General features: G+C 44.7%; 96 protein-coding genes and 3 pseudogenes (2 of these 99 cut by a window edge). 44 read left to right on the plus strand and 55 right to left on the minus strand.

Annotation, left to right across the window (positions count from 1 at the left end):
* From JM642_RS10960 to JM642_RS10980, 5 genes are all read right to left on the minus strand, one after another.
* A protein-coding gene (locus tag JM642_RS10960; RefSeq protein ID WP_140906681.1) for a CLCA_X family protein crosses the window boundary here: on the minus strand, window positions 1-740 show its 5' portion. The gene continues 43 nt to the left of window position 1, outside the view; 740 of the gene's 783 nt are visible here — the first part of the coding sequence; the start codon lies at window positions 738-740; its stop codon lies beyond the left edge, outside the window.
* A gap of 87 nt (window positions 741-827) precedes the next feature.
* Window positions 828-2762 (minus strand): ATP-binding protein, encoded by a 1935-nt coding sequence (locus JM642_RS10965; protein ID WP_203431779.1) that lies wholly within the window; start codon window positions 2760-2762, stop codon window positions 828-830.
* Window positions 2752-3060 (minus strand): hypothetical protein, encoded by a 309-nt coding sequence (locus tag JM642_RS10970; protein ID WP_055648259.1) that lies wholly within the window; start codon window positions 3058-3060, stop codon window positions 2752-2754. Before JM642_RS10970 ends, JM642_RS10965 begins: the two co-directional genes overlap by 11 nt.
* Window positions 3053-4258 (minus strand): EAL domain-containing response regulator, encoded by a 1206-nt coding sequence (locus JM642_RS10975; RefSeq protein WP_203431780.1) that lies wholly within the window; start codon window positions 4256-4258, stop codon window positions 3053-3055. Before JM642_RS10975 ends, JM642_RS10970 begins: the two co-directional genes overlap by 8 nt.
* Entirely contained in the window at window positions 4255-5235 is a 981-nt protein-coding gene (locus JM642_RS10980) for a helix-turn-helix domain-containing protein (protein WP_239000431.1), read from the minus strand. Before JM642_RS10980 ends, JM642_RS10975 begins: the two co-directional genes overlap by 4 nt.
* Window positions 5236-6226: 991 nt before the next feature.
* Between JM642_RS10980 and JM642_RS10985 the strand changes: the two genes are divergently transcribed.
* Window positions 6227-7819 (plus strand): ABC-F family ATPase, encoded by a 1593-nt coding sequence (locus tag JM642_RS10985; RefSeq protein ID WP_203431781.1) that lies wholly within the window; start codon window positions 6227-6229, stop codon window positions 7817-7819.
* Between the two features lie 144 nt (window positions 7820-7963).
* On the opposite strand, the gene JM642_RS10990 is transcribed toward JM642_RS10985, so the two are convergent.
* Together JM642_RS10990 and JM642_RS10995 are read right to left on the minus strand one after the other, a co-directional pair.
* A complete protein-coding gene (locus tag JM642_RS10990) occupies window positions 7964-8413 on the minus strand; it encodes an SRPBCC family protein (RefSeq protein ID WP_203431782.1) in 450 nt (149 codons plus the stop codon).
* A gap of 97 nt (window positions 8414-8510) precedes the next feature.
* Entirely contained in the window at window positions 8511-9536 is a 1026-nt protein-coding gene (locus JM642_RS10995) for a nuclease-related domain-containing protein (RefSeq protein ID WP_203431783.1), read from the minus strand.
* A 359-nt stretch (window positions 9537-9895) separates the two neighbouring features.
* Here JM642_RS10995 and JM642_RS11000 point away from each other — a divergent pair, with 359 nt between their 5' ends.
* Window positions 9896-11527: a diguanylate cyclase gene (locus tag JM642_RS11000; protein ID WP_203431784.1), complete on the plus strand. Its 1632-nt coding sequence runs from the start codon at window positions 9896-9898 to the stop codon at window positions 11525-11527.
* A 30-nt stretch (window positions 11528-11557) separates the two neighbouring features.
* Here the strand turns inward: JM642_RS11000 and JM642_RS11005 are convergent, their stop codons facing one another.
* The 10 genes and pseudogenes from JM642_RS11005 to JM642_RS11050 all read right to left on the minus strand — a co-directional run bounded on the left by JM642_RS11005 (window position 11558) and on the right by JM642_RS11050 (window position 22206).
* Window positions 11558-12610, minus strand: a complete 1053-nt coding sequence (locus tag JM642_RS11005; protein ID WP_037418021.1) for a chemotaxis response regulator protein-glutamate methylesterase — start codon at window positions 12608-12610, stop codon at window positions 11558-11560.
* 3 nt (window positions 12611-12613) lie between these two features.
* Window positions 12614-13234, minus strand: coding sequence for a chemoreceptor glutamine deamidase CheD (gene cheD / locus JM642_RS11010; protein WP_037418018.1), 621 nt, complete (start codon window positions 13232-13234; stop codon window positions 12614-12616).
* On the minus strand, window positions 13215-14066 hold the full coding sequence (locus JM642_RS11015) for a CheR family methyltransferase (protein ID WP_047537577.1): 852 nt from the start codon (window positions 14064-14066) through the stop codon (window positions 13215-13217). The genes cheD and JM642_RS11015 overlap by 20 nt, the downstream gene beginning before the upstream one ends.
* Window positions 14067-16037 (minus strand): methyl-accepting chemotaxis protein, encoded by a 1971-nt coding sequence (locus tag JM642_RS11020; protein WP_047537580.1) that lies wholly within the window; start codon window positions 16035-16037, stop codon window positions 14067-14069. It abuts the gene before it with no gap.
* A 5-nt stretch (window positions 16038-16042) separates the two neighbouring features.
* Window positions 16043-16555, minus strand: a complete 513-nt coding sequence (locus JM642_RS11025) for a chemotaxis protein CheW (protein ID WP_037418008.1) — start codon at window positions 16553-16555, stop codon at window positions 16043-16045.
* 14 nt (window positions 16556-16569) lie between these two features.
* Window positions 16570-18674: pseudogene (locus JM642_RS11030) on the minus strand (chemotaxis protein CheA).
* A gap of 16 nt (window positions 18675-18690) precedes the next feature.
* Complete coding sequence (locus JM642_RS11035; RefSeq protein WP_203431785.1) at window positions 18691-19056, minus strand: response regulator; 366 nt, start codon at window positions 19054-19056, stop codon at window positions 18691-18693.
* A gap of 3 nt (window positions 19057-19059) precedes the next feature.
* Window positions 19060-20757 carry a SpoIIE family protein phosphatase gene (locus tag JM642_RS11040; protein WP_203431786.1) on the minus strand — a complete coding sequence of 566 codons (1698 nt, stop codon included), beginning with the start codon at window positions 20755-20757 and terminating at the stop codon, window positions 19060-19062.
* 7 nt (window positions 20758-20764) lie between these two features.
* Complete coding sequence (locus JM642_RS11045; protein WP_037429105.1) at window positions 20765-21049, minus strand: STAS domain-containing protein; 285 nt, start codon at window positions 21047-21049, stop codon at window positions 20765-20767.
* A gap of 14 nt (window positions 21050-21063) precedes the next feature.
* Entirely contained in the window at window positions 21064-22206 is a 1143-nt protein-coding gene (locus JM642_RS11050; protein WP_203431787.1) for a methyl-accepting chemotaxis protein, read from the minus strand.
* Window positions 22207-22637: 431 nt separating this feature from the next.
* Between JM642_RS11050 and JM642_RS11055 the strand changes: the two genes are divergently transcribed.
* Window positions 22638-25349: an acetate--CoA ligase family protein gene (locus tag JM642_RS11055; RefSeq protein WP_203431788.1), complete on the plus strand. Its 2712-nt coding sequence runs from the start codon at window positions 22638-22640 to the stop codon at window positions 25347-25349.
* A 335-nt stretch (window positions 25350-25684) separates the two neighbouring features.
* Here the strand turns inward: JM642_RS11055 and JM642_RS11060 are convergent, their stop codons facing one another.
* Window positions 25685-26716 (minus strand): isoaspartyl peptidase/L-asparaginase, encoded by a 1032-nt coding sequence (locus JM642_RS11060; protein WP_037429111.1) that lies wholly within the window; start codon window positions 26714-26716, stop codon window positions 25685-25687.
* A gap of 120 nt (window positions 26717-26836) precedes the next feature.
* Here JM642_RS11060 and JM642_RS11065 point away from each other — a divergent pair, with 120 nt between their 5' ends.
* On the plus strand, window positions 26837-28693 hold the full coding sequence (locus JM642_RS11065; RefSeq protein ID WP_037429113.1) for an autotransporter assembly complex family protein: 1857 nt from the start codon (window positions 26837-26839) through the stop codon (window positions 28691-28693).
* The gene (locus JM642_RS11070) at window positions 28690-32931 is read left to right on the plus strand and encodes a translocation/assembly module TamB domain-containing protein (protein WP_203431789.1); all 4242 of its coding nucleotides are present in this window, start codon (window positions 28690-28692) and stop codon (window positions 32929-32931) included. The genes JM642_RS11065 and JM642_RS11070 overlap by 4 nt, the downstream gene beginning before the upstream one ends.
* Window positions 32932-33126: 195 nt before the next feature.
* On the opposite strand, the gene rplY is transcribed toward JM642_RS11070, so the two are convergent.
* Window positions 33127-33414: a 50S ribosomal protein L25 gene (rplY, locus tag JM642_RS11075; protein ID WP_037417983.1), complete on the minus strand. Its 288-nt coding sequence runs from the start codon at window positions 33412-33414 to the stop codon at window positions 33127-33129.
* Between the two features lie 312 nt (window positions 33415-33726).
* On the opposite strand from rplY, the gene JM642_RS11080 reads away from it, so the two are divergent.
* Entirely contained in the window at window positions 33727-34170 is a 444-nt protein-coding gene (locus tag JM642_RS11080) for a hypothetical protein (protein ID WP_037417982.1), read from the plus strand.
* On the opposite strand, the gene JM642_RS11085 is transcribed toward JM642_RS11080, so the two are convergent.
* The 10 genes from JM642_RS11085 to JM642_RS11130 all read right to left on the minus strand — a co-directional run bounded on the left by JM642_RS11085 (window position 34121) and on the right by JM642_RS11130 (window position 46192).
* The gene (locus JM642_RS11085; RefSeq protein ID WP_037417980.1) at window positions 34121-34669 is read right to left on the minus strand and encodes a DUF882 domain-containing protein; all 549 of its coding nucleotides are present in this window, start codon (window positions 34667-34669) and stop codon (window positions 34121-34123) included. The genes JM642_RS11080 and JM642_RS11085 overlap by 50 nt on opposite strands.
* Before the next feature lie 123 nt (window positions 34670-34792).
* Entirely contained in the window at window positions 34793-36205 is a 1413-nt protein-coding gene (locus JM642_RS11090) for a L,D-transpeptidase family protein (RefSeq protein WP_226770102.1), read from the minus strand.
* A 408-nt stretch (window positions 36206-36613) separates the two neighbouring features.
* Entirely contained in the window at window positions 36614-38797 is a 2184-nt protein-coding gene (gene mdoH / locus JM642_RS11095; protein WP_037417976.1) for a glucans biosynthesis glucosyltransferase MdoH, read from the minus strand.
* Between the two features lie 23 nt (window positions 38798-38820).
* Window positions 38821-40455, minus strand: a complete 1635-nt coding sequence (locus tag JM642_RS11100) for a glucan biosynthesis protein G (RefSeq protein WP_203431791.1) — start codon at window positions 40453-40455, stop codon at window positions 38821-38823.
* 410 nt (window positions 40456-40865) lie between these two features.
* Window positions 40866-42260 (minus strand): ATP-binding protein, encoded by a 1395-nt coding sequence (locus JM642_RS11105; protein ID WP_037417968.1) that lies wholly within the window; start codon window positions 42258-42260, stop codon window positions 40866-40868.
* Window positions 42261-42369: 109 nt separating this feature from the next.
* Window positions 42370-43029: a response regulator transcription factor gene (locus tag JM642_RS11110; RefSeq protein WP_037417965.1), complete on the minus strand. Its 660-nt coding sequence runs from the start codon at window positions 43027-43029 to the stop codon at window positions 42370-42372.
* 9 nt (window positions 43030-43038) lie between these two features.
* The gene (locus JM642_RS11115; RefSeq protein ID WP_203431792.1) at window positions 43039-43941 is read right to left on the minus strand and encodes an FAD:protein FMN transferase; all 903 of its coding nucleotides are present in this window, start codon (window positions 43939-43941) and stop codon (window positions 43039-43041) included.
* A 136-nt stretch (window positions 43942-44077) separates the two neighbouring features.
* Window positions 44078-45424: a DUF3570 domain-containing protein gene (locus tag JM642_RS11120; protein ID WP_203431793.1), complete on the minus strand. Its 1347-nt coding sequence runs from the start codon at window positions 45422-45424 to the stop codon at window positions 44078-44080.
* 75 nt (window positions 45425-45499) lie between these two features.
* Window positions 45500-45721: a DUF4266 domain-containing protein gene (locus JM642_RS11125; RefSeq protein ID WP_037417959.1), complete on the minus strand. Its 222-nt coding sequence runs from the start codon at window positions 45719-45721 to the stop codon at window positions 45500-45502.
* A gap of 3 nt (window positions 45722-45724) precedes the next feature.
* Window positions 45725-46192, minus strand: coding sequence for a TlpA disulfide reductase family protein (locus JM642_RS11130; protein WP_037417957.1), 468 nt, complete (start codon window positions 46190-46192; stop codon window positions 45725-45727).
* 348 nt (window positions 46193-46540) lie between these two features.
* Between JM642_RS11130 and hyaA the strand changes: the two genes are divergently transcribed.
* The 11 genes from hyaA (at window position 46541) to hypA (ending at window position 58888) form a co-directional block, all read left to right on the plus strand.
* A complete protein-coding gene (gene hyaA, locus JM642_RS11135; protein ID WP_037427738.1) occupies window positions 46541-47677 on the plus strand; it encodes a nickel-dependent hydrogenase small subunit in 1137 nt (378 codons plus the stop codon).
* Window positions 47678-47680: 3 nt separating this feature from the next.
* Window positions 47681-49384: a nickel-dependent hydrogenase large subunit gene (gene hyaB / locus JM642_RS11140; RefSeq protein WP_037417953.1), complete on the plus strand. Its 1704-nt coding sequence runs from the start codon at window positions 47681-47683 to the stop codon at window positions 49382-49384.
* 21 nt (window positions 49385-49405) lie between these two features.
* Window positions 49406-50080 (plus strand): Ni/Fe-hydrogenase, b-type cytochrome subunit, encoded by a 675-nt coding sequence (cybH, locus tag JM642_RS11145; protein WP_037417952.1) that lies wholly within the window; start codon window positions 49406-49408, stop codon window positions 50078-50080.
* Window positions 50081-50087: 7 nt separating this feature from the next.
* Window positions 50088-50666 carry a HyaD/HybD family hydrogenase maturation endopeptidase gene (locus JM642_RS11150; protein ID WP_037417949.1) on the plus strand — a complete coding sequence of 193 codons (579 nt, stop codon included), beginning with the start codon at window positions 50088-50090 and terminating at the stop codon, window positions 50664-50666.
* Window positions 50647-52485 carry a NiFe hydrogenase gene (locus tag JM642_RS11155; protein WP_169547685.1) on the plus strand — a complete coding sequence of 613 codons (1839 nt, stop codon included), beginning with the start codon at window positions 50647-50649 and terminating at the stop codon, window positions 52483-52485. The genes JM642_RS11150 and JM642_RS11155 overlap by 20 nt, the downstream gene beginning before the upstream one ends.
* A 132-nt stretch (window positions 52486-52617) precedes the next feature.
* Window positions 52618-55032, plus strand: coding sequence for a carbamoyltransferase HypF (gene hypF / locus JM642_RS11160; protein WP_203433789.1), 2415 nt, complete (start codon window positions 52618-52620; stop codon window positions 55030-55032).
* Window positions 55033-55275: 243 nt separating this feature from the next.
* Window positions 55276-56073, plus strand: coding sequence for a hydrogenase nickel incorporation protein HypB (hypB, locus tag JM642_RS11165; RefSeq protein ID WP_047539671.1), 798 nt, complete (start codon window positions 55276-55278; stop codon window positions 56071-56073).
* The gene (locus JM642_RS11170; RefSeq protein WP_203431794.1) at window positions 56073-56318 is read left to right on the plus strand and encodes a HypC/HybG/HupF family hydrogenase formation chaperone; all 246 of its coding nucleotides are present in this window, start codon (window positions 56073-56075) and stop codon (window positions 56316-56318) included. The genes hypB and JM642_RS11170 overlap by 1 nt, the downstream gene beginning before the upstream one ends.
* 62 nt (window positions 56319-56380) lie before the next feature.
* Window positions 56381-57520: a hydrogenase formation protein HypD gene (hypD, locus tag JM642_RS11175; RefSeq protein ID WP_203431795.1), complete on the plus strand. Its 1140-nt coding sequence runs from the start codon at window positions 56381-56383 to the stop codon at window positions 57518-57520.
* Window positions 57513-58532: a hydrogenase expression/formation protein HypE gene (hypE, locus tag JM642_RS11180; RefSeq protein ID WP_047539673.1), complete on the plus strand. Its 1020-nt coding sequence runs from the start codon at window positions 57513-57515 to the stop codon at window positions 58530-58532. The genes hypD and hypE overlap by 8 nt, the downstream gene beginning before the upstream one ends.
* Complete coding sequence (hypA, locus tag JM642_RS11185; RefSeq protein WP_088585672.1) at window positions 58532-58888, plus strand: hydrogenase maturation nickel metallochaperone HypA; 357 nt, start codon at window positions 58532-58534, stop codon at window positions 58886-58888. Before hypE ends, hypA begins: the two co-directional genes overlap by 1 nt.
* A 92-nt stretch (window positions 58889-58980) precedes the next feature.
* Here the strand turns inward: hypA and lpxM are convergent, their stop codons facing one another.
* The 4 genes from lpxM to pheS form a co-directional block, all read right to left on the minus strand.
* Window positions 58981-59919 carry a lauroyl-Kdo(2)-lipid IV(A) myristoyltransferase gene (gene lpxM, locus JM642_RS11190; RefSeq protein ID WP_069455451.1) on the minus strand — a complete coding sequence of 313 codons (939 nt, stop codon included), beginning with the start codon at window positions 59917-59919 and terminating at the stop codon, window positions 58981-58983.
* Between the two features lie 95 nt (window positions 59920-60014).
* Window positions 60015-60311, minus strand: a complete 297-nt coding sequence (gene ihfA / locus JM642_RS11195) for an integration host factor subunit alpha (RefSeq protein ID WP_011622581.1) — start codon at window positions 60309-60311, stop codon at window positions 60015-60017.
* A gap of 3 nt (window positions 60312-60314) precedes the next feature.
* Window positions 60315-62702: a phenylalanine--tRNA ligase subunit beta gene (gene pheT, locus JM642_RS11200; protein ID WP_203431796.1), complete on the minus strand. Its 2388-nt coding sequence runs from the start codon at window positions 62700-62702 to the stop codon at window positions 60315-60317.
* Between the two features lie 14 nt (window positions 62703-62716).
* Window positions 62717-63700: a phenylalanine--tRNA ligase subunit alpha gene (gene pheS, locus JM642_RS11205; RefSeq protein WP_203431797.1), complete on the minus strand. Its 984-nt coding sequence runs from the start codon at window positions 63698-63700 to the stop codon at window positions 62717-62719.
* A 470-nt stretch (window positions 63701-64170) separates the two neighbouring features.
* Between pheS and JM642_RS11210 the strand changes: the two genes are divergently transcribed.
* Complete coding sequence (locus JM642_RS11210; protein ID WP_172589798.1) at window positions 64171-65688, plus strand: methyl-accepting chemotaxis protein; 1518 nt, start codon at window positions 64171-64173, stop codon at window positions 65686-65688.
* A gap of 522 nt (window positions 65689-66210) precedes the next feature.
* Complete coding sequence (locus tag JM642_RS11215) at window positions 66211-66501, plus strand: cytochrome c3 family protein (protein WP_037417920.1); 291 nt, start codon at window positions 66211-66213, stop codon at window positions 66499-66501.
* Between the two features lie 231 nt (window positions 66502-66732).
* On the opposite strand, the gene JM642_RS11220 is transcribed toward JM642_RS11215, so the two are convergent.
* Complete coding sequence (locus tag JM642_RS11220) at window positions 66733-68655, minus strand: ATP-dependent DNA helicase (protein ID WP_203431798.1); 1923 nt, start codon at window positions 68653-68655, stop codon at window positions 66733-66735.
* Between the two features lie 434 nt (window positions 68656-69089).
* Here JM642_RS11220 and JM642_RS11225 point away from each other — a divergent pair, with 434 nt between their 5' ends.
* The 12 genes from JM642_RS11225 to hisIE all read left to right on the plus strand — a co-directional run bounded on the left by JM642_RS11225 (window position 69090) and on the right by hisIE (window position 79849).
* The gene (locus JM642_RS11225) at window positions 69090-69560 is read left to right on the plus strand and encodes a DUF2059 domain-containing protein (RefSeq protein ID WP_037417916.1); all 471 of its coding nucleotides are present in this window, start codon (window positions 69090-69092) and stop codon (window positions 69558-69560) included.
* A gap of 91 nt (window positions 69561-69651) precedes the next feature.
* A complete protein-coding gene (locus JM642_RS11230; protein ID WP_047535512.1) occupies window positions 69652-70104 on the plus strand; it encodes an acyltransferase in 453 nt (150 codons plus the stop codon).
* Window positions 70105-70172: 68 nt separating this feature from the next.
* Window positions 70173-70499, plus strand: coding sequence for a hypothetical protein (locus JM642_RS11235; protein ID WP_055648366.1), 327 nt, complete (start codon window positions 70173-70175; stop codon window positions 70497-70499).
* Window positions 70500-70564: 65 nt separating this feature from the next.
* On the plus strand, window positions 70565-71392 hold the full coding sequence (locus JM642_RS11240; protein ID WP_203431799.1) for a hypothetical protein: 828 nt from the start codon (window positions 70565-70567) through the stop codon (window positions 71390-71392).
* 649 nt (window positions 71393-72041) lie between these two features.
* Window positions 72042-72941, plus strand: a complete 900-nt coding sequence (gene hisG, locus JM642_RS11245; RefSeq protein WP_037418029.1) for an ATP phosphoribosyltransferase — start codon at window positions 72042-72044, stop codon at window positions 72939-72941.
* A 3-nt stretch (window positions 72942-72944) separates the two neighbouring features.
* Window positions 72945-74246, plus strand: coding sequence for a histidinol dehydrogenase (gene hisD, locus JM642_RS11250; RefSeq protein WP_203431800.1), 1302 nt, complete (start codon window positions 72945-72947; stop codon window positions 74244-74246).
* Between the two features lie 71 nt (window positions 74247-74317).
* Complete coding sequence (gene hisC, locus JM642_RS11255; RefSeq protein WP_203431801.1) at window positions 74318-75493, plus strand: histidinol-phosphate transaminase; 1176 nt, start codon at window positions 74318-74320, stop codon at window positions 75491-75493.
* An 82-nt stretch (window positions 75494-75575) separates the two neighbouring features.
* A complete protein-coding gene (gene hisB / locus JM642_RS11260) occupies window positions 75576-76667 on the plus strand; it encodes a bifunctional histidinol-phosphatase/imidazoleglycerol-phosphate dehydratase HisB (protein WP_203431802.1) in 1092 nt (363 codons plus the stop codon).
* Window positions 76668-76814: 147 nt separating this feature from the next.
* On the plus strand, window positions 76815-77465 hold the full coding sequence (gene hisH, locus JM642_RS11265; RefSeq protein WP_144374555.1) for an imidazole glycerol phosphate synthase subunit HisH: 651 nt from the start codon (window positions 76815-76817) through the stop codon (window positions 77463-77465).
* A 131-nt stretch (window positions 77466-77596) separates the two neighbouring features.
* Window positions 77597-78334 carry a 1-(5-phosphoribosyl)-5-[(5-phosphoribosylamino)methylideneamino]imidazole-4-carboxamide isomerase gene (gene hisA / locus JM642_RS11270; protein ID WP_203431803.1) on the plus strand — a complete coding sequence of 246 codons (738 nt, stop codon included), beginning with the start codon at window positions 77597-77599 and terminating at the stop codon, window positions 78332-78334.
* Complete coding sequence (gene hisF / locus JM642_RS11275) at window positions 78316-79089, plus strand: imidazole glycerol phosphate synthase subunit HisF (RefSeq protein ID WP_203431804.1); 774 nt, start codon at window positions 78316-78318, stop codon at window positions 79087-79089. Before hisA ends, hisF begins: the two co-directional genes overlap by 19 nt.
* A gap of 124 nt (window positions 79090-79213) precedes the next feature.
* Window positions 79214-79849: a bifunctional phosphoribosyl-AMP cyclohydrolase/phosphoribosyl-ATP diphosphatase HisIE gene (gene hisIE / locus JM642_RS11280; RefSeq protein ID WP_172589470.1), complete on the plus strand. Its 636-nt coding sequence runs from the start codon at window positions 79214-79216 to the stop codon at window positions 79847-79849.
* Between the two features lie 443 nt (window positions 79850-80292).
* Here hisIE and JM642_RS20465 read toward each other — a convergent pair whose 3' ends face one another.
* On the minus strand, window positions 80293-80427 hold the full coding sequence (locus JM642_RS20465) for a hypothetical protein (protein ID WP_275403226.1): 135 nt from the start codon (window positions 80425-80427) through the stop codon (window positions 80293-80295).
* 102 nt (window positions 80428-80529) lie between these two features.
* On the opposite strand from JM642_RS20465, the gene JM642_RS11285 reads away from it, so the two are divergent.
* From JM642_RS11285 to JM642_RS11300, 4 genes are all read left to right on the plus strand, one after another.
* The gene (locus tag JM642_RS11285) at window positions 80530-81717 is read left to right on the plus strand and encodes an aromatic amino acid transport family protein (protein ID WP_203431805.1); all 1188 of its coding nucleotides are present in this window, start codon (window positions 80530-80532) and stop codon (window positions 81715-81717) included.
* A 221-nt stretch (window positions 81718-81938) separates the two neighbouring features.
* A complete protein-coding gene (locus tag JM642_RS11290; RefSeq protein ID WP_203431806.1) occupies window positions 81939-85187 on the plus strand; it encodes a YdbH domain-containing protein in 3249 nt (1082 codons plus the stop codon).
* A 12-nt stretch (window positions 85188-85199) separates the two neighbouring features.
* Window positions 85200-85400, plus strand: a complete 201-nt coding sequence (locus JM642_RS11295) for a YnbE family lipoprotein (RefSeq protein ID WP_011072131.1) — start codon at window positions 85200-85202, stop codon at window positions 85398-85400.
* Between the two features lie 24 nt (window positions 85401-85424).
* Window positions 85425-85775, plus strand: a complete 351-nt coding sequence (locus JM642_RS11300; RefSeq protein ID WP_203431807.1) for a YdbL family protein — start codon at window positions 85425-85427, stop codon at window positions 85773-85775.
* A gap of 141 nt (window positions 85776-85916) precedes the next feature.
* On the opposite strand, the gene JM642_RS11305 is transcribed toward JM642_RS11300, so the two are convergent.
* The 15 genes and pseudogenes from JM642_RS11305 to JM642_RS11375 form a co-directional block, all read right to left on the minus strand.
* On the minus strand, window positions 85917-86129 hold the full coding sequence (locus JM642_RS11305) for a DUF6538 domain-containing protein (RefSeq protein ID WP_239000433.1): 213 nt from the start codon (window positions 86127-86129) through the stop codon (window positions 85917-85919).
* A gap of 966 nt (window positions 86130-87095) precedes the next feature.
* Window positions 87096-88349, minus strand: a complete 1254-nt coding sequence (locus tag JM642_RS11310; RefSeq protein WP_069455069.1) for a Y-family DNA polymerase — start codon at window positions 88347-88349, stop codon at window positions 87096-87098.
* Window positions 88337-88756, minus strand: a complete 420-nt coding sequence (locus JM642_RS11315) for a S24 family peptidase (protein WP_203431808.1) — start codon at window positions 88754-88756, stop codon at window positions 88337-88339. Before JM642_RS11315 ends, JM642_RS11310 begins: the two co-directional genes overlap by 13 nt.
* Before the next feature lie 296 nt (window positions 88757-89052).
* Window positions 89053-89358: pseudogene (locus JM642_RS11320) on the minus strand (transposase); the annotation flags it as partial.
* 174 nt (window positions 89359-89532) lie between these two features.
* The gene (gene brxL / locus JM642_RS11325; RefSeq protein WP_203431809.1) at window positions 89533-91584 is read right to left on the minus strand and encodes a protease Lon-related BREX system protein BrxL; all 2052 of its coding nucleotides are present in this window, start codon (window positions 91582-91584) and stop codon (window positions 89533-89535) included.
* A gap of 59 nt (window positions 91585-91643) precedes the next feature.
* Window positions 91644-93914, minus strand: coding sequence for a PglZ domain-containing protein (locus JM642_RS11330; protein ID WP_203431810.1), 2271 nt, complete (start codon window positions 93912-93914; stop codon window positions 91644-91646).
* Between the two features lie 12 nt (window positions 93915-93926).
* The gene (gene pglX / locus JM642_RS11335; RefSeq protein ID WP_203431811.1) at window positions 93927-97700 is read right to left on the minus strand and encodes a BREX-1 system adenine-specific DNA-methyltransferase PglX; all 3774 of its coding nucleotides are present in this window, start codon (window positions 97698-97700) and stop codon (window positions 93927-93929) included.
* 3 nt (window positions 97701-97703) lie between these two features.
* Window positions 97704-101378 carry a BREX system P-loop protein BrxC gene (gene brxC, locus JM642_RS11340; protein WP_203431812.1) on the minus strand — a complete coding sequence of 1225 codons (3675 nt, stop codon included), beginning with the start codon at window positions 101376-101378 and terminating at the stop codon, window positions 97704-97706.
* A gap of 10 nt (window positions 101379-101388) precedes the next feature.
* A complete protein-coding gene (locus JM642_RS11345; protein WP_203431813.1) occupies window positions 101389-101937 on the minus strand; it encodes a hypothetical protein in 549 nt (182 codons plus the stop codon).
* Window positions 101915-102721 carry a BrxA family protein gene (locus JM642_RS11350; RefSeq protein WP_203431814.1) on the minus strand — a complete coding sequence of 269 codons (807 nt, stop codon included), beginning with the start codon at window positions 102719-102721 and terminating at the stop codon, window positions 101915-101917. The genes JM642_RS11345 and JM642_RS11350 overlap by 23 nt, the downstream gene beginning before the upstream one ends.
* Window positions 102718-103611, minus strand: coding sequence for a WYL domain-containing protein (locus JM642_RS11355; RefSeq protein ID WP_239000434.1), 894 nt, complete (start codon window positions 103609-103611; stop codon window positions 102718-102720). Before JM642_RS11355 ends, JM642_RS11350 begins: the two co-directional genes overlap by 4 nt.
* 307 nt (window positions 103612-103918) lie before the next feature.
* Complete coding sequence (locus JM642_RS11360; protein WP_203431815.1) at window positions 103919-104620, minus strand: hypothetical protein; 702 nt, start codon at window positions 104618-104620, stop codon at window positions 103919-103921.
* Window positions 104617-105636: a WYL domain-containing protein gene (locus JM642_RS11365; protein ID WP_239000435.1), complete on the minus strand. Its 1020-nt coding sequence runs from the start codon at window positions 105634-105636 to the stop codon at window positions 104617-104619. The genes JM642_RS11360 and JM642_RS11365 overlap by 4 nt, the downstream gene beginning before the upstream one ends.
* 49 nt (window positions 105637-105685) lie before the next feature.
* On the minus strand, window positions 105686-106642 hold the full coding sequence (locus tag JM642_RS11370; protein WP_203431816.1) for a hypothetical protein: 957 nt from the start codon (window positions 106640-106642) through the stop codon (window positions 105686-105688).
* Between the two features lie 148 nt (window positions 106643-106790).
* Window positions 106791-107000, minus strand: a complete 210-nt coding sequence (locus tag JM642_RS11375; protein ID WP_239000512.1) for an AlpA family transcriptional regulator — start codon at window positions 106998-107000, stop codon at window positions 106791-106793.
* 134 nt (window positions 107001-107134) lie between these two features.
* Here JM642_RS11375 and radC point away from each other — a divergent pair, with 134 nt between their 5' ends.
* The 9 genes from radC to JM642_RS11420 all read left to right on the plus strand — a co-directional run bounded on the left by radC (window position 107135) and on the right by JM642_RS11420 (window position 112137).
* A complete protein-coding gene (gene radC, locus JM642_RS11380) occupies window positions 107135-107641 on the plus strand; it encodes a DNA repair protein RadC (protein WP_239000436.1) in 507 nt (168 codons plus the stop codon).
* 35 nt (window positions 107642-107676) lie between these two features.
* Window positions 107677-108039 (plus strand): hypothetical protein, encoded by a 363-nt coding sequence (locus tag JM642_RS11385; protein WP_071939741.1) that lies wholly within the window; start codon window positions 107677-107679, stop codon window positions 108037-108039.
* A gap of 139 nt (window positions 108040-108178) precedes the next feature.
* Window positions 108179-108535: a type IV toxin-antitoxin system YeeU family antitoxin gene (locus JM642_RS11390; protein WP_203431818.1), complete on the plus strand. Its 357-nt coding sequence runs from the start codon at window positions 108179-108181 to the stop codon at window positions 108533-108535.
* A 252-nt stretch (window positions 108536-108787) separates the two neighbouring features.
* Complete coding sequence (locus JM642_RS11395; RefSeq protein WP_203431819.1) at window positions 108788-109201, plus strand: DUF2787 domain-containing protein; 414 nt, start codon at window positions 108788-108790, stop codon at window positions 109199-109201.
* A 193-nt stretch (window positions 109202-109394) separates the two neighbouring features.
* Window positions 109395-109802 (plus strand): DUF2787 domain-containing protein, encoded by a 408-nt coding sequence (locus JM642_RS11400; protein WP_203431820.1) that lies wholly within the window; start codon window positions 109395-109397, stop codon window positions 109800-109802.
* A 108-nt stretch (window positions 109803-109910) separates the two neighbouring features.
* Window positions 109911-110477, plus strand: a complete 567-nt coding sequence (locus tag JM642_RS11405) for a site-specific integrase (RefSeq protein WP_203431821.1) — start codon at window positions 109911-109913, stop codon at window positions 110475-110477.
* 87 nt (window positions 110478-110564) lie between these two features.
* Window positions 110565-111287 carry a lecithin retinol acyltransferase family protein gene (locus JM642_RS11410; RefSeq protein ID WP_203431822.1) on the plus strand — a complete coding sequence of 241 codons (723 nt, stop codon included), beginning with the start codon at window positions 110565-110567 and terminating at the stop codon, window positions 111285-111287.
* Window positions 111288-111571: 284 nt separating this feature from the next.
* A complete protein-coding gene (locus JM642_RS11415) occupies window positions 111572-111856 on the plus strand; it encodes a CopG family ribbon-helix-helix protein (protein ID WP_115014944.1) in 285 nt (94 codons plus the stop codon).
* Window positions 111844-112137: a type II toxin-antitoxin system RelE/ParE family toxin gene (locus JM642_RS11420; protein ID WP_076500099.1), complete on the plus strand. Its 294-nt coding sequence runs from the start codon at window positions 111844-111846 to the stop codon at window positions 112135-112137. Before JM642_RS11415 ends, JM642_RS11420 begins: the two co-directional genes overlap by 13 nt.
* Before the next feature lie 142 nt (window positions 112138-112279).
* Here JM642_RS11420 and JM642_RS11425 read toward each other — a convergent pair whose 3' ends face one another.
* The 5 genes and pseudogenes from JM642_RS11425 to JM642_RS11450 all read right to left on the minus strand — a co-directional run.
* Window positions 112280-112957 carry an inovirus Gp2 family protein gene (locus tag JM642_RS11425; RefSeq protein WP_203431823.1) on the minus strand — a complete coding sequence of 226 codons (678 nt, stop codon included), beginning with the start codon at window positions 112955-112957 and terminating at the stop codon, window positions 112280-112282.
* 202 nt (window positions 112958-113159) lie between these two features.
* A pseudogene (locus JM642_RS20375) lies at window positions 113160-114293 on the minus strand (DUF3987 domain-containing protein).
* Entirely contained in the window at window positions 114238-114696 is a 459-nt protein-coding gene (locus JM642_RS20470; protein ID WP_203431826.1) for a DUF3987 domain-containing protein, read from the minus strand. The pseudogene JM642_RS20375 and the gene JM642_RS20470 overlap by 56 nt, the downstream one beginning before the upstream one ends.
* Window positions 114697-114753: 57 nt before the next feature.
* A complete protein-coding gene (locus JM642_RS11445; protein WP_203431827.1) occupies window positions 114754-114966 on the minus strand; it encodes an AlpA family phage regulatory protein in 213 nt (70 codons plus the stop codon).
* Between the two features lie 139 nt (window positions 114967-115105).
* Window positions 115106-115343: the end of a hypothetical protein gene (locus tag JM642_RS11450; protein ID WP_203431828.1), read on the minus strand. 908 nt of this gene lie beyond the right edge of the window; 238 of the gene's 1146 nt are visible here — the last part of the coding sequence; its start codon lies beyond the right edge, outside the window; its stop codon occupies window positions 115106-115108.

Genomic DNA, 115343 nt, shown 5'->3' on the forward strand with positions numbered 1-115343 from the left:
GCTATCAAGGCATTAAAGATACGTTGTCTATGTGATTCATCGGGATAAGCTCCTTCCTTTGCCTGCGCAGAGTAACGTGTGCCAGACACCAAATACGGATTTTGGATCCCTTGATAGGATTCGATACACGCTTCAAAGGCCCGAGCCATCATTTCGGTGGGTTTAGCAAAATACTGCGCACCATAACGCTTATCTAATGCTATTGCACGGCGTACATAATCGCTCGGCGCTAGATTGTCCTCAGAGAGTAATGTCACTCGAAAAATTTCTGCTAAACGATGATTTAACGGATGATCAATGAGCGGCAGATCCGCAAGCCAGAGATCACTGGCGCACTTAAAACGTCCCGTGGTTCGCGAAAACGCCTTAGGCGCCACATAATGGTCAAACGCATGCCAAAACTCATGGGCCAAGGCGCCAGCGCCGGCATTTTTTGCTAATGCCAGCTCTCTAGCCGCGGGAGCATAATGGGCCTGCACCCCCTTTTGCCCGCCATGACCAAAGGCAAGACTTAAGGTTTGCCTTAGCCCTAAGGTTAAGGGCGGTAAATGCAGGATAAAGGCAAGGTCTGCCAGCGAATCAAACACTAAATTAGCGGCAATTAAGGATTCTTCCCGCGTAACCCAACGCCCTACACGCACATGACTAAAACCAAAGGTTTGTTTCACGTCGAGAAAAGTCATTTGCTCCCCAAAGCGATAATCGGGGCCATGACGGTGGTATTGCTGATGGATTAGCACAATCCGTTAGAATCGTCGATTAAGTAATGTATAAAGGCCATTCTATGTGAAAGCCGAATACATTTATAGTGTTAACCAGTAGCCATCCTATACTGGCGTAATTGCCGCTAATTTGCTCAAAAACACTTCTAAACTAAAGGGCTTTTGGATAAAGACCACATCGGGAAATCGCCCAAGTGCTGGGATCTCATCACTATCATTGGCTGAAAGCAGAAAATACTGGCATTCCCAAGTACTATCATCCATCTCAATGATAAGCTGGCGCATTTGTTGGATTAACACTAATCCGTCAGTCTCCTTTAACCGATAATCGACAATCACCAATGGTGGCCGCAGCGTTTTAAATAGCCTTAACGCCGATTCAGCCTGATCTGTACAGTGGATTTGGGCAAAATGGGACTCGAGCGCTCCACGGCAAATCTCAAGATTAAACAGATTATCGTCTACTAATAGTAATGGTTGCTGGGTATAACGGTGTATTGGCTCCTGCTTCTGGTGATAAAACTGACACGGAAAGTGCATTAATACCGTGGTTCCTCGTCCTTGCTGACTGCGTATCCGTAATTTACCGCCAATCTGCTCCAATAATCGCTTACAGGTATAAAGCCCAAGCCCTATTCCCGAAATACCATAGGAGCTAGACAGTGATTGATAAATAAAGGGACTATCTAACGCCCGCTTTGCCTGCATAGGCATACCTTCACCAAAATCACGGATCAACACCCTCAACATAGGCGAAGCTGAAGCTTGATTAAATGAAGGATGTAAATCCATATAACAGTGTACCTGCTCACCAGTACTGTATTTAAAAGCATTATTAATAATATTGGTGACAAGTTGGAATAGCTTAGTGCCATCAAGCTTAAGCAAGTCAGGTAACGTATCACTCACCGACACAGTGAGGGTTTTACCCGAAGTAGTATTGAAAGCTTGATAGTATTCCTGAATGCGACCAACATATTCTCTAAGGTTAATCGCATGCTGATCTAATGTGAGTTTTCCAACTTCAGCCTTACTGTAATTTAATGTGTTTTCAGCAACCGAATAAAGCAAATTTGCTGACCAGATCATTTTATCGACAATATGGCTTAGCTCCTGTTTTGATGTGCCCTGCTGCACTGGCTCGGATGGTATTGAAAGAGTTTTCTTGAGCATCCGGCTATAACCAAGCAACGCATTTATTGGCGTGCGGATCTCATGATTAATACTGGCCATTACCGCTAATTTCGAACGATTTTCACATTCGATGCGTTCAATAAGCTGTTGATGTTTCGCTTTAAAAAACCATAGTAGCGAAAATGCTAGCCCAAGAAGCGCAATCGATAGGATTATAACGAAAAGCTCAATCACTTCCGCTCGAGGTACCTGATAATCAACCTGTAAATTGAAACGGGTCTGATATTCGTTCAATGTAATAAACTGACGATCTGAATAGGCAAATAAGCGCCAAATCCCCGTTGCTGCAAGGATATCACAGTAAGCGCTTCGTAAAATTGAATGCTCGAACTGATACGTAATGCATATATCTTGCTCTTGATCGATACGCGTCAAAATCCTTTTTTGGGAAATGGCATAAATCAAATAAGGCATCTGAGGTTCATCAATCTTAACGGTCAAAAGGGTATAATTGATTAGCCTGGCGTGTAAACTCCCGTTGTCCATCATACTTAATGTTAATGGCTTAAGTTCTGGTAAGATGGATGGATCAGAAATATACGCCAGTTCGAGTTCAGGGGTTAATGTGAAGGCAACGGCAGATTTGATCTTCAGCAAATCCTTAGCAAATACTTCAAATTCTTTTGTGGTCACCGCAGCGGAAGCATTAAAAAACGATCGCAATGCATCTAACATAATACGGTGTTGTAAAAACATATCTTGGGATGATGAAAATACTGCCTGAGCTTTTTTTTGATAAACCGCTTTAAATTCATTAATTGAATGGGCAAGCGTTAAGCAAATAATAATCAGCGTAATAAATAACCCGGTAAGCAAGTACATGCTTGAAGTATATTTACTCCCCATTATCTTGCTCCTTTACGGCATTTAACAAAAATTGGATCTGGGTGTTAAAAGCCGATACTGAAGCCAAATTTGAAACACACAACGTCTCATCCAAGGCGAGATAACTCGTCATCCCCAAAAACTCATGCCTAAGATCAGAAAAACATTCTTCAGCGTTGAGTGACATAAGTTGCAGACTCATGCGTTCAAGCTCTATGAGTAAAGCTCGCCTTAACACTTGTTGCTGCGGCTGTTGATATTGCGCCAAAAAAACTGACAGCGCTTGCTTCACTTGGTGTTCAAGCCCATGATTATTCATGTATTAAACACTCACTTTGATAATGGCCTATCCAGTTAATAAGGTAACGACCTTCAATGGGTGGACTATACAAATATCCCTGTGCCACATCACAACCTAAGGCTGTCAAAATAGCGGCAATAGCGGCTGTTTCTACGCCTTCGGCAACTACTTTTACGTGCATCTTTTGCGCTAGGGCAATGGTCGACTCAACAATTAAATAATGTTGATGATTGATATCCATATCGGAGACAAAACTTTTATCAATTTTTATTTCTTTAAAAGGAATAGCATCAAGACGATCATAGGTCGAATAGCTTTTACCAAAATCATCCAGTGAAATATCAATATTATTAATAATGAGCCTGGCAATCGAATTAAGAACTCTATCTTGATTAATGATTTCCTGTGATTCAGTTAACTCTAAAATTAAGTGAATCCCCGTATGAGCACGACTAGACTCGATAATGTATTCAATTAACTCCTCACAGGTGAGATCATCTGCCGTAATATTGATTGATAATGAAAATGGGGTGAGTAGAGGCTGTCGTAGCCAACACTGCAACGCCTGAGAAATCACCATCCGCGAAAAAATACTGTTTAATCCCTGTTGATTGATTAAAGGCAAAAATACATCGGGATAAATATAACCATGGTGGCGATCACATAAACGAGACAACACCTCAAAACCAGTAATTTCTTGGGTTTTTAAATTAATCTTTGGCTGGTAACAGAGGATCAACTGTTCATCCTTAAGTAACTGTTGAACGTTGATATTTGCATGTCGGTGACCTCGATGACGATGGGTAGTTGACTCAGGCACATCTTCGGTGTCGGTCGTAAGCAATGGCATTAAGATATCACTGGCATTGACAGGCTTTGCAAACACACCCAATAGGTTTAACCTGAGTGTATGAATAATACCGTCTACCAATTCAAGAGTTCGTTTATCGGAAGAACTGATCACGGCAATCGGAATCGACATCCACCGAGGCTCTGTCGCTAACATATTGATGACAGCAATACCATCGCCCTGATCCATCTTCAAATCGATAATGATGAGATCGAGTGATACATTTAACCCCATAATTAAATCAATCCCTTGATTGCCATTACTGGCTTCATAAATATTAATTTCATTTTCGGCTAAACATTTATTGATATCCGCTTTGAGCGTTTCTCGGATAAATTTTTGATCATCAATAATGAGTATATTCATATATTGGTCTCTAGCTGCATAAAGAAAATAGGATCGATTGTCTGAGACTTAGCCGAAGGAATAACCGATAATTTCAGCAAATTTCGATTAGCCATGACTTCGGTTCTACTGGCGAAAAAGGAATAATTCTTTATAGATCTATGATTGTTTTCTAAGGTTCTAATTTTAAAAATAGGTAACTTGAATTGGGAAAGCTTCCTTTTTAAGGATTCATCACATATGCTGAAACTTAAGTACTTTATCGAACGACATAAAGCCATTTCATTCAGGTAGACAGACATCATATAGTTTTCAATATGAGGTGTGACACCAAAAGAAGAAAACACCATTAAGGTATCGGGGCTAGACTGACTGTTATGACTAATAACCTCAAACAAATCCACTTCATCATTCATAAATTCGAGCGCGACCTTAGCGTGCGTGCGGCAAAACAAACAATGCCCAACAATCTGCTCACCAAAACTAAATGCAACAACGAGCGATAATCCCAAAAAAAAGGGTTGCGATAATTGGAAATTATTCAAACAAAGCCGGGGGTTACTCTCATACACCAGGCTCAACTGTAGTAAGGTCAAAAAGTTATCATGATGGTTATCAATAAATTCGACACGATAAGGTTTATTACGATAATAAGGATGTTCGCTACGTTCGACACTCGAATCAAATAAATTAATCGAGGCGAGTCCTTCACTAACAAAACTTTTATCCAGCCGATAAATATCAAATAATTCTGAACCAAAAATTTCTACAATTTCTGCCTGTTTTGCTAGCGATGGAATATTGACTCCTCGCTCCCAACGGCTAATCGTAATCGCATCTAAAGCATCAAATAAACAACTTTTTTCCCTGAGTAAACAACATAAATCTTCCTGTGAAAGTTGATTTTCAGTGCGTGTGTGTTTTAAGAAATTGGAGAATGTCTGTGCACTTGTTTTGCTTTGATAGGAGATAGGTGTACAAATCATAGCGTGTTCCATCAGTCTTTTTTATTTTCTCAAGCAGCTCCATATATGTCTCAAGGTCAACATCATCTATTGGTTCTGGATACCTTAGGGTATAGATAATCCAGATACGTTGCTGTTCTTCCACAAAATAGAGACCAGTGATTTTCTCTTCTTGCATCACTTATACCTTTATAGATTTAGCCATATAACCATAATTTTGCTACGGTAATAGCAGTATAAGTGTCATCTTTTAAATAAGACCATGGCACTATTACAGTGTGTCATGGGAAAAAGTGTCTAGTGAACCATGCGGTAATATCTATTCGAACAAGCTGTATTACTGACGATACAAATAGATACAGAAATCAAACATAGAATTGCAATGTTTTATTACCATTCAGTTAAATATCGGCCTCGAAGAAAATAAAGGCGCAATCGCTAACACCAGTATTTCGATAAGCAGACAACGGCGGCAACTCATGCCAACTAACGAGACTAATTATTGAATCAAGGGGGCATGACAGTGAAGAAGGCACTGAAACCCTAAGCGGTTTTTTATTCTAAAATTTGCATAAATAAAAGGCTAACCTAGGGGATTTCGCTAAAGGATATGCACATTGGTGAATAGTAATTCAAAATAACCTGTGCGCTTGGTGAGCAAAACCCGCTTTAGGAGGCAAACGAGGCGAACCCATAGTGGAAATAAGCAGTAATTAACCACTCCAAGGTTTAAATGGGTTCTGCTAATCACAGGCATCACTCAAGGATAAAGGCGCTTACGTAGATGCCCTTCCCTCGCGGAGCCAAGAGACACTGCATGCTTATTAAACGGGCTTCATCGGCAAGTTTCTTATCTTTAAGGATTTGTTTGTAACTCGCATATTGCGCGTGAAATCGCTATACTGCGCGGCCAAATTATCTTGGCCAAGACTTTGCTGACATCAGCATGATTGTTGCAACGGCGTTTGTCAGCAACGCAGCCGGTTTAAGCCTTTTATTAAGACGTAACTCCTAGGACATCCCCTTGATCTCTACCGCAAATATCACCATGCAATTCGGCCCTGAGCCATTATTTGAAAATATCTCGGCAAAATTTGGCAACGGCAACCGTTATGGTTTGATTGGCGCTAACGGCTGCGGCAAATCGACTTTTATGAAGATCTTAAGTGGCGCCCTCGCCCCGACATCAGGCAACGTGTCCATCACCCCAGGCCTAAAAGTCGGCACCCTAAGCCAAGATCAATTCGCCTTTGAGCAATACACGGTTATCGATGCGGTGATCATGGGTGATACCCAGCTGTGGAAAATCAAACAAGAACGGGACGCCATCTACGCCAAGTCAGATATGAGCGAAGAAGATGGCATGCGCGTGGGTGACTTGGAGAGTGAGTTTGCCGAGATGGACGGTTACAGCGCCGAGAGCCGCGCGGGCGAAATCCTGATCGAAGCCGGTATCGAAGAGTCTTTCCACTACGGTCCTATGTCTCAGGTTGCGCCTGGTTGGAAACTGCGGGTGTTATTAGCCCAAGCGCTGTTTGCTAACCCTGATATCTTGCTACTCGACGAACCGACCAACAACTTAGATATTCATACCATTAGTTGGCTTGAAACTGAGCTGAATAAACGCAAATGTACCATGATCATCATCTCCCACGATAGGCATTTCCTTAATGCAGTGTGTACCCATATGGCGGATATCGATTACGGCGAACTGCGTATTTATCCCGGCAACTATGACTATTTTTTAGCCCAATCGGCATTGTTGCGTGAACAACTCTTAGCTGGCAACGCCAAAAAGAGCGCCGAGATTGAAGAATTACAGGACTTTGTTAACCGCTTTGGTGCCAACGCTTCTAAGGCAAAACAAGCCAGCTCGCGCGCCAAACGCATGGACAAAATTAAACTGGATGAAGTGAAATCCTCCAGCCGAATTACCCCATCGATTCGTTTTGCTGCTGGCAAGAAAATGCATCGCCAAGCCTTAGTGCTAGAAAATCTTGGCCATGGTTTTGATGGCGAAAACTTATTCGAAGGTGGTGATTTAATTCTCGAAGCTGGCGCAAAACTAGCAATTATTGGCGAGAACGGTGTGGGTAAAACCACCCTATTACGCTGTTTAGTCAATGAATTAATCCATAATGAAGGCACGATTAAGTGGTCCGAAAATGCCGCTATCGGCTATTGCCCACAGGATAGTACCAGCGATTTCGATAATGACTTGACTATTATTGAATGGATGGACCAATGGCGCCAACCCAAACATAACGATTTGATGGTACGCGCCATGTTAGGTCGTTTGCTGTTTACCGAAGATGATGCTAATAAAAAGGCTAAAAACTGCTCCGGCGGAGAGAAAAACCGTTTAATTTTCGGTAAGTTAATGATGCAAGATATCAACGTCATCATTATGGACGAACCGACTAACCATATGGATATGGAGGCAATTGAAGCGCTCAATAATGCCCTCAAAGATTTTGAAGGCACGCTGATTTTTGTCAGCCATGACCGCGAATTTGTTTCTTCGTTAGCGACTCGCATTATTGATATTCGTGATAGAAAATTGATTAACTTTCAAGGGACGTTTGATGAGTATCTGGCAAACCTTGCCAGTGCATAGCCCTGCGGGTACTAGGTACTAAGCCTTTTTAAAGGCTTTATTCTTTGCCAATAAAATTGCCCAATAAAAAAAAACGCTTCACTCTACTCGAGATAAGCGTCTTTTTTATATCACCCTTTTTATATCACCCAGTGACTGACGACCTCATTCCATCTTCGCTTCCACCAAAGCCGCAAGTTGCAGTAGTGACTCTTGCCAGCCTAAATAACACATCTCCTCAGGAATAATCGCAGGGATCCCCTCCTGTACTATCTGTAAGCGGGTACCACAGGCTACCTCGGCAAGTTCAATTGTCACCTGCATCACCCCGGGTAGATTAGTATCATCAAATTGGTCGCTATGGCGGATAAGTTTATTAGGGATTAGCTCGGTATAAGTCACCTTAAAAGAATGACTGTACCCGGTCGCAAATTGGGTAAAACTCATGGAATACCCTGCACCGACAGCCAACTCAAACTCATGAATTGTCCCGACAAAGCCATAAGGTGGTAACCAACGTTCTAACGCCGCTTTATCGGTAAATGCTTTGTAGACTAACGCCGCTGGTGCACGCAACACCCGATGTAATCTCACTGTACCTGTGTTATCCGACATATCCCTATCCTTCCAATTGTTTATGGGTTAATGGTGTTCTTAAAGATAGCGCAATAATCCATTCATTATCACCTTAGCGAGAATACTAACTGTAATATCAACTTGAGATGGTTGGTTCAACGCGATGATGCTTAAACTGCTTTAAGTGCAATGACTTAGCATCAGAGTTCGACTGCTGCTTGGCGATATCGAGCCGTTCTGCAGCGCGAGAAAATTCTAGATGTGTGTTTTGAGAAGTTTCACTCGTTTGTACTTTATATTGAGCGATAAAACTCAAAAGTCCCGACTCATTTACCACATTTTTAGGCAATGGGGTTTTAAAGCTCACCTCATCACTAAAAACGACTACAGAATGGAGCCCCTCGACTAACCCTAAGCAATGGGCAACCGCTAAACAATGTTTATAATTTTGATGGAGCGGATTTTTAAAGCGAGTTTGTTTAGTAAAAATTTTCTGCGTCCACTGCGCTTGCTTCTCTCCCCCAAATATCCAGCCAGAGTAATTTTTAACTTCAAGAACAAAAACACCAAAATGTGTCAATAAGACTAAATCAACCTCTGTCAAAGAGGGCGTGCCTTCACTCAACTCATCCATGGGTAAAATTAGATTACGATAAAGTCGGTAGTCCTCATCTTTTAGTCCTTGCTTGAGTAAGTTGGCGACTCGCTTTTCACCCTGTTGGCCTAACCTTTCGGCTCGGTATCGTCTTAGCGATGGACGAAATAACCATATGGCTACAGTCAACACAATCATAAACACTGGGATACTCACAAGAATAGATAGCGCCTCGAGTATTGAGGAAATAGGTGAGATCTCGCTTGGAGTGGACGTATGTTTAGGTGTTATCTCGGTAGGGATCACATTGGATTTCTGCTCCGGCGTATCATGGCGAGCAGTGAATTGCGTTTTAGGCTGGTTAGTTAGGGATTTTATGCCATTGGCTACGGGTTGCTGACAATGCTCATCGAATCTTGCTTTGAGCTCCTGATAACGCGGCGTGGTTGGATGCCAATCTTGCATCTCACTTTGGATAAGGATACAGATGGCTTCAGAATCTTGTTTCTCTAATGCTTTTAGCGAGAATGGATAAATACCAACGACACTGGCCGTTACAGCCAACAATATACAAAACTTGGCGTTGTGCCTGATATTCTTTACGCATCCCATCACGTTGAAATCACTCCTGTTACCATTGCTAACGCTTATAAATTAATTGATCTTACTTATTATTTTCTAATTTCATAGGTTATTTCCACTAAGCCGCTATCAAAGTATCACTTCAGCTAAAAATAGGTAGCTTTAAGGTTTAAATGTTATTAACACTGTATTTCTGCCGCATTTTTTCTCTATTGGTTTACACTCATAAGGTACCCAACAAAACACAACTAAATGAATTGGGTTAATTAATCCTTAAGGGGTATTGCATACGCAGCAGCGGTGCACCAGTTTATTCTGTAAATCCTTATCATGGTGATGGTTTTATGAGTCTTGAAGAATCCTTAGAACAACTCAAACGTCAGTACTTACATGCTTTGCCTGATAAAAAGAAACAAATCATTACGTTATGGATCTCACTACGGAAAAACTGGCAAGGACATATGCTGTCAGCCGTTTATCGCGAAGTGCATAATTTAAAAGGTTCCTGTGAAACCTTTGGCTTAATCGAGACCAAAGATCTAGTCGATAAGCTTGAGCTTCAATTGAAACATCTTCTCGATACCCCAGCACCAACGCTAAATGTGATCAAAGGCCTAGATACGCTTTTCCATCAGTTACTGCAAAATAATCAGCATTGTCAGCCTGCGGCACCCGTGGTTGAGGCGCAAATGCAACAAAGCCCCTATAAACCCTCAAAGTCTCGCCATGAATACTGTATTGCCATCATCGAAGATGACAGTAATGTGGGCTTAATGATCACAAAACAACTACACGAGTTTGGTTTTAATGTGCAACATTTCTTAAATTTTACCGACTTTCTCAAGGTGCAATACTCAAGTCCATTCGATTTAATTTTATTAGATCTTATCTTGCCCGATTATACCGAAGAGGCACTATTCGAAGCTGCCACCGAATTTGAGAAAAATAATACTCGGGTATTTGTATTATCTTCTCGTGGCGATTTTGATATGCGTTTATTAGCGATTCGTGCCAATGTCAGCGAGTATTTTGTTAAACCGGCCGAAACAATATTGTTGGTTCGTAAAATTCATCAATGGCTCAAAATGTCCGATAAGCCTCCCCTCAAAGTGCTGTTAGTGGATGATCAGCAATCGATGGTGGATTATTTTTCGAGCTTGTTACGTAGCCATGGGTTAATGGTTAGAGGCATGACCAAACCCGAGCACGTCATGCCAACCCTGGAGCAATTTGAACCGGATTTATTTATCTTTGATCTCTATATGCCGGAGGTAAATGGCTTAGAACTGGCAAGAATGATCCGTCAGCTCGATAAATATACTTCAAGCCCTATTTTAGTATTGAGCTCAGATGACACCATGCAAAATAAAGTCAGCATTATTCAGGCGGGATCCGATGATCTTATCTCTAAACAAACAGCCCCCAGCCTCTTTGTTACCCAAGTGATTTCCCGCGCGCAACGTGGCCATGATATACGCAGTTCTGCCAGCCGTGACAGTTTAACGGGCTTATTGAATCATACTCAAATCCTTGTTGCGGCTCGTCATAGTTTCAGCTTAGCCAAACGAGCAAACTCTTGCGTATGTATCGCGATGCTGGATCTAGATCACTTTAAGCAAGTGAATGATACTTACGGCCATTCAGGTGGTGATAAGGTTCTATTAGCTTTTTCGCACCTGTTACAACAGTCCCTACGCCCTGCGGATTTTATGGGGCGTTATGGCGGTGAGGAGTTTATGCTGGTCATACCTGACATGCCCGCACCGCTGGCGATTGCCAAAATTAATGCCATTCGTGAAAGCTTTAGCCATATTGTGTTTGTTGAAGAAGGCGCCGAATTTAAAGTCACATTGAGTGGTGGTTTGGCATTTTCAACCGAATGTCATCAGTTTCAAGAGTGTTTATTATTAGCGGATAAAAACTTGTATGAAGCCAAACGAAGCGGACGAAATTGTATTATCAATACCTTAGTTTAATGTATTACCTAGGGTAAAAATCAGTATGACCTAGTCTCGTTTTAATGATGCCAAATACTGGAGCAGTTTATCCCCTAATTGAGGCAATTCTACTATATGATGAATCGCACCGCGTTTGATCGCCTCTTTAGGCATACCAAATACCACACAACTCTGCTCTCCTTGGGCAAAGGTTTTGCCACCTTGCTTATCTATCGCTTCCATCCCATCGGCCCCATCTTTACCCATACCAGTTAGGATCACAGCTGTCGCATTCGCGCCTGCATATTGAGCCACTGAATGGAATAACACGTCCACCGATGGTCTATGCCCACTGACTTTGTCACCTTGGCTAAGCTTTGCTTTAAAACTCCCACCGACTTTGATGATTTCTAAGTGCTGATCCCCTGGTGCAATGTAGGCATAACAAGGTAATAACCGCTCCCCTTCCTCAGCTTGCTTTACATTAAGGCGAGTGAGTTTGTTTAGTCGTTCTGCAAAGGTACGGGTAAATCCAGCAGGCATATGTTGCGTAATCACAATTGGCGGCATAACCGCAGGAAATTGTTGTAAAAGATGCAAAATAGCCTCGGTCCCGCCAGTGGAAGCTCCAATAGCCACTAACTGGGTATTAACAGTACGTTGATTTAAGGCTGGTTTTAAACTGGGTTTCAGCGTTATGGTCGGTGCAGGCAGGCTTTGCAACTTTGCCTTTGCCGCAGACTTAATTTTTTCGAGGATTAAATCCTGATATTCATTAAATCCCTGAGGTGAATCCAGCTTAGGCTTAGGAATAAAATCCACAGCTCCCAGAGCTAGTGCATTGAATGTCGCATCTGCGCCCTCTTCGGTTAAGGCAGAAATCATCACGACAGCTGTTGGTCTTGCCTTCATTAATCGATCTAAAAAAGTGAGTCCATCAACCTTTGGCATTTCAATATCTAAAGTAATCACATCTGGCCGAAATTGATTCACCATATCCTTGGCCATATAGGCATCGACTGCCATGCCAACGAGACACAACTCAGGATCGGATTCGACCATCCTGCCCAACAGACTGCGGATTAAGGCTGAATCGTCTACCACTAATACCTTTATTGCCATCTGCTATTCACCAAAGAGTTCCACATCCCCACCACTCGGAAGATTTTTAATCCGTAAGCGGTATTCACTTTCCCTATCCATAATAGTGCTATTATGCATCGTCTTGATTTTTCTAACTTTAACTAATCCTGTTTCCGGGAAGAAGTACACTTTACGCGGGTAAATATCGAGTAAGTCCGCAGCGATGACGGGTATTTGCTCTATCTGCAAGTAATCCAACACAAATTCAGCATTACGCTCACCAATATTGTGTAATGTTAATCCTGATAGCATGTTGCCACCACCAAACACCTTCGCTTCAATGAACTGCCGTCTTGCACCTAATTTCAATAAATCATTGATCAGCAACTCCATCGCATAGACACCATAACGCGCTGATTCAGCTAAAATACCATTTCCATGATTATCGCAACTGGGCAATAAAAAGTGATTCATGCCACCAATTTTCCGTTCGAGATCATATAAGCAAACGGCAATACACGACCCTAATACAGTCACAATTAAGTTACCTTCCCGAGTGGCATAATATTCACCCGGCATAATTTTCACGGCTTCACAATCAAACAAGTGATCAAAATACCGATTTGGCCCTAGGGCAGGATATTCAATATTCGGTCTTAGCACTCGTTTTTCCCTTTACGGCCTGATAAGTAGTTTGTCCTACAGGGGTGAGGATCTGTGGAAACATATTGAAATTTTCAGAATGTCCCGCGATATATAATCCCTCTTCCGTTAGTGACAGCACCATATGTTTTAAAATGGCTTCTTGAGTTGCTTTATCGAAATAAATCATTACATTTCGGCAAAAAATAATATCGACGGGGGTTTTAATCGACCAAAAAGAATCGACTAAGTTGATTCGAGTAAACTGCAACATTTGCTTTAATTCCGGGATCACACGGACTTGACCGAGTTTCGCCCCTTTACCCCGCTGAAAAAATAACGTTTTACGCTCATCGCTCACCGTCTCAATACGCTCTATCGGATAAATCCCCGTCTGCGCTTTTTTTAAGACGGCACTGTCAATATCTGACGCTATTATCTCAATCGGCGTATTAAATCGACCAAAATGCTCAGCGACGACCATAGCTATCGAATAAGGTTCTTCACCCGTGCTACTTGCAGCACACCAGATCCGTTTTGTGTGTGGATGAGTCTGTAAATAGCGTTTTAACACCTCAAAATGATGCGGCTCACGAAAGAACGCGGTTTGATTAGTCGTGAGTGCATTAATAAATTCCTGGTGTTCGCATTCATTCGCTTGTAAATACTCTAAATAAGCCGTAAATCCCGACAATTTCAGTACCCTAATTCGCCTCACTAATCGGCTATACACCATAGCGTCTTTACTGTCGGCTAATTTTATACCAGCGAACCGATACAGCAGGGTCTTCACCGCCTTAAAGTGAGCCAATGTAAACACATATTCCTTACCTAGCGGTCTGAGATCACTCAATCAAAAGTCTTCCCATTCATCTTGATCGACTTTATTTAACCTAGGCTTAGGCGTCATTGCTTTAGGTTTCGTGGACACTCGTGCTAATGAGGGGGTTTTAGTCGCTATTTTTTTAAGCTCAGAGGTGCGGCCAATTACGCTTGTTTCCTCATCGACTTTGAAATTTGCAACACTATCAGCTAGTTGCTGCGCCTGAGATTGCATACTTTCAGCTGCCGCAGCGGCTTCTTCGACTAACGCCGCATTTTGCTGCGTCATTTCATCCATTTGCACAACGGCTTTGCCTATTTCATCGATCCCAATCGCTTGCTCATTAGAGGCGGAGGCTATTTCCGCCATAATGTCGTTCACTCGTTTGATTGCAATGACAATTTCCTTCATGGTATCGCCGGATTTTCCGACGAGGCTATTGCCGCTCTCAATTTTACTGACCGAGTCAGAGATTAATGCCTTAATGTCTTTCGCTGCATTTGCAGAACGTTGAGCCAAGCTTCGCACTTCTGAGGCCACGACCGCAAACCCCCGCCCCTGCTCACCGGCTCTGGCTGCCTCGACCGCAGCATTGAGCGCCAATATATTGGTTTGAAAGGCAATACCATCGATCACGCCAATAATATCGGCAATTTTGCGCGCGGATTCGTTGATTGACGCCATGGTTTGCACGACTTGCTGGATAAGCTCTCCCCCATCTTCAGCCACATCGGCAGCTTTTGAAGCTAAGGCATTGGCTTGGCTGGCATTATCAGCATTTAATTTTACAGTTCCCGTTAACTCTTCCATGCTGGCGGAAGTTTCTTCGAGACTCGAGGCTTGCTCCTCTGTTCGACTGGACAGATCGGCATTGCCTTGAGCGATTTCAGTAGATGCGGTATTGATGGTATCAGCTGCTTTTTGAATATCTCTTATCATGTAAGAGAGCTTTTCAGCGGTTTGGTTTGAATAGTTTTTTAAATCATTAAAGGTGCCTTCATACTCGTTATAAATCCTCGTGGTCAAATCCCCTTCAGCCATGGCCATTAGCACACGAGCAACATCTTGTAATCCTCTATCAGAGGTTTCAATCAAAGCATTGAGGCTATTCGCTAACATTAAGAAAAAACCCTGCTTACTTTGACTATCAACACGTTGGGTAAAGTCTCCCGCAGCGGCTGCCCCAACGATCCGAGCAATTTCTTGTTCAACTTGTACTTCTTCAGTACGGTCGAGCCACTCAACAACTGTGCCTAACCGTTCACCTGACTTTGCAATAATCGGGCTTGCCGTTAGACGGAAATGACAACTCGCCACTTTGATCTGCGACTCATATTTACGATCGAGCTTGTCAAGCAGACTCGCTTGATGCGCCGGATTACGGTGGAAGATATCCATAGAACTACCGATGATCTTATCCACGGCGAAATGGGGTAAAACCTGGCGAATTTCACTTTCAGAGCGGCGTAACATGGCTTCAACTGAACGGTTCATATAAATAATGGTTCGATTGGCATCGGCGATCATCACATTGGTGCTTGTGTTATTGAGCGCTTCTAATATGCGTTGGGTTGCCCGTTCAGCTTCAATACTTTCAGTGCGGTCAATCCACTCAACACCAGTCCCTAAATGCTTATTATCACGGGAAATAATAGGTGTCAGTATCAATTTAAAGGTACGCTTACCAATGCTGATTTGTGCCGTATGTGGTTGTGTTAATCTTTCTAGCATATTGCGCTGATGAGCGGGATTAACATGGAAGATATCGATATTACTGCCAACGATCTTGGCAACGGAAAACTGGGGTAACTGTTTACGGATATCAGCCTCAGCCTCTGACAGCATATTCAGTACGGCTTTATTGGCGTAAATGATATTGCGCTCACTATCGGCAATCATGAAATTATTACCACTGTTATCGAGCAATTGGAAATAACGTTGGCGCTCTTCATCTCGACGTTGGCGCTCTTCGGTATTACCGAAAATATCTAAGATACCCATAGTGTTTACTCCTGCTCAGAAAGACTGTTTGTATCCATTAGCCCCAACTCATCACTGCTGATAAGAGCTTGAATGTTGACCAAAATAATCATTTTTTCTTCAACGGTTGCGAGACCTTTGAGATAGCGACTATCAAAGGCAGCGCCAAATTGCGGGGCGGGTAAAATGGCTTCACTCGCCAGTTTAATGACATCTGAAACAGCATCGACCACGATGCCGACAATTCGGTCACAAACATTGAGCATAATCACTATCGTGAACTCATCATAAGTAGCTGTTCCGACATTAAATTTCATTCGTAAATCGACAATCGGTACGATATCACCACGCAGGTTAAGCACTCCTTTAATAAAACTGGGCGCATTGGCAATTTTTGTGACAGGCTCGTAACCTCTTATTTCTTTTACCGACATAATGTCCAATGCATAGTGTTCTTCACCCAGCACAAAACTTAAAAACTCTACTTCATCATGGGCACTAAATTCCGGTTTAGGGCCGAGCAATGTGCGACTTTCCATTAGCATGTCCTCAGTTAATGCTTAATATGCTGGGCCAGTGATTCCACATCGAGAATTAAAGCGACACTACCATCTCCCATAATGGTGGCTCCAGACACGCCTGGGATCCGACGATAATGTTTTTCAAGACTTTTAATCACAACCTGCTGCTGACCAACCAATGCATCAACAAACAATCCAAAACGTTTATTGTTGCTTTCAAGGAGCACCACAATGCCCTCTTCGGGACGCTTGGCAAACGGATCGATTTCCATCAATTGATGCAGGTTTAATAGGGGTAAATATTCTTCCCTGACTCGGATTAAACGCTCGTGAGCGAAGGACGTTAGCTGCTCATTATGGGGTTGTATTGATTCGATAATATGGACTAGCGGTAGAATATAGATTTGATTACCCACACTCACACTCATCCCATCAACAATGGCTAAGGTCAGTGGCAATTGAATTTCAAAGGTAGCCCCATGACCCGCAACGGAATCGATATCGATTCGTCCGCCTAGTGCTTCAATATTTCGACGAACAACATCCATCCCGACACCACGGCCAGAAACATCAGTAATTTCCTTGGCGGTCGAAAATCCGGCGGTAAAAATCAGTTGCCAAATCAGTTTATCCGGCATGTTATCCGCAACTGGCATATTATTTTCTCGGGCTTTTTGTAAGATCCTCTCGCGATGTAAACCAGCACCATCATCATGTACTGCAATGACAATACTGCCCCCCCGCTGACTTGCTTTAAGCGATAATTGGGCCGTTTCAGCTTTACCCAACGCACGCCTGACTTCTGGTTTTTCAATACCATGGTCTAAACTATTGCGTACTAGATGCGTGAGCGGATCGACCAGCTTTTCAATCATGCCCTTATCGATTTCCGTGTTTCCACCTTCAATCACGAGATTGACATTTTTGCCGAGTTGTTCTGATAAATCCCTGACTAATCGATGAAACCGGTTGAATACAAAGGAAACTGGCAACATTCGGACCGACATCACAGCCTCTTGCATCTCCCGCGTATTTCGCTCAAGTTCGACCAATGCAGTCTTAAGCCTTTCACCCAATTCACCCGACAGCTCATTACCAATGAGAGTCAACATTGACTGGGTAATAACCAATTCACCCGCAAGATTGACTAGGGTATCGATTTTGGAGGTTTCGACTCTCAATGTGGCATCTTGAGTGGTCGTGTTGACTTTTTTAGCCGCAACAGTTGTTTGTGGTGATGTGACGGCAGAAGCCACATGCTGATTTGATGCATTTGAAGTAACCAAGTCTGTGGGTTCTGTTTTTTCGGTTTGCGTGACTTTGCCTGTATAACGAGGCACTTTAGCACCGGAATGATGACTAATAGGCTCTACAATTGGCTCAATGATGGGATGGCTGGATTAGTTTTAATCTGCACTAAAGCATCAATTTCACTGTCAATGCTTTCAGCTGTTAAGGACTCAAAGAAACCAAAACCTAAGTCATCGTCAGGCGCTGTACTAAGTTGCTGACTATTTGTGACCGTTTTGCTTAAATCATCAATACTAATTTCTTTCGCAATATACGCTTCATCAAAAAAACCAAAATCTTGATTTTCAATGGCTAAGGTTAATTTGACATCATCTTCAAAAAAACCAAAGCCGAGATCATTCTCGTCACATGCCTCGGGTAAAACCGTTGCTGTGTGTGGCACTGCGGTTTGAATTGGCGAAGTGAACGTTTCGTTAGAATGGGTAATCGAAAAAGGCTCACCATTTAATGCTGCAATTAATTGATTTTTAGCAAATTCAACCTGTTGCCAATCAATTGGTGAATCTTCACGATACAAGCTAAGAATGTGGGATAGAGTGTCAACCGTCTTCAAAAGTAAATCAATGACCCCGGAAGATAACTCAAATGTACCCTTTCTCACTTTATCGAGTAGGTTTTCCATTACGTGAGTGACACTGGTGAGCGCCGTAAAGCCAAAAATACCACTGCCCCCCTTAATGGAGTGCGCCGCTCGAAAAATAGTATTTAACTCCTCGGGATCTGGCGACTGAAGATCGAGGGCAATAAGCAGTTGCTCCATGCTTTCAAGATGCTCATGGCTTTCTTCAAAAAAGACTTGATGAAACTCAGCCATATTAATGGACATATTGCCCCCGATACCCTCAACCCAGCACTTTGGCGGTTATTGCTAATAATTTTTGCGGGTCAAAAGGCTTAACCATCCATCCCGTTGCACCAACCGCTTTTCCTTGGGCTTTCATATCTTCTCCCGCTTCAGTGGTTAGCATTATGATTGGGGTTCGCATATATGCGGACATCCCTCGCAAAGATTTAATTAAGGTTAAACCATCCATTCTCGGCATATTTTGGTCAGTCAAAATAAAATCAAATCGCTGGCTACTACACAAATCTATAGCCTCTTGGCCATCTTTAGCCAAAGTGACTAGATAGTTTGCTGATTTCAGCGTGGCTTCAACCATCTGTCGAATGGCAGCAGAATCATCAACAATTAATATTTTTTTACTCATGCCCTATTCCATAACCACTTTAGTGATATTACCGGGAGAAATTAATTCATAGTGTTTACATAATTTTTTCACCAGTGATAAGCCTCGTCCAGAAAGTTCAGGATAATTTGAAATCGATTTATCAAAACCAGTAAATCCTTTGCCACTATCAGACACAGTGATCAACAGTTCATACCTGTCATTCCACGTTATGCTCACTTTTACCCAATCATTTGAAGTAAGCCTATCTGCGCAGCCATCTCTTATACTATGGTACAATTCAAAGCCTTCAGGATCATTTTTTAGTCTAGAGTCTAATTTTAGTACACCATGGTCGATAGCATTACTAAATAACTCGGCCACTACCGTAAATACTCTTTGACAAAAATATGTCGCAAAACCAAATGCTGATAAAAACTGATTGAGCATACTCAAGTAATCCGCATTTAGTAGCATAGGTCCTGATATCTTGATATCCCAATCAAACTCTCCATTCTTATTTGATAATAAATGCCTAACATCTTGAGAACGATACCAGTCATGAAGACGCTGAAAATCAAGAGTGCAAACACTAATATCATCAACAATATGCTTACCCAGAGAGTTATTATCAAAATTTTCTTTAAAAAAATAAGGCAAGGAGTCTAACTTTTCATGAAACAGAGCATTAAGTCGCTCCATACCAAACTGAGAGTTATCAAATAATGGCTGCTCAATTAATCCATCGCTATATAGACATGCATATCCTTCGTGCGGCAAATCAATCTCAACAATATCTGCAATAAATGTATTTGGCGGTAAAATTCCAAGCGCCATATTCGTTGACTTAAACACTTTATTTAGCCACGAATTATTATCTTGAGATTGATTATTATGTCTGAGGTGAAGAAAAACAGGCGGCATACCACCATTCCAAACATAAAGTTTATTACGAAATAAATCGGCTTCAAGAAGAATGCAGGCAACAAATCTATCATCTGGATTTTCGTAAAATAATTTTTCATTAAGCTCATAGATTAAGGTTACTAGTGAAAAGCACTTAGAAACCATAGCTTTAAATGTACTTGCCACTCGCATGATAGGCATGGCAGCAATAAGACCGTGACCTGTTGAATCAGCTAGCATAATGAATAAATTACCGTTAGGTGAGACACTATTTAACAAAATATCGCCACTAAAATTCGCACTTGCTTGAGAAAATGACTTTACAAAGTCAAATTGGCTATTATCAACATTCACTAAATGCTCAAAAATATGACGAGCCAGTTGCTCTTCTCTTGCTTTTTCATAGAGCATTTTTTCGAGTTCAACACTTTGCTGCTTAACTTTTTCTTGCAATCTGATACGTGTTAATAAAATTTCAGCTTTATACCAAAACAATTCCACATTAATAGGTTTAACAACAAAATCCAACACCCCCATTTTAAAGCAATCTAAAAATGCCTGAGGTTCTTTCCTATCAGTTACAACGACAACTGGAATTTCCTTATTCAATTGACGAAGATTTTCTAGCAATGTCAAAGCTGTACCATCGGACTGAAAGAAATTCACTAAAATCAAATCAATTCTGTTGATGGATATTTCAAAAAAAGCATCCTCAAGATTATCACAGATAATCACGTTATAACCTTTGCTATGAATAAAGTCACTGATAGACTGACTCACAACAGCATCATTATCGACAACCAATACAAAGTGATTAATTGCTGAGTGCTCTGACATAGCTAGATTACTCGATGATATAAATTTTCTGCATGTTGGCGATGGTTAATATCTCCTCAGCTTGACCATGAGCTCCTTTTACTGATGTCGACATGCCCTTTTCTTGAGCTTTTCGATATAGCAGTACCATCATGCCTAACGCTGAACTATCAAGATATAACACTCGGCTAAAATCCAAAATAATATGATTAACGTCCTTAAGAGTTAAGATTTGTTGATAGTCTCGTGTAAAATTTTTGTGGTAATAAAAGTCAAATCGCTCTGGCAAGATAATGGTCTGAATGTTTGACATAATATAATATCCATTTAAAAGAGTTCGATTTCGCCACTCGTTATTTCATTCCTTGATACGGGATTATGTTTTTCATTTCGGTGCCGACTCATTTTTTCAGTCACGTCTTCACCGGTAATTCCAAACTCCTCATAAGACATAGCTGTGACTTGTTTGAGCGATTCTTTTAAATGATGTAATGCTTGATTGGTGTGTGACAAACTTTGAGAGGTTATATCACTAAATTGTAATCCCCTTATCGTATCTGAAATTGCCGTTTCAAGTTCATGCGCCGATGAATCAATGCGCGCAATGACCTTAGAATCCTTTTCCGCCTTTACGATAATTTGTTTGAGTGCTGTATCAATATCTTTTTTTGCATCAATAATATAACTCATATCCTGTGCGGCAACTTTACTTACATGCTGGGTGAGTTGTTCAATCTGATTCTGAATAGATCTCAGTTGTTTTTGAATACTGTCACTAAATCCAGAACTGCGGTTAGACAATGCACGCACTTCATCCGCCACGACCGCAAAGCCTCTGCCCGCTTCCCCCGCACGCGCCGCCTCAATCGCGGCATTTAAAGCGAGTAAGTTTGTTTGAGAAGATATTTGATCGATATCCTGTAAGGCCTTCATCGCCTGCGGCATGGATTCGTAAATAAGGTTAACTTTCTCAAGCAATTCCATTGTTGAGGCAGACATTTCTATGGTGGATTGAATGAAGCGTTCTAACGTTTGCGACGTATTATTCGCAAATTGTTTCATCTGCTCGGAGTGAAATATTTCAGCATCATCGGTACTTTTTACTAGATCAGAGATAAATCCCGTTTGCTCAGTCATCAGCCGGCCTAAGCCATCAAAAGAATCTCCGAGTAAATTAACCGCATCTTCCTGAACCCGAAGGACATTATGGATATTATTTTCACATTCACTAACAGTCGCAATCGCCTCTTGGTATAAGCGTTGGTGCGTTTGCCAACCAAGAGCGACGCCATCCCGTTGTTCTACTTGAGATATGCTAGACACCACCGAAGATTGCTGCTGACGGTAAAATTGCCAACATAACATCACGGCAACCGCCAACACCGGACTGAGGAGCCAAAGGGTAATAGACCCCACCAAGTAACCTATTGCTATTGCAAAGACTGCGATGATGCCATCCATGTATCTCATAAACACTTCACAATAATTTATCCGTGTGTAAAAAGTAGTTTGAGATTCAGGGGTTTTCAAACAAATACGGAAAAATTTTACTTTGTTGAGGGCGTGTTGACATTTCTTGATTAGATTATCTTCGCTCTGGCAAGCTTATACTCTCGTAACACGTCGACTCAGATGACGAGAGGCAAGGAGTAGACGTTTGCCATCTGCTGCCTTGTAGCATTTGGCCACCAAAATCTCCGCAAAGCCCACAGGTTTTCGCTTCTGTAGTCAGAGATCTCGCTGTTACTAAAAATGTTTCATTAAAGATAAAAATATGATGTTTACCGCATTTAACTTAATGATTTACTAATAAACTTACCGCGCAATACCTGAATCAAAACTGTGCAGCCCCACGTGCGTAGGTTACACTGGCAGCGTCTTCGTCTGGGATGGGATCATTTATGAGTCAACGTACACTACATTCCTTATTTAAACCCACATCCGTTGCCATCATTGGCGCCTCTAATAGCGAGAAACGTGCAGGTAATGTGCTAATGAAAAACCTGCTATCCAGCGGGTTTTCTGGGCCCATCATGCCCGTTACGCCCAAATATCGCGCGGTTATGGGCGTGCTTGCCTATCCCAACATTGAAGCCTTACCGATAAAACCCGACCTCGCGGTGATTTGTACTCGTGCTAGCCGTGTACCCGCGATTGTCGAAACTCTCGCGCAATTTGGCTGTAAAGTGGCAATTATTATGGCTTCTGGGATGGCGCAGGAAGTCAACGATGATGGTGTAAGCTTACTCGACCTAGCCATGCAACATGCCAAACGTTATGGCATGCGTATCCTTGGTCCTAATAGTTTAGGGATGCTTTTACCGCCCTTAGGACTCAATGCTAGCCTTGCCCATGCGAGTGCCTTACCCGGCAAAATTGCGTTTGTATCCCAATCAGCGGCAATATGCACCACAGTGCTCGATTGGGCAAATAACAAAGGGATTGGCTTTTCGTCTTTTATTTCCCTTGGCGATGCCACTGATATTAACTTCGATGAACTGCTCGATTATCTCGGCCGCGATAGCCGTACCAGTGCCATTATGCTGTATATCGACTCAGTTAATGAGAAGCGCCATTTTCTCTCTGCTGCCCGAGCAGCCTCGCGTAATAAACCGATTTTAGTGATTAAATCGGGCCGCAGCGCCGAAGGCGTACGGGCCGCGAAACAACATACGGGCGGTATCGGTGGTAATGATGCTGTGTATGAAGCCGCCTTTAGGCGCGCGGGGATGCTGAGGGTAAATGATTTAATAGAACTTTTTGCGGCGGTTGAAAGCCTTGCCCACTCCAATCCACTGCAGGGAGAGCGATTAGGTATTATCAGTAATGGTGGCGGGCCCGCGGTATTAGCCGTCGATGAACTGATCCTCCGCGGCGGGAAATTAGCAGAATTATCCCCAGACACGCTTACTAAGCTTGATGCAGTACTGCCCTCGACGTGGTCGAAGCAAAATCCGGTGGATATTATCGGTGATGCGAATGCTAGCCGCTATGCCAATGCGCTCTCCATCCTAATGGATAGTGAGGAATTAGATGCCATTTTAGTATTGCATTCGCCCTCAGCCCTTGGTGAAAGTGTCGAGATTGCCGATGCCTTAATTAAAGTTATCCACGCGCACCCGAAGAAAAACCGTTTAAATATCCTCACCAACTGGAGCGGTGAAGACTCGGCCTATCAAGCCCGCAAACGCTTTACCAAGGGCGGCATCTCCACCTATCGCACCCCCGAAGGTGCAGTAGGCGCCTTTATGCATATGGTGGAATATCGTCGCAACCAAAAACTGCTACAGGAAGTGCCGCAGTCGATCCCCGACAATATTCCGACCGATAGCCAAACAGCGCGAAAATTGCTGCAAGCGGCGCAGGCCAAGGGTAAAGCGGTACTCGAAACCCATGAAGCCAGCCCGATTTTGCGCGCCTATGGCCTCAATACTATCGACACTTGGTTTGTCAAAGATGCTGATGAGGCCGTCGCTATTGCCAATGAGGCGGGTTACCCCCTTGCGCTCAAGGTGCAATCACCCAATATTTTGCATAAATCCGATGTCCATGGCGTCATGCTTAATCTCACCTCGGAGGAAGACATTCGCCATGCCGCGAATGCAATTACCCAGCGGGTACACCAAGCCAATCCGGACGCCATTATCGAAGGCATGATAGTACAAAAGATGGCACTGACTGCGGGCGCGCAGGAAATCCGTGTCGCCGTGATAAGCGATCCCGTGTTTGGCCCAGCCATCTGTTTGGGTGAAGGCGGCTCAGAATGGGATCCGACTCAGGATGCGGCGGTTGCTTTGCCTCCACTCAATATGGCGCTGGCCCGTTATATGGTCATCCAAGCCCTAAAAACCCATAAGTTAAAAGATCGGCATTTGCCACTAGGGCTTGATATGAACGCCCTATGCGTGATGCTGACGCAAATATCCCACATAATTATCGACTGTCCTGAGATTGCGGCGCTGGATCTCAACCCTGTACTGGCGGCGGGGGAAAACATTACCCTGCTCGATGTGAATATCCGTCTACACGATGCCAATACGGATAATCCCTCACGACTTGCCATCATGCCCTATCCCAAAGAGTTAGAAGAATTTGCCGAGCTAAAAAATGGCCTCAGAGTGATGCTTCGCCCCATTCTTCCCGAGGATGAGCCTAAACATTTGGCCTTTGATAACTCCCTCTCCGATGAGGACAGATATAAACGCTACTTTGGCGTACGCTCGAAAATGACCCACGAGGAAATGGCGGTATTGACTCAAATCGATTATGCCCGCGAAATGGCCTTTATCGCTACGGCCAAAGGGCCCGATGGCGATGACATTACCTTAGGCGCGGTAAGGGCCTCCATCGATCCCGATAATACCGAAGCAGAATTTGCTATGGCGGTACGGGGGGATCACCAAGGCATTGGGCTAGGTAAACTGCTGCTTGAAAAATTGATTAAATACTATCAAGCCAATGATACCCCTGTGCTTACAGGCTTTACCATGTTTGAAAACCGCAATATGGCAAGTCTTGCTAAAAGCCTAGGCTTTAAGGTGACCTTCGATATGGAAGAACATCTAATCAAAATGCATATGGACCTCAAAAGTAACAGCCCTGTCAATTCATGAGATATCTAGGGTGTTTTGACGTTTTAGGGTTATTTTTGCAGCAATTTGGCGGGCGTTTATGCAAGGCAAAGTCCGTGTAGTTATTCTACATAAACGGACGATAATGCGGCAGAAACGCCCGCCAAATGCTGCCGCAAGGGTTCGACTTACTTCCTGCCATAAGAGCCGCTCGTCATTTGAGTAGAATAACGACACAGCATTCCTCGTTTCGCGAGCACGTGCAGCCGGAACGAGCAACATTTAATCTTGAAACGTCAACACGCCCTAATGTCTTACAAATAATAAGTGCCGCTTATGCGGCACTTATTATTTGTGATGATCGCAGGTGACTCACATTATTGGTCCTGCCAAATCATTACCTGTGCGGGTTCACCATTGGTGCGGGTTGCACGGTACATCCCCTCAGTATTAAAGGGGGTAGCAACATTGCCTCGATGATCAACCGCAATCACCCCACCAGAACCGCCCGCCGTGATAAGACGTTGATTAATCACTTCATCCGCCGCTTGAATAATGGATTTTTGCTGGTATTTCACCTTAGCGCAGATATCGCCCGCCACTTGGTAGCGAATAAAAAACTCACCGTGACCCGTTGCAGATACAGCGCAAACGCCGTTTTCCGCATAAGTGCCCGCACCAATCACTGGCGAATCCCCGATCCGGCCAAAGCGCTTAGCCGTCATGCCGCCGGTGGATGTCCCCGCCGCTAAGTTTCCGTTTTTGTCTAAAGCGACTGCGCCAACGGTGCCAAATTTATAATCGAGATCTTTCATCTCAATACCTGCAATTTGCTCGGACTTTTCAGCCGCCTGCAATTTTTGTCTGGCATCGAGTAATTGCTGATAACGGGCATCGCTATCAAAATGGCTGTTAGGTACCAGCGTAAAACCTTGAGTCAAGGCAAACTCCTCAGCGCCCGCACCCGAGAGCATCACATGCTCGGACTTATTCATCACCGCTATAGCTAAATCGATAGGATTAGCAATATGGCGTACACCTGCCACAGCGCCTGCATTCATGGTTTTACCATCCATGATAGAGGCATCTAACTCATGACCACCATCATAGGTGTAAACCGAACCGACACCGGCGTTAAACAATGGGCTGTTTTCCAATACATTGATGGCTGTTTGTACGGCAAGTATGCTATCGCCACCCTGTTCTAATATTTTTGAGCCCTTATCGACGGCTTCTTTTAGTTTATCTTTATAGGCTTGTCGCAGTTCAGGCGTGAGATTGGCTTTAGAAATCGTGCCTGCGCCACCGTGGATCGCAATGGCAAAAGGTTTTTCATTCGCTTGGGTATTTTGTGACATAAAAAGTGCACTCGAGAGAATTAAACTAAAGGTGGCTAATTTTATTTTCATTATTTACATCCCCTTAAACAGTAACGTCCTTTGTAACCATTTCAATGACTAATTTCAATCATCTCCTTGCCTGTTAACGCTATTCTGGCGACAATGAAGTCACATCACAGGGACTATAAAGTGCAGCGATTCTTGCAAATTACCTCATTATCTTTTCGTCTTCATTTGCTACTGAGTCTAAGTTTAGTGGCATCAGCGACTATGGCCGCTGATAACTTTTTAACGCTTTCAGTCAATGGGGTCGACGAAGCCCTGAAGCGTAATATTCTCGCCCACTTAGGTGCAATGCCTGACTCCGAAGTGCAGCGCCGAGCCTTCTTATTTAATGTGGAAGACAATGTTACCACCGCCCTAGAGTCTATGGGGTATTACCATGGAGAGTTGGAGGAACATTTAGTCGAGAAAGAGAAAGGTCCTTGGGAACTCAAGCTTACGGTCAATGCAGGTGAACCGGTTAAAATTCAATGGGTCGATATTAATTTTTCAGGCGAAATGCTTGACGACCGAGCCTTCGACAAATGGCTTGCTGAGGTGAATATTAAGCCCGGTGATACGCTAAACCACGGCATATATTCGGATGTCAAATCTCAACTGGTGACGCTCGCCCTCGCGCGAGGCTATTTCGATGGCGAATTTACAGAATCACAGATTAACATCAACCGCGATTTAAATACCGCCCAAATCAGCCTGCATTTTAACTCTGGCGCACGTTACCATTTTGGCCAAGTCAGTTTTGAAGGTCACACCTTAGAGCCGGATATTCTCACCAAACTTATCCCCTTTAAGGAAGATGCGGCCTATTCGACTCGCAGAGTCAGCGCCCTTAACCGTCAATTGCTGGATACGGGTTATTTTTCCAATATTAAAGTGATCCCACAGCTCGATCAGGCAAAAGATAATCAACTGCCCGTCAAGGTAGAGTTGACCGATAAAGCCAGCCATTCCATCGAATTAGGCTTAGGTGGTGATATCGGCCAAAGCGCAGATAAGACCTTCGATCCTAGGGTGCGTGTTACTTGGCGAACCCCGCAGATCAATAAATACGGCCATTCCCAAGAAACCAGTTTGGAGTGGTCGCCAGACAGACCCAAGTTTTTAACCACTTATACCATTCCACTGACTCATCCTTTGGACGACCAACTGAAGATCCGTTTAGGCTTACTGCGGGATAAATATGGGGTTACACAAGTTTACGAGCCTGAAAATCGTGATTTTCGCAACACAGGGCAGCTAGAAGCGACCAAGTATTTACTCGGTCTATTAAGACAGCAACGGCTGGAAAATCAATGGCTCATGAGCTATTCCCTCGATGCCATTCGTGAAGAATATACTCAGTCAGATATCAACTACAGCCCGAGTTTTTACCTTGCGGGGATTAACTTTTCTAAAACTACCCGTGGCGATAACACCCTCGATCCCAAATCCGGTTTTAGGCAAATATACAGCCTAGATTATGCCGATCCTTATCTCGGCTCAGAAACACGCCTTGCCCGCTTGCAGGCAAAATTTAAGTGGATTGACACCTTTTTTGATAACCACAGAATCGTGGCCCGCATGGATTTAGCCGCCAACCTTGCCAATGAAAATGAGTTAGCCTTGATCCCACCATCACTGCGTTACTTTGCAGGTGGTGACCAAACCATTCGCGGCTATGGCTATCAAGAGTTAGGCCCTTATCTGGACTATATCGATGCCGATGGCAAGGTCAATCGGGAGGTTATCGGTGGCCGTTACTTAATGGTTGGTAGTTTGGAATATCAATATTACGTTACACCAACATGGCGGGTTGCTACCTTTGTCGATGCGGGTAACGCTTTTGATAACAATCAGTTTGAGCCCGTTATCGCCGTAGGTGGTGGTATCCATTGGATATCCCCCATCGGCCCAATTAAGTTGGATTTAGGGGTAGGTTTGAAAGAGACAGACACTATCGACCGCTCATGGCGTATTCACTTAACCATGGGGACAGAATTATGAGTCAGCCCCCAATTCATGAGCCCGATACATCCGCTCAACATGAAAATCAAACGCATGAGCCACAAACTGTGGAACAAAACCCAACTTGTGTTCCGCCTAAAACCCTAAAGCTGCGCCTATGGCAAATATTTAAACTCTGTACGCGCATTATTGTTTACGTCCCCTTAACTCTCTTGGTGATGATGGCATTACTGCTGGGGACTGAAATTGGCTCACGGATCAGTGTCGGCTTAGCCGATAAATTTGTGCCCGATCTGGCGCTCACCTACACCTCTGGCTCCTTAAATAAGGATCTCACCTTAGCCCACGCCAGTTGGTCGATGGAAGGGATTAACGTTGAGCTCAAGGATTTACATTTCGCGTGGCAACCCACGTGTTTGCTACAAAAACAGCTGTGCGTGAATGCTTTAACGGCGAGCCAAATCGATGTCAATATCGATACCGAGGCCTTAAGCTCAGGTTCCACTGAAGCCGACGCTACCCCCGAAAATGATGAGCCGAGTGAACTGGTTCTGCCCTTTGGGATAAAGCTCGACAGCGCCGAACTGAACAACATCAATATTGCGGTCGATAAGATGCGCTTTTCGGCCAATCATATTCAGACCGCCGCGACTTGGTTTACCGAAGGACTGACAGTCGAGCAGCTTAGCAGTGAAGGCTTGGCTGTGTTAATTCCTACCGAAGACAGCCCTGTGCTAGACACACAGGCCACAGATCCTCAAGGCGCAAGTATTCAAGTCACAGATACTCAAATCACAGGCACACAAGTCACTGACACCAAGGCAGCCGAGACAGCTGCAACTGCAAAAACCACGACCGCAGCGGCGACAACTCAGCCTGAGACCAAAAAATCAGCAACCACAGTGGCGACAGCAAGTGCTAAAGCTTCAGCGGATAAGCCCATTGCTAATAAGGGAGCTACGGCGCAAACGCCAGCGAATACCCAGGCTGAAAAGCAAATTGATAAAAACGCCGATAAGCAAACATCTACAGAGGAATGGGCACTTGCCCATTTGCCGCAGGTGTTTATGCCTTTTCCGGTGGATGTAAAACAACTTAGCTTAGACAACAGCCGTTTGCAGATTGGGCCACGCGAAGATCTGTTTAGCCATATTGAGCTTCAGGGGCAATTTGCCAAGTATCAGTTAACCCTTGATAAACTGCAACTTGTCCACAGTTATGGAGATCTTTCTGTGGTGGGCCAACTCGCCCTCGAACAGGACTATCCGCTCGCGCTTGAGGTTAAGGCCAATGTGACTCAGGTTGCCGAGTTACCGGAGCTGACACATCAACAATTAAGCCTCACGCTTAGCCAAAGTGTCGGACAACTCGGTATTCAAGCCCTTGCAAAAGGAGATGTCGATTTTAGTCTCAATGGGCAATTGACCCTGAAAGATCCCACGCTTCCCTACAAGGTCAAACTGGAGAAAGCCCGCGCACAGTGGCCACTGCAACATGCCGAGTATCTCGTCAGCGATCTTAACCTCGACAGCCAAGGCTCACTCACGCAACAAGCCGCGACGCTCAAAGGAAATGTCACCACACCTTTTCATAAAGTGTTAGCCATTAGCGGTGAAATCCATCATCAAGATGCGAAACTCGATATTAAGCAGTTTAATGCTAAGGGCGAGCTAGGTTCGATCGATGTGACCGGTGAACTAGATTACGCTACGGCGATCAATTGGAAAGCCAAGGTATTGCTCGATAACCTGAAATTACAGGAAATCACCCTGCCAGAAACGGCAAAGACGCCAGAATCAACGCCAAATAAGGACACGAAAACACCGAGCACAAATACCGATAAGGCGATGCCTGCAACTGCAAGCAGCAGCCTGCCAAACAGTTTAATCTCTGGACAATTACAGACCACGGGACGTTTGTTAGATAAACAGTGGCAAGTTGCTCTAACGGACACTCAACTGTCGGGCTCCTTGCAGGGATATCCATTTGATATCACCGCCGATGTCAGTATCAACGATAAACTGTATATCAGCGCCAAAGGGGTCAATGCCAAGGTACTGGGTTCCACCTTAACTTTAGCGGGAGAAACCAACAAAACCTGGAACATTGAGGGTAAGCTGCAAGTCCCCGATTTTGGTTTATGGCTGCCCCAAGCCAGCGGCCAATTGCAGGCCGATATCAATGTCACTGGGGATGAAAAACATCCACAGCTTGAGTTAACCGCGCAACTGGTCGATCTGGTGCACCAAAATATTAAGCTGAGGGAATCCACGCTCAAAGCCTACTATAAGCCTTTGGATGCACACGAATTTGCCCTATCGCTCAAGTCTAAGGCGCTACAACTCGGTTCACAGAATCTAGATACCGTCACCTTTGGCAGTAAGGGCGATATTCAAAATCAAAAACTGACCCTAAGTGCCACTGGGGATTTGGGGCTCGAGCTAGGCGTGACCAGTCAATACGATATGAAAAAATCTCGACTACAAGCTCAAGTGAATAAAATTAACTTGGCAACCCCTGTTGGTCGCTGGGAAATAGATAAAGATATCCTTGTTGCATGGGATCAAAATACAACCAAAGGCAATGTCAGCCCCTTCTGTCTAGTCAACCCTAACAGTAAGATTTGTTTAGATAATCAAATCTCGCTAGGTAAAAAAGGCGAGGTGCAACTAAGTTATGCTGGTAATCTTGGTAAACTTTTAGCCCCAGTATTACCAAGCAATATGGATTGGGATGGTCGCTCTTCGCTATTGGCAAACTTTGCTTGGACCGCAGGGCGAAAACCCACGGCGAATGTCGATTTTAACTTCGATCCCGGTAGCATCAAACTCAAACGCGCCAAAAATCGCGAAGTCACCATTAAATATCAGCAACTTGCTTTAAAAGCTAACTTAGATGCCAAACGACTAATGTCGTCTATCAACTTTGAGTCACAGGACGTGGCAAGCTGGCAAAGTGAACTCACTGTTAACGTGACGCCTGACCGCGCGTTGTCGGGTTATGCCAATATCAAACAAATTAACCTTCAACCTCTTGGCGAATTTTTCCCACAGCTCAATACCCTAGAAGGCTTACTGACTAGCAAATTAAACTTTGCTGGTACCCTAGATGCCCCCGAAGTATCGGGTAATGTTTCGCTCACTCAAGGAGCTCTTGCACTGACAGCGAACCCTACCCTTATCAATAAAATTGATCTGTCGATGGATCTTGGCGGTCAGCAGGCATCCCTTAAAGGTCGCTGGATGATGGGCAATGGTTTAGGCCGAATTACGGGACAAATGCGTTGGCCTCAAGGGCTGTTTAGCGGAGAACTTGCCGTCAAAGGCGATAAACTGGCGGTGATCCAACCACCACTCGCACTCTTAGATGTATCGCCCGATCTCACGATTGCTTTTAGCAGCCAACAACTTGAAGTCAAAGGCGTAGTCGATGTTCCCTCGGGTAATATTAAGATAGTGCAACTGGCTGAGGGTGGTGTAGCCTTGTCAGAGGATGTCGTTTTCAATGACTCTATTGCCGCCGCGCAACCTAAAGCCAGCCCCTATGCCATTGTGGCCGACCTGAATATTAACGTTGGCAACGATCTTAAAATCGATGGTATGGGCCTCAAAGGTAAGCTACAGGGAACCTTAAAACTTCAGCAACAGGCGTTTCGCCCCCCCCTGTTATTTGGAGATATTAAGGTCAAACAAGGCAACTATAAGTTTATGGGGCAAACGCTAAAAATCCGTACGGGTGAAGTGCAATTTGTAGGCCCACCTTCTGTCCCTAATTTAAATATTGAAGCAATTCGGGAAATTAAGAGCGAAGATCTGGTCGCGGGAGTGCGCGTCACTGGTACTCCCACTCGGCCGGTGGTCACCCTTTTCTCTAATCCGGCCAAGGAACAAGCCGAAATTCTGTCTTATATTATTAAAGGCAGCGGGTTCAACAGTACTAATAATGAGCAGAACAACTCCTTGATGATGGGAGCTGCGCTGGGACTCAGTGCTCAGGTTGGTGGCGGTGGCGCAATTAATAATATTGGAAATACAGCAGCGGGCATTATCGAAGAATTTGGTTTCTCTAACGTGCAACTCGATACTAATGATGAGGGCCGTGTTGCCATCAGTGGTTTTATCGGTGATAACCTTATGGTCAAATACGGTGTTGGCGTATTCAATCCTGGATATGAGATGACTGTCAGATATTACCTGTTATCCCAACTCTATCTTGAAACAGTATCCGGTACCTTAGGGCAATCCCTCGATATCTATTACAATTTCAATATCAAGTAGTGCTTGGCTAGCACGCAGACACAATAGTGGGCTACATGCCGATGATGATATTGACGCTGTGCACAGGCAAAATGATTAAACACCAGCAATTGTTTGATGGGTAAAGTCACTTAACTTGCAAGCATCAGAGTTTGATGAGTGAAAAGCAGCCACAAAAAAAGCGCCATATAGGCGCTTTTTGCTTCAATTACGCAATTAAGCGTAAACGAAGTCAACGTGTTCAATGATTGGCTTGAACGCGTGGCGTTGCATAGCTTGTGCACGAACGCCTACTTCTTTGCCATCTAATACGATAGTCACTACAGAAGTATAGAAGTCAGCGTTAGCTTGAATGTTGATGATATCTTTGTGATCAAAAACAATAGAAACTGGCTCTTTGCCTGCGCCATAAATAACGGCAGGAACTTTACCTGCATGACGTAGGCGGCGGCTCGAACCTTTCCCTATTTCAGTGCGGGTTTGTGCTGGGATAGTGTAAGACATGTGTTTCTCACTTAAATTTAGAGTAAAAAATATCACCATTCTCGACCAATGGTGACTCATATAAAGCGCGCGCATACTAACACAGTTACTCAGCAGGTACAAGAACAGCCAGACTCTGAATGCAATGGGGTAATAATGGGATATCGTTATCAATTAACAAGAGTATTTATTGAATTGGGAAACTTGTTCTAGCGCTGTTACATAGGCGAAACACCTTTGATCTGAATCGAAAAACACGCGATCTTGATCACACTTAAGCCATTCGATGCCTGTTAAGCTCGAGCAAATTTTGCCACTTCAGCCTTGTAAAACATGTGTCACGAGCTGTATTTATTGCAACAAGAAAATCGACTCTCCTGCCAATTAGCCCGTGAACTGGTCTCACTCATTAAAACTGTCCCCTATCAGCAGACCACGATAGAGTTAAAATTGCTGGAACTGCTCGCCTGCACACAACAAAAAAACCGCAGTTTACTCATGCTAATGCAGATCTGTGAATCACCGGCAGTTGAGAGCCAAAGACTAAGACAATTTAAGTTTTCACAAAGTCTGAATAAGCAGGTTAGTGATTGGCAGCAACACCGTGAGATGAATAAACTGGGACAAGTTTTTTTGCCGCTACTCGAGTATTACTTACAGGACATCCAAACGCTAGAGCTGCAATTTTATCAGCAGCTCTCATTAAACACTGAGCAAAAGATACAAACTACCAATGCCGCACAGGACCGCAGTCAACGTGCACAAAACCAGACTTAGGATAATAGCCTACGCCTCCTAGCTTAAGTGATAAAGCCGCATCTCTGATTGTCTTTAATTTGACCCCAGGGATCGCAATATCCATTGCCATCCCTTGCATATGGTAACTTTTTTTAGCTACACCACCACTTTTACCTGCCAACATCGCATTGGTTTTTGGTGAGCGGTAACCAGAAATCACATGGATTTCATTATCAGTATTTAACGTCGTCTTAAGCGTATAAAGCAGATCAAATAAGCGTTTATCCATCGGTGCTGTTACATTTTGACGGTGATCTCGCAGCAAGTGGCTAAAATCGGCCAACACTTCATTCTGATAATGGCCATCGACCCAATAGCTACCGTTGTTATATTCACCCGTATGGCGATTATACAGGCTAAGCTCACGCACACCTTTGGTTGAACGGCTCGCTATCGCTTTGGAAGGAATTAAGGAACACAATGCCACACCACTGAGGCCTAACAACAACTGCCTACGGGCAGGACAAAGTAAGGTCACATCATCACCTTCTGTTCGTTTTTTGGACACTGAGAACGCAAATTATCGTGAATTGCCATCCAGATCAAGTCTTGATCGACATGCAAGCAATCAGATTAAAAAATCCTTCAAAAGTTCAATCAATTAGAGCATGTTAAAAATCGTTGCCGAAACCACATAACTCAGCTCACTCTCCTGCTGGTAAATGTCATTCCGATATTGCACTTCCCCAGCGTCATCAAGCCATACCGTCCAATAGACAATAAATATGGGCAACTTATCAGACAAGGAAAACCATTGGGATTGGGTGATATCTGAACTTAATTTATCCCAAAGACGCTGATCATTGACTAAATGGCTCTTAAACCAGCGTGCTAATTCTTCAACCTTCTCGACCCGAATACAGCCCGATGATAAAGCTCTGTTAGCCTTTTTAAAGAGACTTGGCTCAGAAGTTCCATGCAAATACACACTAAAACTATTGTCGAAATGAAATTTATAGCGGCCTAAGGCATTTTTGGGTCCTGGCCGTTGCACCAACTGATAAGGAAAATGCGATGAAGCGAGTACTTGCCATTGTTCTGCAGAATGCTCGGCGCGCTTACCATCATAATCGTAAGCATCAAATTCTCGTTCAGTAAGATAATGCCCATCATGGCGAATATGCGGCAGGATATCACGTTGAATAATCGTGCGTGGCACTCGCCATTCAGGGTTCATCACAACACTGGAAATTTGACTTTTTAATAAAGGCGTTGGCCGCGATGCTTTACCGACAATCACTTTAGACTGTAAAGTCACCTTCCCTTCTTCAACTAACTGGAGCTCAAATGCTGGAATATTAACCAGTAGGTAGCGTGCTGGTAACTGTGGTGTCAATATCCACTGTCTCAGCATATTTTTCGCCAGTAACTTAGCCCGAGTATGGGGCGATTGGTTAAGCCAGTAAAGGGTTTGTTTCCCTATTACACCATCTGCTTGTAAGCCGTGTTGCTGCTGGAATTGCTTAATGCTAGTCACTAGTTGCTCGTTATAAAGCATCCCATTTTTAGCCTCTTCAGCAGATACGATACTGGGTTCATTTGGCAGAAAGCCTAATACAAAAAGTCGCTTCGCAATTGGCAAAATCAAAGGACTTTGCTGCCCAGGAGTGAGTTTCTCTTCCTGTGTTAACGTATCCCATGAAGTCATGTTCTCTAACCTCATGAGCTGTTTAAGCGTAAAGAGCACAGCTCGGTAATGAGTGTCCTGTTGAGTAAATACCTTACTGATACAAGGTTCAACACATTCCGCTTGCTGATCGAGGTAATACCAATAGCGTTCAAGTTGTTGGTGCATCTTAAGCAGTTCGGCTTGTTCATCAGTACTCAAGGGCCGATGTTGCCATTGGCTGAGTTTTTGATAATTAGCTCGAAATACCGGACTGACATCGGCAAGATCAAGCAACAATGTCTGATCGAGTAGTTGTGTAATAGAAATGTCTAGCTCTGTAGAACCATGTGTTAGTTCGGTAGACTCAGCGGCTTGTGGTGCACTCGAAACGAATGTAAACACCATCAACAGCGCTTTTAAATACCATTGAAATGTGCAACACCCCAAGCGATAACACCGCGCAAAACGAGTCACAGACACCATAGACATCTCCCTTTGACAACAGTAACTTAGGCAGGTTAAGAGATGGATAAATGCAATCAATACAGCAAAAAATCAAATGCCTAATCTCAAACTGCACTTTGCGCTGAAAACAAGGCAAATGTACGCGTAAAAAACGAGCTTATAGCAAGTCAATTCAATCCAGTAAGTCGTGCAACGAATTGTTTGCGATACATTTATTATCCGGATCGAGATTAGTATTAAGATCACTATAGCTGAAGCTGTTCGTAAAATGCAGCTCACTATCGACCTAAAACAAAAATGCCACTGATCATCAGTGGCATTTTTACTATTTAGCGTAATAGAAAGTAATTAACAGAAGGAAACCAGATCCTCTGGCACAAACTGTTCTGGTAGTTTTTGCAAACTCCGCAGCATTAGCGGATTAGCCAGCACTAAAGCCATTTCCTGGCGATTAAAGAGTGCTAAGGCACTTTGCTGACACTGTGCTTCATGTACTTTGACGTGCACAATGGCTTCAACTGGTTCAATCGGCGTTCCGGCGGCACGTAGTGGCTGTTTATCAACCATGGCTAAGTGAAGCTCCATCAGCGCAGGATCTTTCAGTAATTGTGCTAATGTCCAAGGCTGTTCAATATGCGCTTGGTAAGCCGCACGCGCTTCTTGTGCCCGAATACAAATAGGCGCAGGACTGCGTTCTTCTGGAGTGGCGAGGATCCCAATACGTTTGAAAAACTCCCCAATTTTAATCGAACCGGTCCAAGCCGAAATGGGCACCGCTAACCACAAACCAATCAAGGCGGGGCTCATCCACGCGAGCAATGTTAAGGAGTCCAAAATCGCGGCATAACCCAACATAACACCTGCAAGCATATGCCAACGGTGGCGATAAATCAGGGTTAACCAAGGCATGCTACCATCGTCACGGCGCTGTGGAGACCAACCACTATCACGCCCCATCAGAATCGACATTACCGCACCACAGTGGATGAACATCATGATTGGCGCGATCAATGCTGAGAGAATGACTTCAAATAGCACACTGAGCATCGCTTTAATGCGCCCGCCTACGCTGCGGGCAAATTTGCCATCTTTTAACAGCAACAACACGCCAAAGATCTTCGGTCCAAATAACACCACCATAGTAATATAGAACAGTCTCAATGCCCTATCCGAGTCCATGATTGGCCAAGTTGGGAATAATGAGAACTGATCGGTGAAGTACTCTGGACGAATAAAGTGGGCCTGCAAAGCGAGCATCAACCCCGTTAAAATCAATAACAACCAAAATGGCGAAGATAAATACGCCATAATACCCGTCATTAAGTGCAGGCGACTAACCCAATGCAACCCTTTAGTTGGCAGAATACGTGAGTGCTGCAAGTTACCCTGACACCAACGACGATCGCGTACCGCTAAGTCAACAATTGATGGAGGGCATTCCTCGTAGGAACCGGGTAAATCGTATGCAATGACCACACTCCATCCGGCACGGCGGATCAATGCAGCTTCAACAAAGTCATGGCTTAGGATATGACCACCAAAAGGTGGCTTACCCTTAAGATTAGGTAAACCCGCAGCGCCCATAAAGGCTTCAGTCCGGATAATAGCGTTATGGCCCCAGAAGTTACCTTCTTTTTGCACCCACCAACCAAGACCAGTACCGATCACAGGACCATAAATGCGTGCAGCAAACTGCTGCAAACGCGCCATTAAGGTGGTGCCATTGATCAGTGATGGAATCGTTTGAATAAGACCCGCATCAGGATCAGCCTGCATCCGCTGCGCTAAGCCCGTGATAGTGGATGACTCCATCAAACTGTCAGCGTCCAGGACTAGCAAATGATCATAACGCGAGCCCCAACGACGGCAAAAGTCCGCTACGTTACCCGCTTTACGTGCGACGTTTTTACGGCGGCGACGATAATAAACACGAGAATGTTTATGGGTTTCTTGGCGAAGAACTAAAAACGCTTGTTCTTCTAACAGCGCAATTTCAGGATCGGTAGTATCACTTAAGATAAACCAATCAAACGCATGCCCATGACCCGTTTGCGATAATGCTTCAGCCATCACAGATACCGCTGAAAATACCCGGTCAGGAGATTCATTATAGGTAGGCATTAAAATCGCAGTGCGCGTGTGCAGCTCAGTCTGTGCAAGCTCGTTTGGCTTAGGCTTTTTCAACAGGAGGAAAAAGCCAGCAATTCCACTACAAAACGCCAATGCAATCCAGCAGAAGTTAATCGCAAACAACGCCAACATCAAATATTCGAGGGGAGTAATCCCTCCAATACTGAAAACTGCGCCCATTTCATAGATAGCAAAGGCCGATAGTAATAAGGCGCCACCAACAACAAACACCCGACGGGAAACCCGTGAACGGACTCCATTTGCCACAGTGCTACGGCGTGGAAATCCTTCAGGCATTTGGGTTAAACTTTGGGGCTCCATAGCGCCAGGCCTTTCATTAGGCATAGCGCTACCACCCACGAGTACTTCAGTCTCAAGTACCGAATTCTCGGATACAGTCATATTATGTTGCTCCGTCATGGACCTTAAAGCGTCCAGCGATAGAGCCAGGTTTCAACCTGACGCGGTGTAGAGAACTTGAGTTCAGCACGCAATTCGATAAGTTCTTTATCTTCGGGCTCTAACTCAAACGCGAGGCGATAACCATTGTTTGCCGCATTACGCGCGATGACAACATTTGAAATTACTCCACCAGAAGATTCAACCTTCGCGAGTGGTAACTCATCAGGCATAGCGCCATTTAGATGATAATCAACGACAAACAAACGTCTAGGGGTCGCTTTAGCAATGTCAGCACGACCACTTGCAGTACGACTTACCACGACAGAATTGGTTTTCGCAACTGGTTCATCGCCCCAGCTCATGCGGTAAGCAAAGTGATATTCGCTACCAGCAGGAATAGGCTGACGCGGCTTCCAGAAGCTCACAATATTATCATGAATTTCTGATTCTGTTGGAATTTCTGTCAGAACAACCGCACCTTGTCCCCAGTTGCCCACAGGCTCAATCCATAAACTTGGACGACGCTCATACTGGGCTTCAAGATCCTGATAAGAGGCATAGTGACGTTCACGCTGTATAAGACCAAAGCCTTGTGGTGAGTTATCAGAAAACGCACTCACCTGCAATTGACGTGGATTTGCCAATGGACGCCATAGGTGCTCACCGCGGCCGTTGAACATCAATAAACCGTCTGAATCATGGACTTCAGGTCTAAAGTCATCGGTATCGTGGCGACCATTTAATGAATGCAGGAACATGCTGGTGCTAGGTGCCAGTCCAACTTTATTTAATTCGACACGAGGGAATAAGGTCGCTTCAACGTCGATTTGGGTGTTATCACCTGGACGTACCGAGAATCGGTATGCACCTGCAACACTCGGGCTATCGAGCAACGCATGTACCACGATCAGATTACTGTCGTAGGATGGACGTTCAACCCAAAAAGCGCGGAAAATCGGAAACTCTTCACCTTCTGGATCAGCAGTTTTTAATGCTAAACCACGGGCAGATAAACCATAAGAGTTACCTTTACCTAAGGCGCGGAAATAACTCGCGCCTTGGAACACCATCAACTCGTCAAAAATGCCATTAGTGTTTAATTGGTTATGGATACGAAACCCTGAGTAGCCGATGTCATCATTAGGTAATGCTTGAGAGATAACCTCACCCGCAGTGAAATACTTAGGCTCATAAGCTAAGTGGGTCGCTTGGTTTGCTTCAACGATGGCAATTTCAATTAAATCTTGAAAATAAAACCCGCGGTGAAACATTTGCATTTGAAACGGTAAACCTTGATCGCGCCAAATTGACGATACTGGGTTAAAACGAATATCACGGTATTCATCATAGGTTAACTTAGCAAGACCAGCAGGCAGTGGATCTTTTAACACTACATAGGGCTTAGAGGCCAATTTACGCGCCAATTTCACCACAGTTTCACCATCAAAGGTGCCTGTTTTGGTGAATCTTACTTGCGTTTTGTTTGCAGGCTGAGCAGTTGCCTTGGGTGGACTCACCACGGGCGTGGTAGGTTTATTCTCAACAGGCTTGGTCTCATCAGCAAATGCAGTGCCCGAAAAGGCGAACGCCGCGCTAAGCGCCAGTGAGCAAATGAGTGAAGAAGGTTTAAACGATTGGCAACGCAACAAGCTAACCATAGGATAGGTAACCTAAAAATAAACTAAGAAATCAACGTTTTTTATATGTACAGTGACATTTTTTTATTGCGGTTTGAGCGAAAAAAAACACCGACTGTTACACATCGCGAAAGATATCAGAAGGAGTAAAAAACTCATAAATAAAGATGCAGTTAACTCCCTTTGCACAATACTATTTAGCAATATACTTATACCTTTAAAGAATATCAAATTCGAATTAACATACCAAATTGATCTTTAAAAGTTACAAAGGCTAATAAAGTGCTGCCAAGTTCGCAGAATGAACATAAAATCAGTTAGTTTTACAAACTGGCCACCGACAATAATCTTAGGTGATAGTCGCTAATATGCGAGCCTAAGCATACAAAAAGTGATTCAGAGAGAGACTTCATTGACTTACACTCTTAACACTATCGAGGCAAAAATAGGCTGACGACTAAACCAGTCTCTTCACGGGGAGTGATGGTTAGTTGGCCTTGGTGTAAGCCAATAATATGCTGACAAATGGATAATCCCAATCCCGCACCTATACCTTCATTTTCATTGACACGGTAAAAACGCTCGGTGGCATTCGCAATTTGCTCACTTGTCATCCCTTGACCACGGTCGGCGATCTTTATTTCAACGCCTGTGGTGGTTTGCGCTGCACTAATACTAATTTCAGATTCTACTGGGCTGTATTTACAAGCATTTTCGATAATATTCTTTAAAACCACCAGCATATAAAAACGGTCACACATAATGGATAATCCGGCATCCACGTCAATATTCCACTCATATTCAGTGATCAGGGGCATCAGTTGGTTGAGCGTATCCTCCACCATAGATAACAAGGTATGGGATTGCACATTCAACTCGGCAATCGAATCGACACGAGCGAGCAACAATAATTGTTCTACTGTATGGCTCATGTGCTTAACACCAGCATCAATCGCGGCAAGGTGGATATGCTGAGCAGGTTCATCTGCGACTAATCCCTCTAACCCCTGTTGATGTAACTTAATCACAGATAATGGCGTTTTTAGCTCATGGGCGGCATCGGCACTGAAGCGGCGCTCTCTGGCAATGAAGTGTGCAATACTGCTGATATACTGATTGAGTGCCCGTCGAACTGGCACTAATTCCTTAGGTAATGACATAGCTAACGGTGTGAGATCGTTCGGTGAGCGTGCCATTAATTCCCGTTCAAGGGTTTTTAGCGGCCGAAATAGAATATAAAACAGTAAACTGACGATAAACAGGGTTAACGGTACCACAATTAATGGCACTATTACTGCGTTATGCATAATTTGCGAAACCAACTCTTGGCGCACTTCATCCTGCTGAGCCGTGATAATCCACACTTTATATTTAACAGAAAAAAAGCTGAACACATGCCACAGCTCCCCTTCGAATACTTTTTTACTATAGCCCTGCACAAATTTAGTGATCGGCTCGCGCCCAATATTGTCTGAAAAAACCAACGCCTGCCCCGCTTCACTCCAGATCTGAAACGCCAGTTTATGTTCATAGGCAAGCTTAAGTGCGTCAGCCTTTTCAGCAAAGCTACTGACTTGACTGTCCGGAACGTGGAGAACTTGAGGTTGTGATTGGGGAAGCTTAAAATCGGCTTCTTCATGGTAGAACAACTCGAGCATTTTTGCGGTTTGCAACATTTGAGCATCAAATAACTCTTCAATTTGATGCTTCGCATCACGAGTGCTAAACCAGCTTGAAATCCCTACTGAAACCGAAATCCCCGAGAGCATTAGCAAGGTTAATAGCAAGCGTAAAGAGTACACATCCAGCACCTTGAGTCGATTCAACCCGTTATCCCCGTCGTTTGTATGAGTGTAACCTGTCTTATAAAGCAGTTACTTCATACCGATAAACGTCGAGTTTGTCACTTAAATCCTTGCATAAATTGCAAGATGGCTAATTCAGTTCCGTAAGGGTGTAGCCAATTCCGCGCACGGTCTTAATTAACTCATTAGCTAATTTTTTACGTAAATGATGAATATGTACTTCGATTGAATTACTGCCCACCTCATCCCAGCCATAGGTGAGTTGTTCAAGCTGATTACGGGTTAACACTCGACCAGCCGACTGAGCAAGTTCGAGTAATAATTGAAATTCTCTGCGTGAAAGGGGCACATTTTGATCGCGAAAAATCACTTCTCGCGTGTTGAGATCAATACTTAATGCACCAATATTTAAACTGTTATGGTCTAGACCATATTGACGGCGCACAATTGCCCTTATACGTGCCGCCAACTCACGCACATCGAAGGGCTTACCTAAATAATCGTCGGCTCCGACATCTAGGCACTCTAATTTAGTATCAAAATCGGTATTCGCGGTCAGCACTATGGTGGGAATCGATACACCCTGCGAACGCCATGTTTTAAGGAGTTCTTTACCATTACCGTCGGGAAGGCCTAAATCAAGCACAATAGCGCTAAAGGTTTCATTTTTTATTCCCACTAACGCCTGCTGATAGCTACTTAAGTGATCCACCTGCATGCCCATTTTGGCAAGGTTGAGGCAAATTCCCTGGGCCAGTAACTCATTATCTTCCACTAACATGATACGCATGATGATGCCCTATCGAAAAAGACTAAACTGAACCGATTGCTCGGTTAAAAAGGCTTCTGCCTGCTCACCCTGCAACATTGCCATGGTGGCGAGCATTCCCGCGGTAACGCAATTGGGTCCAAGAACGGTCACCGACCGTGGCGCACCGCGTACAGGATATCCGGTTCGTGGATCAATGATATGCCCATAACGCCTGCCATCGACCTCAATAAAACGCCTTGTGTCACCACTCGTCGCTAAAGCACCTTGTGTAATAGCGAGCACTTTGGCTGCACAATCAAGGCGATGCGGATCTTCAATCCCCACCTGCCATGGGACTGAATGCGCTACAGGACAAGCAATATCACCGCCAAAATTCACTAATACCGAAATCTTAGGGTAGGATTCCGCCAGTTCATAGGCCACGCTGTCAACCGCGTATTCTTTTGCAATCCCCCCCACATCAAGTTTCATACCCGTGGGGATTTTTAGCTCGTGTGAATTAAATTCAAGGCGTTCAAATCCCACGAAAGATCGCGCTGCGGCGATATCAGCCATTATGGGCAGAGTGGCGTCCGGAGTAAAACGCCACACTTGCATCAATGGACAAGCAGAAATATCAAATAGCCCGCCACTAAGCTCAAAACATTGTTTTGCAAAGGATAAAAGTTGCCAGGTTTCTTCATCGATGGTCACTGGTTTGCCTTGAGCATGATTCAACTGCCACAGGTAATTACCTTCAATAAAACGGCTGTATTTTTGCTCGATGCGAGACGCCTCCCGAGCTGCCATATCGAGCATATCGTAGGCAATACTCTCATCATGACTGGCAATGAGTAACTCGCATGGGCTGGCCATTGCCCTAAATTCCCCCAAGAATCCCCAATCACGGCGCAGGAGTCGATATGGCGCACTTGGAGAAAATGATGGCATTTCGCATTCCTTATGGTGGTGCTTAATGTGGCTTCACCGATGACAGGTTTAAATACAAGTCTTACATACAGGAACTGGGCAACTCAGTTGCCCAGTTCAAACCGTAATAACGTGAACTAATTAGCACAGTTTAGCTTTAAAAAGAATAACTAAACTGTGCAGTAATCGCCTTTTGAGTCGGGAACAGATCATAGTTTTGCAACTGACCAGGGAGCTCGGTGCCATTGTTTTTCGGATCTTGTTGATAGTATTCCAAGCGGTATGTCATCTCATGTCCGCCTGACAAACGGTGACCAAACTTAACCCCTACCGTATAGGCGCTCATATCCCCAATGCGGTAATCAGCACTAGCAAACTCAGGCAATGGTGACTCCGCCATCAAAAAAGGTTGATAGAAATTCACCGCAGCTTGTTGATAATAACGAAGATGCAACTGACCATAAAAACTGCCACTGAAGTAATAACGATAATGGGTTTCTAAGGTGTGTGAGGTTAAATCCCAATCATCGGTAGTATAGCGATAGGAAAAATCGACCACTCCCGAATCGAGCGCGCCTTTAGTCATCATATAAAAACTGTGTTTTAAGCGTGAATCTGGACGATTCTCGTAGACGATATTCTCGGTCGTACCGTTATTGTCTACGACACTTAAGACTTTGTAGGGATCGGTTAAATAGCCACTGACACTCGATAAACCATAGTTTGCTTGCAATAACCAACGCTGATTAAGAATTTGAGTGATACCCAACATCAAATCAGCAGTTTGTTTATTATCGCTACTAGTTTGGCGAGTGGCATCAAATGCACTGCGATAAGCTTCATCGCTGGTAAAGTTATCGCGGATCGCCATCGTTGATAACGCTACAGGCCTGCCACCAACAGGGTCAACCACATCGAAGCTATATGAGGTGCCTAAAAACAGCGTGGTGTTGTCCTTATTAAAGCCACGCTCGACACCTGCATTAATCCCCATCGACATATAGTCGAATTCCTTAGAAGCATAAACACCGCCATTGACCTTCCAATCGGGATTCAGTACCTGCGACCAGTTCGCATTTGCCTGCACTCGAGTGTCGTGGAAAGTATCATCGAGCGGGGTTTCTCCCGCTGCTACGGTATATTGGCCATTGCCTGAAGGACGGGTAAAGGTTTGACTGTTACTTTGAGCGACAGCGCCCGAGGCCGAGGCCCCCGTTAAGCTATCAACCACCAGCTTAAGGTCAAGTACACTGTCATCACCAAAGTTTTTCTGTGCCGTACCTATGGCTTCTATCGCTTGAACTCTGTCCTGTTCACCGTAATACATGAGTGCGGCATCAACTTTCCAGTCATCGATATTTTTCGCCAGCTCGGTTGCGTGACCATTGGACGCGAACAACCCACAACTGGCTAAGGCTAACGCGCTAGCGATCTGTTTTGTCTGCGGTTTTAGTTGCACAATTTGCGGGGCATTTTTGTCTAACTTATTGTTCTTATTTGTCATGGCTGACAACACCTTTATGTCACTGAAGCTTATTTAGACGAAAACCTAAGGTATTAACGATTATTAAATTAAAGTTTAGTTACAACCGCATCCACCACCAGCAAAAGCTCGGCCACCACTACTACCTTCTTTACTGAAGTAAATATGATCATCTAACGCCTGATCCAACTTTTCGCTATCAAGCGCCATATCACTACGCGCAAACTGCCCTCTTTCCCACGGCTCAACCCCTAAGCTTGAACAACCACTCACTCCTAGCATCACTAACGAGACAGCAACTAATGTGATTTTGCGCATAGATCACTCCTTCAAAAGATTCACCAGTTCTTGTTCATAATCGGCAATATTGTCTTGGTAAAAACCGACATGCTGATTTACTAACTTGCCTTGGCGATTAAAGATAAAACTACTGGGCATACCCAATAAATCGAAGCTACGTGCGACATCGCCTTCAGGATTAAAGCGCACCGTAAATTGGGCTGGTACTTGCTTTAAAAATGCATCGGCAAGGGCTTTGTCGGTATCAAGGTTAATGGCTACCACCGCTAACCCTTGCTCTTGATACTTTTGCTGCATGGTATTCATCCAAGGAAAAGACTTACGGCAGGGTCCACACCAAGAGGCCCAAAAATCGACGTAAACGACTTTTCCTTTAAATTCATTCAGTGAAACAGTTTGATTTTGTGCATCAAAGACAAGGTGTTCAAGTGAAGGAGCGGCAAGTACGCTTGCACTAAATAATCCGAGGAACAACACGAGTTTTTTCATAGGCTATCCATTTATCACAATACAGTTCGAATTTATTAACTGAATCTTAAGGTTTGCTTAAACTTAAAAAGAATAAATAAAGTCTTTATGCCACATGGACATCTGAGCCATCAATTGGTTGGAAAGTGAGCTCTAACGGCAAAAATGTTAAAATTGAGACATTTTGTCCCATTAGCAAAATCGAAATTAGATCTGAATCATGTTAATTTAATGTCAAAATCAGTTTAATCACATCTCTGAAAAATTCTTGATATGCATCAATAATTTTCTAGTGCCTAGCGCCTAAACTGCATGTGTCAATTATGTAAACCCTTAACAATTTACATTCCAACAACAAAAGGTTGACCCATGGACACACATGCAGCCCTCTATGAACAGGGAAAGGCGCGCTTAGATGCGTTGCGCCAATTAGCTCCCCGTCAACAGCAAACATTACTCGATAAATTACAACAACATGGCATCACACGCCGTGACTTCATGAAATGGAGTGCGATGGTAACGGGTATGCTCGCCCTACCACTCCCCTTTAGTAACTTAGTTGCAGAGGCCGCCGAATTAGCCGACCGTGTACCCTTAATTTGGTTACATATGGCTGAATGTACTGGTTGCTCCGAATCCTTAGTTCGTGCCGACACCCCCAATCTAGATTCGCTGATCTTCGATCATATCTCCTTGGAATATCACGAAACCTTGATGGCAGCGGCGGGTTGGCAAGCAGAGGAAAACCTCGAGCACGCCTTAGAAACCTACAAGGGTCGCTACCTGCTCGCGGTAGAAGGCGCGATACCGACCGCCAATAACGGCAGCTTCTTGACCGTGGGCTGTAAAGGCCATACAGGCTTAGAAATTATCAAACATGCCGCCGAAGGCGCCGCAGCGATTATCTCTGTGGGCACCTGTGCATCCTTCGGTGGTGTACAAGCCGCCTACCCGAACCCCACAGGGGCTAAGGGCGTGCACGAAGTTGTGAGCAAACCCGTGATTAACTTAGGCGGTTGCCCACCAAGTGAAAAGAACATTGTCGGTACTTTGATGTACTTCATCATGTTCGGCAAATTACCTGCACTGGATATGTTTAATCGTCCAAAATGGGCTTATGGCGCACGGGTACATGATAACTGTGAACGTCGTGGCCGTTTTGATGCCGGTGAATTCGTTGAAGAATTTGGCGATCACGGTGCAAAAGAAGGCTACTGCCTCTATAAAGTGGGCTGTAAAGGACCTTATACCTATAACAACTGCCCCACTGAACGCTTCAATCACCATACCAGTTGGCCTGTGTTAGCTGGTCATGGTTGTATGGGCTGCTCAGAACCTAATTTCTGGGATGATATGGCTGACTTTGAGAAACCCCTTGGTCGTCAACTGCTCCATGGATTGGATGCAACCGCAGACACCGTCGGTGCGGTGATTTTAGGCGCGACAGTCGTTGGCATTGGAGCCCACGCTGTTGCCAGTATTTTTGCCAAGCCGCTGGAGGAATAACCCATGAGCAAGCGCGTTGTTATCGACCCTATCACCCGTATCGAGGGTCACTTACGTATCGAAGTTGAAGTTGATGAGAATAATGTCATCAACAAAGCATGGTCATCCTCTACGTTATGGCGTGGTATTGAAGTTATTCTCAAAGGCCGTACGCCTATGGACGTGGGCCTCATTGTGCAACGTATCTGTGGTGTATGTACTTATTCGCACTATCGCTGTGGTACCGAAGCGGTGGAAAATGCTTTAGGGATTCAAATTCCCTTGAATGCAAAGTATCTTCGCTCGCTGATGCAAACATCGCTCTATATGCATGACCATATAGTGCACTTCTATCATCTCCATGGCTTAGATTGGGTCGATGTGGTTTCAGCACTCAGTGCAGACCCCGCTAAGGCCGCCCAAGTCGCCCTCAAATATACCGATAAACCTATCGCCGCTGGAGAAGGTGAATTAAGGGCTGTGCAAGAGCGCGTAAAAGGCTTTGTAGAAACCGGAAAACTTGGTCCATTCGCCAACGCTTATTGGGGTAATGGCACCTATAAGTTTACCCCTGAACAAAACCTGATTGCTCTATCTCACTACCTTAAAGCCCTTGAAGTACAAAGAGTTGCCGCCGAAATGCTTGCAATATTCGGCGGTAAACAGCCACATCCTCAATCATTAGTTGTCGGTGGCGTGACTTCTGTACGCGATATGTTGAGCCCTGCACGTCTGCAAGAATGGAAGCAAAAACACGCAATCGTAACAGACTTTATCCTGCGTGCTTATCAAGCCGATATCGTGATGGCAGCCGAAGCCTTTGGTACTGAGCCTAGCGTGCTAGGCGGCGTCAATGTTAAAAACTTCATGGCTACCCATGACTTTGTGCTCGCTAATGGCGAATATATGTTCGACCAAGGCGTGATTATGAATGGCGATTTAGCAGGTGTGAGTGATATTAACCCTGATCTTATCGCCGAAGATGTCAGCCACGCTTGGTACAATGCTGATGCGCCGCAACATCCGTATGATGGCACCACCATTCCAAACTATACCGGCTTTGTTGAGCGGGATACGGTTTATGGCAAACTGCCAACTTTAGATGGTGATGGTAAATACTCTTGGGTGAAATCACCTCGTTATCAAGGTGAACCTGTCGAAGTGGGCCCACTGTCTTGTTTATTAGTCAGTTATGCCCGTGGCAATAAAGTGGTGGTCGATGCCGTCAATGCTTTGCTGGCACGCACAGGTCTCCCAGTAGAAGCACTCTTCACTACCCTAGGCCGCACGGCTGCGCGGATGCTGCAAACCGTGATCGTCGCGCAGGAAGGCCTGAAAACCTTCGATGCCTTGTTAACAAACATTCAGTCAGATGAAACCACCTATGTGAAACCCCATATCGATCCAAGTAAAGAGTATGTGGGTCACGCCATGATTGAAGCGCCCCGCGGCATGCTAAGCCACTGGATCCGAATCAAAAATGGTGTCATTGAGAACTATCAAGCCGTAGTGCCTACTACCTGGAACGCAGGTCCCGTGGATGCTAATGGCAAGATTGGTCCCTATGAAGCCTCACTGATTGGTTTGAAACTGGAAGATCCCACTAAACCCCTTGAGGTGATACGTATTATTCACTCATTTGACCCTTGCATGGCGTGTTCTGTACACGTGATGGATTTTAAAGGTCAGGCATTGAGCGAGTTCCGTGTCAGCCCCAATGGTCAATAACAACGAGGGAGGGAACGCAACATGAACCATTCTGAAACCCGCATTCGGACACTGGTTTTTAGTCCTGCGATACGGATTTTCCACTGGTTACGGGCACTGACGATTTTAGTGCTGGTGATCACCGGATTCTATATTGCTTGGCCGTTTCTTGTGGCACCCGAAAGTACGGATGTATTAGTACAAGGTTGGATCCGTTTTGCCCATTTGATCTGCGGTTTTATCTTAACCGCAGTCACTTTGGCCCGCTTCTACTTGTATTTTTTCAGTCGTAGCGATATCGAGCGACGCTCGTTTCGTGATGTGATGAGCATTAAGAGCTGGATTACCCAACTAAAATCTTACATTTGGATGGGACATTTACATAAAGCTGGCGTTTACGGGCCACTGCAATTTGTGACCTATGTAGCAATCTCCTTTGTTGCGCTTGTGATATGTATTACTGGTCTCGTACTGTATGCCAATGTCTACCATGAAGGTTTAGGTGGCATGCTTTGGAGCAGTGCAGCTTGGATCACCGCACAAATGGGCGGGCTGGCACAGGTGAGAATTTGGCACCACTACCTCACTTGGGCATTCGTTATCTTTGTGGTTATCCACGTCTATATGGCGGTTTGGTCAGGGATACGCTTCAAACATAACTCAGTTGACTCAATTGTCTCTGGTTACGACTACCCGAAACCAGACTCACACCACTAGGAGTCCAATGAAGATATTGCTACTGGGTATTGGCAATGTCCTGTACGCCGATGAAGGCATCGGCGTACATTTTGTCAATTACATCACTGAGAATTATCAGTTTACACACGAGTCCCATCAGCTCGAGATGCTCGATGGCGGCACCTTAGCCCAGGGACTCATTCCGATTATTTGCCAATACGATTATTTGATCGTGGTCGATACTGTCAATGCCAATGGCGTCGAAGCGGGTGAGGTCTATTTCTTCGACTTTGATAAAGCCCCGCAGGAAATTGACTGGCAAGGCAGCGCCCATGAAGTCGAAATGCTACAAACCCTAAACATGATGGAAATGGTTGGCGACAGGCCAAAAACCTTTGTATTAGGTGTTACTCCAACCGTGCTTGAACCTATGACACTCGGCCTCACCCCCAAAGTTGCATCCGCAGTTCCTTTGATGGAGCGCACCCTGTTATCCCACTTAGCCTCCCTTGGATTCACTGCGACACGCATTGCCGATCATAGTATCGACTCGCTGATCCCCGACTCCTATAAACGTGGTGTCACTCTTGGTGAAAATATAGAAGATGAAAAACATCAGATTTGATTTTACCTGCTCACGTCAGGTGCCCTTATATGCGCATTTATGTAATCAATACCTAAATTATGATGCGCTGAATATTAGCATTGGTTGCGACAACCACAATGATTTTGGTCCACAAACCTATTTTATTGAAGCCCAAGGTGAGCAAGCGCCGTTAGAGCAACTGGCCGATGCGATTGCCGCTGATTTTTTAATGTCTGTTTGGTTGGTTGACTCAGGCATTAAAGTTATCGATGAGCCACAAGGCCAGCGTACCTTATTGGAGACTCATGATCCCCAAATGGATAAATCGGTTGCCGCTTTTTGCCAGCAATGTTATCCCCTGTTTGGCGATAATCAAGCGGCGCAATTTGGTGCTATTGATTTAACCTGTTCCTGTTGCCACGGTGAAACCCGCTTAACCCCTGCCCAAAAAGCCCTCACGCTAACCGATCTTAAAGCCATGGCTGAGCAGTTAATAACCCAAGGCTCATTAGCGTTAAGCTGTGAAGGTATAGCGCTAAGCTTAGAACCGTTTGCTCGCGATGCCAGCAGACCACAACTGCTGATCTGTAATCCAAACACCTTAAATGCACATTTTTGCTTAAAGGATCATCAAGTCGTTGCGCTATCCAGCATTGAAAAACCGCTTATTTGCGCAAGACCCATTCAAGATCACCAAAAACTATTTGCGCCGCTATACGATATTTGTTTTGGCTATAGTCGCGTGGTAGCGGTCCTTAGCGAAATTTTGCGGCAAAAAGGAATTGATTGGGTTTATCTTCAAGGTCAGCACCATAGGCCCAAATTAGCTTGGGTTGATGGCGCATGGGCCCAGTTGTCCCACCAAGATGGAGATAATGCTAATAACATCAGCAAACATTTCAATGCGCCGGAGCCGTTAAGGGAAGACATTCGCTTTCTCGGTTTTAAAGCACAATGGCAAGCGCATAAAAAAACACGCTCGCACCAAGGCACGCTTAGCGTACAAGTCTTATCCTCAGTAGAGAGTGAGACGAATTACGAAGGTGATCAAGAAGATCATACGATTACCGATGCAGCGCTCTTTGCTGCACTGCTAAATGGTAAATTTACCAGCCATAAGCAAGCCAAAAATGCGGCGGTGATTTACTTAAGCCATGATCATCCGAGCCAAATTGTCACCTGCGATAATAAAGGCGACACTTCACTGTTTTTTGCCCTGCCTGAGCTGCCCGATAATGGATATGATATTTTCCACAGGCTCGACAGCAGCCCGCAAAAAGCGGTGGCGCAGAAGTTTAAAAGTCAGTTTCCTGATGACTACTTGAAACTGCTCAGTCTAAAACTCCACGGCAGACGCGATAATCTTCAGAGCCTATGGGCTATTGCCGCGATATTGATTGGTTTGAATCCGCAGGAAGAAACCCAGTCACAAGACTATTTGAGCGATGCTCTCATGGCGGCAGCCATGCGTTATCAGGGAGCGAATGCACCGCGCATCGATTACCCTCTCACCAAAGGCGAAGCCCATCGAAGCCTTAATTGGTGCAAAACCCTTGGCACACTACTGAGCTTTAGAGTGGCTGGCCACAGCGACCCAAGCCAACTGGCTTTTGCGATGCAGGACTCCCTCGCCGATTACCTTGCTAATTGGCTTGAGCATATAGACTTAAATATTGGAGTTCAGACAATTGCTTTAGCGGGTAATGAGTTAGCTAACGAAACCCTCTGTAAACGCATGAGTTTACGCTTAGGTAAAAACTTCCCGTTACTGGTCAATCGTAGTCTCGACTTAGAGGGAGATAACCTTGCTGTAGGTGCGCTGTATGTTAAGCAGCGGCAATTAAACACCCTTGGATAAATACTTAACATTCGTGTTTGCCCCAGAGATATCGCAACATTAGAGGATAGATTGTTATCTTCTAATGTTGCGAACAAACCTAAAAGAAGACTGAAATTGAAACAAGCAGCCTCATCCGCTAACCAACAGGATATGATTGAACGTCGCCAACTGCATATCACTGGCATAGTACAAGGCGTGGGCTTTCGGCCTTTTGTCTACCGCTGGGCAACCGATTTGCAACTCACTGGCACAGTACTCAATAATGCCAAGGGCGTGATGATAGAACTGCAAGGACCGAGCGCAAAACTGGATATTTTTATCCAAGAGTTAGCAACTAACCCGCCACCACTGGCACGTATCGACCATATAACCCATGGACAGCTAGCGGTAAAATTAGCGGAGACACACTTCGAGATTGTTCAAAGCGATAGCCAAAGTGATGAAACAAAAGACCCTAGCTTAGCAGCACTCGTTGCCGTGTCGGCCGACAAAAGTACCTGCCAGGATTGCCTAGGCGATATGCGCAATCCACAGGATCGCCACTTTGGCTATGCCTTTACTAATTGCACCAATTGCGGCCCAAGATACACGATTATCAATGCCTTACCCTATGATCGCCATCATACCGCCATGGCAGATTTCGCTATGTGCCCCGATTGCGCCAAGGCCTATCAAGATCCTTTAAATCGCAGGTACCACGCTCAGCCCGTCAGTTGCCCAAAATGTGGCCCACGCCTGAGTTTAAAAACACCTCAGGGTGAGCTAATCGCATTGACGCCCTTGCTCCACTCGCAAAACAACAGCATGGAGGTATTGGCCGCTGCGGCCAATAAGCTTGCACAAGGACATATCCTCGCCATTAAAGGGCTCGGCGGATTCCACTTGATGTGTGACGCGAGAAACAGCTTCGCAGTGAGTCAACTACGGCAGCGAAAACAGCGTAAGGCGAAGCCGCTGGCGGTAATGATGCCTAGTATTGAAATGGCAAAACAGTACGTTACGGGCACGGAGGCGGAGTGGCAAACCTTAAGCTCGCCGGAACGGCCCATCGTATTGATGCAAGCGTTGGATGAGCATGACCTTAGCCCCGAAATCGCACCCAATATCCCCAAGCTGGGTGTATTTTTACCTTATACGCCACTGCACCACTTACTGCTTAGCCAATTTAATGGCCCGCTAGTGGCAACCAGCGCCAATGTGTCGGGCGAGCCCATTATCACCGATTGCGATGTGCTTATCAGCCAACTTGGGCATGTGGTGGATGCCATCGTCGATCATAACCGACCAATACTCAACGGCTGTGATGACAGTGTTGTGCAACTTATTCAACAGCCAAATGGCAATACGCCGCAGGTGCAAGTGCTGCGTCTAGCGCGGGGTTATGCGCCATTAAGTTTTCCATTAACTGCGCCACTAACACGCTCAATCCTCGCCGTGGGAGCACAGCAAAAAAATGCTATCGCTTTCGGATTTGGTGCAAATGTATTTTTAAGTCCGCATATTGGCGATCTTTTTAGTGTCAGTGCCGAGCAGTATTTCGAGCGCACCTTAGGCACCTTTGCGCGCCTGTATCATTTCAGTCCCGAGCTGATTGTCCATGATAAGCACCCAGACTACGCACCATCGCGCTGGGCAGAAGCGCAGCAACAGAAAAGCCTTGATACACAGAGTGGAGCCTATCGTTCAATCCAAACCTTAAGCGTGCAACATCACCATGCCCACTTGCTTAGCGTCATGGCCATCAATCAATACCAAGATCCGGTATTAGGCTTTAGTTTTGACGGTACTGGTCTTGGCAATGATGGCAGTCTCTGGGGCGGTGAGGTGTTATTAACCAGGTTAGACAAAGCAGAGCGCTTAGCCCATTTTGAAGCCATCTCCCTACTGGGCGGTGAACAAGCAATTAAACAGCCTGTGCGATTATTACTGGCACTGCTGTTTGAACAAATGAGTTTAGCGGCGGTACAAACCTTAGAGTTACCGATCCTAAAAAGCCTGACACCCTTGACGTTAAGCAATTTGCACCGGATCTGGCAAAGTGGCAATACGATTAAAAGCTCATCGGTTGGCCGATTATTTGATGCCCTCGCCTGCGCCTTAGGATTGATTGACACCACACAATTTGAAGGCCAAGCGGGCATGCTGATAGAAGCCGCAGCAAGACGCGCCGATAAACAACATCTACCGCCACTTATCCTCAATTTACCACTGAGTTCATCAGAGGATGACCCGCAACAAGTACAAGTTTGGTGTAGTAGCCAACTGTTTAAACAGCTTATCGTGCACATCACTGAGGCGCCACTATCCTCCCACAGGCAAAGCATTATCGCCCGCGCGTTTTTGCATAGTCTTGGAGATGCTATTTGTAGTTATGCTGCGCGCTATCCATCACTGCCCATTGCGCTATGTGGCGGAGTATTTCAAAACCAATATCTGCTCGAATATTGCCTCAGTAAACTTCATCTCCAAGGCAATACCGTGCTCCCCAACAAACATATTCCCGTTAACGATGGCGGTATCGCCCTTGGCCAGCTTTGGTATGGAATTCATCAAGAGGCAATATAAAAACCACCAATAAACCGCTGCTATGACATATCTGCGTAGAGCTTGATATGCGCCGTGACCAAATGGCCAAAATCTGATTGATCAGGGTCAAAACGACCTAATAACCTGACGGACATCAAAGATTCCTTTAAGAATTTGTATCACACTTAACATTAGCGTAATCAAATTAACCCTATTCGATAGCATCACCATATTGTTCGGACAACAGCTCAAATCTGTGACGAGAACAAGGAGAATGACAAGATGTGTAAAGACTGCGGCTGCTCTCTACCCCGCCACTCTGCGATTCAACAAGGGCATGATCACCATACAGGTCATTCCCACGAACACAGCCATAAACATCAGGAATTGCATACCAATCCTCAGCTTAACGATAAAAAAACCTTGTCGGTGATCCATAAAATTCTCGATAAAAATGATGTAGAAGCTGCCCACAACCGTGCCCATTTCGAGGCTCACCATATTACCGCCTTCAATCTAATGAGTAGCCCAGGTAGCGGCAAAACGACCTTGCTTGAGCACTTAAAAGAGTACACAAAACTTAATTACGCCGTTATTGAAGGCGATTTAGAGACCTCCCGTGATGCTGACCGTTTAATCGCAAAGGGCATTACAGCCCATCAAATTCAAACTGGCAGTGCATGCCACCTAGACGCCTTTATGGTGCATGGTGCTTTGCATCACTTGCCGCTGGAAGGGTTAGATATTTGCTTTGTGGAAAACGTGGGCAACCTCGTCTGCCCCGCCAGTTATGATGTGGGCACCCATAAAAATATCGTGCTGCTCTCCGTTCCCGAAGGCGATGATAAGATTGAAAAATATCCAGTAATGTTCCGCCGTGCTGACCTGGTTCTGATCACAAAATGTGACCTATTACCCTACTTCGATTTCAGTGTCGACGAGGCCAAAGCCCAGCTTAAAAAACTCAATCCGGACACTCAAATACTCGAAGTCTCAATTAAAAATGGCGATTCCATGCATGCCGTCGCCGCTTGGCTAAATGAAAATCTGCGCCGAAACACTGTGGGAGAGCCACAATAATGTGCCTATCAATCCCCTCACAAGTGGTAGCAGTTGATAACGAGCGCCAATCTGTAACCGTCGATACCTTAGGCGTAAGACGCGATGTCAGCAGCCATCTTATGACTGAACCCTTGGCTATTGGTGATTATGTGCTCATTCATATCGGTTTTGTGATGAATAAAATTGATCGCAATGATGCTCTGCAAAGCCTTGAATTATATCAAGAGATAGTCGCAAAACTTGAAAATGAAACCACGAATTAAGCAACAGCCGCAGTTGTAAACGATCACAAACCACAGACGATACACTGCGACAAGGATTGAACATGCTTGAATTAAAACAACTTTATCAAGGCTTTCGCGATCCCCAAACCATTGCCTCGCTTGCAAAGGATATTGCCCAGGTCGCTCACTCACTCGATCAACAAATCAACATTATGGAAGTGTGTGGCGGCCATACCCACACCATAATGAAATACGGCTTACTGGATTTGCTGCCGGATAACATTGAGTTTATCCACGGCCCCGGTTGCCCTGTATGCATTATGCCTAAAGAGCGGATCGATCAAGCCGCAGTGCTTGCCCAGCAGGAAGATGTGATATTAGTGACGCTAGGCGATATGATCCGCGTCCCCGGCTCCCAAGGTTCACTTGCCAGTTTCAGAGCCAAAGGCTGTGATATTCGGCCTATCTATGACCCTTTAGACACGCTCAAAATTGCCCGTGATAATCCAAATAAAACCGTGGTGTTTTTCGCCATTGGATTTGAAACTTCCACCCCAATGACGGCAATATTGTTGCAACTGGCAGAGCAGGAAAAGCTGGCGAATTTGTTTTTTCATATCAACCATGTATTAGTCCCACCCGCAATTGATGCCGTGATGCACGATCCTAATGCGAGGGTCAATGCCTTTATTGGCCCAGCACACGTCAGCGTGATCAGTGGCGCCAAAATCTATCGCCCTGCCGTAGAGCAATACGGCACACCGGTAGTGGTCTCAGGTTTTGAGCCCGTGGATGTCATGGAGTCTATCCTGCGCATCGTGCGTCAAAAGGCCGCAGGCAAGGCAGAACTCGATATCCAATACAGCCGCGCTGTATCTGAGCAAGGTAATCTTGCCGCACAGGCAAAAGTTGAACAGTTTTTCCAGATCAGACCGCAATTTCGTTGGCGCGGGCTTGGACCAATCCCCAACTCTGCGCTGCAATTAAGGGATGAATACGCACACAGGGACGCAGAGCTGCACTTTAAAGACAGATTGCCCGTCAAAGAAATTGATGATCATAAGGCTTGCCAGTGCGGCGATATTCTACGTGGACTCGCCAAACCGAAGGACTGCAAAGTCTTTGGCCGCGGCTGCAATCCCGAAACCCCTCTCGGTAGCTGCATGGTCAGCTCCGAAGGCGCTTGTAATGCTTATTACCGCTATCAAGGCATCGATAGCAAGGAGCAACATCATGGCTGATGTATCAACCAAAGAGAAAGCGATTCAACTCAGCCACGGTGGTGGCGGTAAAGAGATGAATAAACTCATCCGCGATCTGTTTTTTGCCGAATTCGATAACCCGATTTTGCGTAGCGAAGAAGACGCCGCAAAACTTGAATTACAGGGTGCGACAGCCTTTACGACGGACTCTTTCACCGTATCACCGTTGTTTTTTGCCGGTGGTGATATCGGTAAGCTGGCGATTGCTGGCACTGTTAACGATCTCGCCATGATGGGCGCTGAGCCTCAATATTTAAGCTGTAGCGTGATCATCGAAGAAGGTTTTTCGCTCAAAGACTTAACCACAATTGTACGCAGTATGGCCAAAGAGCTGAAACAAAGTGGGGCTAGAATTGTTTGTGGCGACACCAAAGTAGTACCTAAGGGCTGCGCCGATGGCTTATTTATCAATACTTCAGGCGTTGGGCGTATTTTACGTCCGAATATCTCGGCAGCAAATGTCGCGCCCGGTGATGCGATTATTGTCTCCCGTGATGTGGGCTGCCATGGCGCGGCTATTTTGATGGCGCGTGAGGGTCTTACCCTCGAGTCCACGCTACAAAGCGATTGTGCCACGCTCTGGCCAGTCGTGGAGCAATTGATCGCTGCTAATATTCCACTGCATGCTATGCGCGATGCCACCCGCGGCGGGCTCTCTGCCGTATTAAATGAATGGGCCGTTGCCGCCAATGTAGGCATCACAGTTAATGAGGCGAGCATCCCGGTTTGTGATGAGGTCAAAGGCTTGTGTGAACTCTATGGCTTTGAGCCAATGGATTTAGCCAATGAAGGCACCTTTATCTTGGCTGTTCCCAACGATATCGCCCTTGGTGCGTTGGAAATTATGCAACGATTTGGTCACTGCGAGCAGGCGGCCATCATCGGTACCGTCAGCGACGAACTTCCCGGAAAAGTGATCTTAAGAACGCCATGGAATACCAAACGTTACTTAGACTTGCCTCAAGGTGAACTGCTACCAAGGATTTGTTAATGCACGAGTATTCTATAGTAAGCGCCTTAATTGAACAGTGCGAACAACATGCGCGGGCAAATCAAGCAACTAAAATTACTCGGGTAGCAATCAAACTCGGCGTAATGAGCGGTGTCGAACCCACCCTACTTCAAACGGCGTTTGAGACCTTTAAACTCGATGGGATCTGCCGCGAAGCCGAGCTTTGCATGACACTACAGCCACTGGTGATCAAATGTGCAGATTGCCAACAAGAGTCGGTGCTCGGTGAGCGTTCAATCGTGTGCCCCGCCTGTAACAGTTATCATACGCGGGTATTAGAGGGTGAAGATATGCTGCTGATGCAGCTCGAAATGGAGCAAGCAGAGGATATTTAATCGATTATAAGCACGGCTTCAGTGATAAAAATGGCTTTAAGTCTACACACTTAAAGCCATTATTATTCGGGTTTACAATAAGCAATAAACGCTTACTGATAAATTGAGGCTTGCCCTTCAGGGCGAGTCTTTAGCAATCTTAGGAACCACATATACTGCTCTGGATAAGCGAGTATCACTTGCTCAACCGCTTTATTCAGTGCTAACGCCTCGTTTTCCTTACCGACCATGTCTTCGGCGGCAATGGCGGGCATCACAGTTAAATCAAACTGGCGTGAAGCTTGGTTATAACCAATTTTCACCGGCAGCACTTGGGCATTTCCCGCCTGAGCCAATCGGCCAACCACGGGTAATGTCGCTTTGACTGTGCCTAAAAACGGGGTAAATACACTCTGATCTGGGCCTAAATCCTCATCGGGCAGGTAGAAAAAGCTATTGTTCTGCTTAAGCTCTGCTAATAAGGCGCGAATTCCGGCCTCTCGCATATAAACGTGGCCACCACAACTGCTACGTACCCGATTATTAAACCAGTTAAATAACGCGTTTTTATGGGCCTTTGCCATAGTGACCATGGGCAAGTCGAGGTTTAACCTCAGCCCAGCATAATCAATAGGCCACACATGGGGCATGATAAATATCACCGGCTGCCCTACTGCTTGCGCCGCTTGTACATGCTCAAAGCCCATCAAATTCACACGGCGGCGTAAATGCGCCTTAGATCGTACCAACAGCTCACCTTGCGATAACAGCACTAATACGAAGTTCTGCACGTTGTCATCAATTAAGGCTTCTATTTCTGCGGCGGATTTTTCAGGGAAACACGCCTTTAAGTTCGCCCTGGCAATACTTATCGGCTTTTTCGCAATAGGCGCCACCAGTTTGGCTAAGGTTCTAGCAATAGGATCACGCAGCCACGCGGGCATGATCCCAAAAATCACTAATAGACCGATCGCCAACCAAGTAACCCAATATTTAGGGTGCAATAACGCCAGTTGAAAACGTCGGTCAAAATGTTTGGGCTGTCTTGACAAAGAAATCACCTCAGACAGTGGAAAAGCCATTCACCATAAAAAGAAAATAGTAAAGCCACTCACGAAGGAGTGGCTTTACTGTCGAACATCTAAAATTACTTGCCCGCGTTAGAAGCTTCTACGCGAGTTTTCAGTTTCTGGCCGGGACGGAAGGTCACGACACGGCGAGCGGAAATCGGGATATCCTCGCCTGTTTTTGGGTTCCTTCCCGGTCTTTGATTCTTATCCCTAAGGTCAAAGTTGCCAAAGCCAGATAACTTGACCTGCTCACCACTTTCAAGTGCGCCTCGAATTTCTTCAAAGAACGACTCAACCATCTCTTTGGCTACACGCTTGTTTATACCGAGTGTTTCAAAAAGATGTTCTGCCATTTCGGCTTTGGTAAGTGCCATACTTTAATCCCTCAACGATGCGTTGAACTCGGTCTTCAGGGCAGAAACAACTGAATCTACAGTTTCAGCGATCTCTTTTTCCTCAAGTGTACGAGTAGTGTCTTGTAATGTAAGTGCTATCGCCAAGCTCTTCTTGCCGGGCTCAACACCTTTACCTAAGTATACATCGAACAAGTTTATGCCAACCAACTGATTTTCGCCAACTTTTCTTATCAATTTCATTACATCGCCTGCAGATACACTTTCATCTACGACTACTGCGATGTCACGACGATTAGCCGGGAACTTAGATACAGCTTGGGCTAGCGGTAAACTGGTATGCAATAAAGCATCCAATTCCAACTCAAAAACGATGGTTTTACCATTGAGTCCAAAAGGCTTCTCCAAACTAGGATGGATAGCACCTATATGACCGATCACTCGATCATTTCTCAATATTTCAGCACATTGCCCTGGATGAAGAGCAGAATGCGTCGCTACTCTAAAGCTAAATTCTGATGCGGAAACTGTCAAGCCGATAATTGCTTCTAAATCACCTTTAAGGTCGAAAAAATCAACGGTTTTCGATTCCATTGACCAATGTTCGTCATTTTGAAGCCCTGTAATGACGCAACCGAGCATTGCTTGCTGTCTTACACCGGATTCTGCATGAATATCAGGAACAAAGCGCAGGCCAGTTTCAAAAAGTCTCACGCGACCCTGTTGACGACTTTGGTTGTAGCCAACCGCAGTCAATAATCCAGTGAACATCGACAACCGCATGGCCGACATTTCGCTAGAAATCGGGTTCGGTAACACCATGGCTTGCTCACCTGGGTGAACCAGATTTTGCAGCTTAGGATCGACGAAACTGTAAGTCACAGCTTCTTGGAAACCACGGGCCACTAACAGCGAACGTACGCGCTTGAGGCTTAAGTCGGTTTCTTTATGGTCTGACATCCGCAGTGACGCCACGGGCGCAACGTTTGGAATGTTGTTGTAACCGTAGATACGGGCCACTTCTTCGATTAAGTCTTCCTCAATCGCCATATCGAAGCGGTAAGTGGCGGTCGTAACCTGCCAGCACCCCTCACCTGCGACTACGCTAAAACCTAAACGCTCGAGGATTTCAACCACGTCGCTATCGGGAACATGGTGACCGAGAATTTTATCTAACTTGCTGCGACGCAATAAGATTTGCACAGGTTTTGGTAAGTCAGCGTCAGATTTAGCTTCAACCACAGGGCCAGCTTCACCGCCACAAATATCCAGTACTAAGCGAGTCGCACGGTCCATGACTTTGTGTTGCATCTCTGGGTCAACACCACGCTCGAAGCGGTGTGATGAATCGGTATGCAAACCTAAACGGCGTGATTTACCCATAATCGCTAACGGCGCGAAGAACGCACATTCAAGCAGTATGTCTTGGGTAGTGTCGCTCACACCCGAATATTCACCGCCAAACACACCAGCAAGCGCTAATGGACGCGCATCGTCGGCAATCACTAGAGTGTCGTTTGGAATAGTCACTTCGCTGCCATCGAGCAGGGTGATTTTCTCTTCACCATTACCTAAACGCACTTGGATATCGCCAGTCAGTTTGGCAAGGTCGAAGGCGTGCATAGGTTGACCGAATTCAACCAACACAAAGTTAGTGATATCCACGATAGGATCGATTGAGCGGATACCACTGCGACGCAGTTTTTCCTGCATCCACAGAGGCGTTGCCGCTTTTACATTCACATTTTTCACCACACGGCCTAAATAGCGTGGGCAAGCTGCGGTTTCTTTGACATTAATAGCCACTTTGGCATCAGTGCTTGGCGTCACGGCTTGCCACTGTGGCTCGGTTACCGCTTGACGGTTTAACACGCCAACTTCACGGGCCAAACCTACCATACCTAAGCAATCGGCACGGTTAGCGGTTAAATCCACTTCTATCACAGCATCATCAAGCTGGAGATACTCACGTAAATCCGTGCCTAATGGCGCATCTAATGGCAGCTCAATGATGCCATCGCTGTCGATGTCGATGCCCAGCTCGCTGTATGAACACAGCATGCCTTCTGAAGGCATACCACGCAGCTTAGCCTTCTTAATTTTAAAATCGCCTGGCAGTACGGCACCGACCATTGCTACGGCCACTTTTAAGCCTTGACGGCAGTTAGGTGCGCCACAGACGATATCGATAAGCTCGCCACTGCCGACACTGACTTTAGTCACGCGCAGTTTGTCTGCATCGGGGTGCTGGCCACATTCGACCACTTCACCAACCACAACGCCGTTGAACTCGGCAGCCACGGCATCAACGCCATCAACTTCGAGTCCAGCCATAGTGATCTGGTGGGATAATGCTTCACGGCTAACGGCAGGATTGACCCACTCACGAAGCCAAGATTCGCTAAATTTCATGCTATACAGCTCCGTTATTTAAATTGCTTCAGGAAACGCAGGTCGTTTTCGAAAAACGAACGTAGATCGTTTACGCCGTAACGCAGCATTGTTAAACGCTCAACACCCATACCAAAAGCAAAACCAGAGTATTTTTCTGGATCAATGCCAACACTACGGAGCACATTTGGGTGCACCATACCGCAGCCTAACACTTCTAACCATTTGCCGTTTTTACCCATTACGTCCACTTCGGCTGAAGGCTCAGTGAAGGGAAAGTAAGAAGGACGGAAACGCACCTGCAAATCTTCCTCGAAGAAGTTACGCAGGAAATCATGCAACACGCCTTTTAATTCGGCGAAGTTAACGTTTTCATCGACCAGCAAACCTTCCACTTGGTGGAACATTGGCGTGTGAGTTTGGTCGTAGTCGTTACGATACACACGACCTGGTGAAATAATCCGCAATGGCGGCTTTTCAGTTTCCATAGTACGAATTTGCACGCCCGAGGTTTGGGTACGCAGCATCAGCTTAGGATTAAAATAAAACGTATCGTGGTCGGCACGCGCTGGGTGGTGCTCAGAGATATTCAAGGCGTCGAAGTTATGGAAATCATCTTCGATTTCTGGCCCCTGCTTTACCGAAAACCCTAATTCCCCAAAAAAGGTTTCGATACGTTCAATAGTGCGCGTCACTGGGTGCAAACCACCGATTTCGATAGTGCGGCCAGGTAACGTCACATCAATCTTTTCGGCAATTAATTTGGCTTCCAGCTCTGCACTTTTCAGGCCATCGATGCGCTCAGTTAATTTCTGTTGAATGGCCTGTTTCGCATCATTGACCGCCTGACCAAAAGCGGGTTTTTCTTCAGGACTTAAGCTGCCCATCATTTTCATCATGTCGGTGATCTTACCTTTCTTACCTAGGTAATCGACACGGATATCATCCAGTGCTTTTAGATCACTGGCCTGGTCAATAATGACTAAGGCTTGTTCTACGATCTCAGTTAACTGCTGCATTTTCTCTTCCACTGCATAGTCGCGCTTGATAAACAAGTGCTATGGGCGCCAAACTTTCAGGCTATTTCGGTGCTCAGGTTATCGGGCGTTAATGCCAGACGCTTTGCTAGCTATAACGAAATAAAAGGAGAGAAATTTTACGCGAGCGAGCGGCATATTACTAGGGCTTATTCGGGGTTTTTATCATGCAAATTCATGTGTTATCCCAACAAACCTTCCAAGTTGATCGCCTTGGAAAGACATTTGTCGATTTTGACAGCAGTCACGTGATCACGCACTAACCACTGGCGACACATGTAACTAAACTGTAAACTTATGTTTGTACCTTGCCAAAATTGCTGCAAAACAAACAAAAATGCCGCAATTGGACAACAATAATACAAGCAACAGCTTACTAAGCAGAAAAACATAAAGTCTATGGCAAATCGACCGATATCCATTTGGTCACAGCCCAATTTATCGAGGCGCTAATGAAAGAAGTTAAATTTCGCTGGATAGATCAATACCTTATCCACATGACCTTAAAAACCAAATTTGCAATTCTCGCCCTAGTTCCGATGTTTATGATTGTGGGATTAGCGGTATTTTTAAATACTCAGTTTAGGGATACCCTGCTTGAAAGCCATTTGCATGGGCTCCAAGACACTTCCCAGAAAATCAATCAACTCGCCGCGCAGATTTCTAGCAAGCTACCCGAGCAAGAACGCCAAAATTTACCTAATCAGCTGAGCCAAGGCTTACAGAATGTTCAGATTGTTACAGTTTCTGAGGCTGATAGCCGCGCACAAACCCTTGCGCGCAGCGGTGGTGGTATTGATACCAGCAGTTCACCTAATCGGGCAGTTAGCTCGGTTAATGATCAAAATATGCTGACCATCATTCCCGTCGATGATCGTCAACTTAACGCCCTTTTAGCCGATGACAATATCTTAGTCTACAGCCTGATGGCAGTGCTGCTATTCGTGCTCTTCCTGTTTAGCTACTACATCTCTACCTTCGTTGGCGGTGCACTCTACACCACAGTCATGGCACTTAAACGCGCGGCGTCTGGGGATTTGACAGGCCGATTAAACTTCTTCGAAGTCAAAGATGAGTTCAGTATCTTAGCTATCAGTATCGACACGCTAGTCGAGCGCCAGCACAACTTGGTGAAGCAGATAGCAGAATCCACCAGCAAGATCCGCGAAGTGGTTTCATCTTTTAGAAGTACGGCTCAGCAAGGACAAGCCCTTGCGGTCAATCAACGTCAGCACCTCGACTCCTTAGCCACGGCGATGGAAGAAATGACCGCTGCGGTAAAAGAAGTGGCACGCAATGCCGAGCAATCCTCCGCCGAAACCCAAGAGGCGAATCAACAGGTTAATGCGGGTTCTAAGGATATTGAAACCACAGTAAGCGCAATTGATGTGCTGTCGGATGAAATTTCTGCTGCATCGAATGCCGTCAATACCCTCAACGACAACGCCAGTAAGATTGATGAGGTGGTTTCGACCATTAATGCTATCTCGCAACAAACTAACCTACTCGCGTTAAACGCCGCGATTGAAGCGGCGCGTGCCGGCGAACAGGGTCGCGGTTTTGCGGTAGTGGCCGATGAGGTACGAACCCTTGCTGGCCGCACGCAAGCTGCAACGGTAGAAATTAAATCCATGATTGAGTCGCTGCAACAAGGCACACGTAACCTCACTCAAGTGATGTCTCGCACCGTGAGTCAAGCAAGTGAAGGCAAACAGCATGTACTGCAAACGGGTAAAGATCTCGATTCGATTGCCCACCATAGCAGCCGCGTGTTCGAAATGAGTGTGTTGATTGCCACGTCTGCGGAAGAACAATCAGCCGTAGCTAACGAAATCGCGACCAATCTGATGGAAATTCGCAATCAATCCCACGATGTCGAGCAATCGGCGAACCAATCGGTATCGGGTTGTGATGAGTTGCAAGCCACCGCGGGACAATTGGACCAGCTGATGGTGGGTTTAAAAATCTAATCGTTGAAGTGCTAAGCAACAAGGGAGCCAAGCACCCTTGTTGCTTAAATAACGAATCGTCATCTGGTTAATCCCTAATTAATTCATTTCTATAATTTAGAATTCCTAAATAAATTAAAATAAAATCTAAATTTTAAAATTTAGATTTGGATTATCGAATTTATCGCCCCCACAATAAAATCTTGATCATACTTTTAAACTAAAAAAGTATTCATCCATTCACCTTTGATAACGATCAACGTTTTGTCACCTTAAAAATCTATTATACATTCAAGAAGCCAAGTTAAATCTCAAAAAACTATTAATTTAAGCTTAATAAACTCTGTTAAGCCCTAATGTATTTCAGTACACATTAATAATAAAACAGCGGTATAAGTTTCAAGATAAATACTAATTAGACATTTAAAAAATCAATGTTTGCACATTGCTTATATTGCGCCACTAGCTCTTTATTATCGAATAAGAGCTTATTTGCTGGCTTGAGAATGATAATTTAACCCACAATAAAAGAAGGAAAATAACATGCTTAAAAAGATGATGCTCATGTGTGCACTGTGTTTCTCTACTAGTTTAATGGCGGCATCACTTGCCGACAGCCATTCAGAAAGATCAGACTGTGAATCATGCCATAAGGATAAAACACCCTCTGCGGATTATGTTTTTGAAAATGAGCAATGTGTATCATGCCATGGCGAAATGAAAACACTCGCAGGTGAAGCTCATACTAAGCATGATGGCGTTTTAACATGCACAAATTGCCATATCGCTCATGAAGAAAAAGCACCTGCTGATGCCTGCAAAGCATGCCATTAACTCACTAAAAATCTAAAGCCAAAAGCCGAAGAATAACTTGTTTTGAATGGAACCATTTGGCAGGATGCCACTTGACCCACCTCCAAGGGTGTTTGCCATCTATTGCTCACAGGTGGCATTTTTTATCCTCGTTTGTATCGCCTTAATGTATATCTAACAACTGAATACTTCGCTCATATTCCATAAAAATAAAAAAAATTTAAGCATCCCAAGTAAACCATAAGACGAGTGTCAAGGTATTGTTCTCAAGAACGCCAAGGCTTTATCTAAATCACGGGTGCGCGCCATCGGCGGCAGGGAGTTTAAAAATGCCTGTCCGTAGGCGCGATTCACAATCCGATTATCACACAGGATTAATACGCCGCAGTCCTTTTCGTCACGGATCAAACGTCCAACCCCTTGTTTGAGCGCAATAATCGCCTGAGGTAATGACACTTGAGTAAAAGGATCGCCGCCCTGACGGCTAATATTGTCGGCGCGGGCACGGTAAAGCGGCTCATCGGGCGAAACAAACGGCAATTTATCAATAATCACGCAGCTTAATAACTTGCCACGCACATCTACCCCCTCCCAAAAACTGCTGGTGCCAAGTAATACCGCATTGCCCAGTTGGCGAAACTTTGTGAGCAAACTCTGTTTACCCGCTTGGCCCTGCACCAGCAACGGATATTGAGTCCGAGTTCGCAATGCCAACGCCGTTTGCTCAAGCATTTTATGGCTGGTAAACAAAATAAAGGTTCGCCCCTGCGCTGCCTCAATCGCTTTGACACATACATCGACTAACTGTTTGACTGCTTGCTGCTGATTCGCCACATTGCCCAGTTGCCTAGGCACACAAAATAACGCCTGACGTGGATAATCGAAGGGACTATCCAAAATATGCGCCTTGGCCTCACTGATCCCTAACTCCTTGGCAAAATGCGCTAAGCTGCGGTTCACTTGTAAGGTTGCCGAGGTAAAAATCCAACTGGTATTGGCCACAAATAACTGCTGACATTCGCGGGCAATATTAATCGGTGAAATCCGTAGCATCACAAAACGGCTACCAAATTCAACACTATAGGCAGCCTGTGGATTGTCACATTGGAAAAACTGATTGAGCTTATGGTTAAGGCCAGCCAGTTTAACGGCAATATCATCTAATAACTCACTGCGCCCCACATGGGCGAGCAAGAGTTTTTGCAGCGCGGTTAACTCTGCGAGTAAATCCCATGATGCTAGCGCAATTGACTTATTGCCAAGCAGCATACGCCAATCCGACTCGGCAATAGAAAACAATCCATTATGCCAGTCACTCAATTTGGCTAAACAACGCTGACAAAATTGGGCAATCTGCCCCGTATCGCTGAGCTCAGTTTGATAAATCTGCAATAACTTTTGCAGGTAGTCATCAATAGTGCGACTCGAGGATTGCTGGCCAAAATAACTGACGCAGATATCCGGCAGCAAATGCGCTTCATCGAAGATCACCACATCGGGATCGGGTAATAATTCAGCAAAGCCTGTGTCCTTTAACACACTGTCTGCAAAGAATAAGTGATGATTCACGACGATGATTTTCGCATCCATCGCGCGGCTGCGAGCCTTACGGGTAAAACAGGCATCATAAAATTCGCAGCGCTGGCCAAGACAGGTCTCTTTGGTACTGACGACTAAGGGAAGCGCGGGAGAATGTTCAGGCACTGAAGTTAAGCCACCAATATCGCCGTCTTTACTCATGCCCGCCCATTGATTGATTTTGAGTAAATCATCCAACAATCGCGCCTCAATATGGCTGGCCTCCAGCATCTGCCTATCGAGTCGATATTGGCATAAATAGTTATTGCGGCCTTTTAATAGCGCAAGCTTGGGCGCAATTCCAAGCATAGATGTCAATGCGGGTAAATCCTTTAGAAACAATTGCTCCTGCAGGTTTTTACTGCCAGTACTGACAATCACTTGCTTGCCACTTAACATAGCGGGAATTAAATAGGCGAAGGTTTTACCGACCCCTGTACCCGCTTCGATCAGTGCATTGCCCTTACTCGCAATCGATTCACTGATGATTTGCGCCATCTCAACCTGACTCTGACGCGCACTGAACCCCTGAATATGCGTAGCGAGCACGCCATCGTTGGCAAAAGCGCGCAGCACCTCATTCGTCAATCTGCTCATCGAACGAGGAGCATCAAGCGACTGCTGATTTGATTGCTGATGTTTAGCTTGCCGCGGAGCTGAGCGTCGAGAGTGAGTCAATGGCGAGCGAGTTCCTATAAAAACGATTCAAAAAAGCGGGTTGTGGGTTAAGGCGTTAGCCTTCGCTAAGGAGCATAACGCTGTTGCCGCAGTGTAATTAAGCCCGCCTGATAATACCAATAGTTTTAATCTAGCGCCGAGCTTCTTGAGCTAAAACATGGAGTAGCGTAGTTTAAATGATTTAACAACCAAAGGCTTAACTCAACTTTTCCCCGATTGCTTGCTAAGAGATAAGCTGCTAAGTTGCGTTAATGATTGTGCTAATGACTTAATTTTGCACGAAGCTTCAATTATGGATATATAACTCAATTAAGGTTTCCGTTTATAAACGTTGAGATGATTAAGGATATAAAATGAAAAAGTTCCAATTATTACCGTTAATGTTATTTATTTTATCTACTCCCGTAGTAGCGCAAGAAGCACCAATAGATGAAATGTTTAGAGTGATGTCAATCGATAAACAAATGGCTGGTGGATTTGAAGCTATGTTACCAATAGTAGACCAAATAGCCACCAACTATAAATTAGATAATAAGGCTAAAGAAGAACTTAAGGGTATTTATAGAGCATGGTTTAATGAAGATGTTGATCGTCCCAGAGTGATAAACGAATTAAAAAAACAGTACTCTGAGGCTTTCACAAATGAAGAAATCATTAAAATAACCCAATTTTATCAAACTTCTACAGGTAAAAAACTCTTAGAAAAAACGCCACAATTGATGCAAACTGGAGCACAAATCGCCATGCAAGAAGCACAAGCAAAACAATCTAAATTAATTGAGCGTATTAGACCTTTTCTCGCAAAGCATGGAATTAAAGAATAAAGCTATAACAATTATCTGAACATGAGGTCTGATATTACGAGACTTGTAAAAAGCTACGCACTCAGTGGTAAGCATTAGGCGGAGATTAACCATGCCAACGACCTTATCCTTGTCACAATATGTGAAAAAGCGAAATGGTGTTCCACTGGGTGCCAGTCACTCGATGAGGAATATGCTATCACGCGCCCTGGGTGCTAAGTCATTCCCCATTTTTTGGCATTATTGGAATCCGATTTGGGGTTATTATTTATCACGTAATGTCATGCGTCCTAGCAGTCAGTTTCTGCCGATGTGGCTCGCCGTACTTGTCACCTTTTTGGTCAGCGGTGCGCTACACGATCTCGCCGTTGCTCTGGTTAAATGGCAAACCATATTCTTTTTTACACCTTGGTTTGGCATCATGGGAGTTATAGTGATTGCCTCAAATAAATATCGCCTTTCCTACGGTACATTACCTTGGATTATGCGGGCTTTGATTAATTTACTGTTTATTTTTTCATCATTTGCGTTAACCGAATTAATGCAGGGTCTGTGGAGGCCTTGAGCCTGATTCTGTCGGTTTAATTAACTCGTCCAAATGATGTAAATGATGCTCGCTCAAAAGGATATTTCATGCGATTAACATTAACCTTGGAAACCCTATTATCCCAACTTGGTTCTTTTTCGTGGCACTTGGATGTGTACAAAGCCCTAGAACAACCATTAAGTCCCACAATGTCGGTGTTAATCATTGACGATGAGCTTGAAGAAGAACGCGACCAACAGGATGAGCCTCTCTACCCGCAAACTCAAGGTTATCAATACTTTTTAAGCATTGCGGATTTGCAAAGCATCAAGGCTAATTTAGTGCAACAGCTGCCACATGCTACCTTGCATGACATAATTCATGCTGTCAGTTATTACTATCAAAACGATGCTTATATAAATGTAGAGAGCTAACCGCTTTAATTGCGCTTTTATAAGATAAATTAAAACAATTGTTAAAGGATAAAATAGAATCAGCTATGGATAAAAAAGCAAAAAGGATTTTATTCTCCACCTATTGGAAGAATGGTTGGATTGACGTAAAAAACAGAAGTATCTCCGATCCCGACTTTATCTATGCCAAATCGAAAGGATTAATGTTTGATCCTTTAACTATCTGCCACGATGAATGTATCCTTGCCACCACAACGCTAGTAAAAGGCATTTCGCAAGCACAAGTAACAAAAGGATTTTTAAGCAGTCTAACCTCTCGGCGATTGGATTGGCGCTCATCCCTTGCATCCTATGCGATCGCCCAAAAAATCCCATCTCATCAATACACACCTGTCATTTCAGGCTCTTCTTATATGGATGGCAAACCAACTGCACATTCCTATACCTGCGGCATTTGCCGAGACAGTCAATATGGCATCCGAGGAAGCGAATCCTATATCGAGGTGGATATTAACGTATTCAATTTCGAGCGTATAAAATGGGGCGGCATGCGCCATGGGGATATTTTGTATACCTATTTTGATTTAAGCCAATTTATTAATGCCGATATTCCAGAGCCGACGTCAGAAGATATGGCCTGTTTTAGGGAGATCTTAACGATTATCGAAACGTCAGACCCGAGCGATTATCCCAGTACACTAGAGAAAAGATTAGCGAATGTGATTAAGTCGAGTAAAGCTGAGCGACAAATATTAATCGAAATATTAGCCAGTCTGGGAATATTAAAACCCAATACTGTCTATAGACAACGCCAAGGCAAAAATGACTGGGTATTTGCCGAATATTGGCGTGGTGAAGACAAATATTGCCAACAAACAGTTGATCGCCTGTTTGGAGAATATTTAACAGGGTAAAAGGGATGTCACGCGCTAATCCTGCATTAACGCTGTGACTGACACTTAGCAACAACCGCCAGTCTAGATTGAACGCTGTTAGACAAGATTTACCATACTTACCGCCAGCCGAATTTGTCTAAACGCAGCATCGGCTTTGTGCCAATCCCCTAATTCGCCCCTCCTTGCGATAAGCAGATTATCGTCCTGCGACCACCAAGATGAAACATTTTCACAAAACGCATAAATATTCTTATTTAGTTAAAATTAGCTGTTGCAAACGGCACAGAAAGCGGTTAGCTTAAAAAAACGTTCGATGGATAAGTATCCACCAACACCAAATTCAACATAATCACAGAGTATAGAGAGTCATATGAGCCAACTACTGAACGCTATCCACCACCATCACCACCATATGCGGTAGCCTTCGGACGCTCACTGCCGAAGGACTATATCCTTCTGGCGGACTGATTCAAAGATGATCACTAACCCCTGGAAGGAATTCTGGGGGTTTTTGCTTTTGGGCTTTTTAACTAACGATTTAATAGATAATTAGTAATTAATTTCAATATGTTAACCGCCACATTTACTGGCGGTGCCGATAAACCAGTTAAAGCGTGAAACGAAAGAATATCATTTTGAATTTGTTAACTTTGAGCGAGATAAAATTATGACTGAATCAAACCGTTTACGTATTGCCATTCAAAAATCGGGTCGCCTATCGACCGACTCTCAGCAATTACTCAAGAGCTGCGGTGTTAAGTTTTCCATTAACGAACAACGTCTTATCGCACACGCAGATAACATGCCTATCGATTTACTCAGAGTACGTGACGATGATATTCCAGGACTGGTTATGGATGGCGTGGTCGATTTAGGCATTATTGGTGAGAACGTGCTCGAAGAAGAGCAAATTGAGCGTCAAACCCTAAATAAGCCAGCTGAATATGTAAAATTACGCCAATTAGATTTTGGCGCCTGCCGTCTCTCGTTAGCCGTACCAACCGAATTTAGCTATGCCAATGCCTCATCCCTAGAAGGCTTGAGAATTGCCACCTCCTACCCCAATCTATTGCGCCGTTTTATGCAACAAAAAGGCATAAATTATCGCGACTGTATGTTAAAAGGCTCGGTTGAAGTTGCACCGCGTGCAGGGCTTGCCGATGGCATTTGTGACTTAGTCTCCACTGGCGCAACCCTTGAAGCCAATGGTTTATACGAGACTGAAGTCATATACCGCTCCATGGCCTGCATTATTCAATCAACCCAAACCCAAACGCCGAGCAAACAAGCCTTAATCGATCGCATTTTATCCCGCGTAAACGGCGTGATCCGCGCCCGTGAAAGTAAATATATTTTGCTACACGCACCCACAGAAACCTTAGATCAAATTGTCGCCCTGCTACCCGGCGCCGAAAACCCCACGGTGCTGCCATTAAACGACGATACTAATCGAGTGGCCATCCACGCCGTCAGTACTGAAGATTTATTCTGGGACACCATGGAAGAGCTCACCGCACTCGGCGCCAGCTCTATCCTCGTAATGCCAATTGAAAAAATGATGGGGTGATCTATGGATATTTTGACTTGGGCAACGTTATCCGCCGATGCACAACAAGCCGCGCTCCAACGCTCACCTTTAATTGGTGACAGCGGCTTAGAACAAAGTGTTCGGGCCATTGTTGATGCCGTGGCTAGCCGTGGCGATGCGGCGCTAAAAGAGTTTAATCAAAAGTTTGATAGCTTTAATAGTGCCAATATCGATAGTCTGCGTTTAAGTGAAAGCGAGATTAGCGCCGCCAGCGCACGAGTCTCGACCGAACTTAAAGCCGCCATTGCCCAAGCGATGGCCAATATTGATGTGTTTCACAGCGCGCAGCAATTTCGCCCCATAGAGATTGAAACCCAAGCGGGTGTTCGCTGCGAGCTTCGTAGCGAACCGATTGAAAAAGTCGGTTTATATATTCCCGGTGGCAGCGCCCCATTAATCTCAACCGTACTGATGTTGGCCCTACCAGCCAAAATTGCCGGCTGCGAAAAACGCGTATTGGTGAGTCCGCCGCCGATTAACGATGCGATTGTGTATGCGGCAAACGCCTGTGGGATCACCGAAATTTATCAAGTGGGCGGCGCGCAGGCCATTGCCGCACTGGCCTTTGGCACTGAAACGATTCCCAGCGTCGATAAGATTTTTGGCCCAGGCAATCGTTATGTCACCGAGGCCAAACGCTTGGTCTCTCAAGATGGTCGCTGCACTGTATCTATCGATATGCCAGCGGGACCATCCGAGGTGTTGGTGATTGCCGATAGCGATGCCAATGCGCAGTTTATTGCCGCGGATTTACTCTCGCAAGCGGAGCATGGCCCAGATTCACAGGTCATTTTAGTCACGGATTCTGAGCCATTAGCACAAGCTATCAATCAAGCACTCGAGTCACAACTGGCCGCTCTACCACGCCAAGAGATTGCCGCAACCGCCCTAAACAGTAGCCGCACCATTTTAGTCAAAGATATGCAGGAAGCAGCACAGGTATCGAATAGTTACGGGCCTGAACACTTAATTATTCAAACCCGCTTCCCACGGGACGTACTCAAGCATATTCGTGCCGCAGGCTCAGTGTTTTTAGGCGCCTATACACCTGAATCGGTTGGAGATTATGCCAGTGGCACTAACCATGTATTGCCGACTTACGGTTACAGCCGCGCGGTATCGAGCCTCTCCTTGGCCGACTTTAGCCGCCGCTTTACGGTGCAAGAACTCAGTGCCAAGGGCCTACTCGGACTCGGGCAAGCGGTAATGACCCTTGCCAGTAATGAGTTACTCGATGCCCATAAAAATGCGGTCGCGATACGCTTAGCCAGTCTTAAGGACTGATAGTAGCAAGACGAAATAACAGTACGCTTCAGCGTTAATGAAAGCCGTAGCAAGACTTAGGATGATATAGGATGAGCCAAGTGCCAATTAGCCAAGCACCAACGAGCAATGTGCCAGTAACAAAGGTTCCGAGCGCCAATAGCGCCAGCAATACTCTCGATAACACAAGCATCGAGCCAACAACCCTTGCCGCCTGTCTTGCGCGGCCCGAGCTGCTCGAGTTAACACCGTACCAAAGTGCTCGCAGGCTAGGTGGTCGTGGGGATATTTGGATCAACGCTAACGAATCGCCCTTTAATAATGTGGCCGTTGCCGAACTCGATTTAACTAAGTTAAATCGTTACCCAGAGTGCCAACCGCCCGCGTTAATCAATGCCTACAGCCAATACAGCGGTGTAGCGGAGAGCAAAATTGTCGCCAGTCGCGGCGCCGATGAGGCCATCGAACTGCTGATCCGGGCATTTTGTGTCCCAGGCATAGATTCCATTGCGACCTTTGGGCCCACTTATGGCATGTACGCCATTAGCGCGCAAACCTTTAATGTAGGCGTTAAGGCGTTAAGCTTAACGGCTGAATACGGTCTCCCATCCGACTTTGCAACGGCCACGCGCGGCGCTAAGTTAGTGTTTATCTGCAATCCTAATAACCCAACCGGCACTGTGATTGACAAGGCGCGCATCGAGCAAGCCATCCAAGCCCTACCCGATGCAATTGTTGTCGTCGATGAGGCTTATATCGAGTTTTGCCCAGAATATAGCGTGGCGGATTTACTTGAGACTTACCCAAATCTCGTTGTACTGCGCACCCTCTCAAAAGCCTTTGCCTTAGCAGGCGCGCGCTGCGGCTTTTTACTGGCCAATGAAGAAATTATCGAAATCATCATGCGGGTGATTGCGCCCTATCCCGTGCCACTTCCCGTGAGTGAAGTGGCCGTGCAAGCGCTCTCTGCTGCTGGGATTGCGCGGATGAAAACCCAAGTCAAAGCGCTCAATACTCAGGGAGAGCGACTCGCGGCGGCGCTGAATTTGTACTGCGAGCAATGGGGCGGCGCCGTGCTAAAACCCAATGGCAACTATGTCTTAGCCGAGTTTGACGACGTAGCAACAGTGGCACAGCTGCTTATCGACAATGGCATTGTCGCGCGGGCCTATAAGGACCCAAGGCTAGCTAAAGCCATTCGTTTTAGCTTTAGCTCTCAGTCTGACACCGACCGCTTAGTGTCGCTCTTTGAATCGCAAAAGCTGTGAGCTTTGGGTGCAAGTCTTGTAACAGCATTGGCCTAATAGACTGATTTTATAAAGATAACAAACTGAATTGAAAGGTAGCAGCATGAACCCAGTATTTACCCCAAATGTCGCCCAGAAAATACTTTTTATCGACCGTGATGGCACCTTGATTGAAGAGCCAATCACCGACAAACAGGTCGATAGCCTCACCAAACTGGTATTCGAGCCCCAAGTGATCCCCGCCTTACTGCGCCTGCAAAAAGCTGGGTTTAGGTTGGTGATGGTTAGCAATCAAGACGGGCTCGGTACCCCTTCCTTCCCGCAGGAAGATTTCGATGCACCGCACAATATGATGATGCAAATCCTGTCTAGCCAAGGGGTTAAGTTTGAAGATGTGCTCATCTGCCCGCACTTTAACGATGAAAATTGCAGCTGCCGCAAACCCAAACTAGGACTGGTGAAAGACTTTTTGACCCAAGGCACCATCGATTTTACCCAGTCCGCCGTGATTGGTGACAGACACACAGATGTGGAACTGGGCAATGCCATGGGGATTAAAAGCTTTCAATATCAGCGTGGCAGTCTTGGCTGGGACGCGATTGCCGATGCCTTACTCAACAAGGGCCGCACCGCGACTGTGGTACGCACCACCAAGGAAACCGATATTCGCGTGACTGTCGATCTCGACAATCCCAGCAAAGGCGCCATTAACACTGGCATTGGTTTCTTCGACCATATGTTGGATCAAATCGCCACCCACGGAAACTTCAAAATGGAGGTGAATGTCGATGGCGATCTGGAGATAGACGATCACCACAGCGTTGAAGACACGGCATTGGCAATTGGGGATGCGCTGCGCCAAGCGCTGGGCGATAAACGCGGTATTGCCCGCTTTGGTTTTAGTTTGCCGATGGATGAGGCCAAAGGCGAATGCTTACTGGATCTTTCCGGCAGGCCTTTTATTAAATTCGCCGCCCAATTTGAACGTGAAAAAGTCGGTGAAATGGCAACCGAAATGGTACCGCACTTTTTCCGCTCTTTTGCCGATGGCCTACGCTGCACCCTGCATGTAGCCGCCGAGGGAGACAACGATCACCACAAGGTCGAAGTGCTATTTAAAGTACTGGGCCGCGCGCTGCGTCAGGCCGTAAAAGTCGAAGGTGATGTGTTGCCATCGAGTAAAGGCGTGCTCTAACACCGTGCTAAAACATTTGTTATCTGCTTCTTGACTGAAAATAGGTACGTGAGCAAATAACATAAAGCCTGATGATTTTAACGAGGGGCAGTTTCGGGAATGCGGCGACAAACCACTTCCCCACTGACCCATCAATAGGAAAACCCAATGTCAGCAAACATAGATGAATTTGATGTTGTCATCATAGACACAGGTTGCGCCAACTTAAGCTCGGTCCGTTTCGCCTTTGAGCGCCTCGGCGCTAAGGTGTTAGTCACCGATGACAAAGCCAGCATTAAAGCCGCCAAACGTGTAGTACTGCCAGGTGTCGGCAGTGCTGGCGCCGCCATGGCTTCATTAACGGAAAAAGCCTTAGTCGAATTAATTCAAGGGTTAACTCAACCCGTGCTGGGCGTCTGTTTAGGGATGCAAATGCTTACCCTGCTCTCTAAAGAACGCGGCGGCCAAGCGCTGGATTGCCAATGCTTAGGCATTATTCCAACCGAAATTGACGAGCTAGACCGTCAAACGCTTAAGGCCGAAGGTTTACCTCTGCCGCACATGGGTTGGAACCAACTGGCCTTTAGCAATCCGTCTCAGGTTCACCCGCTGTTTGCCGATGTTCCAGCCGGCAGTTACGTGTATTTTGTGCACAGCTACCGCGCACCATTAAGCGACTACACCTTGGCACAATGCCGTTATGGTGAGGACTTTAGCGCCGCCATCGGTAAAGACAACTTTATGGGCGTGCAATTTCACCCCGAGAAGAGCGCCGCCGTGGGCGCACAAATCCTAGGTAACTTTTTAAAAATGCAGTAAATAAATCGCTTATTAAGTTTTGACTGAGCTAAGTTTGGGGGCGCTAAGTTTGGCTGAGCCAGCTTTTTTCAGCCACAACATACAGCAATAAAGCGCGGCAGCAAATGCACACAAGGAATTAAGGACAACAGATGATCATTCCAGCAATTGATTTAATTGATGGCAAGGTAGTTAGGCTCTACCAAGGGGATTATGGGCAGCAGACCACCTTCGATTTAAGCCCACTGGCCCAGTTGCAATCTTACCAAGACCAAGGTGCGAAATGGCTGCATATTGTGGATTTAACTGGCGCCAAAGAACCCGCTAAACGCCAAACGACTTTGATTGCCAAGCTGACAGCGGGACTTAACGCCAATATTCAGGTGGGCGGCGGGATCCGCACTGAAGAGCAAGTCGCCGAGTTATTATCCCTTGGGGTTAAACGCGTGGTGATAGGCTCGCTCGCCATCAAAGAGCCCGAGTTAGTCAAAGGCTGGTTTAACAAGTTTGGCAGCGAGGCCATTTGCCTCGCACTGGATGTGAATATCAATCAGAGCGGCGAGAAAATCGTTGCGGTTTCTGGCTGGCAAAGCGGTGGAGGTAAGAGTTTAGAATCTATCGTTGAAGACTTTAGCCAAGTGGGACTTAAACATGCACTGGTGACTGACATCAGCCGCGATGGCACCCTCACAGGCGCCAATACCGAACTCTATCGTGAGCTATCCAGCCGCTATCCCGATATCGCGTGGCAAGCCTCGGGCGGCATTGCCACCCTTGAGGATGTTACTGCCGTCAGAGACAGTGGCGCCGCGGGGATCATTATCGGTAAAGCTTTACTTATCAATCAGTTTAATGTGGCGGAGGCAATCCAATGCTGGCCAAACGAATAGTCCCCTGTTTAGATGTGAAAGATGGCTGCGTGGTCAAGGGCGTACAGTTTCGCAACCATGAAATTGTTGGCGATATAGTGCCACTCGCGGCGCGTTATGCCGCTGAGGGCGCCGACGAACTGGTGTTTTACGATATCACCGCCAGTGCCCATGACCGAGTAGTCGATAAGTCTTGGGTGAGCCGAGTGGCGGAGCAAATCGATATCCCCTTCTGCGTCGCCGGCGGTATTAAAACCATCGGCCAGGCCCGCGAGTTACTGGCCTTTGGCGCGGATAAGATTTCGGTCAACTCACCCGCTCTTAGCGATCCGAGTTTAATTTCACGCCTGCAGGATGAATTTGGCCGTCAATGTATCGTGATCGGCATAGACTCGTTTTATGATGCGGCAAGCGACAGCTATAAAGTGAAGCAATTCACCGGCGATGAAGCCGCCACCAAAGAAACCACTTGGTACACCCAGGATTGGGTTGAAGAAGTACAACAACGCGGCTGCGGCGAAATCGTGCTCAACGTGATGAACCAAGATGGTGTGCGCGGTGGCTATGATATCAAACAGTTAAGCCTAGTACGCCAGCTGTGCGACGTGCCCTTAATCGCCTCGGGCGGTGCGGGTACGATGGCGCATTTTCGCGATGTGTTTATTGATGCGAAGGTCGATGCTGCGCTGGCGGCCAGCGTGTTCCATAAAGCCATTATCAATATCGGCGAGTTAAAACAGTATTTAGCGGCCGAAGGCATCGCGATTAGACGCTAGAGCGGTTCTAGGTTCTAGGTTCTAGGTTCTAGGTTCTAGGTTCTAGGTTCTAGGTTCTAGGTTCTAGGTTCTAGGTTCTAGGTTCTAGGTTCTAGGTTCTACAAATAGATTAAGAGTGAATACTATGTCAACGCAAACAAACACTAAGTCGGATTTTAGCAAGCTGGATTGGGACAAACAGGATGGACTTATCCCTGCGGTTATCCAAAACCACTTATCAGGCAAGGTATTAATGCTCGGGTATATGGATAAAGCCGCGCTGGAACAGACTCTGGCAACCGGTGATGTGACGTTTTTTAGCCGATCTAAGCAACGTTTATGGACCAAGGGCGAAACCTCGGGCCATACCCTAAAACTGGTCGCCATCGATAAAGACTGCGATAACGATAGCCTGCTGGTGCAGGTATTACCCAATGGCCCAACCTGCCATAAAGGCACCGAAAGCTGCTGGCTCGATGGTCAAGCTCACCCGTTTTTAAACAATCTAGCCGAGCTTATCGCCTCACGTAAAGGGCAAAGTCCAGAATCGAGCTACACCGCCTCCTTATTTGCGCGCGGCACCAAACGCATCGCCCAAAAAGTCGGTGAAGAAGGGCTCGAAACCGCACTGGCCGCTGCGACTCACGATAAAGAAGAGCTGATTAATGAGGCATCAGATCTCATGTACCACTTATTAGTGCTACTTGAAGATCAACAACTGAGCTTAAGTGATATCACAGCTAATCTACTCGCTCGCCATCAAAAAGCACTGCGAAAATAACCCTGAAACCTCAAAACGCCCTAAGCACTACTACACCTGTATCTGCCGCAAGCCTTGTTGGTCTGCGGCAGACAACCTTCTATTTACGCAGTGTTAGCCAACACCACATCCCACCCTCTATCATGCGCCTTACAACCCTTCCCCCCCAAATAGTGAATCCTAAAACCGTATACCTTCTCATCAGCCATCACATCGAAATTGACAAAAAATCAGCAAAATACTGCTGTAATGGTTGACAAGTACATCTTAACTGCCTATCGTAGCCAGCGTACTCGATATTGGCATCGAGGCGTTGACTCAACTTATTAACATTTAAGACAAATTTTAAAAACAGGCCGAATTGCCTTCGTTATGTGATGTGACCAAGCAATTAGATGTGATTAAGTCATTAGATGTAATTTAAGTGTCGAATTAACCCCAATCAAAGGCGCGTTTTATGTGTATTACAACAACAGCTTATTATCCCTATCTGTAGCCGCAATGGCATAGATAGGCACACTCGCCAGACCTTCCATTGTGGCCATATCCCCAACGATCCGCAGATTGCGCCACGAACCCAACGCTTTGTACTGGTACAAGTACAGCTCTCAGCCGCCGTATCGCGCCGCCATGCTGCTTAAGCCTTTATCTCTTTTAGCTGAGATATTCGAGCCATTCATTAAGACGTTTGAGCGTAAGTTATGACACAAAATAAATTTTTCGGCAGTTTGCTGCTGATCGCAGGCACCACCATTGGCGCGGGAATGCTCGCACTCCCCATCGCCTCAGCAGGACTCGGTTTTGGTGTATCGAGCATGATTATGCTAATCCTCTGGGCATTGATGGCCTACACCGCCCTACTCATGGTCGAAATCCATCAATTTGCCCCGAGTGATGCCAGCCTCAACCAATTAGCCCGCACGCTTTTGGGCGCTAAGGGCCAAGTGGTTGCCAGTATCGCGTTAATGTTTTTACTCTACGCCCTGTGCGCCGCCTACATCGCGGGTGGTGGTGAGCAAGTTCATCAAAAACTCAACTCTTGGTTAGGGTTAGCACTGCCGCCACAGGCGGGCGCCATCTTATTTACCCTCTTGGTTGGTACGATTGTGGGTTTAGGTACCCACTGCGTCGATTTAATTAACCGCCTGCTCTTTAGCTTAAAAATCATTGCGTTGATCTTGATGCTGGCGTTATTACTGCCGCAGGTCGAAGGCACACATTTACTCGAATTGCCACTGGAACAAGGGCTTATTGTGTCGGCCATCCCAGTGATTTTTACCTCGTTTGGTTTTCATGGTTCGATTCCATCTGTGGTGCGCTACTTAGGCGTTGAGGTAAAAAGCCTGCGTAAAATCATGCTGCTCGGCTCGGCGTTACCCCTGCTGATTTACCTGCTGTGGCAACTGGGCAGCCAAGGCGTGCTCAGCCAAAGCCAACTGATGACGAATCAGAGTCTTTCAGGCTTTATCAATCAGTTAGCCAGTGTACTGCACAGCCAATACTTAAGTTCTGCCATCAGTGTGTTTGCCGATCTTGCCCTGGCGACCTCCTTTTTAGGGGTGAGCCTAGGTCTATTTGACTTTATAGCCGCCAACTTAAGGCAAGAAGATAATGCGACGGGTCGCAGTATCACCGCGGCGATCACTTTTGTGCCGCCATTAGGCTTTGCCCTTTTTTACCCACAGGGATTTATTACCGCCCTCGGTTATGCGGCAATTGCCCTAGTGATCCTCGCGATTTTTTTACCCGTTTCCATGGTATGGGTACAAAGAAAACAACGGGATAACGCCAATCTTCCCCAAGGCTACCGCGTCGCAGGGGGAAAATTAAGCTTAGTGCTCGCACTCGTGTCAGGTCTTGCCGTCATTGGCGCCCAATTATTAGGTTAACATCGGTTTAGGTCACTACAGAATAAGTGCCTGTAAAATCAAGATGATTGAGTAGGCACTCAACCTCATTTGCCCATAGCAAGACCCATCGCAAAATTAGTCAGCCACGTAGTGGAGTGTTAAACTGGCGTTCATCCCACGCCCCTTTATCGCTGGTATTCCAATTTCCAGCACTAGAGTGAACGACAGCGCATTGATGATAAGGATGATATTCGACTCACATGGTTAAGACGCCAATACCACTGAAAAAGGCTAGCGCCGAACCCGCACCGCAGGCAAGCTCGGCTGCTACGTCACATTCCCAAGCGGTAGGAACTGGCGTGCCTAGACGCAAAACAACAATCAAAAAGCGCGTCAAACAAAGCCTTATCGCCACCACAGTGGCAAGTATGTTAGCGGGTATTGCGCTTACTGTATGGATTGTCAATAGTGAGACCGAAACCCTTATTCTGCGTGCCGCCAATTATGCCTTAAGCGGCATGGACAGTGAGCTGACCGATATTCGCTTAGGAAAAATGGGCTTAGCACATTGGCAAGTCAGTTCAGCCAACCTGCGCGTGCATGACTCGCACTTAGTGGTAAAAAATCTCGATATTCAACTGGCATTAAGCTGGCCCCAAAGTATTGCAGAACTACTCCAGTTGGCCCAGCTTGATGTCTTGAGCCAAAAAATCAAACGCATTAGTACAGGTGAGATTGAAGTGGAGCTCGGTCAATCACTCTTTGAGCGAAGCCCCAACATTGCCGATGAACAAACGCCCGCAATAGCGCTAAACATCAACTCATTACCCTTAATTGAGATAGGTAAAACCACACTGAAGCTAAAAGCGCAAGCCAATCACAGCGCCTATCAACTGGTGATGGAAAAACTAAGCCTTAATCATTATGGACAATTAACCACCGCCTTTAGCCATGAAGACGAGCCGCTTATCAGCTTAGCTGCAACACTCGGCAGCGATGAATGGACGTTAAAAAGTGAACTGAACATAGCGCCGCTGCTTGAGAGTCTGCATCAAATTAGCCTACGCCAAACGCCAACCAGTATTCTTAGCCAATTGATACAATGGGATCAACAATGGCAAGCGCTTGGCATGACACTGAGTGGTCAGTTAGTCTCGCAAAGTACTTTCAAGCTCCCGACGGGCGATATAAAGAGTGAGCACCAGTTTATCCAGCCGAGTGTCACTTTGGCGCATTTTGCAGACTTCACCTTAGCACCACAACCAACACTGGCGTTTAATCTCAGTGGTCCATTAGCAGCACTCAATCTAACACTCGAGCCTTTTAGCCTTGCGTTAACGCCCAATGCCGCGCAACAAGCGCTGTTATTAGATGCCCTAAATCACTCTTTGCAGTTAAATGATACTGACTATCAAGCGCTTAACACTTTACTCTCAGGGCTTAAAAGCACCCAGTCCCCGATTGGACTGGCATTCTTGATGACTGAGCCGCTGCATTATGCATTAGCAAAATCAGATGAGCCGTTAACCTTACCCGCGGTGGAATTATCCACCTTAGGCAGTAAACTCGAGACGCACATTCGCCTAACAAACACTCGCTTAAATAACAAGTACTTAACCAAAGAGTCGGATACATGGATGTTGCAAACGCAGTGGCACATCGCGCTTAAACAAAATACTCCGCTCAACTTACGTGACCTTGACTTACACAAGCGCTGGCAAGATGCACCTCAAGCGTTAAATTGGGGCTCTGGCGCTTTGCAAACTGCCGGAACGATGGCTCTTAAACAGTCAGTCCAAGGCATCGATTGGCAACTTAAGACAGCGTCCTTCTCTACTGAGTCAACGGATACACTGCAATTAACACTTAGGGATATTCAGCTAGATAAGGCAACACGAGCATCTGATCCTCAAAATAAACAAACCCAGTTGGGTTTAGGCAATATTGAGCTAAACGCCAAGGCTCCACTCACATTTAGCTCAACATCATTTTCAGCACCGGATGCGACTACCGCAGCGGGGAGTCAATTTGCGCTTAACTTACCTCCAATGTCACTCACGCTGGCACAACTGCGTTTTAGCCAAGCGGTAGAAACACTTGCAATAGCCAATACCCATGCACAACACCAAACGCAGGCCTTAAATAACAGCACAAAAACCAGTCTGAGTAGCCGCAGCGATATAACAGTGCAGGATTTTTCCCTTGGAGTATCACAGGGGGTAGCAGTGAATTTCTCGAGCCAAGCCCCTTTTTTAACAGCGATTCAATCGAGCCAAATCAAAAATACACTCCACTGGCAAGCCAAACAGTTATCAATTGAAAAGCAGCTCTCGACGAAGGGACGTACACGTAAACAAACTGTGCTTAAGCTGGATAACTTAGCCCTAGTGCAAGATTTACATTGGAAAAATAGCACGCTTATCGGCGATGAACACTGGCAAGTCGGCAATGTTCAACTACAAAGCCATCACCAATTGCAGTTCGCCAATACAAACTTGCCACTGCTGTTAACTGGCCAGTGGGTTGTCGATACCAGCATGACAGAGGCACTATCTTTGCTTAATCAAACCCAGCCGTTACCCGCTGAGTTTAATATGACCGGACATAACCAATTACAGGCACAATTTAAGCTGACACATCAGCCCGAACAAACCCAATTTGCGATGCAAATTACCCAATCGATGACCGAGCTTGAAGGTTTTTACAAAGACATTCTCTTCGAGGGCGGTAAATTACAGGCCCAATGCGAGTTCACTTGGGAACAATCCTATAAAACGCCGCAAGCGTCAGGCTATTTCAGCAGTTTAAGTCGACTGAACTGCCCGCAGACCATGATAAACTTTAACTTGTTTGATCCCGGCTTCCCCTTGACCGATATCGAAGTAGAGGCCGATATTGTCCTAGGCAAAGATGCAGAGAAGCTTCCCGACAATTGGTTGCAACAACTCACGGGTTTAAGTGATACCGACGTGTCGATGACCGCCAAGGGTAAAGTATTGAACGGCCAATTTTTACTACCGGATTTTAATTTAAAACTACAGGATAAATCCCACGCTTACTTGTTATTGCAGGGCATGAATCTTGAAGAAGTACTTCGAATTCAACCCCAAATTGGCATCTATGCTGATGGCATATTCGATGGCGTGTTACCCGTGGACTTAGTCGATGGTAAAGTGTCGATCAGCGGCGGCCAATTAGCGGCCCGCGCCCCAGGCGGTTTAATTGCCATATCTGGCAATCCGGCTGTCGATCAAATGCGCCAATCACAACCTTATCTCGACTTTGTATTTTCGGCACTCGAACACTTAGAATACAGCCAGTTATCCAGTAGTTTCGATATGGATCAAACTGGCGATGCCAACCTATTAGTGGAAGTCAAAGGTCGCAGCAAAGGGATTGAACGCCCTATCCACTTGAATTACTCTCATGAAGAGAACATGCTGCAATTATTCAGGAGCCTTCAGATTGGTAACAATCTGCAGGATAGAATCGAAAAATCCGTGAAGTAAAAGGAACCCTCAGTGAAGATCATTCAATTACAGCAAGTTAGTTTAGGTGCATTGCTGCTACTGGGCACATTGCAAGGCTGTGCGCCTACAGTAAAAATTGAACCGCCGGATAAACCGATTGTGATTAATCTCAATGTGAAAATTGAACACGAGATAAAAATCAAAGTGGACAAGGAGCTAGACCAGCTTCTGTCAGATGATAAGTTGTTCTAATCACAAAGAATTAAGGAATATACGATGAAATCAATGTCACTCAAGACCCTGCTACAAAAGCCAACATTACTCCTGTTGCTCGGCCTAGGTTTATTCAGCTTAAACGCCTTTGCCATGTCATTGCAGGAAGCCAAATCCCAAGGTTACTTAGGTGAGCAACTCAATGGCTATTTAGGTCTAGTGCAAAATAATAGCGATGCCAAAGCCGTGATGGATGAAGTCAACAACAAGCGCCGCGCCCACTACGAAACCATCGCCAAAAAGAATAATATTTCTGCCGCTGATGTCGCCAAATTAGCTGGTGAAAAAGCCATCGCTGCTACAGACAAAGGCAACTATGTGCAAAATGCTCAAGGCAAATGGGTTAAGAAATAGCCTGTTTTAATGACAATTGAGCACCGACTAAACCCATCGAAGAACGCCTGCAATTGCAGGCGTTTTGTTTATCGAGATCGACCGCCACGTGCATGGTAATCCTCCTGATGGCTTTGCTCCCTCAAACTAACAGTGCTGGTATTATTTCTGCTCTTTTTCTTGACGTAACAAAGCTATGGCTGACTCAAACTCCACAATCACACCACCCGCAGTTGTTTTAGCTTCATAGGCATCCTTAGTCCCTAGACTTCGTTTTAGCTCTACTTTGCCATCAAGGAACGGACGTAAATGCACTGAAATTTCCTTACGGATTTTCCAGATCCCAGACTTTAGATCGTGGTATGGTTGAGTCATAAATGCCATCGTTTTGTACCACCCTTTTGTACCACCTTAAGGTGCCAAAGGTTGGTGAGCCATTGGATTTAGCAACTATAATTCATAGGTTATGATAGAAAAGAAAAAACCGACCATGTGATCGGGTTCTTAGAATGTGGCGGTGAGAGAGGGAGTCTACTTCATGATATAACGTATTGAAAAATATAATCAATATAAGTCAAATACAGGGCTGCATTACTTTTTGCATTACTTCTGATTTTTGATATTTTCTTCAATTAGACCAATGACTTACCCTGGGAATCCGACTCCTCAATTTTAGTTCAAAACAACAACATAACCAATTGAATTCATTGGTTTTTACCGACTTATTGGGAAGTCAATAAAAATTTAACTACAACTAACACTAGTCGCCATATTTAACTGTTTTGCACACATCTGTGATTTATTTTGATGGCTTAATGCCAAGATCTTACATTGCTTGAGTAACGGCACTTTATCACTAAAAGGCAAGCATGAGATACTGCTTGCATGTGTTTAATTTTAAGTGTGTAACAATAAACATGCCATATAACTAACCATCGATCTCATTTGCTTTGGCTATCACCTCTTTTTGTTTTTGAATCGCCTCTTCGATAACTTTTTCAAAAAAATCACTTTTTTCCCCTGGATGATGCGTTGCGCACAAAATCAGAGAAAACTGTCGATTTGACCTTGCGACGCTTGATAATCATTAATACCTCCCAAAATCTGCAACAACTTAGATAACCATTATGACGTGGAAAAATTTCAACAGTTAACCACTTGTAAATATACAATAATTATTAATAATAATATCTTAAACCCATAATTTATTCATTATTTTTCACGAATAGCCACTTTGTGCATCAGCCAGTATCAAAGGTGTCTTTCAGCGGTAATTAAAAGCCGATAGTGTTGTAATTCAAGACTCGTGTTACTTTCCTTGAAGGTAACCTCAGCCTGACTCTAGCACTTAATCTGTGGCAAACATCCCCAGTCTGTAGTGTACTGCGGGGTAAGTAGTTCGCGACGCATGGTCCATTTTTGATCAATGCCTTGGGCGGCGAGGAATAAGGTATCGCTACCATAGCGGTGGTTAACACTATCGAGGGTGCGCATTAGCTGAGGATTAGCGGAGGGTGCATTGAATAGGTCAAACTGGCGGTGTTTCTCGCTGACTAAATCTAACAAGCCCACACCGATTTTATAATAGCGCACCCCTTGCCTAAACAATTTAGGGGCGGCCGCGCTCATTGCGTGGGTGAGCTCGGCGCTGCAATTTGTGGCACATGGAAAGTTAACTAATGTTTTAGCGCCTGTTGGCTGCTCATCATAGGGAGAATTATTAGCGAACAGCAGCATGGTTTTACATAACGAACCTTGCCTTCTGGCTTTGGCGGCAGCAATGCCAATATGCTTACTTAAGGCTTGGTGGAGTTGTTGGTAATCGGTGATGCGTTCACCCACACTGCGAGTCGAGAAGATTTGCTTTTTATCTGCCCTTGCCTCATCCCATTGTTTACATGCTTGGCCGTTGAGTTCTCTTACGGTGCGTTCAATCTCGATATTAAATTGTTTGCGGGCGAGTCCGGCCGGCATTCTTGCCAGATCATAAGCGGTATTAATTTCCATTAGTTCCAGCTTTTTACTGATGCGGCGACCAATCCCCCATACCTCGCCCACTTCTACCGACTTTAAAATAGTGAGTCGGTCTGGCTCATTATCTATTACGCAAACACCGTTATAACCGGGTAATTTTTTGGCTGCGTGGTTTGCCAGCTTGGCCAACGTTAAGGTCGCGCCTATACCTACACATACAGGTAAGCGTGCTTCTTTCCACACTGCACGGCGAATTAACTGCCCTTGTTCATATAGAGACTTGATCGCAGGGCAATGCTTAAAAGATAAAAAACTCTCGTCAATGGAATACACATGCTGCTCTGGAGCAAAGCGGCCGATAATACTCATCATCTTGGTGGATAGATCGGCATAGAGTTCATAATTGCTTGAGCAGGCAATCACCCCTAACTTTTGGCATTGTTCCTTTAACTGAAAATAAGGTGCAAATTTGGGGATCCCTAACTCCTTTGCTTGACGATTAGCTGCCACGATGCAGCCATCGTTATTGCTAAGGACGATCATCGGTTTGCCACGCCAGTCCGGACGAAACACCTGCTCAGCGCTGCAATAAAAGCTATTGGCATCAACTAGAGCATACATTTTAAATTAGCTAAAGTCGGGTTTTGGCGGTAAAAACGGATTGAACTCACTACGACACCTTCTATGCTGAAGGTGTCGTAATCATGGATAGGTTGAGGCTGAAACTGCTCGTTTGCGGATAGCAGTAAGCGGCGAGTTTTATCGATAATTTTACACACAAACTCGCCGTTATAATTGGCAACAATCACATCACCATCACGGGCCGTTTCATGGCGATCGACTATCAACAAGTCACCAAAATAAATGCCAACGCCCTGCATTGAATCCCCCCGAGCAAACCCCATAAAGGTCGCGTTTGGATGAATAATCAGGAGTTGATCTAAACTCAGGCCAAGCTGGCGATACTCTTCTGCAGGGCTTTCAAACCCTGTGAGCCCTGCACTTGCATAGATTGGTATGATACGCATAACTAACACCACTGGTTAAATATACAGTGATTTTAGCAGTAATCATGCGGCTGGCAAGTTTAACTCTGAGAAATAAATCGCAACCCACTATAAAACAAAATAAAACACTTAGGCTTGCCTTTAAGTAACCAAAAATCACTTAGCAGCTAAAAAGCTGACAAGGCAGGATTCAAATCGATGAGGATGGGCTAAATTGTGCTATTTAACTGAAAAATGGTGTTTTTTTAGCAAGCTTCCCCCAAACCATTGTCTGGTTAGCTGTTTTAAAAGGGAAAGCCAATAAAATAGACTTTAGGTCAGCCTGCTTTGAGGTGCTGGCAGCATTTAGCAAAATGCCGTCGTCGCTTCTCTAAGTGCTCGCAGTAATCAGTCAGTTTTTGCAAGGTTCCCACTGGGCCATGAAACAACTTGCCAAATTCAGTGGTGAGCTTAAGCCAGTTGTCTTGCTGGATATTCAATTTTGTCAGTAGCTTGGCGCTATGTTCGCTGATGACACCTCGTTTGTCATTGCGGATGATTCGGCCTGTATAATCCACCAATTGAAGGTAGTCCGTTAATGAAAACGCAATGCCATTGGGCTGGTTGTCGCATTCATTACCAACTCTTTTTGAAAAAATCATAGATTGGTCGCTAATGATTCGCGGTCTTGCGACATATATCCTGCACCTTGTAGCGCCCAAATGAGATCCAAATTGACGCCTTACTATCCTAAGACGTCTGCAAAGGACGTCGTCATTACAACAAGCGTCCTTTCCCACACCATCACATCAACCAAACTAATCCAACAATATCGCCTTTTGCATCAGCATCTGGTTGTTCTGGTAAAACGGCACATCGGTATGGCCTAGAACGCTTGCAGGTAAATTCGCAAGCTCTGACAGGTTATCCATTGGAACCACAACAGACTTGGCACCATTCTCAGAAAGCATGGTGATCTTGTCTGCGAAGTTAATGGCTCTCTCGATGGCACCACCTACAGAGATGTTGCCGAGGACCGCTAAGCCGGGTTTTAAGTTCTTCTTGTACAACGCCGACACTATCGCGATATATACGGCTGAACCAATACCAGTCGAAACTGATGCACCTAGCATATTGGTGACCTGAACAGTGATATCGTAATTTTTCAGCGAATGCTGTTCACTTAAAATGGTCTTTTCGTTGGCTTTGATGTACTGATAAGTGTTTTTAATATTTTCTTTAACCGGCATGCTGCTCACACCGGAAATGTTCAACTTGCCAGAACCTGAGGTACTCACCACTTCAATCCGCACCAATGCCACGTTGTCACCATCGCTGGTACTGGTGTAACAAACACCCGGTGGTAACGGTGTGCTTTGAATTAAATGAGAACCTTTCTCTTCTGGCAAACCAACGAAATGCTCTTCCTGGGTTTCTTTATCAATGTATGAAAAATTGGTATCCCAAAATTCCATACCACCAATTCGTTTTAGTTGCTCTTTGACCCGACGTCGCATCTCCAGTGCAATTTCCAAATACTCACGAACATCGTCTTTAGTGTATTCACCGTCCGGATGCAGCAGCTTAATTAAACCGGAAACAGTTTTTTTCACAGGTTTGGTATCACGCTGCTTTAAGTGCGCACCAAGTGAGAAAAAGTTTTCGATTGCATCGGTATAAGTCACGCGGCGGAAAGACTTGAGCGCTTCAGAAAAGTAATCCGTACTAAAGCCAAAATTCGAAGTGAAATGCTTCGGAGCGAACTTAATCATCTCCCAACCTGGCAAATAGAAATGAATACGGTCCAAAAATGCCGTATCGTTATTCACCTCATCTGAAAGCGGACTAAACAAATGAGACGTCTGCAGCACAGTTTCAACCGGCTGGTTAATGTTGCCGTTTAAAATAATCGACGCAACACCAGTTATTTCACCACCAGAACCGGCACGAGAAAACGAACCGGATTCCATATAATCTTTCATTAATGGTACAGCGTCTTTTTCTTTAAAAATTTTATCGGTGGCTTCGTCGAAACAGATCGCATCCCACTGGCCAACAGCCCCCACTTTGCCAGTTGAACCATGCACAAATAGCTTTGCTACCGTGCCTTGGCCACCAGAAATCAGTACGGCATAAGGCGTAAGCTCTTTAAATACAAAGGATTTACCGGTCGAACGTGGGCCAAGCTCAATAAAGTTGAAATTACTTTCTACCATTGGCAATAAACGCGCCAGTAATAGCATTTTGACGCGGTCCGTCATGCCTTCGGCAGTAGGTTCATAACCGCAGCTGCGCAATAAGATATCCAACCATTCAGGCTTAGTGAATTCGCGACGTTTACTGACGATCTTGCCATTATCAAACTTAGACAGCTGAATAGGCTTGATACTCGTCACTACAAACGGGTAGATATGCTGACCAATTTTGATGTTTGGGTCATATTCCACATCGATAATGGCCCAAATGCCGCCCATCAGCATTTTCTCATGTTCTTTTACGAGGTCATCACGGATGTTGCCGTTGACGATATTGCTGTTTTGCAGTTTCGCCCAATAAATGTCTTTTTTGGAATCCAGTTCGACCGAGATTTTATCAATAATTTTATAGCGGCCTTTTTCACGGATCTTCGAGTGGATCAGCGAACTTTCTTCTGGATTGACATAGTGTTCGCTAAGAATTTTCTTAACGTTATCCATGCCTTCCTTAATTTTATCTTCATCATCAGTCGAGCAGGAATTCGCAATTAAATACTCCAGTACAAACACCGGCACGTTGGCACCGACTTTCACCATCCGTACTAAGTCTTTTTTCACCACATAGCCGCGAAAGTGGTCCAGCAATTTGATATCTAATTCATTTAAAATGGCCATGCCAATTCCTTACTCAAATTCTTCGACGATTGCACATAAAGGCAAACTGACAATATTCATCAAAACAGCCCGCCTAAATCACGATCGTTGTTCTTTTGTATTGTGATCCGGTCGAGTTGTTGTTTGGTGATGGCATCCACCACTTGCATCTCAAGTTCATCGTGGCCATCAAAGGTGAACTCTTTAAGCGCTGTTTCGCCATTCTGCATTGTGAAAATATCGCTTTTACTGACTTGATGCTGATTTGCAAAAAACAGCAGCATGACTTTACGCTCTTGTGTAAACAAGTTGATGGCTTCACTGCTGGCCAGCAGTTTGATTTGGAATAGTTCACCAGTAACACTCACCAAATCCTTTTTGTTGGATATGGCAATATTGAGTGCACCAATGCTGTCGGTTTCACGCTCCCAACAAAAGTAAGGCGTAACCAATTCCTGCGGTGCAAGACCACCATGCGCAAAGCCATAAGTGCCAGGTGTCTTAAATGGATTCATGCTGCGCGCGAAATACAGATAATTGAATTCTTTGTAGCTTTTAGCTACTTCGATAAAATTCGGTTTCAGCTGCGGCTGCTTGTCAGTGGTCCAGATAAAACGCTCATCGATATAGTGGTTGCCAATCGGTTTCACGGCGATCTTTTCCGATTCGCTCAGTAAACCGGTTAGCACAAAACCATGGTCGGTAATTAAATACACCTTGGCATAACCAATTTGTAATAGCTGGGTGATTTTGGCCGCAAAAAAGTCGATAGATTCCGGAAAATATTTCAGCGCTTTGCTATTGAGCTTATCGCCCATATCGTCGATGTCTTTGTAAGTGCAAATCAGCACCTGACCGGCGAGTGGTACATCCGACACTTCATCAAGCCGTGTAAAATCGATATTCACACCACTGTGTTGCTCAACTAAATACTTCTCTCGCTTGGCCTGCACTGCTTCGACCACGCCATTTGCCATATAAATATGGCTCATGTTGTTTTCTGTCTCAGAAGGCACGTCAGCTAAAATGTGCGCTTTGCTCAGCTTGCACTGTGTACCATCGCGAAATACCTTTGCCGCCACTTGCTCAGCTATCTCATAGGCCACACCATCGCCGACAATCACGGCGATTTTTTTACTGCTATTTGCCTCAATCAACCGCTTTAAAATCCCGGTTTGGTTCTCTTGGTATTGACCGAAATTGTTAAACCACTTATCAAAAAACAAGCTGACATATTCTTTGTAAAGCTCCTGGAATGGCCCCAGTAACTCAGGTTGCTGTAAAAACTGGGTATATAAATTGCGGATCGCGGTGTCGAGCGGTGCAATATGCTTTTTATAAAACTCGACACACTCGGAAAAATCACTCAGGTAGCTCATATCCTTAGCGTCGAATTCCAGCAAGGCAATCACATCGCCCCAGAAAGTGATCCCCAAGGCTTGTGCTGGTTTACTCTGATGCCGCTGCTTCAAACAAGCCAAAAATTGACTGCGTTCCGTCTGTTGCAGCGACTTATTGTTTAGCTTTTGGCCTAACTGCTTTAACCAAGCTTCATCGACTTTTACAAAAGGGTGATCAGGGTGCACTTGCCAGATCTCGACCGTTTTATCGAGTGAGTGTTTTTGCAGATAAGCGTCAAATGATGTTTTATAACTGACCGAGTCCAGCCAGGTGCGATACATAGCAAGCAAACTTTTATGGCAGTTATTGGAAACTAACCCCTTTAACAGTGCATTCACCACCTCAGTCGCCAGTGTCGAGGGAGGTTTAGCAATAAACTGCTGGCCCAATAGCTCGTTCACCTTCCGATAAAAGGTTTCCATTAACTGCGCATCAAATTTCTCTTTGGCGTAGCGTTCTGGGGCATGGACAAACGGCAACAGCTCTTTATCTAAATCGAAAATTTCAGACGCGCCCTTATGGCTGACATCCAACCAATACGATTGATCTTTGCCAACACTCACTTTCGCGGCCGCAATCAGTTCGTCTTTGGGTAAATTGATATTTAAGTTCAGTGTTTGATGTACTTTCTGCTTGATGTAATTCGGCAAGCTATGAATTTCGACGCCACCATAAACCTCAAAGTACTCACGAACAAAACTTAATTTATTTAAAGGTTGCTGGGTATAAATCAGCTGCTTTGTACCCTGAGCGTTGTTGTGTTGCAGTGCTCTTTCAATGCGATATTTCGCCTCCAACTCAGAAAGCTCATTATTGGTGAAGTAAACCACATAATCGCTTGGTAAGGCTTTTAATAAAAACTCAGCTTCGCCACTGTCGTCAATCAATACAGCCACCGGATAGTGGTTATAAATTTTGGCTAAATCAGCTTTTAACCAGCTATCAATCATCGTGAGGTATCCTTACCAATCGGCATTTAAATATTTTGTCAGCTGACCAGCATTAAGCACGTCATAAGCCAACATTTTCTTTTTCTGTAACGGGGCAATATTTTTACCGACACCGTCATCCAATACTGGGTTGTAGCCTTCAGCTAGTAGCTCGTCGATTTTCACCTTAAAAGACTCGATTTCTTTAAGCTGCTTAAAAATGGTGTCTAGCTCGGATTGCTCTTTTGCTGATAACTGTGGTTTTCCTTGCAGGTCTGTTTGACGATTTACCAATGACCGTTCACGATTCTCAATATACCGAGACCGTAATTGCATTAGTTTATCGCGGTTCCACTTATAAATTATGATGTAACAATCAAAGCCTTGTTCTGGTCCGCTGGTTAAGTGCCAGATAAATGGAGTCTTGGGCAAATACATAAACAGGTTCAAGTGATCTGAAAGCTCTGCAAAGAACTGCTTGCTTAGGTAGTCATTGATTGGCCGCCCCAGCACAGAATCAAAGCTTGAGTATTGAGCAGTACTAAATCCTTTCTCGAGAAACTTTTCTTCGATACGATCAAGAAGCACTTTCTCACCGGCATTTGGCACCAGAGGAATGATGCCATCTTCATCTTCCATCAGTATCTCACGGATCATATCAGCCAAAAATTCCATAGCTAAAGTCTGCATACGCTGCTTAGGGATTACTTTGCTTTGCTTGAACCAATACCAGACGTTTATAGGGTTGATTTGGTGACGGATGCAAAACTCTTCCAAATCATTGTTCTTCTGGTAAAGACCGGCAAAATGACTTTCAATAACTTCACGTTTTTCAGGAGAAAATTCAATGACAGGGAGTGAATGGATAAACTCGCTTGTAATTGTGACAGTGAAGTTTTCTAACTCATTAGTATTCGATATGAATTCTTCTCTAGCTTTAGAACAAACAGGCAATCCCCCCACGCTATGACCTTGCTTAGCTAGAACCATCTTTTTGTCATTTTCAGTCAAATTATATAATTTGAAAACTTCCTCATCGACCATAGCTTCCTGAACCAAGACCCTAGATAAGATTGCATTTTCATAATTTAGGAAGTCTTTAATGCTATTTCTTATTGTTCCTTGAAAAAACATATCAATAGGTGAATTTGAATAACGCATTTCAATTAGTGAAAAACGCTCTAGATGTTGATAGATTGAAATATTACTTTCACTTAAAGACTTAAGATATCCAATAGACTCACTCGTTGGCGGCGCAAGAGGAATTCTCTTTACATCATTTGGCTGTTTGTTAACAGTAGGATTAAGACAATCAGCCATATAAAAAGCTAGCTTCGAATTTAAAACGGATAGCGCATAAAAGACATCGAACTGCGGAAATACAGCTGAAGACCCCATATCAAAAAGCACATTTTTTTCTAAAAAACGGAAACAAACGCCTTTTTGTCCACTTCCAGAATAATTGATACCTTCACTGAAGGATATATCTTCTGGAGGAATGTTGTAACTATTTTGTTTCTTAATGTAACTACAGTTATTATTCCAGTCTACGCATAACCAATTGTTTCCTTGCCACTTTTTAAATTTCCCTCCTTTAGTGTACAAAACCCATTTTTTGTCACCAATTCCATCATAAATATCTTTCCTATCAACTTCCCACCATAATCTTAAGGCTCCATTGTTATTTCCTGTTTTAACACCAGAAACAACATCAGCAACTTTATGAAGCGGAGATTTTGTGAATTTTTCTCTGAGATCTTCACTTATCCAATAGATAAATGGCAAACTTTCAATTAATAGAAACTCACTTTGAAAAATCTTGAATACCTGACTATTCTCGACATCGCGAACAATATCTGATAAAGCGTTGGTGAAACTTTCTTTTTTGTGCTTTTCTTGAATTCTAGTATCCACATCAATAAATATCGATTTTTTATCATTTCTATTATTTTTACTAAGTACATAGAAACAATTCGAGTCAAGTAGAACATCACCACCAAACAAATTCACTCTGTCCAAACCGTAGTCGACCAAGATCTCCAGATGCAAATTATTAATGATAAACTTACGAACGCCATCAAATGTTTTAATAAACATAAACGTATTCGGATGAACCATGGCTATATATCCATCACGACTGGTTAATTCGAAACACCGTTTCATGAAAGCACTGTAAAGATTTGTATGGAATTTGGATGTTTTTTTAAAATTTGTATCGACAAATACCCTTAAATCTGGACCAAAGTCACCACTATCTGTGTACGGCGGATTAGCGGTTGCTACGTCGTATTCAGTAGTTAACAGCTCTAAGAATGTAATCGCGTCTCGTGTTTTGCCACTTAAGAAAGTATTGCGCTCTGTTCGAGCATACTGCTCTACCGCAGCAAATAAGTTTGCAAAGAAGTTTTCTGCGAATTCTTGGTGGTCAGCATAATCTGCCGCTGCAAAGAGATCCCCTTCAACAATTTTCTTTTTTAACTTTTGTGTCGAATCAAACGTTTCACCAAGCGCACGTTCTTTTACTTGAGATAGCTGTTCCTTTAACTCTTTATCAATATGAATCAGCGAGCCAAACTTATAGGCTTGCATGAGATCAGCCCATACTTTCTCTATAAATTCCCGCTGCTGAGCCGACACCAAATTGCCTTTTTCGAAGATATGCTTCACTTCTGCATACTCAGGCAGATAGAAGTCGGACGATACCACCTTGAAATGCAGCTCACCGACTGTACGGCGCTTTTTCTTGGCTTTGATAAATAAGCCTAGCTGTGCTAACTGGATAGCGCGATCGTCTAGGTCTATGCCGTGCAGGTTGTTTTCAATAATGATTTTAGGGATGTCTTTTTCATCATAGTCTGCACCATAGTTTTCAATTTGGTCCAGATAAAGCTCGTAATAGAAGTCAAAGGCATACAATAAAAAGTTACCCGAGCCACAAGCTGGATCAATAGTGCGCACCTCATGAAGTGGCTTTGGCTTTCTGGTTTGGGTAACAGGTGCATTAGCAATTTTATAACGCTGTTTTATTTCTGAATGAGGGTACATCTCGAGGTACATTTTACCCAGAGAGTTTTCCACCAAGAATTGTACCACCCAACGCGGCGTATACACCTGCGATTGCAGTGATACCTTGTTGTATTCGGTTTTTGCTTTGTTATTTTTCTGATCGTCTTTGAATTTCGCCTTTTTCTTGTTGTTGTAGCTTTCGTACATCCAACCGAGAACATCATCACTTTGCCAGATAGTCTCTTCTGAAGATTCGTTCGCTTGAACGTCAGTATCAACCGCATTAAAGGCGTCAATAATATCGTTTAAACTTATGGCATCAGGTAAAAGCGCATAGGGGTAAGCTTTGCTATACAGCGGCAACGTTTGGCCAAGTTCATCAAAAGCTGCTTTTAAATAATCTCGAATACCTTCAAGCTCAGCTGTACGCATCTCTGGATTGGCTTCCAGCCAGGCTTTATGGCCAAAAGAGCGGTCACCATGTTCTTTTTGTTTAGTTAAAACAGGCGGAAATAGGCTTGCCGCTTCCATAACTTTTATTGCGGCTAAACGGTTAAACAGCGTAAACGTCAGCTCGTCCAGTAGCTTTTCCCGAGCACTTTCGTAACTGCCGGTTTCACCAATATGGTTATCCAGCATTGCCACAAAGCGTTGGCGTTTGCTTTGCACTTCTTCAGGCAATCGCTGTACTTGCTCTGCATCCATTTGCTTAGTTTTGCTAAAGCCCAATCGGGCAAATTGTTTATCAAATGCCGCTTCAATCAATTCTCTTAAATGGTCGACGTGTTCTGCTAATTTCATGGCTTACGATCCTTCGTGATTGATAGCGACAGTTAGTTCAATTTCATCGTCAGGTTTGGCGGCGGCAAGTGCCGTTAATTGCTGCGTTAACAAGGCTTTATAGTTTTGCACCGACATACGTTTGCTGGGCAGGTTAAAAGCCACTTGGCGAGGTTGTTTAACCACCAATGGCGGTGGAGCCGGTTTGGGTTCATTGACTTCACCACTGCCGCTAGGAGTAGGTTCGGGTGTAGGCACGACAACAAGTTCTTCCTTAATAAAACCGCTTTGTAATACCAGCAAATCGGTTTCTTTTAATGGCGCTTGCGCGGTGTAATTGAGCGCATCAGACAATGAATAACTGTTGTTAGTACAGGTGATGCTATAAGCAAGAACTGGGTCCGACACAATACGCTTGGTTACATAGGCCTGTAGCTCAGCTAATTTTTGCTGATTTGCCATATTCGGCTGTACAGGGTATTTGCTTAATTCGGCTTTGGCGGCGGTAATTTTTGCCAGTAACTCTTGATAGATTTTACTCATACCTGCAAAGGCTACTTTCATCAGCTTAAAGTAGCCATCTTTGACAATTTGCACCTGCTCTTGCAGCTTGGCAAAATTCTTAACAATATCTTGGCTATATAACAGCTCAAACTCAGTGTGCGCGGCGGTGATATTCACATCCGTCCGATCGGCTTTACTCAGCTCATTTACAACGTCCTGAATAAAACGTTTGAACTCTCTGACTTTGCCAAGATTCGTTTTGATAAATTTTTGCGTTTTTAAGATGTTCTGAATTGCACTGGAAAAATCATCCTGGTTAGTAAGCAGATATTCAACTTTTTCAATGTAATTACTTTCAGTAACTTTGCCGGCATAGCCTTGTAAGACCGCCTTTAACTGCACAACGTTTGGAAACAGTGCAGTAAAATCTAGCACCGTGCTGGTGAGGTTTTGGATAGCGCCGATGAAGTGATCTGCCAGTGCACTAATATTTGATGCAAGCTCAAAGTCGTTGGTGTTCCAATCCACTTTGCGATCAATATGGTCTTGGATATCAAGGCCCAACAAAATTTGCACTGCCTGATTTTTTTGCACTGCAGTTAAGGTATGTGTAATGGATTTAAACGAAGCACCTTTAAACTTGGTGGTGTTGGTAAAGGCATCATGAACGGCTTTATCTTCATGAGTAAAATAAGTATCGCCATTAAACTTCACTGACAACCGGCCAGCTCTAAACATCGCCGCTAAGGCCGAGACCAATGTGCCATAGTTATAACCCCAAGGCGCACCTGAGAGCTCCAATTCCAGTGATTTACCATCGACATGCTTGGATTTAATTTTGGCATTCAGCTCTTCAACAATTTTCAAATGGTCGCCAATAAAATTGCCGTGACTGTCAAAAAACGCAAAGTCGGCGGCAGTAAACAGCTTGCTCAGGCTGTCTTTATGGCTGCTAAATATTTTGCTCACTAAGCTGTCGGATAATTGGCTGGTTAAGCGTTTGGTGTAGATGTTTTTGACCATTTTGCGCTGGTATTCAGCGATAGAGCCTTTAAAGCTATCGATATTCAGTAACAGCTCGTCAAACATGTAAATTAAGGAAGCTTGATGGTAAGCATCTTCGATGAATGAGCGTAACGTACGCTGTTTTTCTTCGCGGATGGTCTCGAACTCACGAATGATCTTGCGTTTATCTGCATCGTTCTCTGTGGAGTATTTCTCCTCCATGTAACCGTACCGCATCACCTCGCCGAGTAATTTATCGATTTGGTAGAAGTTTGCCGTTTGCGGCACCAGCGTAATCTGCTCTTTTTGATACTGCGTGTCTAGCTTGCGTTGTTCAATAAAGTCTTGGCGATTATCACTGATGTTAAACAGGCTAAAAACGCATAATCTGAGATCTTTACTGCCTGATGGCGTCAATTCGTCATCTTGATCCGAAAGAATGCTGAACTTAAATACGTCGTGGCCATCGTTATAGCTTGAGACTGGGGCAAATATCTTCGTTTCTTTGATGTATTTGATGAGCTCACGCTTTTTGCTAAATAGCTCAACATCAATATCATTCATTTCCTGTAGCAGTTTACCTTCCAGATCTGAGGTGATCTTGTAGTTGTTGTTCGAAACCAACAGAACTTTGGCCTCAAGTAATAACTTAAGCGCTTCTTCAATAACAGGTTTAACGGTGTAGTAACTGGTAATATCCGAGATATAGCTTTTGGTGATGTTCTCAACAGTTGCTTGCGCCAGTTCTGAATCGGCAAGTAAATGCATGGTTTTAAGCAGTTTTTCACCGTCAATTGAGCTTCCGCTTTCCTTAAGAATTTTGCGCGCGCTGTCGTATTTATTTACCAATGCGGTCGGTGGCGAGGTCTGCGCTTCAATACAAATGGCATAACCAGGCGTAAAGCTATAAAGCGACGCATCACGCATTTGTTTGCGCAGTACGTCGAAGGTGGTAATGATCATACCGCGGGCGGCGATTTGGGTCGCGACCAGCGCATTTGAACTAAATAAGAACTTTTGCAACAGGTCGAACTGATACTTATGGAAAGGGTAATAGATTGCAAAGTCTTCGGCGGATTCAGTTTTCGTGGGGAACGAGGACCGCAAGTTCGTCGCATCACTGATTAAGCCTTCGTTCTGCTTGTAATAAGCAAGTAGCTGCTGTTTGGCGTTGGCCGTTTTTTGTAATAGACGGCTACGGATAATCACATCAACTTCGGTGGACTCTAAGTGAATTTTGGTTTTAAAGCGGTCAGTAACTTTGGTTAAATTACTGCGACTGACATTGGCATTATTGATAACGCTGTCTAGTTTTTCTTGGGCAATCGCAATAGTCCAGACCTTGCTGCTGATACTGGATAACGCCTCACTGAGCCCTTCTAAATCTAGCAAGGTAAATTTGTTTTGGCTGATAGCTTCGCTTGCTTCGTCAAATACAAATACCAGCGTTTCATCAGGGTTAAACTTTAAATACTTTTCAAGTTCATCCTTTAACTTGCTTGCAGAAAAGGCATCAACCGCTGCGCTGTAAACGTTTTTGGTGTCTTCGTAGTCTGATTCGCTATAACCCATATTGCTAAAAACACTGCGCATGACTTTGGCAACATGGCGGTTGCTACGTTTCAGTTCGTTCCAGTCTTTGCCTTCGAGCTTGAGCACATTGGCTTTGAACTCGTCATACTTGCCATCAAGTAGCAAATCAAATTCCATGTAACCGTAGACATCGTCACGCAAACCTAGGTTTTTCAGCAAATTTGCGAAAAGCGTAAAGGCAAGACCTCGGTCGGTGTTTTGTTTAGCGACATCCAAAAACACCACACGACTATTTACAGAATCTAAATTCCGCACTGCATTTTCAATCAGGCCAGCATCACTAACGCCTTTTAAGCGAGGAATAAACCTGTCTCGTGCTGAAGTACCATGAATCATTGGGTTATCAACGATGTAACCTAACATCTTGCCGAAATACGACTTCCCTGAGCCATAAAAGCCTGAAAGCCAGACACCGGTTTCTTTGATATTTGAAGTAAATTGAGTTGTAAACTCATAAAGATGCCGACCGATACCTTCTGTGACGATATAAGACTCAATTTCTTGCTGAATTTCAGTCTCCGAGCGGTCTTCTAAGTCGATAACGTTTTTAATGTCTTCTTGCAGATCTAACGTTAGTAGTTCACTTATTTTTGTCATGATTTAATCCCTATTTTACTAACGTACAACGGTACTTGGAGGCAGGTTTGAAATTTAAAAAATAGATATTGTCATCGATGATTTTCGATGGATAAAAAAGCACCAGCGGATGTTTTAACTGCATCACGTCTCGATGTTCCATAATATTGACATTTTCGATACCTGTCCCGAATAAACAACCAGTGCGAATCAAAAAAGGAATTTTATCATTGATACTTGCGGCTTTTATCGCCGTGATAATCAAGTCAAATAAATCAGTTTCAGGATCATCTGATTTGAAAACAACATGAGGCGTATTGCTGAAGTCTTTATAATATTGCGCAAATGACTCCCAGCCATCAGCATCAATAAACTGCACCAACAGCTTACTTACATCGATAAACTCAGCCGTCTGCGCGTAAAGCTCTTGCGCTTTTGCTACGTATAGATGCTCTTCATTGGGTACATATGAGAATAAAATACTATTGCCACCATTAGCTTGCCGCCGCAGTTGGTCTTGATTCCTGATGTTGTATTCGAGATCAGCAAATTTCTGCTTATGATCGGCGGTAAAGGGCATCGCATATATCCTTATTGCTATGAATGAAGTCCACATTGAGTGCAACACCATTAAAATCCATACCAACGTAACCTTTTAGGGACAGTTTTTTCAGTCTGTCATGGATATCACTGGTGGAGATAAAGCTTGCGGCTAATAGTGGGTTTTCTAAGATGTTTCTCGAGTTTGGCGAAAAAGCTTTTGAAAAATATAGAAAAATTGTGATGGCTTCTGGTGAAGGCCGGATATGGTTAAACGACTTCACGCGGTTATCAGCAACGAAATCAAACTTAGTCATTAAACTCAGATACTTTGTAGCTAAACGATATATAGTTTCTTCTGACCAATTAGGCTTCGATGGGTCGTCTTTGTCCGAAATATGTTTTATGTAGCCAATAATATCTTCTTTAGAAATTTGCGCCCGGCCAGAAAAGTAGATTTTGGCGAATACATTCACCGTAATCTCTCTGAACAGCCTGTTGTTTAGACAAAAATGCCATAGAAAAGCAAACTTCTTGTCTTGTAGAGGAATGTGGTCCTGAAAAACTTGGCTCACGATATCTTTATGCGCATCGTTGACGAACAGCAGGATCGATTTATTAATGGCCCAGCTGACTTTTGTCCGAGTCTTAGCAGCCCGAATATCAAACTCGTTTTGGTCAGTTATCTTCGCTTCGGTCGAATCAGGATCGGAAAAATGGGCATTGATAATATTAAAAATCAGACTGTAATCTTTGATACCTGCGATATCTTTAATCGAGGTGTTGTATTCATCCTGGGGTTCACTATGGTTTATTTGGTTCATGCTTGTTCTGCTCGCTGATAACCCGGTGCCAGTGTTAAATTCACTACGCCATAGAGTGCACCGAAGTTTTTCAACGCTAAATGATGAGTAATTTGATTCAATTCATGTTTTAATGAACAGTCCACATGCCACTGTCGCAACAAATAGCCAGTAAGGGCCGCTCTAACTTCAACCTTAAGACAGCCATCTACCATCCCATAATCAAGTTCAATCGCTTCACGATGCTTAATGCGTGGGTGAGGCACTAACTCCAGTTCAACAAAACGGTTCCATTGCCGATCTTGGGTTTCTAGTTCAGCCTCAAATAACGTCGAGTCTTCAAGCACAACCGCGGCTTTTATTCGGGTCAGAACAAAGTCTCTGAATGCATTGTGCTTACGGTCGAAAGCTCGAACGTGCCAACGCAGGCCATTGTCCACCAGCGTGTGGGGCATAATGTCACGCGTTGTTTCACCGCTCGATAACGACACATAGGTGATACTCAAGGCTTTGCCTTTGTGTATTGCCTCGGTGACTTTCGCCACTATCGATAAATTCGGCTTATTTAGGTGATAAGGTGCTTCACAGGCTAAAGGTGGGGGGAGCTGGCCAGAAAAACCATCTCCAAACCCTTGGCTTAAGGTGGCTAGGGTTCTGATCACATCAAAATCGAACAGGGATATAAAAGACGCGGCCTTAAGATGTTGCTTACGCTTTTCATCATAAACCACATTTTGCGGGGCAATCTCTTTATAACGGGCAAAGTCTTGGGTCGCTACGGAAGGAGCTATATTGAATCGTTCAACGAGATCTGTTCGACGAGCCTCACCTTTAAACATCAACACAAAATCAATGTGCGCCAGTCGCTCGCGCTGCGCAAGCGTTAAACTTTCCAATGTTAGTTGGGTCAAGGTCTATCCTTAGCATGTTCGCATGGTAGTACAACAAACTGAGAACTGTTATACAGCCTACCGATTTTAAGTAGGCCAATATTACCAACTAGTTTATCCCGCGGCTACTTCTATCGAGTGTGAAATTGTGATTTGAAGCAGAAAGTAAGCTTTCATTGATTTGTTGAAATTTCAATCAAGTATTTATAGGCTTAACTCGATTCATCGAACATTAACAAAACTGAGAACAGTCTAACAATCCATATGCACAACTTGTCTATAAACAGTAAGAGACACTTGAGGACGACAAGTGTCTCTTGATAAACGATTAGCGCGGTTTATATTCGAGTACTCTCTTACGGTTCGGCTTAGCTTTTACTCTCCCGAAATCAGCACTAATGTATGTGAATTTTTCTAAATACTCACAATTCAGTCTTGTTGGCTCCTCCACCAATTCTCCTTCATCATTTTTAGAGAATGCTTGGGCACGGAGAAAACATTTACAGTTACCAACAGAAAACTCAATGACTGAATCATCAATACGACCATCTCTGGCAGTATTTTGTTTATCTAACTGCTTGATCGTTAAAACTAGCTCCAATAGGTACGCATCTTCTGACTCATAGCGTTCTAATTCCTGCAAAAAGTACGCTTCATCCCCCTCTGAAAATAAACATCCACGCTTGCGAACTTCATCTAATGGCATTTCCTCCATCAGGTAGGGATGGCTATGCATATTACCAAGGCGGTAGTAGCCCAGCTGTTCTGCAAGCTGCTCTTTTAAGTCTTCCGCTTCACTTAGGCTTTCAACAGCGCCACTGGCCATTTTGGCGGAAGTATCAACAGAGACAAACTGGATTAAGTTATGATATTCCCCCTTATCCTCATTGATTTCGACGTCACCGTACAGCGAAGCATGAAATTCAATGCCACTGCGCTTTTTGCCTCCATGCTTAATAACAAAGGCTTCGAAGCCATTGAGTAACATTTGGGTCAGAGCATCCTGAGTAACTTCTACAATATGGTTCATTCTTCATCCTTTTTTGAATATAACGCTAGTGCGCTGTCTAATTGCTTAATTATGCTTGCTCTCAAACTTTCTGGTTCCATCACTTCAACATTGGCAGCGTGCGACATAATCCACCAGCGCAGTTGCCAGCTATCAATAACGGTGGCGGTTAACAAACACCATTCAGCATCGATTTTGCTAAGCTGCATATCGTCGCTTAACGGTTGTTCTTCAAGGTGGTCAGCTTGCTGCATCTTTACCCTTGCTTTAAACCTTATTAAACCCGCATAACCTTCACTGGTGAATTGCATGCCACCAGTATCGAGATAGGTTTGCAGGTTAAAATCTCGTTTGGGGTTCGCTTCGCCATAAAGCTCAGCAGCCAGCATGCGATGCATGGCAAACCGGCGCACATCTGTATGCTTCCCAACTGTTGCGAGTAGATACAGCACTTGGCCTAGCAGCACTAATGCTAAAGGAGCTAGTTGGTAAGATTTAGGCCCAGACTGGTGAATGGGTTGATAACTCACTTCAAGCAGCTGTTCGCGTAACACTGCATTTTGTACTCGTTCCAACACCTGTTCATCAATCGCGGGCGGCGAGCTGGAAAGGTCTGGCTCAATACTGGCAAATTTTTGCGACCAATTAGCCAATGTTTTTGACTTCGACAGCGTACTTGCTGCTAGCGTAAATTGCGACTCTAGTCCCTTAAATAACAACTTAGGTAGCAACGACGTCAACGAGCTTTGCACCAGTAGCAGTGAAATACTGTCTGAAAATGAGAGCCCAGTCATCAGCTCAGTACGACTACCACGTTGCCAATACCAGCGCACCTGGTGGCCGTCTCTATCGCATTGCAGTGGGAAAATATCTGCCAAAAATGCAAGATCACGTTGAATAGTCCGCTGCGTCTGGTTTACCCCTTCAGACGTCAAATAATCGCGAAGCTCTTCGGTTGTCTTACGTTCAGCTGTCCTTGAGAGATATTTCAAAATCATCCATTGACGATGGACTGTATTCACCGTTTTACTTGGCACTTTAAACCATCCTTGTTTGTCATCTATCGTTCTCTGTGTCCAAATTTTCTTATATTGGCGTTATCAAAGCCAATTTCCCAAAACATTGCAAGTATTCCGCTTTAGTATGTGAACAACCTATCAAGCCATCACTCGGATACAACTCGTCAAAATAACGCACTAAAGCTTCTCCCTCACACACGCTGAAGAGAGTTCTACTACAGAGAAATAAAAACGCTTCGGGCACAATATGACGCATCAGTTCGAATAGAAACCAAGGGTCAGCATTACGCAGGTATAATTCTTGCACATAACGTTGAAAATAGGGCTCAAAGTAGTCATATGATGCCGGAAAACATAATGGCACTGTTGCCAAAGCTCGAAGAAGAGGACTTTTGGGGTAGTACTCATTTAGCACTGTCGCCGCCATAAATAATTCTGCAAAGTAACAATCAAACTTTCGGTCTCTTTTCGTTCTGAACCGAACTTTACCTTGCGCTAGACCATTTTCTAGTGCCGCAGAAGCGAACCAATCTGCCTCCTGCCAACGACGCTTGTCACCTCGAAAACGGCGGTTAAGCCTTTCACATCGACAGAGGTATTGATCCAACACGGTTTCAGCGGCAGTGATCAATGCTGCAGGGGTGGCATCATTTCCAGCAAAGCTACCATTCTGTATATGACGCTTTAGCGAGATATTATCTTCCAAAAATAAAGTGTACAGTCGCTGTAGTAACGGCTGGGAAAATTTGAAGCATGAGGCCGAATAGATTATGTCTTTTTTCAACCATGCCGCTAAGCCCTGTAAGGGTTTTGACCACGAGATTACAAACAGACGCATTAACAGAAGACTGTCAAAGTACTCGTTTTCAAACTCTTGCGATCTCCAGTCATAAATAGACGAAAAGTCATCACTTTCTTGGAGAAAAATTATCGGATTTTGAGAGATTAACTCCAAACCATCTCGCCCCTTAACAAAATCATTAAAAACGTAATTGAACAACTCATCCCAATACTGACTCATCATAGCGTTTCCCCCTAAATGCCAAATGATGCTGCAACTAAAGCAACATCCTGAGCAATATGATGCTAGCTTTAACGTCAAATGGTGTCGTCAATATCAATTCAAAAGATAAAATTTTGAGTGAAAATTAATGCTACTTTTGCAGCAGATTTTAACAAGATCGGGAACGATTCGAGGCCGCTCCATCCCTCAGCGCGATCCTTTCTAATATCCACTCCTGCACTTCACTTTCACCCCATGCAATAGATCTACGGCCCAATGTCACTGCTTTGGGGAAAATACCTTTATCGACATACTTGTAAATGGTTGAACGGGCTAAGCCTGTAGTTTCAATCACGTCTTTTATTCGAATTAGCTTTATGTTTGGTGTCATGCTGAACTCTTGGTAATGGTTTCATTCCATTAGCTGTGCCAGTAATTTTTAACTTTTCCAAATCTTTTCAGATATATATCACTCCTGTGCATAAGCCCATTAACGCTTTCAAGGAGCCAGAAATGTCAACAAAAGCGATACCCACCAAAGCTGAACCTAACGACTCGATAAATCAGCCGATCAATCAGTGGCCGCAGACTGCCGAAGCGATCCTTGCCTCTGCCGCCAATATCATTGCCGAACGCTATGTGAAGAAGGACGCCTATACCAACCCTCAAGCCACTAAGGATTTTTTAACTTACAAACTGGGCGGTTATGAGCGGGAGGTGTTTGCGGTAATGCTGCTCGATAATCAGCATCAATTACTCGAGTTTAAAGAGTTGTTCTTTGGCACCTTAGATGCCGCCAGTGTTTATCCACGGGAAGTGGTTAAGGTGGTGTTAGCCGTCAATGCGGCAGCGGTGATTTTTGCCCATAACCATCCCTCCGGTGAGTCTGAACCTTCGGCTGCAGATAAGCACATCACTCAACGGTTAACCGATGCATTAGCGCTTATTGATGTGCGCGTGCTTGACCATATTGTGGTAGGCCGCACGCCAGTATCCTTTGCTGAACGAGGCTTACTCTAGCCAGCGTTATGCCTACCATTTTCAAGGAGTCCTTCATGATTGAATTTACTGATAGTTTTTCACAGGCCTGTGTCGCCGAAGCCTGCGCCGCTTTTCCCGAACTGCGTAACCGCTTAGCAGTTGAGCTAATTTTGCCGATGTTTGTGCGGCCACTTAATGCCATGGGCCAAGTGATTGGCAAGCCAGTCGTTGCACCACACCGTGAGCTACATAAAACCGTATTATTTGTTTTTCACCGTGATGTGGTTGAGCACTTGCCCAAGGAGATCAGCTTTTGCCGCTATGTTTGCCCCTGTGATAGTTATGGTGTGCCAACAGGTGAATGGCAGCGTGTGATCAACGGTGTGTACTTCAACCATGGCAGTAATGAACAGCCTAATTGGAGTGTACACACCTAAAGAACGTTACCTGTCATCACCCACTCCACTAGTCGGCTGTATTAACCGCTCTTACTAGCACTGGTATTTATCACTGCTCTCGCTAGTCAGCTAATGAGCCCCCTACTCCCTAAAGGTCTTTTCAACCATTGAGGTTACTATGACAACCCTAAAACTTTTCGATATTGAGCACGCCTGGGGCTTGCCCCGTAAAGTGTCTCCCCGCTTTGGTGCGAGGCTAATTTTGCGTGCTCTGCACTTGGATTATCTCCATGACCGCGCCAGTTATGTCGGTGAATTTCCACCCGCAATTAAACAACAATTTGTCGAGGCCTTTCCGGCCATGATTAAACAGCTTGAGCGGCTGGTAGCCACCGGCAAGATTGATGCCACAGAGCAGCACTGCGTGAGCATTGAACACGCTGGCTTTACCTGTGAGGCCGACACATTAGGCAGCCATGGCTATTTGTATATTGCGATTTATCAAACCGAAACTAAACCAAAGCTAAGCCACTGAGCCACTGACCACCAGCAACTTCGTCCTGCCTCGATAACCCGTTCATTATCGTAAGCCAGTACTAATCCGTTAAACATAACCACCAAACTTTAATCTCCCAGCTCAAAAACCTTAGCAAGTAGCCCTTAGCGACTCACATTAAACCGCTTAGCCAACACTCGTTCTATTAACCAAACCGCATAGACAGCAAAAGCCAAGGCGTGACTGCGCCTTGGCTTTTGCGTATGCCCGTTTTTAAATAAGGAATATCCCATGACATTAACCATCAAGCGTAACCAACTGCCAGCGATGCCCGATCGTTTTTACCAAGTGATTGAAAAGGAACTTGCCAACGTCGATCCCAAAGACGCCAACGCCATCACCCTTAATTTTCGAGACCCAGACTACAGCGCCGAAGCGGGTGGCTTTCATCCCGTCGAAGTCAGGCTTGAGAAACAACAAGATCACTGGCGTTTAGTCTACGTCACCGACTTTGCTTTGCGCGGTCATCCCTTCCCTGAACTGGTTAAAGATATCGATATCTGCTTTAACAGCAAGCAGGTCTATAGCCTGTTTAGCGGCTGGATTGGGGAGCGGGAGTCACAGGGGCTGATTAAGTTGTTCAGCGATAACTTTGTCAGTTACTACCAGATGGAAGTCTATCAAGTAGAAGTGAGCTTGGATTAACTAGCCTCACCGTCATTTCACGCGAGCATCCTAATCCTATCTATCGGTTTCAGTTCTATCGCAATCAAAGAGCTAAACCCATCACACCCGCGCCCTTGTAACCTAAATCATTACGGCAAGCCTCTGTCGTTATCCACAACCTACCCTGCCCGCAACGCCAGTCGTTCGCGGGATTTTTGTTTAGGAGTCCACCATGAAAATACACCGCGAAACCATCCTGCCACTGCCAGAGCCCTTTTATGAAGTGTTAGAACGACAACTGGCCGCACTCAATAACCCCGACCTCAACATCATCACCTTTAACTACCGCGATCCCGAGTACAGCTATGAGAACGGCGGTTATCACCCCGTCGAAATCAACCTCTACCGCCAAGGTGATTGCTGGTATCTAAATTACTTCACTGACTTTGCTTACTGCGGCGGGCCCTTCCCTGAGCTTGAGAAAGAAATGGAAGTGCTGTTTCAGGAGAAACAGGTCTACAACAGCTTCTTTGGCCGTTGCTACCTCGAGCACGCCGACAGCCTGGTACGAGTGTTACTGGAGAACTTCTGTAACTACATCGAGATGGAGGTGTACCAGGTTCAGATCAGCGCCGACTGAACTTGGTGCCCACAAAGGTATTTTGGGCACCAAGCAACGTAGGCCCCATGCGGGTTTGCAATGTACTGGTGCCCACATTCATCACATAGCTAATTGAGGGAACCAAGCATGAACGAAGTCGAGGCGGTCAAGAACCGCGACACCATCAAGCTTATCAGTTACCTGCTCGAACGTCACTTTGGTGAGCAGATGGCCGATGTCTGGAATATCGGCCTTAACCTGGCCCTTAGGATCTCTGACTTACTGGCGATCAAGTTCAGCGATATCGACGGCGACCGCTTAAGCATCATCGAGCAGAAGACCGGTAAACGCGCCAGCATCAAGCTCAATCCTAAGACACTGGCGTTGATTGAGGCGATTCATCAACGCCACCCTGAGCATATCTACCTGTTTCAATCCCACCGCTCGAGCCAAGCCAAAGACCAGCAGGCCCCCGCCAAACCACTGACACGGCGCGCCGTCGCCAAAGCGTTTGCCTTTGTCGGTGAGGATATCAAGTTAGCCCTAGGGACCCACTCGATGCGTAAAACCCGCGGCTATCACCTGTATCAAGCCTGCAAAGACATTGGCCGGGTGATGCGCATGCTGCGGCATCAATCGGAAGCGGTCACCCTGCGCTACATCGGCATTACTCAGCAGCAAATCGATAAGGACTTTGTCGAGCTGGAAATCTGAGTCAATCAGCACGTCCATTTCGTCCTATTCAACCCATTAGCAGATGCGACCTAGGGGTATCTGCGTTGTTTTCTTGGAGTACATACCATGTATACATTTCATCCCGGTGATCATCTGGTCACCAATATTGATCCGCTTGGCTTAACCGAACACCACGGCCTTTATGTGGGCCATGGAAATATTATTCACTTATCTAAACAGGGCATCATCGAAGAAATCGACCTGCAGCAATTTGCTGGTGGCCAAAGTATCAGAGTGAAAAAGTCCACGCTGTTTCCCCATCAGGCCATTGAGCTAGCGCGCAGTCAACGGGGTCACAGCCCATACGACGTTGCTACCAATAATTGCGAGCACTTCGTCAATGAATGCTTAGCGGGGAGCAGCACCTCCAATCAAGTGAGTAATCTTACCCACATTGCGCTGCAAGGCTCTGCCAGAGCAGGCTTACTGGGGAGCACTGCGTCAATGCTGGCCTCGAGGACTGTCGCAAACGTCGTGTTAGCCTCTACCGCCATCAAAATGACCGGTGAATACCTAGGGCTACCCGATAACGTCAACACGCTACTAGGCACTCCTGGAGATCTTGTGGCTAAACCTGCCGAATGCCTAGTAAAAGGCACCACGCAAACTCTAGGTGAAACTTATACTTGCTTAAGCCAAGGAGAGATTACAGATGCGGGGATCAAACTCGTCACCGGCAGTGTAGAAACCGGCTTAAACATCGTGTTGACGACAGCAGAAGTGGGCATCAATGGCGTAAAAGCTGGTGCTGGGCTGATAGCCGATACATGGCATTGGCTTAAGTCTTAATACTTCAGCTACGGTATTGAGTGCTAAGTCCCCCATTAGCCAAACCCTATAAACGAAGCGGCATGCCGCCGCTATCGTTTTCCTCCCTCTTGCTTTTATACTAAAGATTAGCGTGATGACGGCGTAACAGGTTTGCCCAGTTAAGTGATACAAACTATCTTCTATCATCCTTGAGCTTATGGCGTTGCTCATGCTGGCAAGTAAACGTGTAATCATTATTTTTTTGTACTACGTTATGCTAAGGTATTACCTAGTAGTACTAAGCATTACCTTTGGAGTAACAGATGAGCACAATCAAACCCGTGTCGGTTAAATTAGATGCCGATATTAAAGCCAGAGTTGAACATTTAGCCGAAACGCGTAAACGTTCATCACACTGGATGATGCGTGAAGCCATCCGTGAATACGTTGAGAGGGAAGAGAAACGAGAGGCGTTGCAGCAAGAAGCGTTACGCGCATGGGAAGAACACCAGACATCAGGCTTGCATGTGACTGGTGACGAAGTGGTGAGTTGGCTAGAGTCCTGGGGAAGTGAAAATGAAAAGGCTGCCCCTTCATGCCACAAATAATCTTCACCGCCACTGCATTACGTGATTTAGAACGCTTACGTGAGTTTCTTCGCACTAAAAATCCCCCTGCCGCACAACGGGCTGCCAGCGCCATAATCAATACCATTAGAAAACTGGAAAGCTATCCAGACATTGGTCGGCCTATCGATGACAATGACTTTAGCTTTAGGGAACTACTGATCGACTTTGGTGACACTGGCTATCTGGCAATGTACCAGTATGATGGCGGCGAACGATTGACCGTATTGTGTATCCGCCACCAAAAAGAAGCCGGATATTGATAGAGATGCGTCAGCAAAGAGGTCTTCGCATGGATGAGCGATTATGAATATACTGCTACTCTCAATAAACACAAAAGCAAGGGATTTGAGCCCCTTGCCCTTTACTTTCCTATTTGTACTAGCAGCAATCGTACAAAGTAAGTTAATCATCAACTTGTAGCCTACCCAATAATCGACTACAGCCATAATGACGACGTCCATCACCATAGGTCTTACTGTCAACTTTGGCAAAGTAACTTAACCGCAGAAACAACGCACGTAAAGTATGGTTCAGGTGAATCCGACCACGCTCTAATAGATAGCAAGGCGCTTTGGGAAAGTGAACTAAGCCTTGTGCTGCAACAACATCCAACGCTAGCGCACTCGCCCAAGCTTTAACGATTCGGTTATACAAATTAGGTCTACCAAGTTCAAATACACCTAAACTTCTATAAGCATTGCCATTAAAAAACAAACAAAGATGGTAGTGTGATCGGTTAAGTTCCCCGGTTTCCTGCACCCAGATATACAGTACTTCACTTTGATGCACAAATCCTTCAGTATTTTTACACTTTGCATTATAATTTGCGTTAATTTTCGCTTTTAGAGATTCAATAAACCGCGTAACATAACGGTTATTATCGGTGTCAAAATAGTCAGGAAATCTCAAGTCAACTCTCACAGCGAAAACCTTTGCATACCTATTTAATGCGTGATAGATAACGTTAAAGTTATTGTGCAAATACTCCCCATAGACTCCATTTTTAAATTGAAGAATTGGCAGTCCACTAAACTCTTTGGCATTTAATACGGTTAAGTTTCTATTGTTATACTGAGACACACCATACCAACCTTAAAGTTATAAAAATAACAACCCTAGATTATCAATATAATATTAACAACCTAGGAGTCGCAGCAATTGAAAACAAACGAGCCCCTCACAGAACAAACAGTCTGAAATAAAATATGCTCGTCAAGAAGCAGATGTCAAAACTATACAATATAAAAACCAACTCTGATTTTATATGCAGAAAACAATCAAGCTACACAGGACCATTTTGATTGATATTAAACAGGTTCATATCACGTTCAAAGATAATTCTGTCATAAGGAGCTCCAGGATACAAATCAATAACAACCGTGGTATTATAATCAAAAACATCAATAAGTCTATTCGATAAAAGTTCGTTCAACGCATCATTTAAATTCTTGCTTTTCCTTAACATAGGAGGGCCAAGTTGTAAGACCTTATTCTTTTTAATATACCGATACCCTCGATCACGATATGAATTTAACCATAGAGCTAGCTTTTGCCCCAAAATGACCTCCATAGGTGGTGGGCAAAAATTATTTAAAAAGTGAAAAGAGTAATAGCTCACCAAGTCAATTGCTGTTCTTAATGACTCAACTGATATTTTAGAGTCAAAATTATGTTCAAAATAGTGAATATTTGCTGCAGTTCTAGCAATAATTTCTGCTAGTTTTGAAGCATGATCTCTGGCATTCTCGTAAATTCCCCCAGGAGCCATTTTAAATTCAATATCGTTAGATATATTTAACCATAAATCTTTCGCTTCATCTGAAAATATTACTATTTTACGTTCCATTTATTTACCCTCTAGTAATTCTTCTATTCTTTGATTGAATTGATTGATAAATTCTTTCTCATACCTGATCCCATTGGTTTTCCGACCACCGCTAAGAGGCATTGGGAAGCACACTAAAAAGCGAGAAAGATAACCATTGCCTCTTACAACATCCTGTGATTTATCCATAAATCGTTTCAATGCTTGAGGCTGGATCATGATATGTGTAGTTAACCTAACACCTGAAAGCGTATAAGAATCTGTTGTTTTTCTTGCAACAGTGACATCATCTCCACTCCAAATGGCATTAAGCACAGGTGTGTTTGACATTAAGGCACTATTCATTAGCACACCGCCCTCACTTGACCCAAGATACGCATGTGGTGAGTCATTCTTGAGTCCAAACGTAAGCGCCGCTATCGTACTATCCTCATACATAATTCTGAAAGCCTTTGGCCGTTGTGGTTGTTTTGCTTCATGCTCGATCAACTCTTGTAAAGGATCATTTACTTCACTTACTTCATTTTCTGTGTTCCTAGATTCCTGCATTTCTGAGCAATCTTTTTTTAAGCGACTTGGATTTAGCATCATGTACCTCTCTCAAAATCTCATACTTAATTAACTGTTCTTTACAAGATAATTCACGCTTTTTTTGGTAATTTTTAATCCCTGCCATTAATAAATTTTCAACCGTAGATTTTCGCTCACCTGAATCAGCACAAGTTAATAAGTTAAGCGAGATTGGACAAATCTTCCCTGTTGGTAGTTCAACATCTATATGCTCCTGTAAGGCGGTAGAAATAGCAGCAAGTGCTGAACTGGCAATTAAGGGATATGCTGCTTTAGTAATTAAATGAGTTTCAAGTATCGTATTACCTAACAGAGTACCTTCTCCTATTCGAGGAAAAACTCCATTAGATACTGGAAATGTAATATATATATTTTTATTATACCGCCGCAGAGGTAAGTTTTTATTTTCAAAACGTTCAGACATATCAGTTTTCCTTTGATAATAAGTAATGGGATTAGTGAACAAAAAATCTTTAATCCATTACTGAACTCTTATTGATTTAAGCCATGCTTCAACTTCACCGAAATACCAACCAACGGCTCTGGCCCCAAGTGTCACTTTTTTAGGGAAAGTCGGATCGTATCGCGGTGATCGCGGGTTTTGTTTGTCATAGATAGTAGAGCGTGATAGTCCCGTTAACTGGGTTAATGTCTTCAATCGAATGATTGAATTATTAGTGATGATCAGTTCCATATGCGCCTCTTTGTTGTGTAAGAAGCTGCAATGATAAGCGCCTGCCTTTAACGTTTTCCAGGGAGAAAATCGAGACCATTTTCTCCCAAACCTACGGAAGCACAGGATTTTAAAGAATAATTATCTCCCGAATTTATTTTTAAATTTCTCTAAGAGTTTCTGCACTTTTCATACTCTTGTAAACGTTTGGCCTTAAAATTTGTTCTGCGTAATTGGCATTCTCCTCTGAAAAATGCTTGCTCACTAAAAATTTGAATACATCGCAAATCACAGCATTAACTTGAGAGATCAATTTATGGTCACGTTCTGGATCTAGCTTCTTTTTGTCGTTAGGTTCTGGAAATTCTCCTTGCCAAAATGTACTAAGTGCTTCAGTT

The sequence above is a fragment of the Shewanella sp. LZH-2 genome (assembly GCF_016859145.1).
GTDB classification, from domain to species: domain Bacteria; phylum Pseudomonadota; class Gammaproteobacteria; order Enterobacterales; family Shewanellaceae; genus Shewanella; species Shewanella xiamenensis.

What these genes read in the sequence shown, in the direction of transcription:
- JM642_RS11410 (WP_203431822.1), top strand. Translation starts at nt 110,565, where the DNA reads ATGTATACATTTCATCCCGGTGATCATCTGGTCACCAATATTGATCCG.
- JM642_RS11385 (WP_071939741.1), top strand. Translation starts at nt 107,677, where the DNA reads ATGATTGAATTTACTGATAGTTTTTCACAGGCCTGTGTCGCCGAAGCC.
- JM642_RS11240 (WP_203431799.1), top strand. Translation starts at nt 70,565, where the DNA reads ATGGATAAAAAAGCAAAAAGGATTTTATTCTCCACCTATTGGAAGAAT.
- ihfA (WP_011622581.1), bottom strand. Translation starts at nt 60,311, where the DNA reads ATGGCACTTACCAAAGCCGAAATGGCAGAACATCTTTTTGAAACACTC.
- JM642_RS11100 (WP_203431791.1), bottom strand. Translation starts at nt 40,455, where the DNA reads ATGGTTAGCTTGTTGCGTTGCCAATCGTTTAAACCTTCTTCACTCATT.
- rplY (WP_037417983.1), bottom strand. Translation starts at nt 33,414, where the DNA reads ATGTCTTACACTATCCCAGCACAAACCCGCACTGAAATAGGGAAAGGT.
- JM642_RS11220 (WP_203431798.1), bottom strand. Translation starts at nt 68,655, where the DNA reads ATGAGCAGATTGACGAATGAGGTGCTGCGCGCTTTTGCCAACGATGGC.
- JM642_RS11035 (WP_203431785.1), bottom strand. Translation starts at nt 19,056, where the DNA reads ATGAGTAAAAAAATATTAATTGTTGATGATTCTGCTGCCATTCGACAG.
- hypA (WP_088585672.1), top strand. Translation starts at nt 58,532, where the DNA reads ATGCACGAGTATTCTATAGTAAGCGCCTTAATTGAACAGTGCGAACAA.
- JM642_RS11060 (WP_037429111.1), bottom strand. Translation starts at nt 26,716, where the DNA reads ATGAAAATAAAATTAGCCACCTTTAGTTTAATTCTCTCGAGTGCACTT.
- JM642_RS11110 (WP_037417965.1), bottom strand. Translation starts at nt 43,029, where the DNA reads ATGCGTATCATGTTAGTGGAAGATAATGAGTTACTGGCCCAGGGAATT.
- JM642_RS11045 (WP_037429105.1), bottom strand. Translation starts at nt 21,049, where the DNA reads ATGTCAAACATTCAGACCATTATCTTGCCAGAGCGATTTGACTTTTAT.
- JM642_RS11230 (WP_047535512.1), top strand. Translation starts at nt 69,652, where the DNA reads ATGCCAACGACCTTATCCTTGTCACAATATGTGAAAAAGCGAAATGGT.
- JM642_RS11360 (WP_203431815.1), bottom strand. Translation starts at nt 104,620, where the DNA reads ATGAACCATATTGTAGAAGTTACTCAGGATGCTCTGACCCAAATGTTA.
- hisIE (WP_172589470.1), top strand. Translation starts at nt 79,214, where the DNA reads ATGTCAACGCAAACAAACACTAAGTCGGATTTTAGCAAGCTGGATTGG.
- JM642_RS11000 (WP_203431784.1), top strand. Translation starts at nt 9,896, where the DNA reads ATGAGTCTTGAAGAATCCTTAGAACAACTCAAACGTCAGTACTTACAT.
- JM642_RS11080 (WP_037417982.1), top strand. Translation starts at nt 33,727, where the DNA reads ATGTGTCACGAGCTGTATTTATTGCAACAAGAAAATCGACTCTCCTGC.
- hypD (WP_203431795.1), top strand. Translation starts at nt 56,381, where the DNA reads ATGCTTGAATTAAAACAACTTTATCAAGGCTTTCGCGATCCCCAAACC.
- JM642_RS11315 (WP_203431808.1), bottom strand. Translation starts at nt 88,756, where the DNA reads ATGCGTATCATACCAATCTATGCAAGTGCAGGGCTCACAGGGTTTGAA.
- cybH (WP_037417952.1), top strand. Translation starts at nt 49,406, where the DNA reads ATGAACCATTCTGAAACCCGCATTCGGACACTGGTTTTTAGTCCTGCG.
- mdoH (WP_037417976.1), bottom strand. Translation starts at nt 38,797, where the DNA reads ATGACTGTATCCGAGAATTCGGTACTTGAGACTGAAGTACTCGTGGGT.
- JM642_RS11420 (WP_076500099.1), top strand. Translation starts at nt 111,844, where the DNA reads ATGCCACAAATAATCTTCACCGCCACTGCATTACGTGATTTAGAACGC.
- JM642_RS11125 (WP_037417959.1), bottom strand. Translation starts at nt 45,721, where the DNA reads ATGCGCAAAATCACATTAGTTGCTGTCTCGTTAGTGATGCTAGGAGTG.
- hisC (WP_203431801.1), top strand. Translation starts at nt 74,318, where the DNA reads ATGAGCCAAGTGCCAATTAGCCAAGCACCAACGAGCAATGTGCCAGTA.
- hisD (WP_203431800.1), top strand. Translation starts at nt 72,945, where the DNA reads ATGGATATTTTGACTTGGGCAACGTTATCCGCCGATGCACAACAAGCC.
- JM642_RS11390 (WP_203431818.1), top strand. Translation starts at nt 108,179, where the DNA reads ATGACAACCCTAAAACTTTTCGATATTGAGCACGCCTGGGGCTTGCCC.
- JM642_RS11025 (WP_037418008.1), bottom strand. Translation starts at nt 16,555, where the DNA reads ATGGAAAGTCGCACATTGCTCGGCCCTAAACCGGAATTTAGTGCCCAT.
- radC (WP_239000436.1), top strand. Translation starts at nt 107,135, where the DNA reads ATGTCAACAAAAGCGATACCCACCAAAGCTGAACCTAACGACTCGATA.
- hypB (WP_047539671.1), top strand. Translation starts at nt 55,276, where the DNA reads ATGTGTAAAGACTGCGGCTGCTCTCTACCCCGCCACTCTGCGATTCAA.
- JM642_RS11170 (WP_203431794.1), top strand. Translation starts at nt 56,073, where the DNA reads ATGTGCCTATCAATCCCCTCACAAGTGGTAGCAGTTGATAACGAGCGC.
- JM642_RS10965 (WP_203431779.1), bottom strand. Translation starts at nt 2,762, where the DNA reads ATGGGGAGTAAATATACTTCAAGCATGTACTTGCTTACCGGGTTATTT.
- JM642_RS10990 (WP_203431782.1), bottom strand. Translation starts at nt 8,413, where the DNA reads ATGTCGGATAACACAGGTACAGTGAGATTACATCGGGTGTTGCGTGCA.
- JM642_RS10975 (WP_203431780.1), bottom strand. Translation starts at nt 4,258, where the DNA reads ATGAATATACTCATTATTGATGATCAAAAATTTATCCGAGAAACGCTC.
- JM642_RS11395 (WP_203431819.1), top strand. Translation starts at nt 108,788, where the DNA reads ATGACATTAACCATCAAGCGTAACCAACTGCCAGCGATGCCCGATCGT.
- JM642_RS11225 (WP_037417916.1), top strand. Translation starts at nt 69,090, where the DNA reads ATGAAAAAGTTCCAATTATTACCGTTAATGTTATTTATTTTATCTACT.
- hyaB (WP_037417953.1), top strand. Translation starts at nt 47,681, where the DNA reads ATGAGCAAGCGCGTTGTTATCGACCCTATCACCCGTATCGAGGGTCAC.
- JM642_RS11005 (WP_037418021.1), bottom strand. Translation starts at nt 12,610, where the DNA reads ATGGCAATAAAGGTATTAGTGGTAGACGATTCAGCCTTAATCCGCAGT.
- hisA (WP_203431803.1), top strand. Translation starts at nt 77,597, where the DNA reads ATGATCATTCCAGCAATTGATTTAATTGATGGCAAGGTAGTTAGGCTC.
- JM642_RS11310 (WP_069455069.1), bottom strand. Translation starts at nt 88,349, where the DNA reads ATGTATGCTCTAGTTGATGCCAATAGCTTTTATTGCAGCGCTGAGCAG.
- pglX (WP_203431811.1), bottom strand. Translation starts at nt 97,700, where the DNA reads ATGAAATTAGCAGAACACGTCGACCATTTAAGAGAATTGATTGAAGCG.
- JM642_RS11285 (WP_203431805.1), top strand. Translation starts at nt 80,530, where the DNA reads ATGACACAAAATAAATTTTTCGGCAGTTTGCTGCTGATCGCAGGCACC.
- JM642_RS11300 (WP_203431807.1), top strand. Translation starts at nt 85,425, where the DNA reads ATGAAATCAATGTCACTCAAGACCCTGCTACAAAAGCCAACATTACTC.
- hypE (WP_047539673.1), top strand. Translation starts at nt 57,513, where the DNA reads ATGGCTGATGTATCAACCAAAGAGAAAGCGATTCAACTCAGCCACGGT.
- JM642_RS11345 (WP_203431813.1), bottom strand. Translation starts at nt 101,937, where the DNA reads ATGCCCTTTACCGCCGATCATAAGCAGAAATTTGCTGATCTCGAATAC.
- JM642_RS11150 (WP_037417949.1), top strand. Translation starts at nt 50,088, where the DNA reads ATGAAGATATTGCTACTGGGTATTGGCAATGTCCTGTACGCCGATGAA.
- JM642_RS11330 (WP_203431810.1), bottom strand. Translation starts at nt 93,914, where the DNA reads ATGATTGATAGCTGGTTAAAAGCTGATTTAGCCAAAATTTATAACCAC.
- JM642_RS11020 (WP_047537580.1), bottom strand. Translation starts at nt 16,037, where the DNA reads ATGGGTATCTTAGATATTTTCGGTAATACCGAAGAGCGCCAACGTCGA.
- JM642_RS11415 (WP_115014944.1), top strand. Translation starts at nt 111,572, where the DNA reads ATGAGCACAATCAAACCCGTGTCGGTTAAATTAGATGCCGATATTAAA.
- hyaA (WP_037427738.1), top strand. Translation starts at nt 46,541, where the DNA reads ATGGACACACATGCAGCCCTCTATGAACAGGGAAAGGCGCGCTTAGAT.
- JM642_RS10970 (WP_055648259.1), bottom strand. Translation starts at nt 3,060, where the DNA reads ATGAATAATCATGGGCTTGAACACCAAGTGAAGCAAGCGCTGTCAGTT.
- JM642_RS11055 (WP_203431788.1), top strand. Translation starts at nt 22,638, where the DNA reads ATGAGTCAACGTACACTACATTCCTTATTTAAACCCACATCCGTTGCC.
- JM642_RS20470 (WP_203431826.1), bottom strand. Translation starts at nt 114,696, where the DNA reads ATGTCTGAACGTTTTGAAAATAAAAACTTACCTCTGCGGCGGTATAAT.
- JM642_RS11400 (WP_203431820.1), top strand. Translation starts at nt 109,395, where the DNA reads ATGAAAATACACCGCGAAACCATCCTGCCACTGCCAGAGCCCTTTTAT.
- hypF (WP_203433789.1), top strand. Translation starts at nt 52,618, where the DNA reads ATGATTGAACGTCGCCAACTGCATATCACTGGCATAGTACAAGGCGTG.
- JM642_RS11155 (WP_169547685.1), top strand. Translation starts at nt 50,647, where the DNA reads ATGAAAAACATCAGATTTGATTTTACCTGCTCACGTCAGGTGCCCTTA.
- JM642_RS11305 (WP_239000433.1), bottom strand. Translation starts at nt 86,129, where the DNA reads ATGACTCAACCATACCACGATCTAAAGTCTGGGATCTGGAAAATCCGT.
- brxC (WP_203431812.1), bottom strand. Translation starts at nt 101,378, where the DNA reads ATGACAAAAATAAGTGAACTACTAACGTTAGATCTGCAAGAAGACATT.
- JM642_RS11210 (WP_172589798.1), top strand. Translation starts at nt 64,171, where the DNA reads ATGAAAGAAGTTAAATTTCGCTGGATAGATCAATACCTTATCCACATG.
- JM642_RS11235 (WP_055648366.1), top strand. Translation starts at nt 70,173, where the DNA reads ATGCGATTAACATTAACCTTGGAAACCCTATTATCCCAACTTGGTTCT.
- JM642_RS11050 (WP_203431787.1), bottom strand. Translation starts at nt 22,206, where the DNA reads ATGAGATACATGGATGGCATCATCGCAGTCTTTGCAATAGCAATAGGT.
- hisH (WP_144374555.1), top strand. Translation starts at nt 76,815, where the DNA reads ATGTCAGCAAACATAGATGAATTTGATGTTGTCATCATAGACACAGGT.
- JM642_RS11130 (WP_037417957.1), bottom strand. Translation starts at nt 46,192, where the DNA reads ATGAAAAAACTCGTGTTGTTCCTCGGATTATTTAGTGCAAGCGTACTT.
- pheS (WP_203431797.1), bottom strand. Translation starts at nt 63,700, where the DNA reads ATGCAGCAGTTAACTGAGATCGTAGAACAAGCCTTAGTCATTATTGAC.
- hisB (WP_203431802.1), top strand. Translation starts at nt 75,576, where the DNA reads ATGAACCCAGTATTTACCCCAAATGTCGCCCAGAAAATACTTTTTATC.
- hisF (WP_203431804.1), top strand. Translation starts at nt 78,316, where the DNA reads ATGCTGGCCAAACGAATAGTCCCCTGTTTAGATGTGAAAGATGGCTGC.
- JM642_RS11290 (WP_203431806.1), top strand. Translation starts at nt 81,939, where the DNA reads ATGGTTAAGACGCCAATACCACTGAAAAAGGCTAGCGCCGAACCCGCA.
- JM642_RS11215 (WP_037417920.1), top strand. Translation starts at nt 66,211, where the DNA reads ATGCTTAAAAAGATGATGCTCATGTGTGCACTGTGTTTCTCTACTAGT.
- JM642_RS11350 (WP_203431814.1), bottom strand. Translation starts at nt 102,721, where the DNA reads ATGAACCAAATAAACCATAGTGAACCCCAGGATGAATACAACACCTCG.
- JM642_RS11370 (WP_203431816.1), bottom strand. Translation starts at nt 106,642, where the DNA reads ATGATGAGTCAGTATTGGGATGAGTTGTTCAATTACGTTTTTAATGAT.
- JM642_RS11445 (WP_203431827.1), bottom strand. Translation starts at nt 114,966, where the DNA reads ATGGAACTGATCATCACTAATAATTCAATCATTCGATTGAAGACATTA.
- JM642_RS11090 (WP_226770102.1), bottom strand. Translation starts at nt 36,205, where the DNA reads ATGGTGTTTACATTCGTTTCGAGTGCACCACAAGCCGCTGAGTCTACC.
- brxL (WP_203431809.1), bottom strand. Translation starts at nt 91,584, where the DNA reads ATGGCCATTTTAAATGAATTAGATATCAAATTGCTGGACCACTTTCGC.
- JM642_RS11405 (WP_203431821.1), top strand. Translation starts at nt 109,911, where the DNA reads ATGAACGAAGTCGAGGCGGTCAAGAACCGCGACACCATCAAGCTTATC.
- JM642_RS11040 (WP_203431786.1), bottom strand. Translation starts at nt 20,757, where the DNA reads ATGTCAGAGCACTCAGCAATTAATCACTTTGTATTGGTTGTCGATAAT.
- JM642_RS11070 (WP_203431789.1), top strand. Translation starts at nt 28,690, where the DNA reads ATGAGTCAGCCCCCAATTCATGAGCCCGATACATCCGCTCAACATGAA.
- hisG (WP_037418029.1), top strand. Translation starts at nt 72,042, where the DNA reads ATGACTGAATCAAACCGTTTACGTATTGCCATTCAAAAATCGGGTCGC.
- JM642_RS10980 (WP_239000431.1), bottom strand. Translation starts at nt 5,235, where the DNA reads ATGGAACACGCTATGATTTGTACACCTATCTCCTATCAAAGCAAAACA.
- pheT (WP_203431796.1), bottom strand. Translation starts at nt 62,702, where the DNA reads ATGAAATTTAGCGAATCTTGGCTTCGTGAGTGGGTCAATCCTGCCGTT.
- JM642_RS11120 (WP_203431793.1), bottom strand. Translation starts at nt 45,424, where the DNA reads ATGACAAATAAGAACAATAAGTTAGACAAAAATGCCCCGCAAATTGTG.
- JM642_RS11115 (WP_203431792.1), bottom strand. Translation starts at nt 43,941, where the DNA reads ATGCCATCATTTTCTCCAAGTGCGCCATATCGACTCCTGCGCCGTGAT.